The 89,751-nt window shown below is 61.2% G+C and carries 70 protein-coding genes; 26 read left to right on the forward strand and 44 right to left on the reverse strand.

The features are described 5' to 3' along the window. Positions 1-637: 637 nt before the first annotated feature. A complete protein-coding gene (locus GNK13_RS14535; RefSeq protein WP_164103282.1) occupies positions 638-1,675 on the forward strand; it encodes a DUF1559 domain-containing protein in 1,038 nt (345 codons plus the stop codon). Continuing rightward, positions 1,665-1,985 carry a hypothetical protein gene (locus GNK13_RS14540; protein WP_164103283.1) on the forward strand — a complete coding sequence of 107 codons (321 nt, stop codon included), beginning with the start codon at positions 1,665-1,667 and terminating at the stop codon, positions 1,983-1,985. Before GNK13_RS14535 ends, GNK13_RS14540 begins: the two co-directional genes overlap by 11 nt. A 570-nt stretch (positions 1,986-2,555) precedes the next feature. Here GNK13_RS14540 and GNK13_RS14545 read toward each other — a convergent pair. From GNK13_RS14545 to GNK13_RS14560, 4 genes are read right to left on the reverse strand one after another with little or no spacing between them, the layout of a single operon-like run. Continuing rightward, complete coding sequence (locus GNK13_RS14545) at positions 2,556-4,109, reverse strand: DUF1559 family PulG-like putative transporter (RefSeq protein ID WP_164103284.1); 1,554 nt, start codon at positions 4,107-4,109, stop codon at positions 2,556-2,558. A 14-nt stretch (positions 4,110-4,123) separates the two neighbouring features. Continuing rightward, a complete protein-coding gene (locus tag GNK13_RS14550; protein WP_164103285.1) occupies positions 4,124-5,530 on the reverse strand; it encodes a hypothetical protein in 1,407 nt (468 codons plus the stop codon). A 2-nt stretch (positions 5,531-5,532) separates the two neighbouring features. After that, positions 5,533-6,258 (reverse strand): hypothetical protein, encoded by a 726-nt coding sequence (locus GNK13_RS14555; RefSeq protein WP_164103286.1) that lies wholly within the window; start codon positions 6,256-6,258, stop codon positions 5,533-5,535. Beyond that, on the reverse strand, positions 6,234-6,734 hold the full coding sequence (locus tag GNK13_RS14560; RefSeq protein ID WP_164103287.1) for an RNA polymerase sigma factor: 501 nt from the start codon (positions 6,732-6,734) through the stop codon (positions 6,234-6,236). Before GNK13_RS14560 ends, GNK13_RS14555 begins: the two co-directional genes overlap by 25 nt. A gap of 236 nt (positions 6,735-6,970) precedes the next feature. Here GNK13_RS14560 and GNK13_RS14565 point away from each other — a divergent pair, with 236 nt between their 5' ends. From GNK13_RS14565 to GNK13_RS14575, 3 genes are read left to right on the forward strand one after another with little or no spacing between them, the layout of a single operon-like run. Beyond that, complete coding sequence (locus tag GNK13_RS14565; protein WP_203329072.1) at positions 6,971-8,281, forward strand: glucuronyl esterase domain-containing protein; 1,311 nt, start codon at positions 6,971-6,973, stop codon at positions 8,279-8,281. Next, a complete protein-coding gene (locus GNK13_RS14570; RefSeq protein WP_164103288.1) occupies positions 8,278-9,579 on the forward strand; it encodes a hypothetical protein in 1,302 nt (433 codons plus the stop codon). Before GNK13_RS14565 ends, GNK13_RS14570 begins: the two co-directional genes overlap by 4 nt. Positions 9,580-9,600: 21 nt before the next feature. Further along, on the forward strand, positions 9,601-11,661 hold the full coding sequence (locus GNK13_RS14575; protein WP_164103289.1) for an alpha/beta hydrolase family protein: 2,061 nt from the start codon (positions 9,601-9,603) through the stop codon (positions 11,659-11,661). Position 11,662: 1 nt separating this feature from the next. On the opposite strand, the gene GNK13_RS14580 is transcribed toward GNK13_RS14575, so the two are convergent. From GNK13_RS14580 to GNK13_RS14595, 4 genes are all read right to left on the reverse strand, one after another. Next, positions 11,663-15,034 carry a PVC-type heme-binding CxxCH protein gene (locus GNK13_RS14580; RefSeq protein ID WP_164103290.1) on the reverse strand — a complete coding sequence of 1,124 codons (3,372 nt, stop codon included), beginning with the start codon at positions 15,032-15,034 and terminating at the stop codon, positions 11,663-11,665. 109 nt (positions 15,035-15,143) lie between these two features. Next, the gene (locus GNK13_RS14585; RefSeq protein WP_164103291.1) at positions 15,144-15,740 is read right to left on the reverse strand and encodes a non-canonical purine NTP pyrophosphatase; all 597 of its coding nucleotides are present in this window, start codon (positions 15,738-15,740) and stop codon (positions 15,144-15,146) included. A 377-nt stretch (positions 15,741-16,117) separates the two neighbouring features. Beyond that, the gene (locus tag GNK13_RS14590; protein WP_164103292.1) at positions 16,118-16,297 is read right to left on the reverse strand and encodes a hypothetical protein; all 180 of its coding nucleotides are present in this window, start codon (positions 16,295-16,297) and stop codon (positions 16,118-16,120) included. Positions 16,298-16,489: 192 nt separating this feature from the next. Beyond that, positions 16,490-16,864, reverse strand: coding sequence for a rhodanese-like domain-containing protein (locus GNK13_RS14595; RefSeq protein ID WP_164103293.1), 375 nt, complete (start codon positions 16,862-16,864; stop codon positions 16,490-16,492). 289 nt (positions 16,865-17,153) lie between these two features. Between GNK13_RS14595 and GNK13_RS14600 the strand changes: the two genes are divergently transcribed. The 3 genes from GNK13_RS14600 to cls all read left to right on the forward strand — a co-directional run bounded on the left by GNK13_RS14600 (position 17,154) and on the right by cls (position 22,103). After that, the gene (locus GNK13_RS14600; protein WP_164103294.1) at positions 17,154-18,599 is read left to right on the forward strand and encodes a glutamate racemase; all 1,446 of its coding nucleotides are present in this window, start codon (positions 17,154-17,156) and stop codon (positions 18,597-18,599) included. Positions 18,600-18,680: 81 nt separating this feature from the next. After that, positions 18,681-20,465 carry an arylsulfatase gene (locus GNK13_RS14605; RefSeq protein WP_164103295.1) on the forward strand — a complete coding sequence of 595 codons (1,785 nt, stop codon included), beginning with the start codon at positions 18,681-18,683 and terminating at the stop codon, positions 20,463-20,465. A 228-nt stretch (positions 20,466-20,693) separates the two neighbouring features. Then, on the forward strand, positions 20,694-22,103 hold the full coding sequence (gene cls / locus GNK13_RS14610; RefSeq protein WP_203545368.1) for a cardiolipin synthase: 1,410 nt from the start codon (positions 20,694-20,696) through the stop codon (positions 22,101-22,103). A 45-nt stretch (positions 22,104-22,148) separates the two neighbouring features. Here cls and GNK13_RS14615 read toward each other — a convergent pair whose 3' ends face one another. Continuing rightward, entirely contained in the window at positions 22,149-22,889 is a 741-nt protein-coding gene (locus tag GNK13_RS14615) for a M15 family metallopeptidase (RefSeq protein ID WP_203329075.1), read from the reverse strand. Between the two features lie 222 nt (positions 22,890-23,111). Between GNK13_RS14615 and GNK13_RS14620 the strand changes: the two genes are divergently transcribed. Next, a complete protein-coding gene (locus GNK13_RS14620) occupies positions 23,112-23,378 on the forward strand; it encodes a hypothetical protein (protein WP_164103297.1) in 267 nt (88 codons plus the stop codon). Between the two features lie 144 nt (positions 23,379-23,522). On the opposite strand, the gene GNK13_RS14625 is transcribed toward GNK13_RS14620, so the two are convergent. Both GNK13_RS14625 and GNK13_RS14630 read right to left on the reverse strand, forming a co-directional pair. Then, a complete protein-coding gene (locus GNK13_RS14625; protein ID WP_164103298.1) occupies positions 23,523-23,732 on the reverse strand; it encodes a hypothetical protein in 210 nt (69 codons plus the stop codon). A 22-nt stretch (positions 23,733-23,754) separates the two neighbouring features. Further along, on the reverse strand, positions 23,755-25,038 hold the full coding sequence (locus GNK13_RS14630; RefSeq protein WP_164103299.1) for a sulfatase-like hydrolase/transferase: 1,284 nt from the start codon (positions 25,036-25,038) through the stop codon (positions 23,755-23,757). A 418-nt stretch (positions 25,039-25,456) separates the two neighbouring features. Between GNK13_RS14630 and GNK13_RS14635 the strand changes: the two genes are divergently transcribed. The 6 genes from GNK13_RS14635 (at position 25,457) to GNK13_RS14660 (ending at position 35,328) form a co-directional block, all read left to right on the forward strand. After that, positions 25,457-28,072 carry a PSD1 and planctomycete cytochrome C domain-containing protein gene (locus GNK13_RS14635; RefSeq protein WP_164103300.1) on the forward strand — a complete coding sequence of 872 codons (2,616 nt, stop codon included), beginning with the start codon at positions 25,457-25,459 and terminating at the stop codon, positions 28,070-28,072. A gap of 59 nt (positions 28,073-28,131) precedes the next feature. Continuing rightward, a complete protein-coding gene (locus GNK13_RS14640; RefSeq protein ID WP_164103301.1) occupies positions 28,132-29,505 on the forward strand; it encodes a DUF1501 domain-containing protein in 1,374 nt (457 codons plus the stop codon). Positions 29,506-29,690: 185 nt separating this feature from the next. After that, on the forward strand, positions 29,691-30,473 hold the full coding sequence (locus GNK13_RS14645; protein WP_164103302.1) for an amidohydrolase family protein: 783 nt from the start codon (positions 29,691-29,693) through the stop codon (positions 30,471-30,473). Further along, complete coding sequence (locus GNK13_RS14650; RefSeq protein ID WP_203329076.1) at positions 30,470-31,300, forward strand: amidohydrolase family protein; 831 nt, start codon at positions 30,470-30,472, stop codon at positions 31,298-31,300. The genes GNK13_RS14645 and GNK13_RS14650 overlap by 4 nt, the downstream gene beginning before the upstream one ends. 44 nt (positions 31,301-31,344) lie before the next feature. After that, positions 31,345-33,708, forward strand: coding sequence for a DUF4034 domain-containing protein (locus GNK13_RS14655; protein WP_164103303.1), 2,364 nt, complete (start codon positions 31,345-31,347; stop codon positions 33,706-33,708). 108 nt (positions 33,709-33,816) lie between these two features. Continuing rightward, positions 33,817-35,328 carry a sulfatase gene (locus tag GNK13_RS14660; RefSeq protein ID WP_164103304.1) on the forward strand — a complete coding sequence of 504 codons (1,512 nt, stop codon included), beginning with the start codon at positions 33,817-33,819 and terminating at the stop codon, positions 35,326-35,328. 63 nt (positions 35,329-35,391) lie between these two features. On the opposite strand, the gene GNK13_RS14665 is transcribed toward GNK13_RS14660, so the two are convergent. Continuing rightward, positions 35,392-36,873, reverse strand: a complete 1,482-nt coding sequence (locus GNK13_RS14665) for a sulfatase family protein (protein ID WP_235935180.1) — start codon at positions 36,871-36,873, stop codon at positions 35,392-35,394. 204 nt (positions 36,874-37,077) lie between these two features. Here GNK13_RS14665 and GNK13_RS14670 point away from each other — a divergent pair, with 204 nt between their 5' ends. The 11 genes from GNK13_RS14670 to GNK13_RS14720 all read left to right on the forward strand — a co-directional run bounded on the left by GNK13_RS14670 (position 37,078) and on the right by GNK13_RS14720 (position 52,403). After that, complete coding sequence (locus GNK13_RS14670) at positions 37,078-40,713, forward strand: tetratricopeptide repeat protein (RefSeq protein ID WP_164103305.1); 3,636 nt, start codon at positions 37,078-37,080, stop codon at positions 40,711-40,713. 26 nt (positions 40,714-40,739) lie between these two features. Further along, positions 40,740-42,533 (forward strand): arylsulfatase, encoded by a 1,794-nt coding sequence (locus GNK13_RS14675; protein ID WP_203329077.1) that lies wholly within the window; start codon positions 40,740-40,742, stop codon positions 42,531-42,533. Between the two features lie 197 nt (positions 42,534-42,730). Continuing rightward, positions 42,731-43,759: a FemAB family XrtA/PEP-CTERM system-associated protein gene (locus tag GNK13_RS14680; protein WP_164103306.1), complete on the forward strand. Its 1,029-nt coding sequence runs from the start codon at positions 42,731-42,733 to the stop codon at positions 43,757-43,759. Positions 43,760-43,892: 133 nt separating this feature from the next. Continuing rightward, complete coding sequence (locus tag GNK13_RS14685; protein WP_235935182.1) at positions 43,893-45,059, forward strand: ABC transporter permease; 1,167 nt, start codon at positions 43,893-43,895, stop codon at positions 45,057-45,059. A 5-nt stretch (positions 45,060-45,064) separates the two neighbouring features. Continuing rightward, positions 45,065-45,844, forward strand: coding sequence for an ABC transporter ATP-binding protein (locus GNK13_RS14690; protein ID WP_164103307.1), 780 nt, complete (start codon positions 45,065-45,067; stop codon positions 45,842-45,844). Next, entirely contained in the window at positions 45,841-47,022 is a 1,182-nt protein-coding gene (locus GNK13_RS14695) for an HlyD family secretion protein (protein ID WP_164103308.1), read from the forward strand. Before GNK13_RS14690 ends, GNK13_RS14695 begins: the two co-directional genes overlap by 4 nt. Before the next feature lie 234 nt (positions 47,023-47,256). After that, positions 47,257-48,054: an N-acyl amino acid synthase FeeM domain-containing protein gene (locus GNK13_RS14700; RefSeq protein ID WP_164103309.1), complete on the forward strand. Its 798-nt coding sequence runs from the start codon at positions 47,257-47,259 to the stop codon at positions 48,052-48,054. 240 nt (positions 48,055-48,294) lie between these two features. After that, positions 48,295-48,954, forward strand: coding sequence for a response regulator transcription factor (locus GNK13_RS14705; protein ID WP_164103310.1), 660 nt, complete (start codon positions 48,295-48,297; stop codon positions 48,952-48,954). Positions 48,955-49,507: 553 nt separating this feature from the next. Further along, a complete protein-coding gene (locus tag GNK13_RS14710) occupies positions 49,508-50,239 on the forward strand; it encodes an N-acyl amino acid synthase FeeM domain-containing protein (RefSeq protein WP_164103311.1) in 732 nt (243 codons plus the stop codon). Between the two features lie 152 nt (positions 50,240-50,391). Beyond that, positions 50,392-51,306, forward strand: coding sequence for a ThiF family adenylyltransferase (locus GNK13_RS14715; protein WP_164103312.1), 915 nt, complete (start codon positions 50,392-50,394; stop codon positions 51,304-51,306). 32 nt (positions 51,307-51,338) lie between these two features. Then, the gene (locus GNK13_RS14720) at positions 51,339-52,403 is read left to right on the forward strand and encodes a nitroreductase family protein (RefSeq protein WP_164103313.1); all 1,065 of its coding nucleotides are present in this window, start codon (positions 51,339-51,341) and stop codon (positions 52,401-52,403) included. Positions 52,404-52,573: 170 nt separating this feature from the next. Here the strand turns inward: GNK13_RS14720 and GNK13_RS14725 are convergent, their stop codons facing one another. The 32 genes from GNK13_RS14725 to GNK13_RS14880 all read right to left on the reverse strand — a co-directional run bounded on the left by GNK13_RS14725 (position 52,574) and on the right by GNK13_RS14880 (position 89,438). Further along, positions 52,574-53,617 carry a PEP-CTERM sorting domain-containing protein gene (locus GNK13_RS14725; RefSeq protein WP_164103314.1) on the reverse strand — a complete coding sequence of 348 codons (1,044 nt, stop codon included), beginning with the start codon at positions 53,615-53,617 and terminating at the stop codon, positions 52,574-52,576. 76 nt (positions 53,618-53,693) lie between these two features. Next, on the reverse strand, positions 53,694-54,089 hold the full coding sequence (locus GNK13_RS14730; RefSeq protein WP_164103315.1) for a hypothetical protein: 396 nt from the start codon (positions 54,087-54,089) through the stop codon (positions 53,694-53,696). A gap of 240 nt (positions 54,090-54,329) precedes the next feature. Further along, positions 54,330-54,698: a VanZ family protein gene (locus GNK13_RS22100; protein WP_390622517.1), complete on the reverse strand. Its 369-nt coding sequence runs from the start codon at positions 54,696-54,698 to the stop codon at positions 54,330-54,332. Between the two features lie 161 nt (positions 54,699-54,859). Then, positions 54,860-56,071 carry a glycosyltransferase family 4 protein gene (locus GNK13_RS14740; RefSeq protein WP_164103317.1) on the reverse strand — a complete coding sequence of 404 codons (1,212 nt, stop codon included), beginning with the start codon at positions 56,069-56,071 and terminating at the stop codon, positions 54,860-54,862. Positions 56,072-56,075: 4 nt separating this feature from the next. Further along, positions 56,076-57,041 carry a glycosyltransferase gene (locus GNK13_RS14745; RefSeq protein ID WP_164103318.1) on the reverse strand — a complete coding sequence of 322 codons (966 nt, stop codon included), beginning with the start codon at positions 57,039-57,041 and terminating at the stop codon, positions 56,076-56,078. 59 nt (positions 57,042-57,100) lie between these two features. After that, positions 57,101-57,787, reverse strand: coding sequence for an HAD-IB family hydrolase (locus tag GNK13_RS14750; protein ID WP_164103319.1), 687 nt, complete (start codon positions 57,785-57,787; stop codon positions 57,101-57,103). A 65-nt stretch (positions 57,788-57,852) separates the two neighbouring features. Continuing rightward, positions 57,853-59,010, reverse strand: a complete 1,158-nt coding sequence (locus tag GNK13_RS14755; protein ID WP_164103320.1) for a glycosyltransferase — start codon at positions 59,008-59,010, stop codon at positions 57,853-57,855. Between the two features lie 13 nt (positions 59,011-59,023). After that, positions 59,024-60,460: an ArnT family glycosyltransferase gene (locus tag GNK13_RS14760; RefSeq protein ID WP_164103321.1), complete on the reverse strand. Its 1,437-nt coding sequence runs from the start codon at positions 60,458-60,460 to the stop codon at positions 59,024-59,026. A gap of 125 nt (positions 60,461-60,585) precedes the next feature. Beyond that, positions 60,586-61,623 carry a UbiA prenyltransferase family protein gene (locus GNK13_RS14765; RefSeq protein ID WP_164103322.1) on the reverse strand — a complete coding sequence of 346 codons (1,038 nt, stop codon included), beginning with the start codon at positions 61,621-61,623 and terminating at the stop codon, positions 60,586-60,588. After that, a complete protein-coding gene (asnB, locus tag GNK13_RS14770; protein ID WP_164103323.1) occupies positions 61,620-63,569 on the reverse strand; it encodes an asparagine synthase (glutamine-hydrolyzing) in 1,950 nt (649 codons plus the stop codon). The genes GNK13_RS14765 and asnB overlap by 4 nt, the downstream gene beginning before the upstream one ends. 52 nt (positions 63,570-63,621) lie before the next feature. Next, the gene (locus GNK13_RS14775; RefSeq protein WP_164103324.1) at positions 63,622-64,248 is read right to left on the reverse strand and encodes an acyltransferase; all 627 of its coding nucleotides are present in this window, start codon (positions 64,246-64,248) and stop codon (positions 63,622-63,624) included. Positions 64,249-64,352: 104 nt separating this feature from the next. After that, positions 64,353-66,218, reverse strand: coding sequence for an asparagine synthase-related protein (locus tag GNK13_RS14780; RefSeq protein ID WP_164103325.1), 1,866 nt, complete (start codon positions 66,216-66,218; stop codon positions 64,353-64,355). 245 nt (positions 66,219-66,463) lie between these two features. Continuing rightward, positions 66,464-67,615, reverse strand: a complete 1,152-nt coding sequence (locus tag GNK13_RS14785; RefSeq protein ID WP_203329079.1) for a hypothetical protein — start codon at positions 67,613-67,615, stop codon at positions 66,464-66,466. Then, the gene (locus tag GNK13_RS14790; RefSeq protein ID WP_203329080.1) at positions 67,602-68,240 is read right to left on the reverse strand and encodes a polysaccharide deacetylase family protein; all 639 of its coding nucleotides are present in this window, start codon (positions 68,238-68,240) and stop codon (positions 67,602-67,604) included. Before GNK13_RS14790 ends, GNK13_RS14785 begins: the two co-directional genes overlap by 14 nt. 30 nt (positions 68,241-68,270) lie before the next feature. Continuing rightward, complete coding sequence (locus GNK13_RS14795) at positions 68,271-69,485, reverse strand: glycosyltransferase family 4 protein (RefSeq protein ID WP_164103328.1); 1,215 nt, start codon at positions 69,483-69,485, stop codon at positions 68,271-68,273. Further along, on the reverse strand, positions 69,482-70,639 hold the full coding sequence (locus GNK13_RS14800; RefSeq protein WP_164103329.1) for a glycosyltransferase family 4 protein: 1,158 nt from the start codon (positions 70,637-70,639) through the stop codon (positions 69,482-69,484). Before GNK13_RS14800 ends, GNK13_RS14795 begins: the two co-directional genes overlap by 4 nt. A 17-nt stretch (positions 70,640-70,656) precedes the next feature. Then, on the reverse strand, positions 70,657-72,012 hold the full coding sequence (locus GNK13_RS14805; RefSeq protein ID WP_164103330.1) for a sugar-transfer associated ATP-grasp domain-containing protein: 1,356 nt from the start codon (positions 72,010-72,012) through the stop codon (positions 70,657-70,659). Between the two features lie 45 nt (positions 72,013-72,057). Further along, positions 72,058-73,440: a sugar-transfer associated ATP-grasp domain-containing protein gene (locus GNK13_RS14810; RefSeq protein WP_164103331.1), complete on the reverse strand. Its 1,383-nt coding sequence runs from the start codon at positions 73,438-73,440 to the stop codon at positions 72,058-72,060. Between the two features lie 37 nt (positions 73,441-73,477). Then, a complete protein-coding gene (locus tag GNK13_RS14815; RefSeq protein WP_164103332.1) occupies positions 73,478-74,947 on the reverse strand; it encodes a sugar-transfer associated ATP-grasp domain-containing protein in 1,470 nt (489 codons plus the stop codon). Between the two features lie 29 nt (positions 74,948-74,976). Continuing rightward, positions 74,977-76,182, reverse strand: coding sequence for a glycosyltransferase family 4 protein (locus tag GNK13_RS14820; RefSeq protein ID WP_164103333.1), 1,206 nt, complete (start codon positions 76,180-76,182; stop codon positions 74,977-74,979). Between the two features lie 10 nt (positions 76,183-76,192). Next, positions 76,193-77,068, reverse strand: coding sequence for an FkbM family methyltransferase (locus tag GNK13_RS14825; RefSeq protein WP_164103334.1), 876 nt, complete (start codon positions 77,066-77,068; stop codon positions 76,193-76,195). 12 nt (positions 77,069-77,080) lie between these two features. Continuing rightward, positions 77,081-78,259, reverse strand: coding sequence for a glycosyltransferase (locus tag GNK13_RS14830; RefSeq protein ID WP_235935184.1), 1,179 nt, complete (start codon positions 78,257-78,259; stop codon positions 77,081-77,083). 29 nt (positions 78,260-78,288) lie between these two features. After that, on the reverse strand, positions 78,289-79,209 hold the full coding sequence (locus GNK13_RS14835) for a sulfotransferase (protein WP_164103336.1): 921 nt from the start codon (positions 79,207-79,209) through the stop codon (positions 78,289-78,291). Next, the gene (locus tag GNK13_RS14840; RefSeq protein ID WP_164103337.1) at positions 79,206-80,237 is read right to left on the reverse strand and encodes a glycosyltransferase; all 1,032 of its coding nucleotides are present in this window, start codon (positions 80,235-80,237) and stop codon (positions 79,206-79,208) included. Before GNK13_RS14840 ends, GNK13_RS14835 begins: the two co-directional genes overlap by 4 nt. 35 nt (positions 80,238-80,272) lie before the next feature. After that, the gene (locus tag GNK13_RS14845) at positions 80,273-81,283 is read right to left on the reverse strand and encodes a glycosyltransferase (protein ID WP_164103338.1); all 1,011 of its coding nucleotides are present in this window, start codon (positions 81,281-81,283) and stop codon (positions 80,273-80,275) included. Further along, the gene (locus GNK13_RS14850) at positions 81,280-82,500 is read right to left on the reverse strand and encodes a glycosyltransferase family 4 protein (RefSeq protein WP_164103339.1); all 1,221 of its coding nucleotides are present in this window, start codon (positions 82,498-82,500) and stop codon (positions 81,280-81,282) included. The genes GNK13_RS14845 and GNK13_RS14850 overlap by 4 nt, the downstream gene beginning before the upstream one ends. Beyond that, positions 82,493-83,758, reverse strand: a complete 1,266-nt coding sequence (locus GNK13_RS14855; RefSeq protein WP_164103340.1) for a glycosyltransferase family 4 protein — start codon at positions 83,756-83,758, stop codon at positions 82,493-82,495. The genes GNK13_RS14850 and GNK13_RS14855 overlap by 8 nt, the downstream gene beginning before the upstream one ends. A gap of 1 nt (position 83,759) precedes the next feature. After that, entirely contained in the window at positions 83,760-84,638 is an 879-nt protein-coding gene (locus GNK13_RS14860; RefSeq protein ID WP_315852995.1) for an FkbM family methyltransferase, read from the reverse strand. A gap of 108 nt (positions 84,639-84,746) precedes the next feature. Then, positions 84,747-85,613 carry a class I SAM-dependent methyltransferase gene (locus GNK13_RS14865; protein ID WP_164103342.1) on the reverse strand — a complete coding sequence of 289 codons (867 nt, stop codon included), beginning with the start codon at positions 85,611-85,613 and terminating at the stop codon, positions 84,747-84,749. Between the two features lie 161 nt (positions 85,614-85,774). Next, entirely contained in the window at positions 85,775-87,019 is a 1,245-nt protein-coding gene (locus GNK13_RS14870; protein WP_164103343.1) for an ABC transporter ATP-binding protein, read from the reverse strand. A gap of 2 nt (positions 87,020-87,021) precedes the next feature. Then, positions 87,022-87,930: an ABC transporter permease gene (locus tag GNK13_RS14875; RefSeq protein WP_164103344.1), complete on the reverse strand. Its 909-nt coding sequence runs from the start codon at positions 87,928-87,930 to the stop codon at positions 87,022-87,024. 128 nt (positions 87,931-88,058) lie between these two features. Then, entirely contained in the window at positions 88,059-89,438 is a 1,380-nt protein-coding gene (locus tag GNK13_RS14880) for an O-antigen ligase family protein (RefSeq protein ID WP_164103345.1), read from the reverse strand. Positions 89,439-89,751: the final 313 nt, after the last annotated feature.

The following is an 89,751-nucleotide window of genomic DNA, read 5'->3' on the forward strand; positions in this document are numbered from 1 at the left end:
CCTTCGGCTTGCCGTTAAACGACTTGATAGCCAACTGCTGGGCACTGCTGACTTTATGGCAATTCAGCGTGAGAAAGTGGCGCTGTCCAGCTAGGCTCGGTCAGAAAGCCCCTTTCGGCATTACCCTCCCCCCGGGAGGGTCGGGCTCTCAGGCCCGGGGAGGGCCCACTGAATTTCGCCAAGTGGAGGATCTACGTCGCGAGTCCCCCTCCCCGCTCGTTCCTCGCGACCCTCCCGAGGGGAGGGTGTCGTTGGGAGTTTTCTGGCAGAGCCTCGCCCGTGGCGGCGGATTGCCCTCCCCGGACGCTGGGCTCTGTCAGAAGACCCTGAGCCGACGGCGCTAGCCGCGGGTGCTGCAGCGAAAATTCCGGGCTGCGAGGCCCGAGGCTAGCGCCTACGGCTCACCCGAGGCTAGCGCCTACGGCTCACCCGAGGCTAGCGCCTACGGCTCAGAAAAAAATTGGACGCTCGCCCGTGGCGGCGGATGCCGGCGCGACGGCCTTGCCAGATTCGTAGCCATAGCTACAATCTCACCCGCAACCGTAGCAAACGCTACAACGTAGCAACCCCTACGTCGCAGCCGGCACTACGGATTCTGGCCCTTCCCGTTTTTCCTTGTCCGAGAGGAGAGTTGTCGATGCTCCCGCAGTCGAGACGTTCGCGGTGCGGATTCACGCTGGTCGAGCTCCTGGTGGTGATCGCCATCATCGGAATGCTGGTAGGGCTGCTCCTGCCCGCGGTCCAAAGCGCCCGTGAGGCGTCGCGGCGGATGCAGTGCCAGAACCACCTCCGCCAACTGGGCGTGGCCATTCACAATCACGAGCTGACCTGGAAGCAACTGCCGCCCGGGTATCTGGCCGACGTCGCCGCCGTTCGCCGGGGAGAGCTCTCGGGCGAAGCATTCGACGCGGTGACCTGGGACGCTGCTCCCGGCTGGGGCTGGGGTGCGCGACTGCTGCCGTTTCTTGAGCAGACACCGCTGGCCGACCAGATCGATTACGAGCAGCCGCTCTGGAGCCCGGCGTTTGCTGGAGCGGTGGCGACCCGCTTAGAGGTTTTTCTCTGCCCGAGCGTCTCGGGGAGCCACGACGCGTTCGAGCTAGTGGATGCCGCGGGGCAGCTGCTTCAGAAAGGCGGCGCGGCAGTTCGGGTGGGGCGCAGTCATTACGTCGCCAGCCACGGTCAGGAAGAATGCTGGGGGGACTGTTCGGGCCCAGCGGGCGGTGTCGACGGAGAGGTCGCTCGAGTCGCCGACGGACCGTTTTATCGGAACTCGAAGACGCGGTTCGCGGATGTCACTGATGGACTTTCCAACACGGTTTTTCTCGGCGAACACACCTCACGGCTGAGCGACAAAAGCTGGGTGGGGGTGGTGCCAGGTGCGTTCGTACACCCGCGGATTGAGTCTCCGGACAACGGTGCCGAATCGGCTGCGACGCTGCTCCTCGTCCATAGCGGTCCGGCCGCCGGAGAGCGGGATGCGCTCGGCAATCCGATCATCCATCCGCCGAACTTTCCGACTCGCCATGTCGGTCAGATGCAGGCAGAGCACCCCGGCGGTGCGAACGTCCTGATGGGTGACGGCGCGGTTCGCTACGTCTCCGAGACGATCCACCGACCGACGTTCGCAGCGATGAGCAGCATCCGAGAAGGCGAGGTGGTCGATGTCCCTTAGAGCTTTCCTCAATTTCGGATGGTCGATCGCGCTCCTCGGTTTGGTCCTCTGCAGCGGCTGTGGGTACCCGCGGGTCAGCCCGGCCGCGTTCGAGACGGCCAAAGTCGTCGAAAATCTCTGCAACCTGGAAACGGCGCCGCAGATTCCTCAGGCGCGGGCGCTGGTCGCCGAACAGTTGCGCTCTGGAGAGATCACGCCCGACGAAGCAGCGCTGCTCGAAGAGATCCTCGACGAAGCCGAAGCAGGCGATTGGGCCACAGCATCCGAACAAGCCCGCCAGCTGCTCGAAGCCCAAAACGAATACCCATAGTCGCCTTTCGCTCCACAAAAGCAGCGCATCCATAGTCGCCTTTCGCTCCGCGAAAGTAGCGCACTCATAGTCGCCTTTCGCTCCGCGAAAGTAGCGGAGACACACAACTTTCGCGGAGCGAAAGGCGACTATGGGCGGAGCGAAAGGCGACTATGCGCGGAGCGAAAGGCGACTATGGGCGGAACCAACGACGAGCCCCGAAGCAACTGTCGGCATTTCGGCGACCTGCTCGGCGATGGCGCGCTCTTCGTCGGTCGCCACGATGTAGACGGCCGCCGGGCTGCGGTCGGTCGAAATGCGGTAGACGGGGCAATCGCCGCGCTCCCTTCCGCCGCTTGCCTTTCTCCCGCTCGCAGCGTTGCCAGCGGCACCTCGCCGACACACTTGCCGGCGGCCAGCATCGCATCGGCGTCCCGGAGATTCTTGACGATCTGCTCGGGCGTGTGCCGTCTTCGTTTCTTGCTCAAGTGAAAATCCTCCAGCCGGAAGTGGCCTCAGACTTTCATAACCTCTGGATCAGGATTTGGGGAGCATTCCGCGTATCGCTCCGGTATAGATCCTATGCCAGCCTCACCACTGCACCGTCTCACCGCCGCTGCGTGTGAACAGTCCCCGCAAGGAGTCCTTGGGCAGATCTAGGGGGACAGCCCTCGCTGATCCATCGCCGTAGGCGGTCAGAAACACTCCTGGAAAGTGCCCGCCGAGCCCCCGCTCCGGATTCTCAGGGTCGATTCCATATGCCCCTGGCTTGGTCCAAATCTCGGCATGTTCGTCGTCCACTTCGGTGACCATGATGGTGTTGGACAGGCCGTCAGTCACCTGCTGGAAGCGAGCCACTTCACCGGGAGGAAACATCGAACCCTCGCCACCGGGAACGGCGAAATTGGCTCGACCGTCGCGCTGAAGATGGCGAGAGAGAGGAATGTAAAACACCTCAGGCATCTGTGGAATCAGTTCCCGGTTGTGGGCACTGTCCCAGGCTTCATCGAGCCGGAACTTTTCGTACAGTTCCCGCTCGCCCAGGTAGGGCAGTAGCTGCACACGCCAACTCAGCAGGGGCCGTCCCTGCTCATCGGTCGCTGCCGCCGTGGGTAAGTGCCCGAAGGTGTCGTGATAAGCATGTATCGCAAGGGAGAGATGCTTCAATTGCCGCATGGCGTGCTTCCGAGCTTCCGCACGCAGCCCACTTTGTATAGGTTCAGCGATGAACTGCAGCAGATGTTGCAGTGTCTCGCTCGACGCATCCAGATTCAGCCGCAGTTGATCTCCCTCGCGGGTGGGAAGAAGGCTGCTGAGGTGCCGGGCCAGTTCTGGCCACTCCTGTGCAAAGGGAGCATGCGTCTGCAGGCTTACCACGCTTCGCTCGGCGACCTCGCGTAGCTCAGTCGCCGCGGTCGCATCCGATGCTTGAAGCGTCAGCGTCGCGGTCGGATTCGGTCGTGAATCGATTCTGAGGGTGATCCACCGGATTCCCCGGGTCAGCGGGTGAATGCTTCCACCGCCGAGAGCGACCGGCAACCGCGGCTGAACGACTTCGACGGCGCGTCGCTGATCGTCGTTCGCCGCCACAACGGCCCAAACGGCGGAGTCTTCCATTTCTTCCAAAGCCTCTTCGATGGCAGAGGAAGGCTGTGTTTCAAGATTTGCAAGACGCTCCAATGTCGAGGCCGCACCGAACACCGTAGCGCTACCGATCGGGCGAGATTGAACGTCTCGATCTTGCCCCTGCTCAAGCAACACGGTCAGAGCATCTGCATTTAAGGATTCGGTCTGGGGCACGACGACGAACGGCATCTCGCCAAACGGATCGAATAGATCGAACACAAAATAAACTTCTTCAACGTCGCCGTCCTCGAGGATGCGCTGCATAGCTACAACGCGATCGGCCACGCGAGTTGCATAAGGGGTGCCAACTGGCATCACCCGCTCAACCAACGCCACCGCCGAATCGCGTTCCAAGGCCTGTGTCTCGACTCCCACGACCGCGACGGTCTGGGAACTGAGCAGCGGCTTTAGAAGATCAAGTGCATCGGTGTCTGCAGCAATTGACGCAGAGGAAAAACATGCGAAGAGAGCTACGTTGCTGACCAAACTCAGAGCCAGACGAGAACCGGATCGGTACATGCTAAGATCTCCATTTAGGGTGTGGCTGTTGCGAAGCGAACTTCCGCGTGAAGAGAGTCAGAGCCCGAAGGATGGCTCGGAGGACCTTCGATGATTGCTGTCTGCTGGTCGACGCGGTACTCGAATGGCTTTCCCGTCATGGGGTCCAGCGGGATCGGAACTTCGAAAGCGTCGAGCGAAGGGGGGATTCGCCCCTCATGACGTGAGCCGTATAACCGGATGGCTTCGACCATCCGCAGCACCGCAATCTCTCGCTGGGCGCGGGCCATGGCGTATCGGTAGCCTTGAAACGCAGGCAGAAAGGCACCTGAGAGTGGCAGGATTTCTTCAGAGTCAGCCTCCGCGAAGACGTTCTCCACCGACGGTTGCGGATGGCTGGCGGGATAGGGGACGAACAGCCATTTGAGCAATCCATCACGCCGAGCTTCGTACTGCAGCATGCTGTAGGCGAGGATGGCTTGAGAGACCGCCAGTTTTTCAACTCGATCGGATTCCCACCCGGCATCGATCAGTCCCTGCTTTGCGATCGGGTATCCCCGCACGACATCCCCGAGAAAAGCCAACTGGTCGTCACTCTGATCGGTGAAATTCCTGGCTAACTTCCAAACTTCCTCCAATTGGCCTCGCCAGTACTCCTCGCCGTATTCCGATCGTGTTAGATCTTGCAAGAATGGAAAGCTAAGCTCCAGGGCGGCTAATTCCGCCTCGATTCCAGGTCGGGCGTTGATGAGTGGATCGGGCAAGGCCGTCAGTGCCCAGTAAAGATTCGGGGATTCCGGATGCTGCACGAACTCTCGCACTTGGCGCGACATCGCATTGCTTTCATCAATCCCCACCAGCCCATTGACCATGGTGTGGCCCTCCGCAACGAAGCGCGCAAGTGCATATCCACTTTGCAGACTGCGGATGGCGCCTTCAAAATCGCGTTTCGCGACCTGCCGGCGCACACGAACAGCAAGCAACCTGCTGAATTGACGGGTTTGTTGAGTCTCCGGAAGCAGCATTGTGTAATACGGTTGATCGCGGAACGGCAACTGCCAGTCGACATGATCCGAGCGGGCGGCGTTCTCGAGATGAAAGAAAATCGGGCTGTCGCGTGTCGCCTTTTGGATCTGCTCGTTGGCGAGCACCTCCTCGAGAGGCCATTCGTCCGCCTGCTCGATGGCCTTCCACATCTCGCGATCTACGAAGAAAGCCTGCTGTTCCGCAGCCACCTTGCCATACCAGACGGCGGCATTGCCAGGACGCTGCTCTAAGAGCGGCGGCATCAAGCGGTGCTTGAGCGCGGGTGTTGGATCACCGGCGGGATGTACCGTGAAGCGAATGATGGTGCCGGCATCCTGTGCAGCAGCCGGCTTCGGGTTTGCCGCAACACAGGCTAACAGCAGGAAGACTGCATGCCGTAACTGAGGGAGTCTCATACCTAAGTTCCTAATAGGATTGGGGTGCGAAATTCGGAATTGTTTCGCCCGAGGTTCTCCAGGAGCAGTTCTCTCCGTTGTTGGTAGTGGGTCGGCGGGGCGGGGTTCTCAGATAACTCGGAGTCAGGCTCCTCGGCCGTGGCCGTATTCTCCGGTCGCGGAGGCGGCAACGATTCCCAGGGACTCACTCCGTGTCGCAGGAGCATCGAAATCAATGCAAGCCGTGCCGTGTCGTGCGGCTCGGCCGTGACTGAGCGGCCGCGGTTCCGCAACCCGCCTTGAACATGCGGCGACTCGGAGCCGGCTGGGGATGCTGCGTCTGGCTCTGGTACATCTGCCTGCGCAGCGGCATCCGTCAATAGGCGGTCCGCCCCGGGGCCTTCAGCGACGGAGTTTCCCAAGCGGGGCTCTGGCAATGCAGCCACGACTTGCACGCGTTCCACCGCCGGGACTGGCGGCCGCAGCCAGGCCATCAGCAGCACCGTGGCGGCGACGGCCAAGCTGGCCGAGAGGGTCGATGCCTTGGCCACACTCCAACGCGGGTTCACCGGCGGTGCAGAGGGCTGGACGGACTGCCGCCCGGCCTGATACCAGAGCTGGGCTTGGTCGAGGCGATCAGTGCGCGGCTCGAGTCCGCCGAGCACCGCTTCCAACGCACGCAGCTCAGGCGGCAAGGGGCGCTCGGCCGAACGTCGAAAATCGTCTAGGTCGTCGTCTTGGCGGGACATGGGATACGCATCTTTTCTCGAAGTGTTTCCAAGCCGCTGACGTAGCGGCGATACGCGGTGGCTGGCGACGTGCCCGTCAGCACGGCGACTTGTTCATACGACAGGCCGCCCCACAACCGCGCGACAATCGACTCGCGCTGCTCAATCGGTAATTGCTCGAGCGCCTCGACGGCTGCTTCCGCATCGAGGCGCTGATCGACGGCGGGCTCAAACCATGGCGGGCGGCTTTCCGAGGCGAGCGACTCGCGTCGACCTCGCCGGCTTTCCGTCCGCGCAGCGTTGATCGAGCCATTGCGGACGACTCGGTACAGCCAGGCGACTGGGTCCGCAGGCATGTCGGCTTGGCGGAGCAACTGCAAAAACGCGTCCTGGACGACGTCTTCCGGAGTCCGACACCACTGCTGGGCGTAAAGCACCAGGGCCGGACCGCGGTCGCGGATCAGCCGCACAACGGCGTCAGCCTCCGCATCACCCATCCACTCCACCATCTACTGTGCACCCGAGCATCCCACCGAGCGGCGGCTCCATCGCCGCCCGCTATTCATTCAACACCGCGGGGCCAACTTAATTTCAAAAAAATGCCCCTCATGCGGCTCCAACCCTCCGACACGAGCAACCACTGCCTCGAAGGAGCTGAAAACCTGTTTGTCACCGACCGGTTCGTTAAGATGACAGCCGTTCCCGTTCCTTTCCCCTGCCCCAACGATATCTCATGCGGACTTGCAAATCCTTTGTTCTGGCCGTGGCGGCTGCCGGGTGTGCGGTCGTGCCGGTTTGCGTCGCCCAGTCGCCAAAGACGATTTACGACGAAGGACTCGTTCCGAAGTACTCGCTTCCCGATCCGCTGATCACGGCCAGTGGCGATCAGGTGGTGAGCGCGGAAATGTGGCGAGAGCAGCGCCGCGGAGAAATTTTGGAATTGTTTGCAACGCAGGTGTATGGGAAGGCGCCGGCGGCTCCGCCAGAGATGCGTTTTGAAACGCTGTCGGTGGACAAGGAAGCACTCGCAGGGAAAGCCACGCGCAAGCAAGTTCGCGTCTTGTTTACTGGCAAGAGCGATGGCCCCTCGATGGATATCTTGATCTACCAGCCTCACACTGCCTCCACCGATTCCCCAGTGCCGGCTTTCTTGGGACTTAACTTCTACGGAAACCATACGATCCATCCCGATCCCGAGATCGTGCTCTCCGAGAGCTGGATGCGGAGCAATCCGGACAAAGGGGTTGTCGACCACCGCGCCACCGAAGCCTCGCGGGGCGTGAGTGCGAAGTCTTGGCCGGTCGAGAAGATTTTGGACCGCGGCTATGCCCTGGCCACGATCTACTGTGGCGACATCGATCCCGATTTCGATGATGGCTTTCAAAATGGCGTCCATCCGCTCGGCTATGAGCCAGGGCAGAGTCAACCGAAACCCGACCAGTGGGGAACGATCGCGGCTTGGGCTTGGGGACTTTCGCGGGCTCTCGACTACCTCGAGAGCGACGCCGACATCGATGCGAGCCGAGTGGCCGTGATGGGGCATTCGCGGCTCGGCAAGACGGCGCTGTGGGCTGGGGCGAGCGATCCGCGATTCGCGTTGGCGATTTCCAACAACTCGGGCTGCGGCGGCGCGGCGCTCAGCCGCCGACGGTTCGGCGAGACGGTCAAAGTGATCAACACGGCGTTCCCCCATTGGTTCTGCGGGAACTTCAAGCAGTACAACGACAACGAAGACTCGCTGCCGGTCGACCAACACATGCTGATCGCCCTGCTCGCTCCCCGGCCGGTCTACATCGCGAGCGCCGCGGAGGATCGGTGGGCTGACCCGCGAGGTGAGTTTCTCGCAGGGCTGCACGCCGATCCGGTCTACCGCCTGCTCGGCACGCCAGGGCTCGATGCTCCGCAGCTCTCGGCCGAGAGCATGCCCGAGGTGAATGCACCGATCGGTCACACGATTGGCTACCACATCCGCAGCGGCAAACACGCAGTGACCGAGTACGACTGGCAGCAGTACCTCGACTTTGCCGACCGCCATCTGAAGTGAATTCCCCGCTGATTCGCGGCGGCGAAGTGCTTCGCTGGCTGCTCGAGGAGCGATGTTTTGATGTCCGCCAGCTCGATGCAGCCGAGTTCCCGGATTGGTTGCGAAGGCACCAGGCCCGCTGGGAACGCGACGCGGCATTCGCCCAGCGGGCCAGGCTGCGCGATCTGCGTCGCTCGTGCCCAAGCCTCCTCCAGCTCGAACGGGAGCTTCGCCGCGCGACCGCAGCCGAGGCGGCGACCGCTTCGCATGCTCGACGGCAGACGCTCGAGCGAGCGGCCTCGGGCGCCGAGCAGGCGATCGCTGGGCTAACCAATGCACTCGCCCGAGCCGCTCCCGAGGACCGGACAAGACTCGCCGAGAAGCTCGAGTCGTTCCACGCGCGACAGCGAACGCTTCGCTCGCAGCAGGAGCAATTGACTGCGGCGAGTCCCGAGCTGCAGAACCTGCTCCGGCTCCGCGACCAGCTTCACGCTCTCCGCGCTGACTGCGGAGTGGAAGAAGTGGAAGCGGAGCTGGCTCGCCTCGAGCGAGTGCGAGGGCAGGGCACGGGGCGGTCCGGCTCCACCTTCGAACACCAAGCGGAGTCGCTGATCGAGCAAGCCATCCTCCCCGACCTGTCTCCCCCGTCGGGCGAGGTGGCGATTCTGCGGGGAGTGACGCTGGGTGCGGCTCGACTGGAGCTCGATGCGGTCGTGGTGCGGCAGCCGGCGGACCCGGCGGCTGCGGTGGAGGTACTCGCGGTCGTGGAGGTCAAAAGAAACCTCAACGATCTGGCCCACGGATTCCGGCATCGCCAGGAGAACTTGGCGTGGTTGACCGGCGACTCCGCAGCCTACGACCCCGCAGCCTACGACCCCGCAGTCTACGACGCTGGGGCCTATCGCACGCGGCGGTTCATCCGCGGGCACTTCGATCGCCCCGCGGTCCACTCGCAAGCCGGAGTCGATTACCTCTTCACGCGTGAGTCGTTCCGCGGCTTTCGACGAGACGCCGTGACTTCGCTGTTTCTCGACTCGCTCTACTTGCTGACGCGTCCGGGAGCGATCTGGGGAATGCCCAGCAAAGCGCTGAACCGGCTCAGTCACCGGCTCGCGAGCGACCCCGAACTGGACTTGGCCGAGGCGTCGGCGGTCGAGCGGTTGCTGCGTTGGTGCCACCGGCAAACGCATGACCTGGAGACGCCCGACGTGCTGCGGATGTACGGCTCGAGCGAGTCGCGGGCTCGCCAAATTCTCTTCGCCACCCGACCTTCGTCCGGTGCGCCGCTTATAGTTGAGGCTTCGAATTTCAATCCTTAAACTCCGATGAGGGATGGCTGGATGATCCACAACCGATTCCGGGGCATGGCGCTCGCCTGCATACTCGCCTGCACCGCGGTCCAAGCGTCTCTTGCTGGCGGGGCAGAGCCGGAAGCCGACCGCCGGCTGCAGCAGTTTTTCGCCGACCAGGTCGCGGAGATCGAATCGACCACCTTCGCTGGCATCGATTCGGCCGAAGCCTGGCAGGAACGACGCCAGGAGCTCCTGCTGCAGCTCCGCGAAATGCTGGGGCTCAACCCGTGGCCCGAACGCACGCCGCTCAACGCAAAGACTCGGGGGAAACTCGAAGGGGACGGCTACATCGTCGAGCGGGTTCTGTTTCAGTCCCGCCCCGGGCTTTACGTCACCGCGAATTTCTATCGGCCCAGCGAAGTCGAAGCCCCGCTGCCGAGCGTTCTGTATGTCTGCGGCCACAGCCGCCAGAAAGCCGATGGAGTGAGCTTTGGAAACAAGGCTGGCTATCATCACCACGGGATCTGGTTCGCCCGCAACGGCTATACCTGCTTGATCATCGACACGATCCAGCTCGGCGAGATCGAGGGCGTGCACCACGGGACCCACAACCTTGGCCAGTGGTGGTGGCCGGCTCGCGGTTACACCCCGGCTGGGACCGAAGCCTGGAATTCGATCCGGGCCCTCGACTATCTCGAGTCGCGTGAGGAAGTCGATCCCAAGCGAATCGGCGTCACGGGCCGAAGCGGCGGTGGTGCTTACAGCTGGTGGGTGGCCGCTCTCGACGAGCGTGTCCAGGCTGCCGTTCCCGTGGCGGGAATCACCGATCTTCGCAACCACGTCATCGACGGTTGTGTTGAGGGACACTGCGACTGCATGTTCATGGTCAATCGCTACCGCTGGGATTTCGGGACCCTCGCTGCCCTCGTCGCTCCCCGCCCGCTGCTGATCAGCAACTCGCACCGCGACCGCATCTTCCCACTCGATGGAGTCGTGCGAGTTTATCGCGACGCTGAAAAAATCTATCGCTTGCTCGATGCCGAAGATCACCTTGCGGTGCACCTCACCGCCGGTCCCCACCGCGATACCCAGACCCTCCGCGTCGGCGCCTTCGCGTGGTTCAATCGCTTCCTCAAAGATTCCGAAGAGCTGATCCGCGAGCCGGCCGAGAAACAATTCGAACCCCGCGAGCTCCGCGTGCTCGCTCCCCAAGAGACGCCTGCCGACGAGCGGGTGACGAACGTCCAAGAATGGTTCGTGCCGCAGGCCGAAGCGAACGTGCCCAACGATGCCGGCAGCTGGATAGCGATGCGAGATGCTTGGCTGGCGGGGCTCGAAAACGTTCCGGGAGCGACCGCGCTGCAAGTCGCCACGACCACACCCAAAGTCGAGGAAGCTGAGACCCTCCGCGTCGATGAAGTGACCGTCCGGCAGTTGACCGCCGAAATCGTTCCTCCGCTCGAGAGCCACATTTTTCTGGTCGGGCCCAGCGATTCCGCTGCGGTGAAACGCGTGCGACTGTGTCCCTGCGAAGAGAGCGATGCGGGGCTCTCGATCTGGCTCGGCGATCGAGCGGTCGCCGTCGACGCCTCCTGCAAAGCGGTGGCCAGCAACGCTGTCATCCGCCGACACGTGAAAGACAAAGGCGAACTGCTGGTGATCGTTCCCCCGCTCGGCCACGGACCGAGCCAGTGGAGCGGCGACGAGCGAACCCAAACCCACATCCGCCGCCGCTTTCACCTGCTGGGAATGACGGCCGATGCGATCCGCGTCGCCGAGCTTCGCGGAGTCCTCGAGTGGCTCGACGTGCACCCCGAATTGCAGGACCACCCGGTCACGCTCGCAGCCCAAGGAGTCGCCGCCGTCCGCGGCTTGTACGCGGCTCTCGGCCAGGCGTCGATCGAGAGGCTCGAGCTCGCCGAACTGCCGGCCGACGACCGCAACGGACCGATCCTGCTGTTCGCCGAACGCGTCTGGAACGTGCCGCAATTGCTGGCCGTCGCCAGCGAAGAGCGGACGACTCGCGTCACCGGCAGCGACGGCGCGGCCACCGATTACCTCGCGGCCGTCGCCGAAAAACTCGGCTGGAAAAACATCACCACCGAGTGAGTCATCGCACCGCGTGCCCTTCGCTTTTCGGAGCGGCTTCGGTCTCGAGGCCGCTGAGGTAGGCGACCAAATCGCGCAGCTCGCGCGGCGTCAGGTACTTGACCAAATCGGCGGGCATCGCCGACTGGCCTCGACGCCGCGCGACGATTTCCTCCGTTGGCACTCGCACCAGCGAACCGTCGGCTCGGATCAGTTCAACGACCTCTTCGGTCTCCCGGCGGACGATCCCCGTGTGGACCGTCCCCAGGTCATCGGCGATGACGGTGGTTTCAAAACCTTTGGCGATCTGTGAGTCGGGCGTCACGATCGACTCGAGCAGATACCGCCGGTTCTTGTCTTTGGCGATCGCCGTCAGATCCGGCCCGACCTCTCCTCCTTGGCCAGCCACCTTATGGCAGCGAACGCAGGAGACTTCGGTCTTGGTGAAAAAGAGGGTCTCGCCCCGCTCGGCATCGCCGCCGGCAAGCGAGGAAAGCCAGGGAGCCAGCGGGTCGGCCGTGGTCGCTTTGGCAAGCTGAGCATCGAGCTTCGCGACCAATTCCTCCTCCCCACTTTGGCGAGCCGCCTCGATCACGTTCAGCTCCACGTCTTTGGCAAGCGAGCCACTCAAATAGTCCGCCACACCGCGAGTGAGTTGCTGCTGGGCGGCGGGATGGGAAATGGTTGCCAGCGCATCCCAGGCAGCTTGCTGCTCTTTGCTGTCGTGGCCGCTCTGCGTCGATGCGATGATCAAGTCAAGCGACTCAGCCGGTGCTGTATCGGCCAACGTCTCGAGCGCCGCGACGCGGACGGCGGTGGCGGTCGATGCACTCGCAGCGGAAGGGCCGAGTAGCTCCGTGGCCTGCACGGCGGCCGCTTTGGGATCGAGGACGGCCAGTGCTCGGAGCGCCGCAGCACGCGAGGCTTCGTTCAGCTCCTCGTCGGCCAGTCGCTCGGCGAGCAACGGTGTGATCTCGCGAAGCCCGAGTTCCGCCGCCAGCGTCACCGCCGCGGTCCGTACCGATTCGGGTCCCGCCAAAACTGAGGCCAACGATTCCTGCAACGCCACCTGCGCCTCCTCAGCGGGCCGCAGGCCGAGCGGCCGCCAATCGTTGAGCACGCGATCCCGCTCATCCGGCGACGCCCACTCGCCAAGCATCGCCAGCGCTTCGAGACGCATCGACTCCGGAGCCGAAGCCCGACCGGCGTACCGAGCAATGGCCGCGGCCGCCTCGGGAGTGCCCAGACGGAAATTCGCGTTCAACACGCGACGGATCAATGCCTCGTCATTCAGCGGACGCTCAAGGAGCGACGCCAGAGCCTCGGTCGCCGGGGCAATCGGAAGATCATGGATCGCCCGCGCGGCCTCGACGACAACCCGGCTATCCCCATCGTTGAGAAAGCGAGCCACCTCGGCGGCTCCCTGCCGACGCAGTGCCACTACCGCTGCTCGCCGAACATTCGCGCTTCCATGCTCGGCCAGTCCCGCAAGGGCCGCGGCGTCCGCGATCGACGAGAGCGCCATCACCCCGCCGTGTCGCAGAACCGGGTCGCGGTTGTCGTTCTCGGCTAGCATGGCCACGATTGCCGGCATCGCCTCGCCGCTCTCCAACCACCCCAGTGCTCGAGCCGCAAAGTACCGGACTCGCGGGGACTCGTCGGCCAACATCGCAGTCAGTCGCTCCTCGCCCCCCACGCTCGCGTGCTGACCGGCAAACTGAGCCGCAGCGGCTCGCACGTATGGATCGGGGTCGACCAGCAGGCGACGCACGAGCTCACCCGTCGCCTCTTCGAGCCGTTCCATCCGCCGCGCGATCTGCTCCATTCCCCACAGCCCATGCAGCCGCGGCAGCGTCTCGAGCGCGGAGTCCCCGGCCACCCGTGCCAAGGCAGTGGCTTCACCGCGCCGAGCCAATTCCCACTGAGCCTCGAGCCGCACACGTCGATCGGTATGCGTGAGCAGGGCTGCCAGCCGGGAAACGCCAATCCCCGACCAGTCTCCTGCAAGCAACTCCGCGACTTCGCGGACCTCGGGCGATTCGGCGTGCTTCGGGTCGGTCAGCCGATACACCCGCGCCTTCCCTTCGCCATTCCAGCCATCGACCCAATCGCTCACGTACAGCCCGCCGTCGGGCCCAAAAGCAACGTCGGTCGCCAGCATGCTCCAGATCGGCTGCGCGTCCTCGGCCAGCGTGTAAAAGGCTCCCTCCGCCTCGACCCGAAACGTCCGCACGCCGCTATTTGCCGCACTCCCACGGAAATCGGCTAATAAGAACGTGTCGCGGAGCGAGTCGCCAAAGCCGGTTCCCGGATAATACGCTAGACCCGAAGGACCATCGGCGAAATTCGCGACCGGCGGCATCAGATAGGCAGGCTGCTCGTCGTGGAACGGATGCCATATCTTCTCCCGGTTGAACGGCCCCCGGTCGGGCAGATACTGGTAGTACATCCGCCAGCCACTGTCGCCGTCCTGGACGACGTAGACGATCCTGGCACGGTCACCACTGTCGCTATTGTTATCGCCGGTAAATAGATCGCCGTAATCGTTGAACGCTAGCTCTTGAGGATTTCGCAGACCAACCGCGAAAACTTCCAGATCGCTGCCGTCCAGCTCACAACGAAAGACCGCACCGACCGCCGGGTTGTGCAGCACATCGCCTTCCTTGCTCACGACATGGTAGCCACGATCACCGATACTGAAATATAAGCGGCCGTCAGGGCCGAGCACCAAGCCGTGTAAGTCGTGGCCGCGGAAAGCCACGCGGACACCATACCCGTCACTCATCACCACCCGCTCGTCAGCGACACCGTCGGCGTCCGAATCGATCAGGTTATAGAGCTTAGGAATATTGGTGTAATAAACATTCTTCCCACGTGCTAAGACTCCTGCACCGGTGCCATCCTCAAGCTGATTGAACCCCGAGGCGTAGACGCGTGAGGAGTCGGCAACGCCATCGTGATCGGTATCCTCCACCAGCCGAATGCGGTCGTCCTGCTTTGTATACTCGGCCGCAGCGTCGCCGAGCAGCTCGCGGTGGTAATCGATTCGATCTTGCACGGTTTGGGCCGCCAAGTCCGCCTTCAACCATTTCTCATCATGCCCGCGGTTATCGGTGACACCCTGGTTTTGGCGAAAGGTTTCGCAAACGAACATCCGCCCCAAGTTATCGATATCGAATGCGACGATGTTGGCGACATCCGGCTCCGCGGCGTAAAGCTGAATCTGCCAACCCTCCGGAATGCGAAACCCGGCGATTGCCTGGGCGCCTTCTTCAGAAGCCTCGGCGATCGTGGGAGGCACCGGCTCGGAAGCAGGCCCGTCGTCACCCGCCCATGCGTTGAATGGTAGGAGACCCACGGAGACGGCGAGCGACAGCCAATAATTGCGATTCATCTGAAGCACCTAAAACCTCTTTAATTCGGCAGAACGCCCCTCAATCCCCGCGAGAACGGCGAGTTCCACGCCGCTACAGAGATCAACATAGCGCTGCCCTGAAATCGGGTCAAGGAAACGCCGCAGCGAGGGCCGCGACGGCGCGACTGCGATGCGTCACATGATTTCGCTCCACTTCATCGAGCTCCGCCATCGTCTTCCCGAGCTCCGGGATGAAGAACAGCGAGTCGTAGCCAAACCCCTCGCCGCGCGGGAGACTCAGAATCTCCCCCCGACATTCCCCCTGACCTTCGTACCGCACCATTCCGCTCGGATCAGCCACGCAAAGCTGGCAGACGAAACGTGCAGCCCGCCCGCTGCACGACTGGGCCGCCAACTCGGCGAGCAGCTTAGTGCGGTTCGCTGCCATATCCGCGTTCGGCCCGGCATAGCGGGCCGTGAACACCCCCGGTCGCCCGGCCAGCGCATCGACCTCCAACACGGTGTCGTCGGCCAACGTCCAGCGGCCCATCTGCCGGGCGATCTGCGTCGACTTCAGGCGCGCGTTTTCCGCGGCGGAATCCGCTCCCTCCTGCACATTCGGCAATGCCAATCCCAGCGCGGCAGCGGTCACGATCCCGATGGGAAGCGAGGCGAACAGCGACTGGAACTCGCGGACCTTGTCGAGGTTCGTCGTCGCCAGTAGCAGCGATAGCCGGGGGTTCATACGCAAAGCACTCTGAAGATGGTGGAGGGAGGCAGGTCGGCCGGCAGAATCCGCCCCCTGCGTCGGCTGGGCCCGCTTCCTGTTCGGCTGGGCCCGCTTCCTGTTTGGCTGGGGCCGCTTCCTGTTCGGCTGGGGCTCTGGGGGGATCCCCCCTCAAGGCACCGCACCGCCCAGGCGGCAACCGTCGGCGGCGAAAAATTTTTCCGTCCGCTACCCCTTGGGCCACGGCGGCTGGCCTGCCCCCAGCGGCTCATTAGGACCCTTCATTCCCCCTTACAGGAACACCATTAGATCCGCTAATCATTACAGCACCCATCTGAAACAAAAGTCGCAGAAGAAACCTTTCAATTCAATTTCGCGTCGGTTACTACTAGGACTCAGTCATAGCGAAACCTTTGTGCCTGGCGCATCACAACTTCAGGAATGTCGATCACCGAACCGGGCTTGTGAGGTTTCGTCGCCATTAGTTCCGCGAAGGCATCGCAGATGTGTAATGTTCGCGGAACAAAAGCGACATTGCGGATGTGTGTTGCACGGGCAAATTCATCACCGTTCATTTTCCATATCATCAGCCACCGGGTGTTAGGTTCTGCGTTGCGAAGGAGCGGATCCCGTTCTATCGGAAAGCCGCGAAAGCCAGCGAGAGACATAGCACGTGGTTGTCCGCCTCAACCGCGTGCTGTGGAAGCGGCGATCGGTCGGACGTCTTGGCCATCCGTTGCCTTGGCGTCCGGCCGCGCCGCGAAGCCTCAGCGGTCGACCGGGTAGCCGGCTTCGGTCCAACCGCTCCAGCCTCCGTCCATCGAGAGGACGTCGGTGTAGCCCATCTTTTGCAGGTTGTCGGCAGCCAGTGCCGAGCGAAATCCGCCGCCGCAGTACAGCACGAGCTTGCTCGTCGGATCGGGAAAGTGTCGCTCGATGTCCCGCTCGATGATTCCCTTGCCGAGATGCACCGCCGCAGGTAAACGCCCCGCCGCGTACTCGCTCTCCTCACGCACATCCACCAAGGTGAAGGGAGTTTCTTCGTCGATCCATTGACGGACATCGTCCACCGAGCACTCGCGAATCCGCGACTTGGCTTCTTCAACGATCTTCAAGAAACGGGGCGAGTGCTGCTTGGCCATGCATCGGACTCCAGCGGCTAGGGGTCTTGGCGGGGAACTAGTTACGCCCTCTTCAGCGTAAGCGGTCGGCGATCGACGAGCGAGCGGGCTGGCTGGGCGAGAGGGCCCCTTGAGCGAGAGGGCCCCTTGAGCGAGAGGGCCCCTTGAGCGAGCGGGCCAGTCAAGCGAGCGGGTAGCCCCCCGCTCTGCGTGGCGTCGTTCGCGAGGTTCGCCTGGTCCAGCTAGAATGCGTCCGGCCGCCAAGGCCGTGAACCTCTTTTCTTCTGCGCGTACTGCGAGTGTTGAGCAAATGCGGACGTTCCTGCTGCGAACCCGACCCTTTGTGTGGAGCATCGCTGGGGCGATCTTCTGCGGGCTGGCTGCCGGCTCGGTGTTTTCCACTAGGACTGCGATCGCCCAGCCACCCACAGGGGCCAAGAGCTCGCAAGCGGCCGTGCTGGTGCAGGAAGCCGAAGCCGCTCGGGCGCCCGATGTCACGGCCGGGATGATCGAGCACGCTCGTGCTCATCCTTCCGGTCAAGCTGCGTACAGCTTTGACGCTTCCGCCTTCCGCGGCGACGTGAGCGATCTGCCCATCGGCGTCTTCGACTCGGGCATCGGCGGCCTGACCGTGCTCGAAGCGATCCTTGCTTTGGATGCGTATGACAATGAGACTCTCCGCCCGGGCCCCGATGGCCGCAAAGATTTCGAGAACGAGCGGTTCGTCTACTTGGGCGATCAAGCCAATATGCCGTACGGCAACTATGCGGCGTCCGGCAAGGAGGATTACCTCCGCGAATTGATTTTGAAAGATGTGAGCTTTCTGCTCGGTCGCCGCTACTATCCCTCCGCGACCGCTTCGCAGCCCGTTTATGACAAGCCGCCGGTTAAAGCAATCGTGATCGCCTGCAACACAGCCACCGCCTATGGTTTGGAAGATATCCGCCGGGCGATGGAAGCCTGGCAGCTGCCCGTGATCGTCGTCGGAGTGGTGGAAGCCGGGGCTGCGGAGGTTGCCAACCCGCCAGGAGACCGTCCCCGCCAAAGCGAGAAGCCGCAGAGCATGAAATCTCCGGGCACGGTGGCGGTGCTGGCCACGGTGGGGACGTGCAGCAGCATGGCTTACCCCCGAGCGATTGGCCGAGCCGTGGGGCTCGCCGGCCAGCGGGTGCCGACGATCATCCAACAGGGCTCAGTCGATCTGGCCAAAGCGATCGAAGAGAATCCTGCCGCCGCCGGCGAGCACATCCGTCACGATGTACTCGCGTTGCTCGAGGAATACCGCCGCACAGGAGGCAGCGAACCGATCTCGACGGTGGTTCTCGGCTGTACCCATTTTCCCTTGGTACAAGATCAGATCGCGGCAGCCTTTGAACAATTTCGCAGCTCCGACGCTTCTGGAGGCAACTCTTTTGCTGCTTTGATCGCCGAGGAGATTCGCTGGATTGACCCTGCGGAACTGACGGCCAAGGCGCTGTTTCGAGAGCTGGCCAAAGCGCGCCTCCGAAGAACGGCTGACGAAGCAACGGCGGCCGGCGAAGATTTGCTTTTCCTCTCGGTCCCCAACCGCGATTGGCCCGGAGTTCAGTTGAACGACAACGGAGGCCTCGACCACGACTACAAATATGGTCGTGAAGTCGGCCAGCTTTCAGCCGAGTCGACGCGTTACGTGCCGATGACCCAAGAGCGGCTTCCGGCGTCGAGCCTCAATCTCATCCGCAACCGGCTTCCCGAAGTTTGGAAGCGACTGCAATGAGCATGATCGAACTCGACCCACCGCCTGCCAACTGCAAAGCATCTCCTTCGTGTCGCCCAGCGGGTAAAGGTTTAGACTTCGATGAGATCTTTCATTGCTGCCTGTGCTCTGGGGATTGTCGCCGTCACTTCGGTGCTCGCGTCGGCTAGCGACCGCCCCAACGTCGTCCTAATAATTACGGACGACCAAGGCTACGGCGACCTTGGCTGCCATGGAAATCCGGTCTTACAAACCCCGCATCTCGACGAGCTTGCTCGCCAGTCGATGCGTTTGACCGATTACCACGTTTCTCCAACTTGCTCTCCGACGCGGGCGGCGCTGCAGACGGGCCGCTGTTCCAACCGCACGGGCGTGTGGCACACGATCATGGGACGCTCGATCCTCCGCCGCAACGAAGTCACCATGGGTCAGGTTTTTGCGGACGCAGGCTACGCGACGGGGCTGTTTGGAAAATGGCATCTCGGCGACAATTTTCCGTCCCGCCCCGAGGACCGAGGATACAACGAAGTGCTGCGGCACGGCGGAGGAGGCGTGGGTCAGACGCCTGACTATTGGAACAACGCCTACTTTGGTGGCAGCTATTTCCACAACGGGAATCCGCAACCGTTCGAAGGCTTTTGCACCGATGTATGGTTCGCCTACGCCCGCAATTTTATCCGAACTCAGCGGCGCATCGGAAAACCGTTCTTCGCTTGCATTGCCACCAACGCTCCCCACGGTCCGATGCACTCGCCACCGGCGGCAGCCGCACCTTACGCCGAGTTGCCATCCCACGTCGCCAATTTCTACGGAATGATTGCGAACATCGATGAGAACGTCGGGCGTCTGCGATCTTTCCTCGCCCAGGAAGGGTTGAGCGAGAACACGATCTTTATCTTCACCACCGATAATGGCACCGCGGCGGGTGGAAAGATCTTCAATGCAGGGATGCGTGGCACGAAAGGAAGTCCTTACGATGGCGGACACCGCGTCCCTTTTTTCATCTCGTGGCCGGCAGGCGGTCTGCAAGGTCCGGCTGAAATCGATACCCTCACCGCTCATGTCGACGTTCTCCCAACGCTGATTGATCTTTGCGAAATCGAGTCGCCTCAGGGGGTAGCATTCGATGGCCGCAGCATCCGTCCGCTCCTCGATGCCGCGCACGCACAAAAGCCCGCACCGTGGCCCGAGCGGATTCTCGTTACCGACTCCCAGCGCGTGAAGGATCCGATTAAGTGGCGGCAGAGCGCGGTAATGAGCGATCGCTGGAGACTGATCAACGGCGAGGAATTGTATGAGATAACAATCGATCCGGGGCAGCAGAACGACGTTGCCGCGGATAACCCCCAGGTTGTCGCGGAACTTCGCGCGTTCTATGAGAGCTGGTGGCAGGAACTGGAGCCGGGATTTGCCGACGATGCATTCATCGTGATCGGCCACCCCGCCGAGAATCCCGCCACGCTGACTTGCCACGACTGGATCACCACACGCCTCAGCCCGTGGAACCAGGCCCACATTCGCGAAGCCATGGGGGGTGAAGAGAACACAGGCTACTGGAACGTCGAAGTGGCGACGGCGGGCGAGTATGTCATCCGCTTGCGCCGTTGGCCGCGTGAAGCGGACGCAGCCCTCGATGCGGCATTGCCAGCGGGCGAAGAGGTCCCGGGAGAGCGGGCCTACCGGGCGCGGCCTGGGGAAGCGGTTGCGATCCGCAACGCGAAGCTCCAGATCGCCGATCGATCGGCCGAGCAGTCGGTGCCCGCCGGAGCGAAGGAGGCTCGCTTTCGCCTCCGCCTCCCTGCCGGACCCACAAGGCTCACCGCCAGCTTCGAGACCGAAGCGGGCGAGACTCTGGGAGCCTACTACGTTGTGGTCGAAAAGCTCTGATGCCTTCGGGAACGCCACCCACAGGGCACCGCCCCCCCCATTGCGCCGACCGGCCGCCGGTCTCTTAACCTCCGGCGCGGAGTTTGCTACAGCGGGAGCTTGTTCTAGTAGGGGTCTGCTATAACAGGGGGCTGCCCAAGCCGCAGCACGCCCGCACTCGACATCGATGATCGTTCCGCTAAAGCCGACGGGAATATGGGATTGCCGAATTTCTGGACAATTGTGGGAGTGATCCTGCTCGTTGTCTATTTCTCAACTTGGCTGCTGATCCCATGGATTCTTCTCAAACGCTCGGTCCATCCCTCGGCTTCGGTGGCGTGGATCATGGCGGTCATCTTCATCCCCTTCTTGGGCCCGCTGCTCTGCGCCCTCATCGGGGTGACACGGTGGGAGCGGCGGACTCCCCAAAAGCAGCTCGCTTCAGCCATCATCGATAGCCTCACTCCCGACGTCCAAGACGAGTTTCTAGCTCCCGAGCCGGAAATGGGAGCGTGGTCGTCGCTCGGCCGCATGACGACCGAGCTGGTCGGAGCCAAGGTGACGGCGGGCAATAAGATCCAGATCCTGCCCGACACGAAACGCTCGGCCAAGTTGATCGAGCAAATCGTCGATGAGGCACAGGAATGGGTTCACGTCGAATTCTATATTTGGAACCGGGACAAGTTCGGAACGCGATTGCGAGATTTACTGGTCTCCAAAGCGAAGCAAGGCGTCGAGGTACGTCTGCTGTACGATGGCATCGGTTCCATGTGGATCAACCGCGAGTTCCTCAAACCATTGCGCGCAGCCGGCGTATCCACCGCTCCATTCAATCCCGGACACCGCCTCACCAGCCTGCTCACTTTAAATCTCCGCAATCACCGCAAGCTAGTGATCAGCGATGGGCGGGTCGGCTTGACCGGAGGGATGAATATTGGTGACGAGTATATTCGCCCGACGGTCGGCTACGGTCACTGGCGGGACACGCAAATTCGACTGAGCGGACCTGCCGTGCTCCAGTTCCAAAAGGTGTTTGCCCGCGACTGGTACTACGCGACCGGTGAGGCGCTGACCGACGCGAAATATTATCCGCGTCCAACTACGCCAGGCGACGTGCCCGCAGCGGTCGTGGCCGATGGCCCCGATGATGAAGTCGATGCGTTCTACACCATGTTTGTCGCCGCAATCGGAATGGCCCGCGAGCGGGTAACCTTGGCGACGCCCTATTTCGTGCCTCCCGAAGGCTTGGCCGTGGCGCTCGAAGCGGCCGCCTGGCGAGGCGTACGGGTCAGGATGATCGTTGCCAACCGTGGCAACTTCCTCTGGACCCTCAAGGCGGGGCAGTCGTACTACCAATCGCTACTGCAAGCGGGCGTGGAAATCTACGAGTACCAGAGAGGAATCTATCACGCCAAAACACTGACGATCGATGGCAAGTGGTCGATGGTCGGAACCCCCAACTGCGACTTTCGCAGCTTCGTGCTGAACTTCGAGATTGCAGTTTCGATGTTCGACGAGGATGCCGCCAAACAACTCGAAGATGAATTCGAATCGGACCTCAAATACGCGCAGCGGATCGACTGGGAAGCGTGGCGTGCTCGCCGCAGGACGACCAAGCTGCACGAGCGGTTTTGGAGACTGTTTGCGCCACTGTTCTAGGCTCGGAGTGTCGCGAGGCGCGGCAACGCCCCCGTTACCGCGGCTTTACCTCTCCAGCGGCTTCTCGAAATGCTGGTAATCCTTGCGGTCGTCCCAGGTCCCTCCCCAGTTCCAGCCAAGTTCCACCAACGTCATTGTGATCGCGCTGTCAGCGGTAACCGCTCCAGGCGCGTCCGGATCATACGTCGCTCCGGGAGGGAGCACGAGAGTCCCGCGGATGTAAGGATTGGTCGCCGGATTGATGTCGATCGCGCGACCATAGGCGTGGTTGGAGAGCCGCTTCCCGCCGGTGATCTCTCGATAATTGAACGCAGACGTATTGTTGGCGGCCATCGAGAGGCCATCGTCCCAGCGGCCGTTCTTCCGAAACTTTGGATGGGAGATCGGAATCACCGAGGTGAAGGGAAATTTTTCTTCTCGTGCGGCCGCAAACGCTGCTTGGATGTCCCGGACGAGATCCCGGTCGATGACGAGTTGACCCTGATGGATTTTTCCGTCGCCGGAGTAATACAACACCTCGATCAACGCTTGGCGACTGCGGATCGCTTCGGGGCACCGCGGATCGAGCCCTTCGAACGCTTCCGCTTCGGTCATCTCGCTGTCGATGATCGGATCGTCAAGCGTTCCCCGCGCCTCCCCCGCCTGCTTGGCCTCCCCCGCCTGATTGACCTGAGCGGCCTGAGTGACCTGAGCGGCCTGAACGGCAGCAGGGGAACCGGCGAAGCCCGCGAGCACCATGATCGCCAGAGCCGGAAAGTAAACCGTACAGCCTCGATAATGCGGCACCGCAACGTCCTCGGAAATTCAGCAACTTGTAATTTCAGCGGCCTGTAACTTCGACAGCTCTCTGCGAGCTGTCGATCCATTCTACAACAGCGCAGTTCAGCAGCGCAGCGAGCAAGGAAAGGGAATTGCCCTTGCGGCGACCTATCGTATGCCCAGAATGAATTGCTTCACGTAAACGGCTCGCGGGCTGTTTTTTACGTCGAGCTTTCAGGAGAACTGACGATGCTGACCGTTACAGACACCGCCGCTGCTCATCTTGCTGAGCTGCTAGACAACGCCGATGCCTCCGACGGAGCGGTCGTCCGCTTCGTTCCGCAGGGGCAGTCGCTTGCCTTGCAGTTGGGCAACGAGCAGGCGGGCGACCAGACTTTCCAACATGGCGATAAAGTCGTGCTGGCAGTCGAACCCGAGATCGCCGCTGTGTTGGCCGACAAGAAATTGGAACTGCAACCGACTGAGCAGGGCGACCGCCTCGCAATTTCGGGCTGAGTTCAACGCGACGCGGGTCCCTTTGCACGGGACCCAATCGATAGTCCTAGCCCGGAGCCTATCTTCTCCGGGCGGCCGGCGGCGCTGGCAAGACTCCAGACGCTGTTGTTATTTGAGTGGTCGCTCTCACTCGCGACACCGCTCTCACTCGAGGGACCGCAGCACCTTGGCTCGCACGGTCCTCCGATCCAGTCCGAGCCGCCGAGCGGCTCCGTCGTACGTTCCCGTCTGCCGATAAACCGGCTGGCCGAAAACCGTCAGCAATTCTTCCGCCGTTAGTTCACCGGCGGCAATTCGCACCAGCAGAATTCGCAGCAGTTCGCCGCGCTCTTCGGGCCACGCTTCCAGCTGCACTACCGCCCGATTCCCGCGGCGGCTAGTCGGCGAAGCGGAGCAACGTTTGTCCCTCGGCGGGCATCGAGGCGAGTGCCGCGGCGAGCTTGTGATAAGCCTGATTGCGAATCTGCAGCGGTTCCTGCTCGAGGGGGTCGTTCTCCACGTCGTAGAAGCGTCCATCCCCATAGAGCTTCCACCGCTGGTCGCGGACGAACCGCTGCGGCTTCGATTTTTCCGGCCGCGGGTTGTAGTAGCAGTACATCCACGGGCGCGGCGTTCCCGCTTCTCCACGCAGCTGCGGCGCGAAGCTGACGCCGTCGAGTTCCGCAGGCGTCACCGCACCGATGGCTTCTTGAAAGGTGGGCACGAAATCTGAGAAGTCGATCAAATCGCGATTGACCACGCCGCCGGGCACCGTCCCGGGCTGGTAAGCGACCAGCGGGACGCGGGTCCCGGCGTCGGTGGTCTCTCCTTTGCCCCCGCGGACCGTGCGGCCGTGCAGCGTTGACCGGATGCCGCGATGCGTTCCGTTGTCGCCCACGAAGAGGATCAGCGTCTCTTGGGCAATCCCCAGAGCCTCGGTCTCGGCAATGATGCGGCCGACGATTTTATCGGCGTAGTGGACCATGTCGCGGAAATTTTGCGTCTTGTTCTTCTCCTCCCGCGAATCGCTGTCCGGCGTCGGCTCAAACGGATCATGGACCAGGATCATCGGGTAGTAGATGAAGAACGGCCGGTCGCGGTTCTCCTGCATGAACTTCAGGAGATGCTCGGTGACGATCTCCGGACCGTACTCTTCGGGGGCGAACTGGCGATTCTGCCCGTCGATGTACAGCAGTGGATTCCAGTACCGCTCGCCCAGCCGGTCGACCTGCCACAAACAGCAGCGGTCGAAACCGGCTTGCTCCGGCCAGCTCCCCTTCCCACGGAATCGCTCCGCGTAGTGCTCCGCTCCGAGCAACTGCCACTTTCCACCGACGAAGGTGGCGTATCCGGCTTCTTTGAATCGGTGGGCGAAGGTCCGTTGGTCGCGGTTCAGCACCGAGAACGCAGAATAATTGCGAACGTTCGACAACCCGGTCATGATTTTCACACGACTCGGGGTGCACAGCGGCTGCGAGTAACAATGCTCAAAGCGGATCCCTTCGGCCGCCATTCGATCGATGTGGGGCGTTTCGTACTGCTCGCTGCCATAGCACCCGAAACATTCGTACCCCACATCGTCCGCCATGATCAGAATAATGTTGGGCTTCGCTGAAGCCTCTGAGGCAAGCGCCGCAAGGGACAGGGCGATCCATAGGCAAGCCAACGCGCGTGCAACCATCAGCACCGTGCTCCTGGGTAAAATGAGTTCTCGCGGCTCGGCTCCCGCCCCCTCGGCCCACCGCTTTGCTGCGTTTCGATGCCTGAGGATAACCGCAACCCCAGAGCGGCGGAGAAGAAACACCAATCGTTCTCGCCCTGCTCCGCGGATTTCTGTTATGCTAAAGCACCTGCGACCCCTGATCAGCATCAGGTGACCAGCCGGAATGGATCTTGCACGGTCCATTCCCCGTCGCACGACGGCAGCCATTCGTGCCTCGGCAGTGAAACGAAGGACCACTGCGTCCCGCATCGTTTGCTCGAGGCCTTGGCTTTGTCGATCGAGGTTCCGCCTCTCGACCCCTGCCCGCCGACTACCCACCTCCCGGCTCGCCAGTCCCACCTGAGCCACTTCGCAGCCAGAACCAGCGAGGAGACCCATGCCCCGCCTCACGATTCAACCGTTCGTGATCGCGCCGCTCGTGGCGTTGGCATTCGGTAGTATCGCAGCCCACGCCGCCGATCCCCATCCGGACAAGACGGACCCGCTGACGGATTCTGAACGCGAATTCTTTGAAGAGCGAATCCGTCCGGTGTTGGTGAACCGATGCTACGACTGCCACACCCATGAAGGCGGAGCAGCGGACGCAGAGTATGCGCTCGATTCGCGAGCTGGCATGCGCCGCGGAGGAGTCAGCGGAGAAGCAGCGATCGTGCCGGGCGATCCCGATGCAAGCTTGCTGCTGCAGGCATTGCGGTATCAGGGGGATCTGCAGATGCCTCCGGATGAACCTCTCCCGGACTCGGTCGTCGCCGACTTCGAGCACTGGGTTTCGATCGGTGCCCCGGACCCACGGAACGAAGACCCCGAAGAATTGCGGCGGATCGCACAGGCCAAGTCGGCCGAGCAACTGTGGTCCTTCCACGAGCCGGTCAAGAGCGAGCTCCCCACGGTCGCCAATCCCGAATGGCCTCGCACCGATCTCGACCGATTCGTGCTCGCGCGGCTGGAATCCGAAGGCTTGCAACCGGTGCCCGATGCCGATCCTCGCAAGCTGATTCGCCGCGTCCACTTTGACCTCACCGGGCTGCCCCCCAGCCCCGAAACGGTCGAGCAATTTGCCGCCGCCCCGAGCACCGAAGCGTTCACGCGGATCGTCGACGAACTGCTCAACTCGCCGCAGTTCGGCGAACGTTGGGGACGCCACTGGCTGGATCTGGCGAGGTATGCCGAATCGAGCGGCATGGAGTTCAACTTTACCTATCCCCACGCCTGGCCCTATCGCAACTATGTGATCGATTCGTTTAATGACGACAAACCGTATGACCAATTCATCATCGAACAGATAGCCGGAGATTTGCTGCCGAGTTCGTCCCCCGAAGAGCGCGATGAACAGCGTTTGGCGACAGGTTTTCTCGCCGTCGGTCCCAAGCGACATAACGCTGGAACCCGCGATTTCCTCATGGACATGGTCGACGACCAGATCAAAACGACGACCGAAGCGTTCCTGGGCCTGACCGTCGGCTGCGCGCGATGCCACGACCATAAATTTGATCCTATCCCAGACGAAGATTACTACGCGCTGGCCGGCATCTTCATGAGCACCGACACGCTCTACGGCACCACGAAAATCCAATACAGCCGGCATCCGAGCGACACGATCCCCTTCGGTCCAAACGCCGAAGAGCAACACGCCAAGTTTCAAGCTCACCAACAGGAGCTCGCCAAGACTGAAAAGGCGCTGACGGCGAAACAGGAGAAGCTCAAGAAACTGAAAGCGGCTGAAAAGAAGGCAGCGCCCGAAAATAAGGGCGACGCGAACAAGGACAACGAGAACAAGAACGATGAAAAGAAGGATGCCGCGAAGCAGGAAGAGGCGGCCGAGGACGCCGCGGCCGAACTGAAGACGCTCGAGAAAGAGGTTGCGGCGCTAAATGCCAAGCTGAAAAAGCTTCGCGCCGAAGCTCCGAAGCCGCCGCAGTACGCGATGGGAGCCAGGGATGGCAAACCGATCGACACGCATGTCGCGATCGGTGGCGATCCCGGCGAGAAGGGGGAACAGGTTCCCCGAGGTTTCCTCAAAGCGTTCACGGTCGAGGGTGCCTCCGAAATCCCTAACGAGGCGAGCGGCCGACTGGAGCTGGCTCGCTGGATCGCAAGCCCCCACAATCCACTCACGGCCCGCGTGATGGTCAACCGCGTCTGGCATCACCTGTTCGGCCGGGGATTGGTGCCGACGGTCAACAACTTCGGCGTGCTGGGAGAAGCTCCGAGCCACCCCCAGTTGCTCGACCATCTGGCCGTCGAATTCATGGAACACGGGTGGTCGGTGAAGCGTTTGATTCGCTCGCTCGTACTCAGCCGCACTTACCAACTGAGCACCCAAAAAGCGGCGGACAATTTTCGCCACGACCCCCAGAACCGCCTGCTGTGGCGCATGACTCCTCGGCGTCTGGAAGTCGAGCCGCTCCGCGATGCGATGCTAGCGGTCAGCGGCCAATTGGATGCGGCGCGCCCCGAAGGATCTCCAGTGACGGCGCTCGGGCAGCAATTGGCCCGCGGCGTCTCCTACGAGAAGCTCAATCCCGCCAACACCCATCGAACGGTTTACCAACCAGTGGTGCGGCATTACACATCGTACATGCTGCAAGAATTCGACTTTGCCGCGAGCAGCTTAGTGGTCGGCGACCGTGCGGAAACCACCACCGCTCAGCAAGCCCTGTTTTTTCTCAACAATGAATTTGCCTTGGAACAATCCGAAGCGACAGCTCGCTTGCTAATGGAAGCCGAGCCGGAGCAGACGGATGCCAGGATTCGCTTGGCATACCAGCGGATCCTCTCGCGACCCCCGAGTCCCGACGAACTGGCGGCTGTTCGCGAGTATTTGCAAGGCACCTCCGCATTGCTGACCGAGCAATACCCGGAGGAGGATCGGCGGCAAACGGTCGCGCTGGCGAGCTTTGTCCAAACGCTGTTCGGCAGCGCGGAGTTTCGCTATTTGATCCATTCGCCCACCAATGCCCGCTCCGATGCCTTGGCGGCTGCCCCGCGTTAACCCGCTGCTCCGCCGCTGCACGCAGACAACTCTACTTATTGAATTCAGGGGAATCAGCCATGACCACTCCCATGCCACTGTCGCGTCGCCACTTGTTGCAAACGCTCAGCTGCGGGTTTGGATATACCGCCTTTGCCAGCTTGGCTGCCGAAGCGGCTCGAGCCGCCGATAAACCTCAAGTCGAACAAAGCCCTACCGCTCCTCGTCCCAGCCATTTCCCAGCCCGGGCGAAACGAGTCATTTTCCTGTTCATGCGCGGCGGGCCGTCGCAGATGGACACGTTCGACTACAAACCTGAGTTGAACAAGAATCATGGCAAAGAGTATGGCAAAAAAGATACGCTCTTCGGATCGCCGTGGAAATTCAAGCAGCGGGGTGAAAGCGGTCTGTGGGTCTCCGATCTCTTCCCCCACTTGGCCCAATGCGCCGACGATCTGTGCGTGATCCGCAGCATGCAGACCGACAGCTCGGCGCACCCGTTGGCGATGCCGCAGATGCATACCGGCAGCTTTCAGTTCACCCGACCCTCGATCGGCTCATGGGTGCTGTATGGATTGGGAACTGAAAACCAAGATCTCCCCGGGTTCATCACGATCAACCCCAGCCGCGTGTTCGGCGGCCCGGCGAACTTCGGCAGCGCCTTTTTGCCCGCGGCCTATCAGGGCGCCCGCATCGGCTGGGAAGGGCGTTCGCTCAAAGATGCGTCCTTCCAAAACATGCGCAACGAGAAACTTCCCCGCGGCGTCCAGCGGGCCCAGCTCGATATGCTTCAGAATCTCAACGCTTCCTACGACGAGTCGAGTGTCGAAGGGTTGATCGACTCGTTCGAACTTGGAGCGCGGATGCAAGATGTTGCGCCCAAGGTGATGGATCTGTCGGACGAGTCCCGTGAGACACTGAAGATGTATGGAGTGGATGAGAAACAGACCGACAATTTTGGGCGGCAATGCCTGCTGGCCCGGCGGTTCGTCGAAGCGGGTGTTCGCTTCATCGAACTCGGTCACGGCTCCTGGGACCATCACCGCAATCTCGAGTCGGGCTTGAAGCGAACCTGCGGAGCTACCGACCAGCCCATCGCGGCGCTGCTCAAAGACCTCAAGCAGCGCGGGTTGCTCGACGAGACGCTGGTCGTCTGGGCAGGCGAATTCGGTCGGCTGCCCCAGGTCCAGTACGAGACGGGACGCGGACATAACGCGGACGGATTCACCGTCTGGATGGCCGGCGGAGGCACTCGCGGCGGCTACGCGCATGGAGCCACCGACGAGTTCGGCCGCAAGGCGGTCGCGGATCCGGTCCACCTGCACGACCTGCACGCCACCATGCTCCACCTGCTCGGCCTGGACCATGAACAACTGACCTACCGCTACGGAGGCCGCGATTTCCGGCTGACCGATGTCCACGGCAAGGTTGTCTCGCCGATCATCGCCTCCTGAGTGTGAGGGTGGAGGGTCGCCTTTCGCTCCGCGAAAGTAGCGCAGACACACAACTTTCGCGGAGCGAAAGGCGACTATTTTCGACGGGCACGAAACCCCACCCGACTTCCGCGAGCGAGTAAGATCGGGAGGAATGCGGCACCGGAGTGCTCGCGTATATTCCTTCGGCAAGAGTTTCACCGAGCATGATTTGGGACCTGCACTGTCATCTTAGCGGCGTGGCTGGCCAAACGCCGGGGGAGCGGATCGCGAGGTTGCTCGATTACGCCGACCGCATGGGCGTCGAGCGGCTGTGTTTCTTCATGGGGATGCAGTGGTCCACCGACCCCACTCCGGATGACTTCCGCCGGGAGAACGACGAAGTCCTCGAAGCGATCAGCGGTCATCCGAATCGCTGCTATGGATTCGTCTACCTGAACCCCAAACACGAGCAGGAAAGCCTGGACGAGTTGGAGCGGTGCATCGCCAACGGCCCAATGGTTGGCGTCAAACTGTGGACCGCCGAGCGGTGCAGCGAGCAATCGCTCGACGCCCTCGTCCGGCGGGCCGGGGAACTGAAGGCGCTCATTTACCAGCACACCTGGCTGAAGGTCGGCGGCAATCTGGCTGGTGAATCGACTCCGACTGATATCGCCATTCTGGCTGCACGCCATCCGGAGGTGTCCCTCGTCTGCGGCCATACCGGTGGCGACTGGGAGCGAGGCATCCGCGCGGTCCGCAATTCCCCAAACGTCTCGGTTGGGATCGGCGGCAGCGATCCGACGGCCGGGATGGTCGAGATGGCGGTTCGGGAGCTCGGTGCCGAACGCGTAATCTATGGCAGCGACATTGGAGGGCGGAGCTTCGCCTCGCAGCTGGGCAAGGTCTACGGAGCGGAGATCCGCCCCACAGACCGCACCCAGATTCTCGGCGGAAACCTCAAGCGGCTGCTGACGCCAATCTTTCGCGACAAGGGGTACGCCCTGTGACCGAAGTGCCCGTGACCGATGTGCCCGTGATCGACGTCAATGTCTACTTGTCACAGTGGCCCTTTCGCCGTCTGCCGCTCGACGACACGCCGCGTCTGGTGGCCAAGCTGCGAGAGCGGGGAGTCACCCAGGCCTGGGCGGGAAGCTTCGAAGCCCTCCTGCACGAGGACCTCGGCTCGGTCAACACCCGCTTGGCCGAAGAGTGCCGCACGCACGGCGGCGAGCGGCTGCTCCCGATGGGAAGCGTCAATCCCGTGCTGCCCGACTGGGAGGAGCAACTTCGCCGCTGCCATGAAGACCTCGGGATGCAAGGCATCCGCCTGCATCCGAATTTCCATGGCTACGGTTTGCAAAGCCCAGCATGCATCGAATTGCTCGAGCAGGCGACCGCTCGCGGGATGCTCGTGCAGATTGCCGTCCAGCTCGAAGACCCCCGCACCCAACATCCTCTGATGCAGGTACCGGCGGTCGACGTCAGCCCGCTCACCAGCCTTCTCGCTGAGAACCCGCAGCTTCAGGAGCTGAGGCTGATCCTGCTCAACAGCCAACGTTCGGTCCGGCTTCCGCTGCTCGGCGAACTCGCACAGAAGGGGAAAGTGTTCGTCGACATCGCGACGCAGGAAGGGGTCGGCGGCGTAGAGAAGTTGATCCAAAGCGTACCGGTCGAGCGGATCCTTTTCGGATCGTTTTCGCCGTTCTTTTACTTCGAAGCGGCCGAACTCAAGCTCCGCGAGTCGCCTCTCGGCGGAGCCCTCCGCCGCGCGATCGCGAGCGACAACGCGGCCCCCCTCGTCGCGCGGATCCATTCGACACCGCCCCCCAATTAGGCTACCATCGTCCCCTCTTGCCCATAGCCTTCGAGGGTGCTGCGATGAGTGGACGTGCGCGGATTGGACTTGGTATCTGCGGGATCTTGCTGATCGGCGGTGCTTGGGTCGCCCGCAAGACAGTGCCCGGCTTGCTCGCTCCCGAATCGTTCGCTGCCGGAACCCCGCTCAGCGACGACGAGCGGCTGCCGGTGCTCGGCTATTTCGAGCAAGAAGCGGCTCCAAGCGGTCCGCCCGAGATCAAGGACCCCGCGTTTTTTGAAGAGCAGGCGACCCGGACCGAAGTGCTCGAGCGGCTCGCCAAGTATGCCGCGGTCGCTCAAGACGATGCGGATCTCGCCCCGGAATTGCTGGCCCAATTTCAGCTGCGCGAGCAGGCACGCGTGGCCGAGACTCCTAGCGCGTCTTTAAAAGTTGAGGGGATCGAAACGGCCGAAGCCATCGCCGTCTCCGCCTCGGGAACCGTGGTCGCCGTCGCCACCGGAGAACAGTGCCAGCTGTTCGACATCGACGCTTCGGGCGCCTCCGACGCCGAGCTAAAAATCGTCCCCCGCCCCGCCTCGGCCGTACTCCGATTGCCCGGCCGCACTGGGAATCAGCTGCTGCTCGATCACGACGGGCAACACCTCGTCTATCTAGCCGACGGCGGTGCTTTGTGGACGGCGGACATAGAAAGTGGCGAGGCGAAACGGATTGTCGCCCAGGGACTCAAGCCCGGCGAACTGAGCGACTGCACCCTCCTCGGCGGCGGACTCGCCAGCGGCTGGATGGTCGCTGGCACCAAGCAGGGCGAAGCGATTTTATTCAACCTCGAGGGAGCCGCCTTCAAGAGCGAAGGGACGACGTGGCCCAATCAAAACCATCAGAACCATCCGAAGCTGCTCAGCATCACCTGTGACCCCGCAGGCCAAATCGTGCTGGCTGGATACGAAAATGCTGCGATTCGCTGGTTCCGCCGCCAGGGGCACAGCCTTACCGTGGATGGTGGCTTGGCGGGTTTTCCTGGCTCGGTGCAATCGGTTACCGCCAATGGCCCCCAGTTCGCCGCAGCCGGAAAGCTCTTCTACTTCATCTGTGCCGCTCCGGAGCCCGGCGAGCCGATCGATGTGGAGCACTGTTCCACCCCACGAACGATGCACCTGGAGTCACAAATTGCGCTTTCCGGCGACGGCGCCTCCCCGCGGCTCACTCTTTGGGGCGAGTGTCCGCAAATCACCACCGATCGGCGCACGGTATGGCTGTATGAGGTTGACACCCGGACCTCGCACATGCATCGCCCGATGAAGTCGTCGCTTCAAAAATCGGCCCATCTCCGATCGCTTGCTGCCAGTGGTGCGCTGCTGGCGGCGATCAGCGACGGCTCGCTGCACGTCGCCCAGCCGGCCGGCCACAACACTTCCGCTCCTAAATCGTTCGGCAACATTATTGCGCAGTTGCTTGAGGAAAAGCGGTTTGATGAGATTGAGCGATGCACTCGCTATTGGGGTGCACCGCAACGCCGCTTTACCGATTACCAGTCGGATTGGATTTTTTGCGTCGGACAAGTTCTTCAGTCGAAGGACGGCGACCACCAAGTGCGGGAAAAGAAACTGCTCGAATGGCTCGACGCAGATCCCGATTCGCTCACCGCGTGGATCGCCTTGGCAAATCACTACGTGGCAACCGCTTGGGCCGCCCGCGGTTCGGAGGCGGGCCATAAGGTGACCGATTTCGGGTGGGAGATGGTCGAACAGCATGTTCCCAAAGCCGACCTGATCGCTCGCTCGATGCTTGCAAACTCCTGCGAGGAGCCAGCCTTGTTCCTATTGGCGGGAGGCCAAACAGGAATCGCCGGCTGGACACATTTGGAGAGGAAGCGATTTGGTGAGCGTGCGTTAGAGCTATTTCCTGATTACTTCGATCTCCATACCTCCATCGCCTTCTATCGGCTGCCGCGGTGGGGAGGGAGCCATTCGGAAGTGCTCCGCTTTATCGAACTCGTTGCCGATGCCGCGGAGGCAGAGCAGCAAGACGCTTACTACGCGATCCTCGCTGCAAGCCTCCAGAAGCGATTCCACCCAGAGAGTGGTCTAAAACCGACACCAGTCGATCTCGATCGCATGCACCGCGGAATGCTGCTGCCATCGCCGGTCGGTTACAACAGCAGTGAGGCTTTCTATCTCATGCTGCAAGCCGCGGCGTTCAAAGGGGAAATCGCTTACGCCGGTTTCTATTTCGATCAGTTGATCAGCGAGGCTCCGTATCTGCCTGCCTCTACGAATCGGCCCACCTTCCTCAGCCTCAGCGAATGGGTGGACGGGGCTCACACGATGCTGGTCCAGCACCTCGAGAAGGTCGAGGCGGAACAACAGGCAGCCGCGGAGCAAGCGGGCGACGATCCCAGCGAGGCCCTCCCCACCGCAGAGTGACCACGCTGCGTTGCAGCGGAGCGGCGGTTGGTGCATCCTGGAGGAGCCTCAAACGGCAGCGCCCCCTCGCCCCGCAGCGTTCCTCTCCTCCTACGCTCCTGCCTCGCTATGAATTTCCGCCGGCATTTCGCAGCGCCCCTCACGGCGCTACTCGCCCTGTGGGGCGTCAGTCTGTTTGTGACCGAACTCCGCGGGGCACCTCCCGAGCGACCGAACGTGTTGATGATCGCGGTTGACGACCTGAATGATTGGGTCGAACCGCTCGGCGGACATCCGCAGGCTCAGACTCCAGCGATGGATCGGCTCGCCGCCCGCGGCACCACCTTCACCAACGCCCATTGCCAATCGCCGCTGTGCAATCCTTCGCGGACCAGCCTGATGACTGGGCTGCGACCGAGCACGACGGGAGTCTATGGACTGGCTCCCTGGTTCCGTCAGATTGCCGAGTTCAAGGGTCTCACCACCCTTCCTCAACACTTCAAGCGTCACGGCTACCGGACCTATACGACCGGGAAAATCTATCACGGCGGTTATCCCCCGCGCCCGCAGCGGACCGCCGAGTATGACGTCTGGGGTCCCGACGCTTCGGTCGGCGCACGGCCGGAAGAGAAATTGGTCGTCACGCCGCAAGGCAATCACCCGCTGGTCGACTGGGGAACCTTTCCCCATCGCGACGAGGACAAGGGAGATTGGCGAGTCGCTTCGTGGGCGGTCGATCAGTTGGAAAAGATGCCCGAGGAGGAGCCGTTCTTCATGTCGGTCGGGTTCTTCCTGCCGCACGTCCCCTGCTACGCCACGCAGAAGTGGTTCGACCTGTACCCCGACGCGACGCTTCAAATGCCTCCGCTGCAGCCAAGCGACCGCGACGACACGCCGATGTTTTCGTGGTACCTGCACTGGGATCTCCCCGAGCCGAGGTTGCGTTGGCTGCGGGAGGCGAATCAGTGGCGGCCGCTCGTGCAGTCCTATCTGGCTTCGATCAGCTTTGTCGACAGCCAAATCGGTCGCGTGCTCGCGGCCCTCGAGGCCAGCGGTCATGCCGACGACACGATCGTCGTGCTCTGGAGCGACCATGGCTTCCATCTGGGCGAGAAAGAAATCAGCGGCAAGAACACGCTGTGGGACGACGGCACCCGCGTACCGCTGATTTTCGCTGGCCCCGGCATCCGCTCGGGCCAAGCCTCCCACCGCCCCGCCGAACTGCTCGACATCTACCCGACACTCAGCGAACTGTGCGGCTTACCGGTGGGCGAACAACTGGAGGGGCTGAGCCTGGTGCCTCAGTTGAACGATCCGATGGCTCCACGGGAGCGGCCTGCGATCACCACGCATAATCCAGACAACCACGGAGTTCGCTCGGAGCGGTGGCGGTACATCCGCTATGCCGACGGTTCGGAAGAACTGTACGACACGCAGACCGATCCGAACGAGTGGCGGAATCTCGCAGCCGCCGCGACCACCGATCCGGCGATCGCGCGCGTCATCGCCGAGCACCGCCGCTGGCTTCCCGAGTCGTCGCGCCCGCCGGTCCCCGGCAGCGCCCACCGGATCCTCGTCCGCGAGGGGGACGCTTGGGTGTGGGAAGGCAAGCCGATCGACGACGCCCAACTGAATCGCTGATTCGTGTGCGCCGCCGCCTCAGTCGGGCCGTTGCCTCAGTCGGGCCGCCTCAGTCGGGCCGCCTCAGTCAGCGGCCTGCCAGGGGAACTCGCCGCCGCGTTGGATGTGACGCTGCAGAGAGATCTGCAACCCGCGGGCGACCTGCCGCTTCTCGTCGATCAGGTTCCGCGACTCCTGAGGGTCTTCCTTCAAGTTGTACAACTCGAGCGGCGAGTAGGGATCGTTCTGCATCAGTTTCCAATCGCCGCGGATCAGCGCGTCGTAGCTTTTCCCTCCATACCTTGGTCCTCCTTCGCGACGCGTGAAGTACAGCTCGCGTGCTTCCGCTGGCGGCTTCCCCGAGAACGCCGGCACGAGGCTCACCGCGTCGAGCCCCGCCGGAGGCGCGGCTCCCGCTAGCTCCACGAAGGTCGGATACACGTCAAAGCTCAGCCCGACGTAATCGCTCCGCGAGCCCGCCTCGATCCGCTGTGGCCAGCGAACGGCGAATGGCACCCGCAGCCCGCCGTCATAATGGCTCTGCTTGCCATCCCGCCACGGATCATTGTTTTGGCCGTGCGGCAGTGAGCCTCCGTTGTCCGAAGTGAAGACGACGATCGTATTGGACTCGAGCCCCGACTCACGGAGCGCGTCGAGCACGCGTCCAATTCCCGCGTCGAGGTGTTCGACGAAAGCGACGTTCGCCGCCCGCTTCTCGTCCATCTGCGGAGCCCGCTCACGAACCCGCTCAAGCCATTCCGCCGGGGGCTGAATCGGGAAATGGGGAGCGTTGAAAGCCAGATACAGAAAGAAAGGCTTCTGCCGTTCGCCCCCTGCCGCATTGCCCCCTCCCCGCTGACGAAGATAATCGGCCGCCCATGCGGCAAACAAATCGGTGGCGTGCCCTTCGGGGTCGATCTCCTCACCATTGAGACGCATGTAGTTGTTTCCATGGCGGCGATGGTTCCAGTAGTCGTCCATCATGTCGCCGAGGAAACCATGAAAAAAATCAAACCCGCGTTCATTCGGCGTGTTGGGCGACTCGAGCCCCAAATGCCATTTGCCAACGATCGCCGTGTCGTAGCCCGCATCGCCCAGCACATTGGCGAGCGTGGGGACCGACGGAGCCAAAAAGCCCCAAGAATTTTCCGCATGGGTCCGGATCACCCCCGGAACCCCCACCCGGTTCGGATACCGCCCGCTGAGGATCGCCGCCCGCGAGGGCGAACAGACCGTGCAGTTGGCCCGCATGTTTGCGAACCGCATCCCCTCGGCACCGATCCGGTCGATGTTCGGCGTCCGCACCTCTCCTTCGTCGCGACTCGAATCCGAACGCTGGTAGGAAACGTCTCCGAAGCCGAGGTCGTCGGCCACGATCAGCAGGAAGTTCGGCCGCTCCTGAGCAACCGCAGTCCGGCTCAGCCCCAGCCGTCCCGCCGTCGAGTGCGATTCGGCTGGCATCAGCCCTGCCAGCACAACCGCAAAAAACGACGCCAGCGTCCAGCGGCAACCGCGGTGGACGGCAGCCAGAGTTTGGGCCTGTGTTCCGGTGCAAGCGTGGAGCATCCGCAGTCACTCGAGTTGAAAGTCTAGAAACCCCGCCGCCCCCGATTGAGGCCATCCCAAAGCGCCGCAGCGGTTCTGATACTATAGACGAGCGGTCGCCGAGCAGAGTCGGCACAGAGCGCGGGGGGGCAGGGGCTCTGAGGACGGAGTACCATTGGGGCGATGGAAGAATCCCCCGTGCTCAACTTCGGGACCCCAGGGCTCATGAGTCAGACACCGTACCCCGGCGGCGAACCGTCCCCTTGGTCAGCTGCTCCGGTCGACACCGCGCAAAGCGGCAGTGGATTGAAAACGCTGCTGATCGTGTTAGCGATCATCGCTGCCGCGATGCTGGCGATGATCATCGCCGCTTGTGGCTTGGCGTATTTTGGCATTCAGCAGGCCGTACAGCCTTCGGTCTCAGTCGTGCTGCCAGAACGTAGTGGGCGGGGCGACGAGGACGCCTCCGCCTTGGCCGCGGCACTCGAGCGCTATGCACAATCGGCTGAACCTCCGCTCCCGAATCATCCACGAGCCGACGAGCTCCGAAGTTGGTTTGAAAACCGCGTCACCCTCGCGACCCAGGGGACCGCGGAGCCACCCGAAAAGGACTTCTTCTTCGCGGCTGTCATGAACAGCCCGCACGGCAAAGAGATGAATCTGCTCCACCAGTTCCAGCTTCGCGAATCGCTCGACATCGCGGTCCCTGAGCCGACTCCCCAAGCGCTTTATACGATCCTCGATATCGAGGAGGACTCGGCACCAGACACCGCTCGAATCTCCGTCGTATTTTATGAGACCAACAGCTTAGCCAGCCTGCAAACCTGGTACGTGCTCTACAAGGATGGTCAGTGGGAATTGTATGACTGGTTTGATTCCGACGTGGGCCGCCGCATGAGCGACGAATACGGGCACTACTGCCGGCACCTCTTTGCCGATGATGTCGGCGGCTTCGACGAGGTTGAACAGCTCGTCTACGATGCGACCAACGCGAGCCTGAGTGGCGAGAACAGCCGCGCGCGTTCTCTGCTCGAACGGGCTGAGCGAATCCAGATGCTGCCCTACGATCGCGACCGGGGATTGCTAAGCATCGGTCGCGGCTACCAACATCTCGATGATTATGCTCGCGCCGCCGAGGTGTTTCGGAAAGCTAAACGACCGGAAGCGGTTCCGGGAATACTTGCGTCACTGGGGGTCAGCCAGAATAGTACTGGAGACCCGGAAGCGGCTCTCCAAACGGCGGACCGGTTGCGAAAGATTTATCCCTACCACCCTTCAGCGAATCTCGTTTCGGCTGTCGCCTACGAACAGTTGCAAGACAGCACGAAAACGGCCGAGCACTATCTGCGCTGCTTAACGATCTGCCCCAACGACACCCTAATTTTTTATTGGATGCTTCCCGAAGCGCAGGCTGAGCATGCCGGAGAAATCCTCCGCATGCTCCGCCGCAGCGACCATCCCCAATCTTATCTGTTTCAATTGCTCGGGCAGGGGAAAGAGAAAGCCGCATTGCTCGTCGCGATCGAAGCAGCCATCGCCGAAACTGAAGGGCTGCCCGAGCTCTGGAAAACCCTTGCGCACGCAGCTCGGGGCCGCGCCGAAGGAGACGTCCGGAATGCACTCAAACAATTAGCTGCGGCGATTCCGGCGAGCGAACCGGACGAAGGCGTCGCAGGATCCACTAGCGCTGAATCCCGCGACGACGAATTGAACCGCGAGGAAACTCCTGCCGGACTTCGCGACCAGATGCAGCAGTGGCTGATCACGTGGAGTTTGGAGAGCGGTGAACTCGATGAACTACGAAAGCGAGAGGACTTTGCGGAATTGATGGAGAAAATTGCCGCCGACCTGTACCTCGAAGATTATTACACGGACCCGGCCGTGCTGGAGGAGCTCCTCGCCACGCTTTCCGAAGAGCAGCAGAAGTTGCCGAGCATCGCCGTGGCGCGAGGCTGGGCGGCTTGGCAAGAGGATCGGTATGAGGAAGCTGTGACCCACCTCTCCGCGTGGCTCGACGCGCAGCCGACGCTGTCGGCCGAGGCATCGCCAGCGACGAAGGAAACCACCGCGGCAGACGCCTCCATGCCGAAATCGCCGGACGCCTATCTGCAGGATGAAATTCCTTGGTATCTCAATAATTCCCTCGCTTCGCTCGGACGATACGAAGAGGCACTGAGGCGATTCGCCGGCGATCCGGCTCTCTGCTGGCAGACCGTGGAGATACTGATTCAACGTCGGGACCAGGAGGCCGCGGAGACTCTTCGCAGTTCACTCGCCGAGCTCCCCCAGCCCTCGGCCGAGATCGCCACTGCGGCGATCGATGCTGCTTTGGCGACCTGGGCCGGCGACGCGGAAACAGCCGATCGTCACTGGGTCGCTTGCCTCCAGGCTTTCGGTGACGTCGAACCCGATTCGTACTCGGAGCTCTCCTACGCCCGCGACGCCGTGGCTCGGCAGCGAGGCCGGACTGCGGTGCGGCTCGGCCACGTTCTTCCCTTGCTGACCGATTCGAGCTCCCCGGCCTGGCAAGCCACCCTCGACGAAATCTGCGACCGGGTGGCCCAGCGGCTCGATGCGGAGTTGGCTGGTCTGATCTCCGTTTCACTGCTCGGCACGCAGCCCACTCGCGATGCGACGCCCGAGCAAGCCGAGATCGTTACTGCGGTGACGGAGATGAACGGAGCGATCGCCGAGCGGCAGCGCGACTGGGAAACCGTGGCCACGCATCGCCGCACCTTGCTGTACGCCGCCGATCCCGAAGGCTGGGAATTCGCGCATCTCCAACGGACGCTCGCCGAAGCTCTGATCCGCTCCACGGAAGCGGAGGAAAGCGAGCTCACGACGCTCCTCAAAAAGCTGGACGATCCTGCGCTGTGGGCTTCTTATCATGCCGCGCGCGGCAAGGATGCGGAGGTGCGTGAAGCGCTGAGCCCGTTGGATAGCCAAGAGCGAGGATCGTGGTACGCGTCCGAACTGAATCGCGCGTACGTGCTGCACAACGGGGAGCTGGCCAAATGGTTCTCCGATTCCGATGCGCCGCTGAGCCTTACTCATCTTTCGCCAAGTGAATCGTACTTGCTCGTCGAAACCAAACCGCGGAGCCTGAGCGAAACGGAGATCGCCGACGCGGTGACGGCCGTGCTTGGTCCCGAAGCCTCGGTGTCCCGCATCACCACCGCGTCGTCCGAGACCCTCGACTCGCAGTGGACGATCCGTGCCCCGAACGCGGTCGATATCATCCTGAGCGTCGGCCGGGGAAAGGTCGCCAGCAACGGATCTTTGTTGCCGCTCGCTTGGGAGGAAACGCTCCGCGAGAGCCAAGGCTACATTGCCATCGACGTGCTCCGTAGCGATCGCCCCTACGCCCAGCTCTCGCTTCCCCTGGCGATGCAGCTTGCTTCGGAAACCACGCAGTTCGTCGGCGACGACACCAGCGGCTATCTCTGGAAGAACAACGGCACGCCGTGGGCGGACCGATTGGCCACCAAAGAAACGCTACCGGTCGATGCCGAGACGCTGTACGCCCGCTATCTCTCGCTCTCGTCGCAGGCCGGTTCGCCCGCGAGTGAACCTGCGGACGATTCGGTCGAGGACGATTCGGTCGAGGACGAGCAGCTCGCGGGCGAGGTGGTCGAGATGGAGTGGCTACGAGAAAGACTGAGCCAGCAAGCGGGTGGTTACTCGGTGCTGGTCCGCATCACGATGGGCAACGCCACGGAGCGGGTCCCCGCGACCGCCACCGCCGTCGACTCCAATACGTGGCTCGTCGATCTTGAGCTCGAGCAAAGCTCCTCTTTTCTCCCGGCTCTCGAAGCGGGGCAACGCGTGCGGGCCAGCTCTTACAATCTAATTCATCCCTAGCTGGACACTTCCACCGCGAGGATTCGATGACGAGATTACTTGCAGCCACGACCGGCTCCACGCTGCTGGGTATGGCAGTATTCGGCTTATCGCTTTTGGTACCGGGCTCCGCGGCAGCAGCCGCAGACGGACCACCGAACATCGTCGTGATTTTGACCGACGACCAAGGGTGGGGCGACCTGAGTCTGCATGGAAACGCAAATCTCTCCACCCCCCACATCGACTCGATCGCCAAGCAAGGGGCCGAGTTCGATCGCTTTTTTGTCAGCCCCGTTTGCTCACCGACGCGAGCGGAGTTTCTAACCGGCCGCTACCATCCTCGCGGGGGTGTGTATGACACGTCGACCGGCGGCGAGCGGCTGGACCTCGACGAGCAAACAATCGCCGAGGTCTTTCGTGACGCTGGCTATGCAACCGGCGCGTTCGGCAAGTGGCACAGCGGCATGCAGTATCCATACAACCCGCGGGGCCGCGGATTCCAGGAGTACTATGGTTTTTGCTCTGGCCACTGGGGGAATTACTTTTCGCCAGAGCTCGAACACAACGGCAAACTAGTTCGCGGCGATGGGTACATCACCGACGACTTTACCAACCACGCCATCGAGTTCATCGAAGCGAACAAGCAACAGCCGTTCTTTTGCTATATGCCCCTTTGTACCCCGCATTCTCCGATGCAGGTGCCCGATTCGTTTTATGAGAAGTTTAAAGACGCGGACCTGGCGATGCGAAACCGGGATCCCGAGCGTGAGGACCTCCTGCACACACGGGCAGCCCTAGCGATGTGTGAGAACATCGACTGGAACGTCGGCCGAATCCTCGAGAAGCTCGACGAGCTGCAGATCGCCGACGACACGATCGTGATCTACTTCAGCGACAACGGGCCCAACGGCTTTCGCTGGAATGGTGGCATGAAAGGCCGCAAGGGCTCGACCGACGAAGGTGGGATGCGGGTGCCCTGCCTGGTTCGTTGGCCCGGACGGATACCCGCTGGCAGCCGAATCGAATCGATCGGGGGGGCGATCGATCTCTTGCCAACGCTGGCCGACTTGGCGGGAATTGCGCTCAAGCCCAAGCATCCGCTCGATGGGGTGAGTCTCCGGCCGCTATTGGAGCAAACCGCCCAAAGCTGGCCCGATCGCATGCTCTTCTCCCACTGGAACAACCGAGTCAGCGTGCGCACCGACCGGTTCCGGCTGGACAACGCCGGCAAGCTGTTCGACATGCACAATGATCCCGAGCAGCGTCACAATGTGGCTTCGGAACATCCGGAGACGGCGGCCGAGCTCGTCGCGGCGGCCGAGCGTTGGCGAGCCGAACTACTCCCGGGACTGCGTGACGACGACCGTCCCTTCCCGGTCGGCTACCGCGAGTTTCCGATCACCCATCTCCCCGCTCGCGACGGCGTCGGACATGGCAACATCGTCCGCAGTGCCCGAGCCCCCAACTGCTCGTTCTTCACGGGCTGGACCAGTGTGGAGGACCGGATCACCTGGGACGTCGACGTCCACACCGCCGGAACGTATACGGTCGAGGTCCACTACACCTGCGAAGCGGATGATGTTGGCGCGAAGCTTGAGCTCAGCTTTGCCGATGCCGCCCTCGAGGCCCAGGTCAAGGAACCGCACGACCCGCCACTCCGCGGTGCCGAGCACGACCGAGCCTCTCGCGGTGCCGAGTCGTTCGTGAAGGACTTTCGCCCACTGAGCCTGGGTCAGGTCGAGCTGCCGGCGGGCCGAGGAGCCCTGACGCTCCGCGCGACCGAGATCCCCGGCGACGAAGTCATCGACGTCCGCCGGCTCGTGCTCACCCTCCAGCCATAAGCCCCCATCGTCCTCCATAGTCGCCTTTCGCTCCGCAAAAGTTCGCGTCCACAGTCCTCCATAGTCGCCTTTCGCTCCGCGAAAGTTCGCGACCCTTTACAGCACCTTCGATAATCACCGGTCCGCCGCAGTGGCCCCCGCGCTAGAGTTGAGGAGACCATTTCCGGTCCCCAACTTTCGCGCTCAGGGAATCTGTCGTGGATCAGCTCGAAGTTCTCGACTGGCCAGTCGAAATACCCACGGTGACGCAAGCGAGTTACCCGCGACTCAATGGGCATCACGATGCCTGGATCGAAGCGCTCGCCAAAGGATTTGCTCATCCCACCTACCTACTGCAAACCTCGCGAGAGCGGCAGGTGACAGGGACGCTGCCGCTGATGCTGGTCAAAAGCAGGCTCTTTGGGCGGTTTCTCGTCAGCCTCCCCTACCTCAACACCGGTGGCGTTTGGGCTGATAACGACGCCAGTGCGAAGGCCCTCGTCGACGGGGCCTGTGAACTCGCCGACCGCCTCGACGTCCGCTACCTGGAGTTGCGACATGAGAGGCCGGTCGAGCACCCCCGATTGAACTTCCGACGAAATGACAAACTTCACATGCGGTTGCCCCTTCCGGCGACCGCAGACGAGCTCCACCAATCGCTGAAATCGAAGCTGCGGAGCCAAGTCAAGAAAGCGGGAGAGTACGGTTCGACCGTCCACTGGGGTGGCAAAGAGCTGCTGGCTCCGTTCTACAGCGTGTTCGCCCGCAACATGCGGGATCTAGGTACCCCTGTATTTTCGCAGCGTCTGTTCGCCTCCATTCTCGACGCGTTTGCCGGAGAGGCGGAGCTGTGCGTTGTGCGGCAGGGCTCCACGCCCATCGCGGCGGCGCTGCTGGTTCACCTGGAGGAAGTGAGCGAAGTGCCAAGCGCCAGCAGCCTTCGCGAATACAACCGCACAAACGCCAACATGCTGATGTATTGGCATCTCCTCCAACGATCCATTGAACGCGGGAGCGCGACATTCGACTTCGGCCGCAGCAGCCTCGGAAGCGGGACTTTCAAGTTCAAGGCGCAGTGGGGAGCCGAGCCCCACCCTGCGGAATGGCAGTACTACGTGCGGAGCGGCTCGGTCGAGGCGATGCGTCCCGACTCGGCCGCAAATCAGCGTCTCATCCGGATTTGGCAGCGGCTTCCGGTTTGGTTGACCCGTCTTGCCGGTCCTCCAATCGTCCGCGGTATCCCTTAAGCCGCGCCCCACGACCTGCCGATACTCCCTGTGCCGTTACCTTCCTGATAATCGACATCCCTGACTTAACCGGCAACATCCGCCTTGTCCTTTCCCCGTGGTGGGGAAGGAAAGGCCTCCGGTATCCGGCCCCATGCCGCGATACCGACGCAGCGCCGTTCGGGGAGTCGAAATGCTGTGGCAGGTAGCCATCCGTACCCTCTTAGCCGACCGCGGGAAACTGCTGGCCGGTCTGCTCGGCGTAGCCTTCTCGGTGCTCCTGGTGAACCTCCAGGGTGGCCTGTTTCTAGGGCTGATTGGCAAAGCCAGCCTGCTGGTCCACCAAGGAAACGCAGACATCTGGGTCGGCCATCGCGAGATGCACAACGTGGACTTTCCCCACGACATCCCGCGGCGGTGGCTGCCGCGAATTCGAGCCGCCCAGGGAGTTCTCGCCGCCGAACCGATCACGATCGGCTTCTCCGAAATCGCGCTGCCCACCGGGGGCTTTGAAGGGGTGACGGTCTTTGGGGTCGAGCCGCACAGCGAGATCGCTCCTCCCTGGGAAATCATCGAAGGGCACGCCGATGCTCTCGATCACCCGCACGCGGTCGTGGTGGATCAGTACGACCAAGAAAAACTAATCCACCCGGCGATCGGCGAACTGCGAGAAATCGGGGGAGTCCGCGCGAGGATTATGGGTAAGACGCGAGGCATGCATGGCTTCCTGGTCACCCCGTACGTCTTTACCACCACCGACCGCGCGGCGCAGTACACGGGCAAGCCTTCGGCCCATTGCTCCTACTTTCTCGTCCGTGTCGCTCCCGGCGCCGACGTCGAGGAGACTTGCGCTGCGATTCGGCAGCGGCTGCCCGAAGCGGAGGTGATGCCATCGGAGGAATACGCCTCCGTCTCGATCAACTACTGGATGACGCGGACCGGGCTCGGCATCAGCTTCGGAGCCGCGGCACTACTCGGCCTGCTCGTCGGTCTCGTCATGGTGGGACAGACACTCTATGCGATGGTGTTAGATCGCCTCACCGAGTTTGCAACGCTCAAAGCCATCGGTGCAACGGAACGTGAAATCTTGATCGTGCTCCTCGGTCAAGCAGCCGGCATCGCCTCAATAGGAATTGCCGTCGGACTGACGGCCGTGATGCTCCTCATCGCGTTTTACGATTCGCCCCAAGCGCCACTGGAAATTCCACTCTCCATGATGGTGGTCAGCTCGAGTGGCATTTTTCTGATGTGCACATTCGCTTCGATGCTGCCCTACATGCGGGTTCGAAGAGTCGACGCGCATTCGGTCCTCCAGAGCTAACGCCGATGCTTTCCTCAACCAACACGTCAGCCCGTCTCCCTCCTTCCTTGGGCGACTTCACTCTCAATGCCAGCTTCAATGCCAGCCTCAGCGCTGGTCACGATGCGGCCGCGCACCGGCCGGTCGCCGCGGTGAAGGGCATTCGAAAATATTATGAGCTGGGAGGCGAAAAACGCTGGATCCTGCGGGGCGTCGACTTTCATGTTCAACCGGGAGAATGCGTCATCCTTTCGGGGCCCTCGGGGAGCGGGAAAAGCACGCTTCTGTCCATCCTTGGCTGTCTGCTCACGCCCGACGGTGGTGAGCTCATAATCGATGGCCGCGCGGTGGAAAAGCTACCGCCGGCCCAGCAGGCACTGATCCGCCGCGACCTCATCGGATTTATCTTTCAGCGCTTTCAATTGATCCGAGGACTGTCGGCCGAGGAGAACGTGGCACTCCCGCTAGCGCTGCAAGGGCTGCCAGCGGCTGAGGCCAAGCGGCGTGCCGGTGAGTTGCTCGCCCGCGTGGGGCTGGGCGATCATCGCCGAGCGATTCCGACTCGCATGAGCCCAGGCCAATGCCAGCGCGTCGCTCTGGCTAGGGCCGTCATCACCAATCCCAAATTGATTCTCGCCGACGAGCCGACCGCCGCGCTCGATAGCCACGCCGGAGCCGAAGCGATGAATCTCCTGCGGGCCCTGGTGAAAGATTCCGGCGCTGCAGCCGTGGTCGTGACGCATGACCCGCGGATCCTGGAGTATGCCGACCGCCAATGCCACATCGAGAACGGATTGCTCCAATGAGGCTTGCTGCGTGGTTATTCGCCTCGGACGGGATTCGACGCAAGCCGGTCGCCGCATTCACGCTGGCCGCCGCTGCGGTTGCCCTCGGGCTCACCGCCTTTGGAGTCAGCAAATATTCTCGGCTCGGCCCCAGCCGTGCGAACCGCTCCGGAGCCGCGCCGCACCGCGTCGCCCTTTCTCCAGGTTCAGCGACATCCACGACGAGCCTCGGTTCCGCTGAACGGATCTACGCTCCCGGTCGCGTCGAGGGACAGACGCCGGAGGTGGAACTGCATGCCACCGTCACTGAACGCGTTCTGCGAATCGAGATCGAGGAAGGGGACTTCGTTCAGCCCGGACAGATCCTGATCCGGCTCGACGACGAACGTTACCGGGCCGAAGAGCAGCTCGCCGAAGCTGGCTTGCGGCTCGCCGAGGCGCGATTGGAACGGCTGCTCAATGGTGCTCGGGCGAGCGAGATCGAAGCCGCGCGGTCGGTTCATCAAGCCCGCGCGGCCGAGCACGATGGTGCGAGCCGCACGATGGCCCGCATGAACCAACTGCGGTTAGCCGGAGCGGCGAGCGGACAATCGATCGAGGATGCGGAGGTTCAAGCCCGCACGGCTCGCGCCCTGATGCTCGCTGCGGAAGCCCAGCTCGAGACCCTTGCCGCGCCTCCCCGAGCCGACGAAGTCGCCTCGCTGCGAGCCGAAGTCGCTGCGGCCGAAGCGCGGCTGCAACTTGCTCAAACGATGCGTTCTAAAACCACCCTCGTCGCCACCACCGCCGGTGAGATCCTGGAGATCCGAGTGGAGCCAGGCGAATTAGCCGCCCCAGGCATGCCGCTGGTTGTGATGTGCGACACGCGGCGACTCAAAGTCCGAGCGGATGTGGAGGAATGGGATGCCCTGCGAGTGGCTGTAGGACAAGCAGCCACGATCACCGCCGACGGCCTCCCTCATGCGGAGCTCGAGGGGCGAGTTTCCCACGTCCGGCCGCGACTGAATCAAAAGCGGCTGACCAGCGATCGTCCCGGCGAAAAGCTCGACTCGCGGACCCGAGAAATCTGGATCGAGCTAATCAGCCCGCCACCGCTGGTGGTCGGCCTTCCGGTGGATGTCTGGATTCACCCTGCACCAACTTCCCCTCCCACTCCCACTCCGCATCATGCCGCGTTCACCGTGCCGCGGCACCGGTAACCAAAGATCTCAACACTCCAATCGCAAGCGTTACGAGCCTTGCAATCCTCAATCTCGAACGCTGCCCCTTGGCACCGCTCGCAAAATCTGAGTGCCCCGTGCCAGCCGGATCGCTAGACCGACCTAGGCTTCTTTCGATAAGGAAGTCCTGAGCAGGATTCCTTAGCTGTCGGTAGATGTCGCAATTGGTCTCAAAGGTTAGAAGCGAACGGCCCTTTACCAGGTGTGAATCCGATGTCCCTAGCGCTCGTTTCGGAAAAGCTGCAGTCGACACCCCCCGGACAAATCGAACTTCGCATCGCTCGCTCCCAGGAAGAGCTTGAGCATGCATTTCGTCTCGTCCACCACTCGTACGTACGCGCTGGGCTCGCTAGCCCCAACGCGCATGGCATGCGGCTCACCAAGTTCCATCTTCTGCCAACCACGCAGGTGATGCTGGCGAAGAAAGCAGGATCGCCCATTGCCACCGCTTCGCTCGTCCTCGACCGAGAGGGCGGTTTGCCCGCCGACGAAATCTATCGCCAGGAAATTGATCAGCTGCGCTGCCGTGGCTTGCGACTCGGTGAAGTGGGGTCGCTAGCCGATTGCCGCGAATCGGTCACACGGTTCATCCACATGTTTCGCCGGCTTACGACATTGATTGCTCAAGTAGGCGAAGCTCAAGGCTGCAATGCGCTGATCGCCACGACCCACCCGAAACATGCCCGCTTCTACATTCGCCAACTCGGGTTCGAGCAATTCGGTGATCCCCGCGAATGCCCGCACGTCCAAGGAAAACCGGCTGTCGCCCTGTTGCTCGATTTCGAGAAACAACAGGGCACCCCGGTGCACGAACATTTATTTGGACAGAAGTACGCCGCTGCGGATTTGGCTCCCTATCACTGGGAAGCCGAGACGCGAAAGTACTTCAGCGCGGTACTGGAGCAAATCCAGCAACCCGCGGAGCCGCTGCGGACGCTCCCCAGTGTGAACGCTCTGCCGACCGCCACCTCCTGGGCCGCCACTCTCACCAGCACTCCGGTGAGGGGTTGAAGCTCGACTTCACCCAACCCGCTCGACCCAGCCGAATCGCCCCACCCCAACCTTCGCGGCCTGCTACCCCCCTCGTCGGCTCGCGAGCCGCATTGTCGGGGTCGCTTCTCAGCCTTCTACAATCCGTGCGAACCGTCCATGCGTCGGAAATGCGCTCAGGCGATCAGTGCGGCGAGCTGTTAGCGCATCACGACTGCATTCTCCGCTCGGCACCTGAAAATCTCTTCAATAGGTTCCGCCATGAGCGACAAGAAGCGTCTGCTGGTCTTTCACCAGAACTGCCTCTTTCGCGACTGCTTAGCAACCTATCTGAAAACCAGTGGTGGATATGACGCGGAGTCCGCCGAACACTTGCAGTCTTCTCCACTGATCGAGCTGATCCGAGATCCGATCGACGTCCTCCTGCTCGATTTGAATCTACCGGACAATCTGACCCTCAAAATCGCGAGGGCGATTCAGCAAGCGGAACTGCCGACGAAGATCATCGTATTGGCTTCCGAGGATCATGAAAAAATCATCGATTGCATCGCCGCGGGCGTTCAAGGTTGTGTGCTCGAACGCTCGCCGCTCGCTGAACTCGACATGGCCATCGCCCGCGTCCGGGAGGGAGAAACCTTCTGCTCTCCGGACATCGTCTCCAAGATGTTCACTGAACTCGCCCGGTTCGCCCACCGTCCGCACCGCGAGCCTCCCAAGCCGAAGGGGCGGTTGACCGGGCGGGAGCGGGAGGTGCTTGAGCTGCTTGGCAAGCGAAAAAGCAACAAGCAGATTGCTGCGGAGCTGAACGTATCGCTCTACACGGTCAAGAACCACGTCCACAACATCCTCGAGAAACTCAAGGTCGACAGCCGCGTCGAGGCGGTCAAGCGGGCCCGCCAGCAGGATGAGCCAGGCGTCTAGCAACGCCGGGCGGGTGCGCGAACGAAAGAATCGCGTTCACGCAGTTTCGCGGAACAGTTTCTTTCCTTCAGGGAACCCTGCCGCGGCCCGCCGCATCCAAACCAAGACGGCTGCGCCTTATCACTTCGCTGCCAATGAGCGAAAGCATCCGGGGGGGTAGCCAATCGTGCTTGTGATCACGCAGTTAACCAAGAGCGACTAGCGAATTTGGGACAGGCACTGTGGAGAGGATTGATCAAAAAGGATCTAGTTCCCCTCCAATCTAGCGGGATCTCTTCTAGTTCTAAAACAGTCTCAAAGATGCATAGAATCGCTTCCCCACTCGCCGCACAATTGGCTCGGCCATATCTTCTCTTTGCCTCCGCGATTTATCCCGCACGAGCCCACGCCGCTGCGAGCCGACCCCGTGGTTTGGCCACGTCCGCCTAAGCTGCGATTCGGCCATCTTGATCGTCAGCCGCGGAGCGGACCTCTTCTCCCCGAGCCTCGCAAAACCTCGCCTCCACCGTTTGCCCTTTCTCGTCCATCGCTCAAGCCCCAGGAGCCCCTCGTAATGCAAGCCGGAATCCCATCGACTTCCGCTTCCTTGGCCACGCCGCTGCGGATGAAAGTTTCCGAGACGAGGGAGGAGCGATCGGCAGCGTTCCAGCTGGTCCACCGGGTCTACCGGCGGGCCGGCCTGACCGCCGACAACCAGATGCAGATGCGGGTGATCCCCCACCACCTGCTCGATACGACCGAGGTGTTGATCGCTCAGCAAGCCGAGCAAGTCACCTTCACGATCACCCTGGTTCGGGACGGACTCGAGGGGCTCCCGTCCGAATCGCTGTTTGCCGAGCAGGTCGCTGCGATGCGAAGCGACGGCCTGTCTCTGGCCGAGGTATCGTGCGTGGCGAGCAACTGCGGTGACGAGAACAAGAAGGAGCGTTTCGAGACGCTGGTGCGGATGATCAGCTTGACGATCCATACGGCTCGTCAGCGGGGTGTGGATCGCTTGCTGCTAGCCGTGCATCCGCGTCATGCAAAGGTCTACCAACGCCTGTTTGGCTGCGTTCCCTGCTCCGGCGTTGAACAGTACGAAGCTGTTCAGGGAAAACCCGCCGTCCTGTGCATGCATGACTTCGACGAACTCGATCGCCGGCGCTATCCACTCTATGACCATGTCTACGGTCATCAGTATGCCCCCTGGCAGCTCGCCGGCGCTCCGATGTCGCTGGACGAGAAGGAATTCTTTCATCAAGCCATTAGCGTCCACAGCGACCAACTGGTCCCCATGGCCGCATAGCAGGCGGGCAGCGGCTCACGCGGGATCGTGAGGCGGATGCCTGTACGCCCAACGACTCCCCATTGGCGATGGCCATCCATAGAGTGGGGGGTAATCCGGAGGGGGCTTTGAAAGCCTCGATTTGAGCGCCGAGCATTTGGGAGCTTAAGATTGTGTCGCATAGCCCATCGCCACCAAGCTCGCAGGAGACCCGTGCTGGTCTCTGGAACTATGAAGAAGCTTTCTCAAGAAACCTTGGCCTGATTTCACCCTCCGAGCAAGCGAGACTCCGCAACTGCCGCGTCGCGATCCCGGGTATGGGAGGCGTCGGGGGCCTCCATTTGATGACGCTCGTCAGGATGGGAATCGGAAAATTTCGCATCGCCGACGCCGACCAATTCAGTCTCGGCAACTTCAATCGGCAGTTCGGCTCGTCCGTCGAAACAATCGACGAATTTAAGGCCGAAGTCTTGGCTGCCGCCGCTCGTGGGGTGAACCCCCAATTGGAGCTCGACGTTCGCACCTCCTTTGTCGATGTCTCCAATGTAGACGCATTTCTCGAGGGAGTGGACCTGTTGGTGGATGCGGTTGATTTCTTCGCCTTTGACGCACGGCGGATGCTTTTTCGCGAAGCCCGCAAGCGTGGTATCTGGGCAGTGACTGCCGGGCCGATCGGTTTCAGCACCGCCTGGATGACCTTCAGCCCCCAAGGCATGTCTTTCGACGACTACTTTGACCTGCATGATGAAATGGATTCTCTGGAACGATTCATCGCGTTTGCTTTGGGGCTCGCCCCTCTGGCCACCCATATCCCTTACTTTGATTTCTCTTATGTGGACCGAGCCAGCGGCCGGGGACCTTCCGTCGCCGCTGCATGCTGCCTGGCGGCCGGCGTCGTAGGTGCCGAAGCCGTCAAAATCCTTCTCGGCCGGGGCACGGTCCGCTCGGCTCCACACTTTCACCAGTTCGACGCGTACCGCTATCTGCTGAAACACGGTCGTCTGCGGTGGGGCAACCGAGGCCCCATTCAGAAACTTAAGCGACGAATCATGCGCCGCCGCCTCATTCAGCTCGGCTTCAGCGTCTAGAACGGATCGCCCCATTGCCAACCCTTCCGACGATGCCTCCACCCGCTTCGGCCCTCAATACCCTTCTCCAAGCCGCCGTCCTGGCCCCTTCGGGCGACAATACTCAGCCTTGGCGATTTGTCGTCGACCACGCCCAGCGATCGATTCTGCTTGAGGTGGACCCCACGCGGGATCCCTCGCCCATGAATGCAGGGCAACGGATGGCGAGAATCTCACTCGGAGCGGCCCTCGAGAACATGGCTCGTACGGCCAACCACAACGCGTGGCGTTATGAGATTCGCGACGATAGCTCCAGCGGGATGGTTCGGTTTCAGCTGAATACCGATGCTGGTCCAGGTACGATCGATCCGCTGCTCGCCCTGCGGGTCACCAATCGACGCGTTTACGTCCGCAACGAGTTGACCGCGGAAGCTCTCGAACGTATACGTCCCACCGTCTCGGACGCCGACACGACACGGACCACTTTCCTCACCGATCCTGAAGTACTTAAGGCCCTGGTTCCCCTGATTGGTCGCGCGGACGCTCTAATTCTCGGAACCAAGCCGATCCGCAATGCATTCTTATCGAAGGTGCGATTCGACGTCGCCCCCAACGACGCCGTTGACGAGGGCTTATCGCTGGGGTCGCTCGAAGTTTCCAGAATGGACCGCATCTCTCTGCGTTTGATGCGTTTCCTGCAGCCATCGGACAAGCTGATGCAGGTGCTGGGGGCTCGGCGCATCTTTGCCCAAGTCGCAACGCGGCTCGCTGCCAGCGCCTCCGGATTTTGCGTCATCACTTCGACCGGAGACGACGAACGGGCCGATATTCAGGTCGGTCGGGCCTGGCAAAGAGGCTGGCTGCGGCTGACAGAGGAAGGGTTTGCTACCCAACCGATGATGTCACTCCTCGTGCTGCAAAACCTTCTGGACCACCACTTGGCTGAGATTCTCAGAAAACCCGACCGCGCCGCAGCCCGACGACTGCTCGAAGAATTTTGCACGTTCATCAGCACTCTCGCCGACGGACGCCCTGCCGCGCTATTGCGGTTTGGCCAAGCAGAAGCCCCCACCGCTAAGGTCCGTCGTCTGGCTCCCGAGCGATTCATGCGCGCTTAGTTTCCCCGGAAGCAGGGCATTCACAACCCACTCCATCGGTTGGGAATAACGCTCAACCGTCAAATAAAAAAAGCCGCACCGCTTTGGGAAAAGCGATGCAGCTCGTCATGTTATACACTCGGACCGCTGAGCTCGTGCAACCCGAACTCAGCCGGTCACGATGCAAAGACTTAGGCCTTGCGGTTGCGTTTCGACAGCCGGCGTCCCGCGGCAGCGCCGCAGACACCGAGGGCGAAGATCGTCATCGACCCTGGCTCCGGAACGATGGCCAAAATTCCCGCATCGGCGCTCAGGCCGGCGCTAAAGTCTCCCGTCCCTGCTCCCAGGCCGGTCGGCGTAAATCCCCCCTCGGAGAAGAGGCCCATGTTGTACGCGGCCAGCGAAATTGCATCCAGGATCGCGATCTGAGCTGCAGTGAGAGTCACCGGAGTGGGGTTGGCGGTTTGATCCGTGACCGTGGCCAAACCATTGAAATTTGTCGTTCCCCCACCCGGGAGTTCCACGTCCCGCAGCCAATCATCGCCCACGAACGCCCCAAGGCCGGGGTTGTCGAACAGCGCGCCAGGCGCGAAGAGGGTGTCTTCGAAGAAGGCAAAAAGCCCAGCTCCGCTCGCGGCGATACGCCCTACCGCACTCGCATTGACTGCTTCCGCTTCTGCTTCCAGAGACATCGCGGGAGTGATCCCAACGGAGTTCCCGTCGATAATGTCCCCGGGCGGAGCCAAGTCGAACTTCGTGAATACGTCGTCGAAGTTCCAGGTGGAGGGATCCGATGCTAGGAACGTCGACGGGTTATCGGTTTGCGAGGAGGCAAACCACAAAGAGCCGCCGTCGAACTTCGCGGTACCGAGTCCGGTGATCGTTCCCTCGACCGCGAAGATCGCGTGGAAAGTGCTACCGTCCGGCAACACGGTGGGCAACGTGGAACCATTGGTGGTATCCGCGAGACGAATCGCCCCCACGGTTCGCACTGTACTTCCGACTTCGAACGCACCTCCGTTGACCTGATTCGTCCAGAGCTGTCCGTTGCTAAAGCCCATCTGCTGAATGTGGATCAGCGGAGGTCCTGGAGCGCCGGGATTACCGCCGGGAAAACCAGCGGACTCCCGAACTTGCAACGTGCCATTGCTAGTGACATACGGGGCCGCCGAGGCCGAGGTTGCCGGCAGTAGACTGCCGCAGAGGAGCAAAGCTCCCAAAATGCGCATCTTCATCTCAATACACCTAACCTATAAGGTTTGAATACAAGCCTACAACAGAACGGATGAGCTGGATCCCTGACGGGATCACTCATGCGTTCCGCGGCGGCTTGATCAACCCATCGAGGTCAGGGAGCGGCGGCAGAACCCCGTCTTCGGGCAACAGCGAATCGGTCGCCTGGGGATCGATCACCGAGGTCGACCGCGGCATGATCGCCGATGCGGATCCACCCGTTAACGATCCCTGGTCAGTGGGGCTCTGCATCCCGCCGCTGCGTTCCTGAAATCCGTCTCGATCGCGACGGCTGTCCGATTCCTCCTTGGCTTGCCAGCCCGACAACAGCGACATGCCTCCTGCCTGCTCCGCCCCGTCGGAAGCGTCTCCCAGCCGGGAAAACATCTCACCCGGATAGCCGACCATCAGCCCGCCGTGGGCGGTCCCACAGAAGAGGAGGATCAGAATAAACGGGGAAATCTTGGGACTCATAGTATGCGACTGTAGGCTCGCGTCCCGGTGGAACAAGTGGCAAAAAGACAAATTTCTTTCATGAGCTCTCGGCTGCTCCAAACGGGAGTGCCTCTGTGCCAGGATGAACCAGCTCGCCCTTCCAGCCGCCGCCCGCCTGGTGCTTCAAGAGCGGACTCCGAGGTGGCGGAACGAAGGGCCGCGTCGGTCCAATCGCGATGGCGCTCCACGACGTACCAACGGCAACAAAGAGGCATGGCTCTATCGAACTGATTGCCGAGTCGCAGACGAGTCCCGCCAGCGGCTGAGATGCCCTCCCGCCACCCCCCATAGCGCGACCCCGCCGGCAGCCCCGGCGGATTGGGCCACAACATCGCGCACGGAGCAGTACCGCCCCTCACACCAAAGCTGTGCAAATTCGACCCCGCAGCTCATCGCGAGGACTGCTGCCAGGACGCCCACGGCGGCCAAGGCGAACCTTAGCCCTCCGGACCGAGGCGCCACGTATGCCCCCACGCCCCAGAAAGCGAGCGGAACGGTGAGGAGATAATTGACCGCCCAGTCGCCCCGATTGGAGGAGAGCCCCAAGGTGCTTCGATGATCCCATTGAGTCGCTCCACCGCCACACACCAGGGTACCATGACAAAGTCAAACGGCACGAGCGAGCCGTAGACTACCAGGAGCGCATTGGCTGCGGCGAGCAGCGCGAAGCCCCGATCGAATCTGCCCGACGCCTGGCCCATCAAACCTGCTTCCCGCTGGAGAATGCTTGGTGATCATGCACACCGGGTTTACTCATCGCTGGCTAACACGTCTCGATACACCGCGCCGATTCTCTCCATCCGCCGGCGAAAGCTCCAGTTTTCGGCGACGGTTTTGACTCCGGCAGTGGCGTACCGCTCGCGGCACTCCGGCGTCTGCGCGAGGCTCCGCATCGCCGCGGCCAGTTGCTCCACATCGCGTGGCTCGACCAAACATCCGTCGACCCCGTCGGCAATGATCCGCGGCACTCCCCCCACCCGCGTGGCGATCACCGGAACTCCCACCGCCATCGCCTCGAGCACCACGTTCGGCAACCCCTCGCGGAGACTGCTGAGGACGAATAGATCGAGGCATTCGAGAAACCCTCGGGGGTCCGCGCAGAAGCCAACCAATTCAACTCGCGATTCCAATCCCGCGGCGGCGATCTGAGCTTCGAGCTTCGCCCGCTCGGGTCCTTCTCCGGCGATCAGCAAACGGGCATCGAGACCGCGGCCGACCACTTTGGCAAACGCTTCGATGAGCAGATCGAAGCCCTTCTCGGTGGCGAGTCGGCCGATCGTTCCAATGGTCAGCTGCCCTGCAGAGGCGCCCCGCCGCTCGGCGCGCTGCGCCGCGTGAGTCGATCGGCGACGGCAGAATTGCTCGTGATCAATTCCGTTTTCAATCACTACGCACCGCGCCGGAGCGACGCCGCCGCGAACGACTTCCTCCGCCACGGCCTGCGAGACGCAAATCACTTTCTTGTAGCGGGGCAGCCACCATCGCTTGTCCAGCCGATAATAAATTGGCATGTGACGCGAAAAGTCGTCCCATCCATGGACGGTGGTCACCAGTTGCAGCGGATAAAAGCGCCGCACGATCAGCCCCAGGAGATTGGTCTTGTAGTCATGCGCATGCCAGATCGCGGCTCCCAGCTTTCGGCACACGGCGATCGCCTGCCCGACGGAGCGGAAGTCGAACTTGCTGCGATCCTCGATCTCGACCAGCGGAGCCTCCCATTGGGCCGCGCGGGTTCGCAATACCGCGAATCCTGGATCGTTCGGCGGACGCAAGAAAAGACAGTGCGAAGAATAGCCGAGCTGCTTTAGATAGCGAGGCGAATTAAGAATGGTCTTATCGGGCCCGCCCCCGGTCGAGGTGACGACGCGGGCATGCAGCACCAAGGGTTGGTCGCGGTGGCCATCGCTCCGTTTCGGCCGCTCCCTGCTCCCGGTGGCTCTCGCCACGGTTCGAGTATCCATGATCCTAACGGGCCTCCACCCGTCTGGCCGGCAGGAATGGCCCCAAGCCGCGGGCCAGGAGATAGGTCGCAAACAGCACTCCAGACAGAGCCGAGCGCTGCGCATGGCTTCGCTTGATCCAAGCGATGCCGCTCGGCACCACCAGGCAGCAGACGACCAGGACGCCGGTCAGCAGCCACCATTGCCGGCCGACTGCCACGGCAAACGCCAACGCCGCCAGCGTGCAGGCCAGTAGCGCCACATATCCCAACGGCACCACCAAACTCGGAAATTCCGCTAGGCGTGCTCCCCGCTTCCAGGCGCTGCGAAAATTACCTCGGCTACGCCACATCTCGCGGCGAAAAAATTCCGTGAGCGATTGAGATTCGCCGAGGTGCAAAACCGGGCACTGATGATCGCGACGAAGTTCGCCTCTCTGGGCCAACCGGAAGGTAAGATCCGAGTCCTCACAAGTCGTCAGCGACTCATCGAAACCTCCGACCTCGTCAAATACGGCTTTGCGGACGAGCAGATTGAATGCGGGGAGCCAAGGCACCGTCTCCCAATTGCCCCTCAATTGCGGAACAAGGCTCTCCACCCAGACCCGCTCCACCCAGGGTGCACTGCAGGGGGCCTGCGCCTGAACGGAACCCACAGCCACGACCCGCGGCTCCGCAAGGTGCTCCAGCCCCCGCTGAAGCCACCCCGGGGGCAGCACGCAGTCGGCGTCGACGAATGCAATCGCATCCGCATCACTGATTCTGGCCCCCGCATTCCGCGCTCGGCCCGCGTTGCCGGGAAGCACCTGCACGACCCGAGCCCCGTACCGCCGCGCAATCTTTACGGTGGCATCCTCCGAGGCGTTGTCGACGACCACCAGCGACACCGCCACCGGATCCGGCAGCCCGACCGACTGCTCACGAATCGCCGCCAGGCACCGCGCCAAATGCCGCTCCTCGTTGCACGCTGGAACGACGAATGCCACCTTCACCACAGACGTTTCCACTGCGAGCGGATCGGAGTCCGCGCCCCCGACGGCGGCCATGCGGATCAAACCTCGGACCAGGGAAAGACCGATCGGCTGACACCGCTAAGAGGCCGAAAGTCCCTGCGGCGAACCCACGCCCCGTGTTCCACCCAAGACAACACTGGCAAATCGCTGCGTGAGTCTCCATAGGAGTACGACCCTGAGGGCCGCTCACTCAGCGCCAGACGCTGCTGAAGCGCCGCCAGTTTCTCGCGACCTTTGCAATTCTGCCCCTCCAACTGCCCCTGCCAAATCCCCTCCAGCTGCCTGACGCGCGTGCACACGACCTCCTCAATTCCGAGCGAAGCCGCGATGCATGGGACAAAAATATTGGGGCTCGCCGAGAGCAAGATCACCCGATGGGACTGGCGGTGGTGCCCTTGAAGCAGTCGATGCCCAACCGGATGCAGATGCCTCGGCAACCACTGCTCGCAAAACCACTGGTTGTGCTCATGGATCCATTCGGGCTCCACCCCCGCGATGAAGTTCTGAATCAACCGTTGCTTGAGCTCGTAGTCCTTCAGGAGCTTGCCGAGATAGCCACTGAGAAGGAAAGGCATGCCGGCTATCGCGCGATAGCGAGAGAAGCGTCTCCCGAAGCTGATCAGATAGGCGAGGAAGGAGTCCCGCGTCGTCAGCGTTCCATCCAGATCAAAGATCGCCAACGGGCGTGAATCCGAGGGCCCCTCGCCGAGGCCGGGAGTCGGCATGGCGGTGGCAACGGCCGTGGAACCTGCTTCGGAGCGGCAACGCGGCAGCGGAGAAAATGACTCCATCATGCGGCCCCCCGGGCTTCCCGCTGCACCGCTGCTCGGCGGTCGACGACCGATGCGATCGCCTGCTCGTAGGAACGATGCATGGATTCCTCAGAGAAATGCGCAGCAGCCCACTGCCGTCCCGCTCTTCCCATCTGATGCCGTAATGCAGCTTGCTGCCCGAGCTGAACAAGACGCTCCGCTAAGGCGGTGGGGTCTCTCGCCGGACAGAGAAAACCGTGCACCCGATCCGCAACGATCTCTTTCAAGCCTCCCACATCAGTCGCGACGATCGGCAACTCCGCCGCCATGCCTTCGAGCACCGTCAGTGGAATTCCTTCACTGATGCTCGATAGGAGCAGGATATCGGAGGCGGCGAGCAATTGCGGAATATCTCGGCGGAGCCCCAGCAGGTGCACCCGCTCGGAGACGCCACATGCGGCAATCTCCGTCTCGATTCTCCCTCGCTCCGCCCCTTCACCAACGACCAGCAGGTGAACGTTCGACGACGTGGATGCCAAAGCGATCGAACGCACAGCCGTAAGGTGGTCCTTCAAAGCGTCGAGTCTTGCGACTTGCACGGCAACCACCGCATCGGAAGAGAGTCCGAGCTCGGCTCGCAAACGGTCCTTGGCACCTGAGAAGTGCTCCGGATTGAACGCCTCCACCGGAATTCCATTATGAATCACTTCAACCCGTTCGGTAGGCAGCCCGTCGTTATCAACCAGAGCCCGTTTCACATCATGTCCCACCGCAATTAAACGGTCCTGCCTTCGCAGCAAGGCGCGGTTGAACCAAACCCGTCTGCGGCGTCGATAATCGGGAAAGAACCTGCCGTGTTCCGTGAACACAATCGGAACGCCTGGCATCCCGATCCGTGCCGCCATGGCGTAAAAAAACGGTGTGTACTGATGCGCGTGAATGAGGTCGATCTGTTCGCGGCGGACGAACTGCGACAACCGTCGGACGCAGTTCCAGTCGATGCCCGGGCGTCGGTGAAGCTGCTCCACCTGGTAGCCACGGGCGATCAACCGCTCACCGATCTCCCCCACCTGGTCCAAGCAAGCAAAAAGCACCCGATAGCTATTCGATAGCCGCTGCCCGAGTCGGTCCGCGAGCACCTCGGCACCGCCGGTGTCCAGACTATGCAGCAACTGGAGAATGGTTTTCTGAGCCATCGTCAAAACGACCTCACAGGCGGCTGGACATCTGAGCTAAATCCACCATCCAAAGCTCACGTCCCCAAGCCAAACAGAGCACCGCGCAGAGCCCACACGCCAGCCACAGCCGCCACCTTGGACGTTCCGCCTGAATCCGGACCAACGAAACGAATGCGACCGCCAAATAAAGACATGCCAAGGGCATCACCGGCAGGTGGTACCGCGAATGCGCAAAGATCGCCGAATGCACGAGCCAGGGAAAGCCGATGTTGGCTAGCAGCAAGATATGAAACCGCCAATCCCTGGGTTGCGCAAAAACGATTCCAAACAGCGCCGCGAATGCCAAAGCGGCGTAATAACCGACGATCATGATGGCGATGAGCAAGAAGACCGGCTTCGAAACTTGACCCCAGAATCCCGACTGCATGCCGGCAATCAACGTGCGGTCGAGTTGCCAGAAATTAAAACCGCGAACCAGCGACCGCTGGAGCGTCACCCCCGGATGCTCCACCATGTACCGCACGCCGTGCCGCATTGCCAACTTGTCAATCTGTCCTTGCGTCAGTCCCTGCAACGACCCATGCTCAGCTCTCAATACGCTGATCCAAGATCGGTCGCCCTGCACCAGTTCGATCGTCGCCCAGGATCGTTCCAGTGGCGTGTGCTCATAGTTGCCCATCATCACGTTTCGGCCGCCCATGACGTCGATCAACGTCAGCGTCTTCTGCACCTGCGTATTGCGATAAGCCCAGGGAGATATCGTGATCGCGAAGGCGACGAGCATCCCGGCGCTCATCGCCAGGCGTTTTGCAACGGTGCCTGTGCAGAGAAAAAGCAGAAGCACGGCCAGTGCAGGGGCGAATAGCCATAGAATACTGCGAACAAGTGCCCCCAAACCCAGAACCAAACCGGCCGTCAGCAACCATCCCAATGACTCACGGGCGATCGCTTCGGCAACCAGCCACACCGAAAGCGTGACGAGAAACGTAAAAAGAGTTTCGGAAAGAATTAGATTATTGAAACCCAATGCGGACGGATAGAAACAGTACGCTGCAGCGCCGAGCAACCCCACGCGTTCGGAAAAAGCCAACGCACCAATGCGGAAAACAATCACTACCGTCAACAGGCTGAGAGCCGCTTGACCAAGACGAATCGCCTCAAAATTCTGGATGCCGAACAGACGATATCCGATCGACACACACCACGGATAAAGCGGTGGCCGAAGGGAGCTCAGGTTCCCCGCGGGCGTCACGTAACTTCCGGTCTCGACCAGGCCGACAGCCAGGCGATCATAGTCTTGCGCGTCGACAATTTGCTCATCGGCTCCGGCAAACAGCCCCCAGACGGCGAGCCGGACGATCGCTCCGAACACAAGAATCCACAGCAGCGGGCCCCATGATGATGGCGTGCGTGCTGCTTCCGTAGGGCGGGAGTCCGCTGCACCCGCGACCCCTTCACCGCAAGCCATTCGTCTGCTGGGCAATCCGCCGCTGGGCAATCCGCCGCGGAGCCTCGCTCCCTCGCGTTCCGCGGGTTCCGTGGCCGAGGCCAGGAACTGCGGCAAGTGGAACTGGCCTTCCAGGGGGAGGTGCATCAGTCCCAGCTCCACAGCGATGGCACCCGAGAGGGTGCCACGTTGAATATCTCGTACAACCCTGGAACACTAACAAACATCAATCCCAAAAAGGCGAACACGGTGATGACCAAGTAAACCATCAACCCAGTCTCTCGATAGAGATGCTCCGGGTTCTGCACGGCGCTGTTCTCTTTCAGTGCCACATGCATATAGGCGCTAAAGAACCCGGCAATCAGAGGCACGCTTAAAATCAGCTCCAGATGGTACCGAATGATAAACACACCCAAAAGCAAGGCTGCCCCACTAGCATAAAAGAACATGCTCACAAGCAAGCGGTTGTCGTCGTAGTAGGCGAACGATCTCCGGTATGCGGACGCGATTGCCTTGTCATTAATCTGCCGATACTCGGCAAACCGCTTGCTGGCCATGAAAAACGCACCGATCATCCAGTAGGAGAGGATCAGGGACATCGGTGGCAACAACGTCGCAGTGATGGTGAACCAGCCCAACATTAAGCGGATCGGATTGTTCACCGATTCCGAGAGCACATCCAGGTAGGGAACCTCCTTCGTTCGCACTGGAGGAATATTGTAAGCCATCCCCATCACGAGCAGCGCCACAGCTGCAAGCAGGAATGAAAAGTTCACCTGCGCCGCCAGAAGCAGCCCCACGGCCCCCAGCCCTGCCCACTCCAAGTAAGCCAGCGGCAACTTGACCCGGCCCGATGGAATCGGGCGATTGCGTTTCGTGGGGTGCCCTCTATCGCTGCGAGCATCGAGAACTTCGTTAATGACGTAATTGCTCGAGGCAATTAGGCACGTCGCTGCCAAAGCAAGTGGAATTAACCAAACTTGCTGTGGGGTCAGCGGTGCCATCTCGTAGAAGTAAGCGACCACGACGCCCGCCAGCATAAAAACGTTCTTGAACCAGTGGTCAGGGCGGGCGATTTGGATGTATGGAATCGTCGCTGTTAGCCAGCCCACCGACGCGGGTTTTTCTAACGGAGCGGGGTACACGACGCCGTCGCCGGGATCGGAGCTTAAACGCTGTTTCATCGCATTAACACCTGACTGGACGGCGCTTCGGTTTCGCAGAGACGATTTTCCGATGCCGCCGGGAGGTACCGTTCCATCCAAGCCGCCAAGACGAGAATCGCCCATAACAGATTTCCATATCGGGCGACCTGCTGGCAGTGCATCGCGTATAATTTTCGCACCACGGCAAGGTCCAGGTAGTTTCCAATTGGGGCCGACGGCGAAAGTACGACCGAATGGAAAACCCCTCGCAGCGGTTTCCGTACCCACGCGTCGATGGGCGTTTCAAAGCCCTGCTTGCCGCGGTAGATAATGTCGTGGGGCAACCACGGCTCGCAGGTTTTCTTGAGTATCCACTTCGTGGTCCCGTTGCGGATTTTCAGCTCCGACGGGACGCTCCAAGCGAGTTCCATCCACTCGTGGTCGACCAGAGGCGTTCGAACCTCAAGTCCGAAGGCCATGCTGGCGCGATCCACTTTGGTGAGGTAGTCGCCCGGGAGCATCAGCGATAGATCCGCGGCAATCATTCCCCGCAAAGGATCGTCGGCACGACTGCCGAACCCTTCCATGACCTGATCCTCTGAGCGGTATCCACCGAGCTGGCGACGAACCTCCGCGGCGAGGAGCTGACGCCGAACTGGGTTGCGGCAGATCTGGAGCGTATTGGCATACGCCTCAGCGGGCTCCAGGGAAAGATTGGTCAGGAGGGTCTTCATCCTTAGGAAGCGAGGCAGCCAATCTGCCTTGGGCCAGATTCCGGCGCTCGGTTTAACGACGGACGAACGGAGCCAAGCAGGCAGATTGCGGCGGACGGCTGCCTCGCGCAGGTCGTGGGCGTACCGCGAGTACCCCCCAAACCCTTCGTCGCCACCGTCACCGGAGAGCACCACCTTGACTTGCTTGGACGCCAGAGAAGCGACGTGCATCGTGGGGACGGCCGAAGCATCGGCGAATGGCTCGTCATAGTAGGTCGTCAGCGAATCCAGAGAGGCGAGGGCACTCGAAGAAACTGTCGCCTCGGTGTGCACCGTCTGATACTTCTCTGCAACGAGTCTGGCATACTCAAGTTCACTAAACCGCTTCTCGGTGAATCCGATGGAGAAGGTCCGGACAGGTTCGTCCCCGTTCCGCGCAAGCACGGCGGTCACCGCGCTGGAATCGAGACCGCCACTCAGAAAACAACCCACAGGAACGTCCGCGATCCGATGAGCCGCGATGGTCTCCGACAACTTCGACCGCAGCTCCTCCTGCCACTCATCGAGTTTCCGCTCGCGATGTACCTCTCCGGCGAGCTTCCAGTAACATCGCTCGCGCAGCTGCCAACGGTCCGCGTCGAGGCAGACCATCGATGCAGGGAGCAGTTTCCGAATGCCGCGTAGGATCGTACGAGTCCCTGGCACGAAACCGAAAGCCAGATAATCCTCCAGCGCACAGGGGTCGATTCCCCGCGGTATTCCGCCATAGGCGAGGATTGCCTTCAACTCGGAACCGAACAACAGTTTCTCATCATCGAAGGCAAAATAGAGTGGTTTTTGCCCAAGCCGATCGCGTGCTAAGAGAAGCGCTCGCTGTCTGCTGTCCCACAAAGCGAAAGCGAACATGCCGCGCAAGTCGTGCACTAGGTCCTTTCCTCGTTCCTCATATAGATGGACGATCGTCTCCGTGTCGGAATGGGTTCGGAAGACGTGGCCACGGCCGATCAGCTGGCGGCGAAGCTCGGGAAAATTATAGATCTCGCCGTTAAACACGATTTGGATGGAGCCCGTCTCGTTCCCCATGGGCTGAGAACCACCGGCCAAATCGATGATCGAGAGGCGGCGGTGGGCGAGCCCGACACCCCCATCGCCGAGATAGAAGCCCTCGTCATCCGGCCCGCGATGCGCGATCGCATTTGCCATCCGTTTCAGACGGTCCGCCGACACCCTGCGGTTCCGATCGGGATAGACGATTCCAGCGATCCCACACATCAAGATTTCTTCGCGAGAGGGAAAGGGGATGCCGCAACACCCTGCCTGCCTTTCATTCCACCACGCCTGCCACCATCGGCAGCGAGTGGGGCCGGCTGGCCTGGCGATACTTCACAATCCGAGCGGGATTGCCGACGACGATCGCATAATCGGGGACAGGTCGCGTCACGACCGCCCCCGCGCCGACGACACAGTGCTTTCCTACATCCGCCATCACGATGGCACGATCGCCGAGCCAGCTATCCGTTCCGATGGTCACTCGAGGCCAGGTTCCGGGCTGTTCGCGGATGGGACAGTCTAAGCGTTCAATTCCATGCTGCTTCGAACCGTTCATGATCGAAACCTGAGAACCAATTAGCACGTCGTCCTGAATATCGACTTCTCCGATTACGCTATACGGACCAATGTAAGCCGACCTGCCGATAGCCGTTTTTGGATGGGAGAACAGAACTCCAAAGGAAATCACACAGTCCTCGTCTACCTTTTCCAACACGCCACTGTAGAACGCGCGGCGGAGGTAAACCCCACACTGGCCTGGAAGAAGTCCGATAGTTTGCGACCAACTGCTCAGGGCTCGACCCCTTCCCCAAATCGCGGCGTGGCAGAAAACAGCAAGCCACAAAGGAGCCACCAGCACACAGGCAGCCGAGTAAACCAATCGCTTGGCGATTTTCTTCATGCGTAGTCAGTGCGGTAGCGCGGCTCGGGGTTCATGTGCCTCATGCTAGGATTATCGCCGGAAGGCAACCACAGGATGACGCGGGCGCGATCAAGCGGGCGCGATCAGGCAGGCTCGCAAGCGACCTCACCGACGCGGACGCCGCAGGGCTGCGCACCTCCCAGTCTCCGCTGACCGATCTCGAAAATCATCATGGCTAGAATGAGATAGGTATGATTGGCCGTTTTGGTCCCGTGCCCGTCGATCACCTGCCGAACCGCATCGGGGCGGAAGACGCCCCGATCGAGGCACTGCTCATCGAGCAGAATTCGGCGGACGAGCCCGTCAAGCTCACGGCGGAGCCACAATCCCGTCCGCTCATAGGGCTGATAGCCGGGAACGCCCAGCTTGGCAAAAACCCGCATTTTCAATTTCGCTGCTTGCTGCTTCAACAGCCCCGCCTTCATCGGCGCTCCGACGTTGGCATTGACCACGGAGAGGAGTTGCGGCCGGCAGCGTTTCAAAATATGGCGCTGAATCGTCTCGTCTTGCTTCAGCTCTACCGGCGCGGCCAATAACAGGCCGATCAAGTCGGCATCCAACATCGGCACACGGACGTCGCACACCGAAGCGAACTTGCCCAGGCTCAGCGTCGTCTCACGGCGCAACCGTTCGTTCACGAAATAGTGCCAAATCGCTTGCCGGGGGTCCTCCAGATCGGGAAGTTCCGCAAACGACTGCTCGAAGGCCTCTCGAGGTGCGGTGGCCATGGCGTTGGTGTAGTCTCCTTGGAAGAGGCCTCCCGGGACGCCCTTGAGCATGTAGGATTGCAGGTGGCTAAAGAGCCAGTCCTGGGCCTCCTCACGTGACGAGATCGAGAGCGCGGCGTCATCGATCGAGTAGGCATAGGCCTTGCGCATGTGCATCAATTCGCCAGCGTGACCTCGGAGCAGCACCCGGATTCCCTGCTCGCGGTACACGGGTAATGTGGGGATGACGATGCACTGTGACAGGTACTGGCCGCCGGTCAAATCGACCATTCGATTCAGATGCGCTTCGAAGTTGCCGAGAAAGGCTTCGTCCAAGAGATGACTATGGTGGCGACAGCCCACCAGAGCGGCCATCTGCTGGGCGCACTGAAGATCTAAACTGCCTTGCATCCCCAGACAGACCGTCTTCAGATCGACCTGTTCGTGATTGATCAACCCCAAAATCGTCCGCGCATCCAGGCCTCCCGATAGCGCCAGCCCCAGTCCTGCGGTGCCTGAGGAGGAACGCCGGACCGCCGGAACCATGGCATCACAGATAGCATCGAGCCACTGGCTGGGGGTCCGGTTCCGATGCGCACCAGCCCACGGACCAACGTAACGCCTGACACGCCTCGCGCCGGTCTCGGTGGAAAACTCAAGCAGTGATCCGGCCGGCAGGACTTGGATATCTTGATACAGCGTGTCGCAGCCCAAATACTGGCCAAACGTAAAGAACTGCGCCATCCCCGCGGCCGACACCTTCGCGGGAACTCCGGCAGCAAACAGCGCAGCCAGAGAGGTCGAAAAGTACAGGACATCGTCTAGAACCGAGTAGTACAGCGGCCGCTGGCCAAACCGATCGTTCGCGATCCGGACCATCCCCGCAGACTCATCGAACATCACCGCGACGAATGCGCCCTGGACCTCTTCGAGGAACCGGTCACCGCGACTCGCGTACTGCTCGAGGAACTGCCGTTCCGGCCGCTTATTCGGCCCCCCCGGCATCTGGTAGATGTCGCCGAACAGTGTGAGAGAGTTAGAAGTCCCCGGGGTCGTCGCTCCGGCGGCCCCCAAGTCGGCATATCCATGCGCCAATCGGGCGACCGCAAACCGGCCACCCTCATCGACCCTTCGGGAGGCTTGGTACCAAGGCTCGCGGTAGACCGCGGCCAGCATGGCCTCGAGTTCCGTCGCGAGCGACAACCGCGTCTCGGCGGACGCCATCCCTAGTAAACTAGTCATAAGTCTAGACCGCAGAAACAGTTAGCAGATTCGTGTAGCGCTGTGTGGTGCGGCGCGACGTCACCAGGCGAGCGGCGGTGCGCACTCGGTGTGCTCCCGGCTCGGGGAGGCCGCGAGCATTATGGATGGCTAGGAAGTGGACGCCCGTTCGCTCGTCGCAGAACTTGATCCGGCCACCACCGAAGGCTCGCCGACATCGATCCGCTTCGGCAACGCAGTTGGGCGTGGGGAAGCGGACGAGGCGATCAGAACGCAAAAGCGTCCCCACAGAAATGCGTGAGCGGCCAGTGCTCGCACGACGGAATCGAATTGCTGCAGGCCCAATCTCCGGGCAACGCGTAAGAAAAAGACATACCCTTTCCCGCAGCAAGCAGGCCGCAACGACGTGCGAGATGGTTCAGTTCTGAGTTTCCGGAAATCACTTCCAGAACATCCGCGTCGGAACTGAAGAACTCCCGAACCAAATACGCCAACACCGCGCCGGCAGCCCGCGAATCCGACGCCTCAAACCCGAAGTCCATTAAGGTCATCAGGTTGAATCCTTTGTACTTTTCCGCCAATGGCTTCTCCTGCCAACGTCGCCGCACCACCATATAGGCGAACGGATCCGATGACGCCGCGTCGCGGAGCACCCACCAGTCCACTCTCCCCATCCGCCTCGCCGCTGCAAGTTTCTTTCTCAAAAGCGACAAGTCGGTCGAGAAATAAGCGGAATAGGAGCCCTTCGTGCGATCGAGTAACCGCTGCAACTCAGAATCGGTACAAGTATCTGCCGGGACGCAGTCGACGTCTGCACGCTGCCCGCGAGCTCGTGCTCTGGTCCAACGCCCCATGAGCCAGGCAGCGAACTGGGCAGGGCGACTGAGTGCCATCCGGAAAATTCGATTGCTCGCGTGGGCATCCAGAAAGGGCTGGGCGGAACGCACGGCGACAAAACGCGGAACGTACCCCGCAACGTCAATTCCAAGCTTGCTGAAGATGTGAAGCGTCACCTCGGTCGAGAACACCGATCCCCGGGCGATGCCCAATTCATGGAGATGTCTTGTTCCTTCCCCTTGAAGCTTCGTCGACAACCCCCTGCCGCGATACTCGGGTAAAGTGTAGTTATCTCCAGTCCAGGCCCATCGATAGGTCCTGCTCTCCAGCGTCACCTGATCGGGTATCACGCGAAAGTAAGCACAGAGTCGATCTTGTGGATCCAGCAGGTAGAACAACAGCGGGAAATCGTCCGCCGCGCCGGGGAATGTCGAAAAATGGGACAAACTCGCAGCATTCAGGATCGCCTCCGCGTGGGGATGCCTCGCTGCTAAAGCGCTGCAGTCCCCACAGCGAACGACGTGCATCCCAGAGCAGACGGTTGTATCTGAAACGCTTTGCATTTTCTTAGATTCTACCATCGCTCGACCAATCGAAGCGCAAGCCGCGATCGACCAGGGCCGGCAGCAAATGCTTTAACAGAATCAACGTGTAAGGACTCTCGTCATGCATGAGAACAATATCACGGGGTTGAGTTGAAGCCGCCAACTGCTCGGCACTGGAAACCGCGTCCGCCTCCGATCGAAACCGCCAGTCTTCAGAGGAACGCGACCACAGCACCGATCGCAGGCCGAGCTTTCTCGGCGCGATAGCGGTCGCGACAGAGATACTGCCGAGCGGGGGACGATGATATGGAGATGGAGTCGCCCCCTGTTTCAAAATTTCCTGTTGGCATTTCTGGAGGTCTCGGAGGTACGCTTGATATCGAAACGGCTCTCGGAGGGGATGTGAGAAGGAATGGTTTCCGAGCAGATGCCCCGCCTGCTCGATCATCCTCAACACCGAGGGCGCTCGATGGATCCGATTTCCCACGACGAAGAATATTGCCCGAGCGTTGTATGGTTCCAACAACTGCAGCACGGCCGGGGTTGTCTCCGGATGGGGACCGTCGTCGAATGTCAGAAGGACGCAATTGCCCATCCCGATCGGCAGACGCCGCAGAAACACCGAATTCGGAATGCAGGCGATCGCCAATCGCTTGATCATGGTTTCACGCCCCAATGCCGAACGAGCAGGCTATTCAATGCCGCGTAAGCGTCTCAGAGGAGCGGGCTCGTCCGCCAGAAGTGAAGGGCGGGCGTTGATACCGCAAATGAAATGCGCTGCTTGGATGGTCAACGCTTCCCAGCCAAAATTGAGGGTCGTCCACTCGCGCCCACGCTGGCCCATCGATGCACGCGTTTCGGGATCGGCTAGCAGAGCCATTAAGCTCTCGGTCAGCCGTTCCAGCCTTTGACAGTCCACCCTTCGGCCCGTCCGATCCTCGCAAATCGCTTCACCGGTTCCTCCCGACGCCCCTGTGATCACCGGTTTGCCACAAGCCTGGGCCTCGAGCAGCACCATTCCGAAGCCCTCGAAGTCGCCATCAACCGTTCGATTCGGCAGGGCGAAAATGTCACATTGCTGGTAACAACGCACCATTTCGTCGTCGGTGACTTCCTCGCGAAACTCTACCGAATCGGCAACTCCTAAATCGGCTACCAAACGTCCAAGCGTCTTTCTCTCCGGGCCATCACCGATGATCGAGTAGAGAAGGTTCGGCTGCGATTGGATGAGTTTGGGCATTGCGCGAATCAGCTGGTCTTGTCCCTTGCGTTTCTGAAGGCGGCCGACGGTCAGGATCACCGGCCGTTCGCCCCAGCCGAGCCGTTGACGGACGGCGGCGTCTCGCTCCGCCGGGCAGAAGCGATCGATGTCGACCCCGGGATGCAGAATGCGCAGCTGATTCTCCGAAACGCTCCAGGTTTTGCAAAGCAGCCCAGCCGTGTTCTCGCTGTTGGCGATCACCCGGTCGGCCGAGGTGAGCACCCGCCGCGTCATCCAGCGAAGCTCACGCGATCCGGATGCGATATTGAGCTCCTCTCCGTGGACATATACCAGATAGGGCATTCCCAACCTGCGTTTCAGCCACCAAGCGACGAATCCCTCTGGAAGGATTTTGCCGCAGTGGAGCTGGGTGGGGCGATGGAAGTCGATCAGCCGCTCGGCTCGCTGCGCGAGCTGCCGGTAGCAAGCCAGTCCCGATGGGCTAACCACGCCCCAGCTCGGGAAACTCATCGCGGCCCGTTCGACGCAGAGCGAATGGGTGCGGTCGAAGTCTTGATCCCGAGCCTGAGCCCCTGCCAGGATGATGGGCTCGGGTTTCTCAAGCCGTCGGTAGATCTCCCACAGCCAACGACCGCTACCGCCGTTGCGAGGGGGAAAGACTTCGGTCATCAACAAGACCTTCATGCCGATTCCGCCAATGTTTTCGAATTGAGCAGCACTTGGTACTGCGCGAGGACGTTTTCGACATGGGCTTGAAGTTGGAATCGACGTTCACATTGCCGCCGCGCTTCCCTGCCGAGCCGCTCTCGCGTCTCACGACCAGCAACGAGTCGCTCCATCGCGGCCGCGAGTTCGCCAGGTAACTTGGGGGGGACGATCAAGCCGGTTCGCTCGTGCTCGATCATCTCGGGGATCCCGCCGACGTCGCTGCCGATCACCGGTCGGCCGAGAGCCATGGCTTCCAACGTGGCATTGCCCAGCGGCTCGGCGTGGGACGGGACGAGTACGACATCGGCCGCGGTCAGCCAGCGTGGGACGTTCCGTTGAAATCCCGTGAACCGAACCGGCTGGCCGAGTTCTCTCGCCAGACGCTCCATCTCACGTCGATACGCCCCCTCATTCTCCAGATCGTCCCCCACGACGATCAGATCCGCTCGGGCGCGCGAGCCGTCCGGCAAAGCGGCCCAACCGCGCAAGAGATCGGCGACTCCCTTGCGCTCGATGATCTGTCCGGCAAACAGGACCACGACCTTATCGACGGGTAGTCCCAGTTCCTGTTTTGCTTGCTGGCGGTCCGCCTCGGTCGGCACATCCGGGATCGGCAGCCCGTCGTATACGACCGTCCGCGGGCTCATTCTTAACTTGGCTGACCGGTCGCACAGCAATTCCATCAGCGAGTTGGAGACAAACAGGTGCTGTTCGGCGCCGAACTTATTGAGCCAGTCAATCGCCTCGCGGTTGAAAATCCAGCGGTGATGGCAAATCCGCGGGATGTCCAATCGCCGCCCCGCATCGGACGCCAACTGATGGGTTGGCAGATCGTTGCTATGGAGGAGATCGGATCGCTCCTGCCGCAGTAGGTTGACCAGCGCGCTGCGCGATTTGCGGTACCGCAACCACTTCCGTTTGTCGGTGAACTGCTGGGGAATGAACTCACAGCGAATGCCGGCGTCGCGGAACCGAGTCAAGGCCTCGCCTTCGGTGCCAACGACCAGGAGCACATCGTGCCCGGCTTCGCGGAGCCCGACAGCGAGTCGTTCCACCGCGATCTCCGCCCCACCGACAAACGGAGCCCAGGAGGTGAGCGCGATCTTCAGCCGTTTTCCAATCTTACTCATGAGTCGCACGTGGGAGCTCAGACGGACAGCGGAAGGGGGGAAGCGGACGGGCTCGCCTGCTCTTGCGCTGCAAGGTGCTCGAAGTAGATTTCGGGATAGAGAGTCTCGCCGAGAGGCACTCCAGAAACGATCTGCGCCAGTTCAACACACCAGTCTGGGTTCGCCTCCAGCAGGCACGGGCCAGCGGGCGTAATGACAACGTCCCACCCCACGAACGGCATCCATCGGTCACGGGCGTGCGCTCGAAGCGTTAACGCGACGGCCTCGGGGAACAGTGGCACCTTCATTCCGGCGATCGGCGCACCTGTATCCGGATGGTGCTCAAAACTCCCTCGGGTTGGATCTTTCGCGACCGCCGCTCCCAGAGCACCGGTTTCCAGATCGATCAGCGCCGCGATCCCCCCGGCTTCGAAATTATCGACATGGGAGGAACCGGTCGGCATCCGCAAACAAGCCATCAGCAACTCGGGCTCGCCGCCCGGTCGACAAAACGAAATCGTGCGGATCGTACAAAGCCCCTCCACGGCGACCGGTGCCAGCAGGCTGTGGTTGCGGAGGCGGACTTGAAGAATGTGTCTCCGCTCGCCCGCCGTCTCGAAGCAATACTCCAGGAATGCACCCTCATCGAGAACTCTGTCGCCCCGTCGCCAGTTGCCAGCACCTTCATCAAAGGTCCACAACTGAAAGCCTCGCCCGCAGAGGAGATCCACCGGCTTAAGCACCAAATCACACTTTGGCAGCTCTCCGGCCGCGTCCGTGTACCATTTTTGAGACCCGTTCGGACCGAATACCGCAATCGCGTGAACCACTGGCAGCCCATGCTCAAGCCCACCTTCGAAGAACGCCTGCTTGTCACTCAAGGGCCGATCCGAAGGGAGTCTCGACATCAGCGTCGTAAAGAGGACGCTCAGTTCATCTTTGTGGATGAAAGAATTGGCACGATCCCCGTTCGCCTTCGAGAACAAGCGGAACTTGTAGTACACCGATGCGGGCACGTTCGACATCAGGCCAAAGCGAACGATCTCGCGAAGCTGTCTTCCGAAACCCAGTCCGCAGATCTTGCGAGTCCCTGGACCGTATTTGCGGAATGCTTGAAAAGTTTCCGAGATAAATCGGAACGGCCATAAGAGCAACGCAGTCCAGATGCAGCACGTTCTGAATGCAGACGGAGGTTTCTGCCAATCAAAGCCGAGCGCTAAGCGGTGCAGACACGACGCCGGATCATTTCGCTTCGCGCTGGTAAACCAGGGAAGCATCATGGGACAATGCTCTACGGTGAGGGGAAGTATGTCGTCCCACCATCGTCCATAAAGCCGGTTCCATACGGCGCGCGGCACCAATCTCTTGGCGACATGCTTCAATATGAGATACACGAGCTTACTCCCCCAGCGCAATAATGAACGCGACAGGACCTGGCATCAGACCACACCCTTGATTTGCTGACGCTCAGCAAACTCGGATGTTTCGCTGGCGGCCAAGCGGGCATGTCGCTGGGCAGCCAGATGCTCAAAGTAGATTTCGGGGTAGAGAGTCTCGCCGAGAGGCTCACCCGAAACGATTTGTGCTAGTTCGACGCACCAATCCGGATTGGCCTCCAGCAGCCACGGTCCGCTGGGCGTAATGACGACATCCCACCCCACGAACGGCATCCACGGATAAACCGCATGCGCTCGGAGAGAGAGCCTCTTCGCTTCGTCAAAACAGGGAACCTGGAATCCGGTGATCGGGGCGGTAGTGTCGGGATGGAACTGGAAGGGCCCTCGCGTCGGATCCTTCGCGACGGCATCTCCCAAAATACCCGTCTTCAGGTCGATCGGCGCGGCAATCCCGCCGGCTTCGAAATTGTCCACATGAGCCGAACCGGTTGGCATCCGAAGGCAGGCTAACAGCAAGCCTGCCGCTCCGGACGGCCTCCGATAGGTGACGGTGCGAATCGTACACAGCCCCTCCGCCGCGACTGGCGTCAGGAGGGGATGGTTGCGGATACGAACCTGAAGTATGTGAGGCCGCACTGCCGACGCCTTGCAACAGTGTCGGATAAACTGTTTATCGTGAAGCAGTGCTCCATTCCTGCGCCAGCCTTTCTGATCCGGATCATAACGCCACAACTGAAACCCCCTTCCGCAGGCAAGATCCACCGGCTTGAGCACAACATCGCAGAGGGGGAGTTCGTCACGATTACCAGCGTGCCACTTCTCGACTGCCCCATCGGAAAAGGCGGCTATCACGTCCACCACTTCGACCCCATAGCGACGTCCACTCTCAAAAAAAGCACGCTTATCGCGCAGCGGGAAGTTCGATGGCAGATCCAATTGAAGCATCGGAAAGAGGACGCTCATCTCATCCGCATGAATATAGGACGGCGCCCGACGTGCGTTTCGCGGATCAAATAAACGGTACCGGTAATAGTACAAGGGCGGGATGTTTTCCCGAAGTGCGTAGCGGAGCATTCCGGCATACTGCGTTCGGCGGTTGATTCCATGGACCCTGCTGATCGGCGCCGCGTATCTTCGCAGGAGCCGTCCCGCATCCCACAGCAGGCGAAACGGCCATAATACGGCCGCGGTATACACAGAAACGGAAGTCAGTGTCGACGGCTGGTCTTTCCAGTGAAAGGAAAAGGCCAAGCGGTGCAGGCGACTCGCGTTGCCACCATCGACCGCACAGGTGAACCAGGGCAGCATTACCGGGCAATAGTCGACGGTCAGCGGCCTCAGGTAACGCCACCACCGTGCCCGCAAACGCTCCCACGTCGGGGCCGGGAGAATGGACTTGACCGTCGCTTTGAGTAAAGAAATCATGAGTCGGTTTCTTCCAATACGGTGCTGAACTGGAAACTCAAGCGGACGACGGGAGCGGGGAAGTGGCCAGGCTGGCCTGCTCTTGGGCTGCAAGATGCTCTAAGTAAATTTCGGGACAGACAGTTTCGCCAAGCGGCACTCCAGAAACGACTTGAGCCAGTTCAACACACCACCCCGGATTCGCCTCCAGCAGACACGGGCCGCTGGGTGTAATGACAACATCCCACCCCACGAACGGCATCCACGGATAAAGGGCGTGTGCTCGAAGCGATAACGCGACCGCTTCGGGAAACAGGGGTACTTTCGTTCCGGTGATGGGTGCACCTGTATCCGGATGATGCTCAAATGTCCCGCGGGTTGGATCTTTCGCGACCGCCGATCCCAAAGAACCGGTTTCCAGATCGATCAGCGCCGCGATTCCCCCGGCTTGGAAATTATCGACGTGGGATGCACCGGTCGGCATCCGCAAACAAGCCATCAGCAGTTCGGGATCACCGCCCGGTCGACAGAACGAAATCGTGCGGATTGTGCATAGACCTTCCGAGGCGAGTGGTGCCAGCAGACCATGGTTGCGGAGGCGGACTTGCAGAACCTGCCTCCGCTGGCCTGCCGTCTCGAAGCAATACTTCAGGAAGGCATCCTTATCGAGGACCTTGCCGTCCTTTCTCCAGTTGCCAGTGTCTTCATCAAAGGTCCACAACTGAAAGCCTCGCCCGCAGAGAAGATCGACCGGCTTAAGCACCAAATCACACCTTGGCAGATCTCCGGCCGCGCCGGTGTACCATTTCTGAAACCTGTTCGGTCCGAATACGGCAAGCGCGTGAACCACTGGCAGCCCATGCTCGAGCCCACCCTCGAGGAATGCCTGCTTGTCGCTCAAAGGCCGATCCGAGGGAAGTCCCGACATCAGGATATCATAGAGGGTGAGCAACTCCTCCTTGTGAATCCATAAGTTGGCACGATGCCGATTGGCGGGCAAGAATAAGCGATATAGGTAGTACGCCGATGCGGGCACGTTCGATGTCATGCCGTGACGCACAATTTCGAAAAATTGCATTCTGCAACTGAGGCCGTGCATTCTGCGAGTCCCCGGGCCATATCTTCGCAATGCTTGCAAAGTCTCCGAGAAGAATCGAAATGGCCAAAACAGCGACGCGATCCATACGCAGAACGTTCTACAAAAGGACGGCTTTTTCTGCCAATCAAAGCAGAGTGCCAGGCGATGCAGGCGTGAGGCCGGGTCATTTCGCTTCGCGCTGGCGAACCAGGGAAGCATCATGGGACAGTGTTCTACGGTGAAGGGAAGAATGTCATCCCACCAGCGACCATACAGCCGGGTCCACATGGTGGCCGGCACCACTCTCTTAGCAACGTGCTTGATTGTGAGATACACGAGTTCACTCCCGCGGCGTTTTGGCGACCGCTTTTTTCCATTGAAAGGAAAGGCCAAGCGGTGCAGGGGGCCCAGATCGCCACCATTGACCGCACAGGGGAACCAGGGCAGCATGACCGGACAATCATCGATGGCCAGCAGCCTCAGATAACGCCACTACCCCGCCCGCGGTCGATCGTATGTCGAGCCAGGGAGAATGGACTCAACCGCTGCCTCGCGGAGAGAGATCCTGAGTCGTTCAGAATCGAGCGATAGACCGCTTCGAGTTGGCGTTGGCTGCTTGCCGGGTTGAACTCGGTGGCGACACGGTCTCGAGCGGCGCTGCCGAGCGACTGCCGCAGGGGGGCGTCAGCGGAGAGCCGTCGGACGGCGTCGGCGAGGCCTGTGAGATCCCCGGTCCGGACGACGACCCCCGCACTGCCGACAACCTCTTCCACCGAACAGGCTGCATAGGCGGTGACCGGCTTTTTACAAGCCATCGCTTCGCACACGCTCATTCCGAACGATTCGTGCTCACTGGTGCTCACGAACAGATCGATCGCCTCCAAGAAAGGGATCACCGGCTCGACGTGCCCCAACCATCGCACGCTTCCGTTTCGCTGAGCCGATTCGATTCGCGGGTGGATGCTGCGGAAATACGATGCGTCGCCGGGGACTTCACCTCCGGCGAGTACGAAATGGAGCCTCGGTACCGTCGCGAGACGCTCCGCAAGCGAGAGAAAATCGTCGATCCGTTTCCCCGGCCGCAGCGCACAGGCCATTCCGACGACGACATCGTCTTCCTGGACTCCCCACTCACGCCGCAGCCGCTGGCGAGATGCTTCGTCGGACTGGAATCGGCCGAGATCAATCCCGAGCGGAATCACATGCTGGCGTGCACCCCGAACCGTGCGCTCAGCGATGGGCCCGCACTCCGCCCTCATTTGCGGCGTGCACCAAATGAGTGCTTCGGGCTCCCGTTTGGCAAACGTCCAGTCCGCAAATCCCGCGTCGAGTTTGCAACGCACATGGCAGACCACCGGAAGCCGGGCAAGCTTTGCCACCGCCGAACCGAATGGATACACGTTGTACTCATTGCAATGAATGAGGTCGACCTTTTGTCGACGTGCCCAGCGGGCAATCCGTAAAACATGGTAAAATGCGCGCACCAAATTCCGGCGATCTGGCCACGGCATCGGATCGATTCGCACCGCGAAGCGTTCCTCCCGAAGCCAAGCGGCAAGGTCTCCCTCCTGCTGGACGACAACGCACCCGAGGACGCCATTCTCGCGCCCATGCAGCAGCCAACCCTGCAAGCTTCGGGTCGTGCTGACGAGGTTGGGATTGCAGGTGAGGTAAAGGACTCGCATCGCTTTGCATTCAATTTGCTTGAAGCTCGGCGGGGATCTCTTCTCGACAAGTAAATAAGACGTTTACTTGTGCGAGCCCCGTGCGGGCTAGGTCCTCGATCTCTTTGATCCCTTCGTTGTGAATCACGTAAGCGCGGTACCCGAGTTCGGCCAGCCGCGTCTGGAGCTCGGTTTCCGAAGCGTCCATTCCTGCCAGATACCGAGGGGTGATCTCGACGACCAAATCGGGCCGGTGCTCCTCCAATATCCTCTGCATGCCGAGCAGCGCCTGCGCTTCAGCCCCTTCCACATCCACTTTGACCATCGAGACCCGCACGTCGCTGGGGATGAGCACATCGCCTCGCTCGGCTTGGACGACGATCTCCTGCGAAGGATTGGCCAGTGGGCGGAGCGACGAGGTTCCCAGATGGTTCGCCGGGCCCGCGTAGAACTTGAGCCGTGCCGAGCGGTCGAACGCTGCCTCGGAATACGTGGTGCAGTTGGTCAGCCCGTTCAGGCGAATATTCGCCTCGAGCCGTTGCCGAGTTGCAGGAAAGGGCTCGAAACTGATCACCCTGCCGAGCGGCCCGACGCGGCTTGCGGCGAGCAGGGTGAAGTAGCCGGCATTCGCCCCGATATCGACGAACACATCGCCCGGCTTGAGAAGCGCCATCACGACCCGGGTCGTCGGAGGCTCGTACTCTCCGGTCACGTAGACATGCCGCCCCAACCAGTCGCTCACATCGACCCGCATTCGCAGGCCATGACGCATCCGAATGGTGCGGTCGTCCGGCTGCTCAAAGCTTCGTTGGCATTGCCCGAGCGCGTACGGGATCAATCGCCAGCGGATCGCTTCGAAGGGAACACGGCGAGTAAATTCGGCAAGCGCAGAGACGGCGAGCTTCATTTCGGTTTACCTTCAAGCTTCGGACAAACAGCTGGCGGGGGAGCCAAAGACCCGCGATGAGCCGATCCGTGCTTGCAGATCCTGCAAGACCACCGCTCGCTCGCATTGAGCCACGACGCTCTGGGAAGCCTGCACGAGCGCGTTTCGCAGCGACTCGTCCCGCCCAAGGCGAACGAACGCATTGGCGAGCATCTCCACATCCCCCGCGGCGACCACTAACCCACAGCGGCCGCCGTCGGCCAAGCGGCGCGGACCGGGCAAATCGGTGACCACGACCGGAACCCCAGCCGCCATCGCTTCCAAGATGACGATTCCGAGCGATTCATTCGGCTGCGTCGCCGGTAGGCAGAAAGCATCAAAGGCACTCATCCATTCATGCACATTCGGCTGCTCCCCGACCAGAACGACGCGTCCCGCGAGCCCCAACTGCCGCACCAAATGCCGGATTCCCGCTTCGTCCTCTCCCTGTCCGACCAAGACCAGTTTTGCGGACGCGAGACGCGACGAGGCCACAGCCAGCGCGCGCACCGCGACGTCGAATGATTTTTGCCGGCACAGCCGACCCACGCCACCGATCACGAAGCTGCCTTCGAGCCCCCACTCCTTTCGGATCCGGTTCCTCGCTCGCCCCAACCGCTGGAATCGAGCAAGATCCATCGGCGGATACCACAGAGCGCACCGCGCCGGCGGATAATGCATTCCGTTTCGCCAATGGCCCATCTGCACGTCATTATTGAAGAGCGCAAGGGTCACGTTGCGATAAGCCAGACGTGAGGCAACGGCCAGTTCGAGGTGCCAAATTTCCGGCTTGGGAAGAAGCCCTAGCCAGCGGCGCCGACCTTCGCTGCGGCTCACAAACCCCAGATCCGTGCCGTGGTGCACGACCACCTCCCGGACCCCGGCCCAAGGGGCGGCCGCAAGAAATGGAAAAAAGTTGGGCATCGGTGTGTTGCACAAGAAGATCACGTCAGGCCGAATGGTGCGCAGCGTCTGATAGGCTTTGATGAGGTGCCGTGGCCGCACAGAGCGCGTATCAATATCAACCCCTGGGTGGAGCACCACCTGATCCGGATACTGCTCCGCCAAATCCGAAAAGACGTTCTTCCCGAAACTTATGAAATGGAACTGATCCCCTTGTTCAAGAGCGGCGATCGCGAGCTGACGCGTTCGGCTCTGCAAGCCCCCACGCATCCACGGATGCTCGTTCAAGATGAGCCACTTCACGGCCTTACCTGCGGTTTGATCGGCTTCGACAGGTGAGCATCCGAGACAGGCTCCCACTCGGTGAACCGCTCCCCGATTCGCTCGAAAAGCCGTTCATTTTGCTCCTGGAATATCGGGTAAAGATGCTCTACGACCTGCTGAGGGATCCCCGGTTCGCGGCGAGCTTCGGTGTACTCGTGGCGCTTCGCGCAGTCCTTGAGTCGTTGCGGGACCCAGGGTGCGATCCGCGTCCAGATCGGCGAATAACGTACGGCATGCAGCACACCGCGAGCTCTCCGCACGGTCGGCTGGCCGGAGTTGTAAGCCTCGCCGAGATTCTGCGGCACCACCTCGGGATCGATCCGCAGAAACCGATAACAAGCCCGCATTACCGTCTGAGGATCGGACTTCAACTTCTCGAAAGTGGTCAGAAAGAACTGCTCCCGTGGAAAGTGTTGAAAATACGGTTCCAGCTGCATCGCATAGCAACTGACGTCCACGTAGTGCGAGTGGCGACGAAGCGCCCGCGCCATGCTGCGAGTTTCGTCGTTGTAATGCACCGAATGCCAGTAGTGCGAAACGGCGCGCGACAATGGCTCTCGCATCACATAGATGAACCGCACGTTCGGAAGATGCTCTGCAATCCGAGCGGCAACGCCTTCATGCAGCGGCGTCTTCGTGTAATGCGTCGACGCCTCGCCGATCGCGACCGCACCGCCGGCTCCCGCAAACAACCCCTGATACCAACCCCACCCCCGTTCCCAGGTATGTTCCTTTGCAAAAAACCCTGGCTCCTTGAAATCGGTCATGAACACCGAGGGGTGCGCAGCTAAGTACTTCCACAACGAAGTCGTTCCCGACTTCATGGCGCCGATGACCAGGAAGTTGGGCATCACCATCGTATTTTTCGAGGACGAGAGAGTATTCGTAGCGATCATCTCTGACACCGACCGGTTTGCCACTGCCCAATTACCTCCGCGACCGGCTGGACGCAACGCTCCCAGCGAAAGTGCTCCGAGATGCGTCGGGAGGACATTCGGCCTACCGTCGGATCCTCCGCCAGAAAAGCGGATATCGCACCTGCGAATTCGTCTCGGTCACCGACCGCAAAGAAGCGTGCGGCGGCGGGTTCCGGCGCGGCGACCTCGCGGAAATAGTCCAGGTCGGAACCGATGACGGGCCGCCCCAAACTCCATGCCGCCAGCAGAGCACCGCTGCCCGTAATCTTGCGGTACGGGAGCAGCACCGCCTCGCTGGCTGAGACGAAATCCGAAAATTCCTGATCCGTCAGCTGGCGATCGACGAGCACCAGATTCTCGAGCGCAGCGGCGGCAGAACGCAACGGTCCGATGTCAAACGCGGCATGCGGCTGGCCGGCAATCAGAAACTGCACGTGGGGTCGCAACCGACGGGCTGCGTCCGCCACCAAATCGAATCCCTTGTAATCGCGGAGGTTTCCGATCGCCACGAGCAACGGCCGATCCTCCCGAAGCCCGCAAGCCCTGAGGACCTCCTGCCGCGGGCGCGGTGAGGGATAGACCCCATCGTAATTTCCGTGCGCCATCACCACCACCGATCCACCCACCCGGTACTTCCGCCGGAACATCGCGGCGGCCGACTGGCTATGGCAGAGGATCAAGTCGCTCTCGCTCGCGAGGACGCGATACCCGATCCGATCGATCCAGCTCGCCCCCTCGTGGCTTTCCACGTTGTGCAGGGTCCAAATTCGCTTGATGCCGAGCCTCTTGGCTCGCCGGACGTACCGGGTCAACCCGGCGACGCCTCGCAAAGGAGCGCTCCAACCGCCCTGGCGCTCCCGCCACAGCGGTTCGGGCCAATGCAGGTGGATCGCGTCGATCGCGGCCGCATGGGAGTTCAACCAAGCATCGTTCACGTGACAGTCGCACTCGCAGTGCACGCCGAATGGAGCCAAGGCGGCATGAAAGAGGCTGCGATAGGGATTCACATCGCATGCGCTCGGCCAAGAAGCGACCCGAAAGCTCATCGCGAGACGTTGTCTCCAGCCAAAGGCCCTGAAAGGGTTCCGGGGGAGACGGCAAGCGCGCCCTCCTCGGAGCGGTCAGCTGCGGCGTGCCCGGAGGCCTTCAACTGCCCCCAACACTGGTTCGCCTCAATCATCCGCTCGACCCAGATCTGGGGCGAAGCGGAGACTTGGCTCCACCGGTACCGGCATTCGCAAAGCAAGGCTTTCCGCCAAAGCCAACGCGGCCGACCGAAGAATCGGCTCCCTCCGCCCAGGGGAGTCTGCCGCGCGGCGAACTCCCCTTGCCCTCGATAGAAGCCGGCGAGGTACCTCCGAGACAACCGCTCCCGGGGGATGTAGTGCCGGACCTGGGCCGTCGGAACCCAGCAGCCTCGGTGTCCTGCCGCGAGTAGTCGACGGAGCACGCTCACCTCGTCCCCACGCATGGTCGAACCAGGCCGCAGACCGACCTCGGGATCGTAGGGGTAGCAACGCTGGACCTTCGTTCGCACCGCATAGTTGGCGCCGAACGGGGTCTTCGATTCGCTCAGCTCAAAAACCTGGCCCCCGAAATCGCGAGTTGCGAAAGCCGCCTCCACCCGCGGAAAGACCTCGACCAGCCAACCCGGCGGCTCGACCTCGAACCAGGGATGGATCGGCCCTCCGAAAAAGGAAGCGTCCGAGTATCGCGTGGCGGCTTCCGCGTAGGCGACCAACCACTCGCGATCGACCAACACATCGTCGTCGGTCCACACGATCAACTCTCCAGCGGCGGACGCGAATGCCGAGTTGCGGGCGTTGGTCTGACCAGGCACGGGCTCGAACAGCCGCCGAAGAGGCAGTTCGGAAGCGTACTTGGCGATGACCTCGTCCGTGTCGTCGGTGCAGTTGTTGTTGACCACGATCAGTTCCCAGCCCCCGGCAGGCTCCTGCAAGGCCCGCATCTGCTCAAGAGTCTGATCGAGCAATCGCGCCCGATTCCAGGTGCAAACCGCGACGGTCAATTTCGGCCCTGCCCTGCGGATCATGTCGCTGCCTCCCCATCCATTGCTCCCGCGGCGAGCACGGGCGTCTCCTCTACCTCCGGCCCCACACGACGCGGCTCGGAGCGGGCAGAGCCTGTGGCCAAGGCCTCGAGACGGCTTGCGAAATCAGCCACGGGATCCGCCGGCAGTCGCCGCCGTATGTGATAAAACGCTGCCTTACCCAGTTCGGCCAGACGATCTCGATTCCGCCAAGCACGCTCCAGCGCGGAGTCGACCGCTTGCCACGAGCGCGCCGACGCGATGAAACCAGTCCGCTCGTCCTCGACCACCTCGGCGGCCCCGGTGTCATCGGTCACCACAAATGGCCGCCCGCATAGCATTCCTTCCAACACCGCCAGCGGGAGTCCTTCGCCGCGAGACGCCAAGATCCCGAGCTGATGAGTCCTCCATACCCCCGCAATGTCGTCCGTCACCCCACAGAACTGAACCGAGTCGACATTCCAATGCTGTTGGAGCGCCCGCAGGTAGTGTTCATCGGGACCGGAGCCATAAAGGGAAACACGGATTTTCCGCCTTCGCCATTTGTCCTGCGCAAGCACCCGAAAAAGAAGGTCATGCCCCTTGATTCCCGACTCAAGCCTCGCAACGCACGCCACCCTCAGCGGCTCACCTCCCGGAGGTGCCTCAAACCGCTGATGATAATACACGCTGAACGGGTTACAGATCACCTCCGCGTTCGAGAGTCGCGTCGCGAGCTGAGTCTCGAGTAGCTCCCGATTGTGTTGCGAAACGAAGAATACTCGGCTGGCATTCACGTACGCGGACCGGATTTCCTCAAACGCACGTCCCTTTGGCCAAGCGAAATCAAATGCCGCCTGAAGTACGATTGCGTACTTCGCCGAAGCTGGCATCTCCGCCAATACCCGCGCAAGATTTGTAGTGTTGATAGGACAGGAAAATACCAACACCGCATTCTCACAACGTTCAAACCATGCGTGGCGGGTACGATTCCGGATGCCGCATCGCGCCAGTCGGCTGCGTATCCCAACGCTCGGCGAGATCGGTGGCCGCCGATGCACGTCCACTCCCGCGACACGCAAGGCTTCGAGGTGCGGACTGGCGGACTTACCCCAGTCCTTAACGCTTGCGGCCACGCGATGCCCCTTTTTCGAAAGCCGGATAGCCGTCTCGGACCAAAGGATTTCGCTCCCACCCCAAGCGTATCCCTCCATCGCCGAATAAAAGCTAAAATTACTCATCAGATAAACACGCTGGAGCAAGTCCTACCTTCGAAGCCAAACGATCCTTCAGCGACCGAACATGAGATCCCCACCGCGGCCGCCGGATATCTTCGTTGGAAAACGCAGCCCGTACGGGGGGCAAATTTAGCTGCAACGGTAGCCTGATCGTCCGCCGCTTGGCCGCCCCACCGGACGTGAGCTCATCTGCAAACGCCTCCCAACGCTTCACGGTCTGCTCGATCGTGAAACTCGAAGCGATCAGCTCCCGTCCCGCCGACGCCAGCCGACCCCGCAATGCAGGGCTATTCCGCAACTGGAGCAGACATCGGTCGAAATCCTGCTGCCGGTCACAACACTGCAAGCCAGTGACCCCATCGCGCACCACCTCCGAGGTTCCGTCGGACAAACGCGTGGTCAGTGGAACGAGGCCGCACGCCATCCCATCCATTACAGCGGCGGGGGTGCCTTCGTAATCTGAGAGCAGCGTGATTACCTGAAAAAAGCTCAGAACCTCCGAGATCTTTTGTTCGGGGATCGGCCCGAATATCGTGACCCGGTCGGACAACCCCCGCGAAACGACAGTCTCTTCAAGCCACTTCCGCTGCGAACCATGCCCCACGAAGCCTACATGATCGCAGACTCCGTTCTCGAGGTTCCGCATAAGCGCAGCAGCCGTTTCGCGAATCCGCTTCTGTCGCTCCTCGAGCCGTCCCACATAGACCACCCGTAATCCCGCGGCCGACTGGTTAGAAATCGCGGAAGGCTGCGAAACACCCGAAGGTATGTACGCAAACTTGGTGCGCGAGCCAGCGTTCGTTCGGATCCGTTCCTGCAGACGACTCGAGACACAGATCACGCCACTTAAAGCCCAAGCAGGATCGCCGGTGACAAAATCCCCCACCATCTGCCAGTAGAAGGGATCATCCGAGCGGAAGTAACCGAGCGTCGGGATACCAGCAGCTCGAGCCCAACGACTGGCAAAATAACCGCTGACGAAATGGTCTGGAACAAAAAGATCGGGTGGCCACCGCCGCAGGCGAGCCAGAATCCACCGGACTCGCTCCTCGGTGAAGGGTGGCGAGCGCCAAGGAAAACGTTCGACCAAGACGCCCGCCTCTCTGGCGAGCCACTCCGCAGAGGGGCTGCCGCCGTCATAAAGCACGAGGACTTGAACCTGATGCCCCCGAGCGACGAGGCGAGGAATGAGACGACGGAGATTGACAACCGGCCCCCCCATATATCTCGGCGAATCGAACATCATGAATGTGATGCGCATTTCAGTCGCTTTGTCGCTGTCGCGCCTCGACCACGGGCTGCTCTGGCTCCCAGGCAATCTCTGGAAGGTGGCTTTTGCTGGCGAAAATGTTCAATCGGTGATGCTTTCCATTGACGACGTCCCGCCTTAGAAAAGGCCGCTTCGAGGCCATCTCCGAATGAACGTGCAGGAGGTACCCCGCCTGTTCCAAAATGCCGACCAGTTCCGCCAACCGTTGCGGCCGGTCAACAAACGCATGGTACTCCACAAACAAGCGATCGACATTGACAAGTCGTTCTGCGCAATCATGCAAAACGTCGATCTCAGCACCCTCGATGTCAATCTTCAGTAGGTCCACAGGTTCACCGAGAAGATCACGGAGCCTTACGGCTCTGACTCCCAATTCACCTCCCTGCGTGGTGCTCTCTGTCAGCCCGCGCAGGTGCCCCCCAACGCCTCCTTGCGATTTAAACAGAAGTTGCCCGTCCTCGTTCCACACGGCGGCTTCGATGACCTCGACCGAATTAAGACCACTGCAGTTCTCACGAAGCATCCGGCAGATGGCCGGATCGGGCTCGAAGGCGGTCACCCGAGCCTGCGGAAAAAGACACTTCCAGAAATGCACTGTCACCCCAAGATTTGCGCCACAGTCTATGATCCTTGGGTCCTGCCGATCGCATCGGAACTCGTAGCTCCGATTCACAAATACACAGCGGAACATGTGCGCGAACTCACGTGCATCCGTGACTTCAAAGGTTCTTCCTAACGCAGCGACTTGGCCCTCAGCCGTTAATGCAACTCCAATGGACTCATATCCGTCAAGAACTGCTGAACTACGATCGGAGCCGCCTCTTGGCGATTCCGGACTCCGAATCATCTCCAGCATGTTTCGCAAGTTCATCTTCGCTTCGTCCCTCCCAGCCCTGAGTCCTAATCGCTCTAGGTGTAGCACAAACCCCAGCCGCCCGGTCGCGACAAATGCGTCACGCCAAGCCTTGCGGAGATCCAATCACGCACGGATCAAATGCATCTTCTTCGCAATCGATCCTGTCCGAAGCATCCAACTGGGCGTGGCGCGCAAAAGCCTCATCGCCAACCTGTACTCACCTGCCCGTCCCCTAAAATCTTGAATCGCGTCCCACTCCTGCCCTCCTACCGAATGGAATACCAGCTCTCGATAGGCCTCCAGCGTCCGCTCGGCCATCTCCTCTGGATCGTACTTCCGCGGCCCCTTGCGACAGAAAGCCGTGTCTTTGACAGTGCGATCTAGAAGCAAAAACTGGCCGTCACAAAATGTCCGGATTAACTTTGCCGTGATGCTGTGCTTCAGATCAAGATACAAAGTCCCCTCTGGCGTCTCGCCAAAAAATACATTCTCGTCGCAGTCGTCTATAATTATCGGTGCATCGGCGGCAATTTTTGGATACAAGATAAGCAGATCGCGGTCGATGCGGCCGTCAGCGTCGAGCATCAACAAATCGATCGATTCTGGGACCCCCCGAGCAAGCTCAAGATCCTCAAGGCCACCGACGAACAACTCGACGCGGCTCTCCAGCTTCGCGGCTTGGAAATTTCGAAGCGCGATCTCTGAATTTTGCTCCGGAGTACCGTACCTTCGCCTCGTGCTGAATTCTCCTCCCATCTTGTCGACCGTCAAAATGTCCGCAGCGGTTCCGGCTGCAGCGGCTCCCAACCCTAGAGCAATGGTTGCAGCACCGTGAGCGGTTCCGACTTCGACGATCTGCCCTCCTCCAAAAACTTTGGCGGTGTCAAAGAGTGCGTCATAAACTTCGCGAGAGAGCATACCGTTGGCTGTGCGAACGAGGATTCGCATCTTCTCTCGGAGCCCGACCGAGGTATCGTTCAACTCATTCACGGTCTCGATCCTCATGTGTAGAAAATTCCAGCTTACGCGCCCACTGCGGCCTCACTGCCCCAACAATGCAGTAGAAAGCGCAGGCAAGCGAATGGAACTGGTTGCGACAAGCGCCGCCAAAAAGCTTTTGCAAACGTGCTTGATTGGGCCGGCGAGCGATATCACGAACCGACAGCGACTACTCGGACAGGCGATGAACGGGGAGTGGAGGTTGCAAGTGCCAGGCAGAGCCCGTCCCTCCCAATACAGTCGCTCTCCACAGACACCTCAACAGGGATCTCCTTAAGATAGGAGAGCATGACGCCCGCTCTACAGCTCACGAGAACGAGGCTGAGTCGAAGGCTCCGGTCGATGGCTGGAACCGGTTCGATACGAACACTTAAATTCGATGTTCCTCGCGGAACCGTTACTTGATTCTGGCCGCTCATTCCGGCAAGCCGCGTTCGCTGGCCGTCCCGATCCCAAACCGTGTACTCAACATAAATCTCTTGCTCATGCGACGACTGAAGCTCCAGATCGGTCGTTATGACAGAGGGAACTTTCAATGCATTCGCCCGTCTCTCCCGGACGAGAGTGGGAGCCGTATAGCGGACGACCCGAAACTCCTCTGGCTGCACCATTATAGGCGCCGGCAAGGCCTCACTGATCCCGGGCTCACACTCTTGGTAACGAGCAAAACAATCGGAGACATCTCCTTCGCATTCGATCTGGCCACGGTTGAGCAACAGGGCGCGGGTGGCGAACCTTCGAATGTGCATCTCCTGGTGGCTTACCAGTATCGCTGCGGATCCGGCCGAAATGATCTCGCGGATCCGATTAAAGCACTTGAGCTGGAACGCTGCATCGCCGACGGCGAGCACCTCGTCTAACAACAGAATGTCCGGGTTCTGCTCAATCGCAATGGCGAACCCCAGTCGCACTTGCATACCGGAAGAATACGTGCGGACGGGTGTGTCAAGAAATTCTTCGATTCCTGCGAAGTCGACGATCCTGTCCATCCGCTTCGCGATGCTTCGCCGAGTATGCCCCAAAATAAGTCCGTTGATATAGATGTTTTCGCGTCCGGTAAGGATCGGGTTGAATCCGGCTCCCAGCGCGATAAGGGCGCCAAGCCTGCCGCGGATGGCGATCGTTCCTACATCCGGCTTGATCAACCCGTTCAGGAGCTTCAGCAACGTCGTCTTTCCCGCCCCATTGTGACCGATAAGCCCCAGGCACTCCCCCCGCTTAAGGGAAAAGGAGATTCCCTGATTCGCCCAAAATTCGCCGTCACGTAGGCTCTGCACGCCGCGGTTCCATGCAACAAGTTCTGCAGCCGAATCTTTGACCGCATACCACAGACTCTTTCGAAGATTGCGGCAGAACCTTTTGCCCAGCCCGTCACAAACAATGAGTTGATCATTCATGGCTACATTCCCATCCTGGCTACGAGATGGGGCATCACGATGCGGACCACAACGAGAGACACGAAACCGACCGACAAGGAAATGGGGATCACGATCAGGATCGCTGGCAGATGCTCCAGAGAACCGGTCGTCAGCAGGTCGCGACTGCCCATCAGTATCGGTGTCATAGGGTTATATCGGATGAGCAAGCCGGCGATCCCATGTTCAGGTGGCGGGTAAACGACTGGCGCCATGTACATCAGGAAAGCCATCAACACGGGAATCGCCTGCTGGACGTCCGTGTACAGGCTGCCGAAGGGGACCAGTAGTACCCCCAGAGCAGTGCCGATCGCGAAGATGGCCAGAATGACCACGGGAGTCAGCGCAATTGTCCAAGGCGGGACGACCTGATAGATCACAAAGACCGGGACCAACACGATCGCGTAGATGAAAAACTCGAATATGGCTCGCGCCGTTCCCGCGGCGATGAATGCCTCGACCGGCACCTTGAGCTTCATGAACACGGGCTTTCCAGCGTTGAATGCAGCTACGGGGCTCTGCAGGAGCTTTACAAAGGTCTGCCAAACGATGCTGCCGATGATCACGAAAACCGGGTAGGGGATCCCCGGGTCGCTGATGGACACCACTCGCTGGCTGTGAAGGAACAGCCATACCAGCGTCGTTACGATCGGAGGCATGAATAGCCAGACGTACCCAAGAAGACTCTGGCGGAACTGAGCCTTCAGATCCCGTAGAAAGAGGACCCAGATCAGTTCCCGGCAGCGGAGCAAATCGGCAACGACCTGCCGGATCAATCTCCAGGGATGGGTTAGTGGCGAATCCGGCGAGTACACGATTTCCGGCATCGCGGACGAGGCCACTGCTAACCGCGGCCCACCGACCTGATCCGACGTATCACTGAAAGGATGCATAGACTGCTCAGGAGCAATTGGTGGAATGGCAGGAGAGAACATCCTCTGCCGAGGTTCCAGGTTTTTCGGCCCGTTCCGACGTGCAGTCTGCGAACCCGTCTTTTCCCGGTTCCCGCAGCAGTCTCGGATTAACGGCTGTCTGCCGGCGATGCCCCATGCCATGCCGCAGGTTCGCGCCCCCAGGGGGTTGCGTATCTGAGAACTTCGCCGTCGCAGACATCACCATGGATCTCTTGCAGGTCTTCCGCGGCCTGCAGCTTTAAAAAACTTAGTCCGACCAGGCACACGTAGTACGGCAGCTCGAGCCCTTCGAGCGAGACGAACTGCGCTGAGACGATGAAACCGACCAGCGCCGTCCAGACCATGCGAGCCGTGGCACCTGGAGTGAGGCCCTGCGAATCCGACTTGTCGAGCCGCACGTATCGCCACAACTCCGACAGCGTCAAGCCGTAGAAAGCGGCGAGAAGAAACAGTCCCGGCAGACCGAGTTCCGCCATGATCTGCAACCATAGGGTGTGGGCTTCTTTTCCGGATCCATAGGCGTCACTGACGCCCCCGGTGATACGGTAGCGATCCACCAAGCGGGGGAAATGGTCGGGACCCTTGCCGAAAACCGGGCTTTCGAGGGTCATCTGGCCGCAGATTCGCCACAAGTCGATGCGGCTTTCCGCCGACCAGTCGGCTTCCCCCTCATCGGCGCCTGTGAGCGTCGTGTTCGTCATCGAACTGAACCGCTCCACGACTTCGGGGCCGGCCATCGCCAGGGCGATCACGACGCCGAGAGTCATCAGCCCTAGATTGCGGGAAGTCTTCGGAATGACGACAGCAGTCGCTAATCCCACCACGCACAGCCCCAGCATCCCGCCACGCGAGAAGGAGAAAAAGACAGCGTGGGTCAGAAATGCCGCGAAGGCAAACGACAAGTATCGCCGCCAGGCGACGGTTTCACTGAGTCCAAGGAAGAACGCAAAGCCAACACCGGTCACCAATCCAATCGTCATTGAGTTGTTGTCCATGCCTCCGAAGCCGTCGAACGCGAGGCGATTGAAGCCATCGAAATAAGACCGGTTCAGATCGTAGGCGACGTAGCCCACACTCCCGACGATCGTCCACGCCAGTTGCCAAATGTCTTTCCGGGTGTTGATCAGCGTCAGGCCGGCGAGGGTTGGCAGGACAATCTTTGCCATGTTCTCCAGAAACGAGAGCGCGACCTGCGGGTACTCACATAAAGCTGCGCTGACAGCTGCCCAGATGAGAAACCAAAGCAGTGCGAAGGCCGGCCGGCGCGCCCGGCCAAACGACCAGTTCCCGAATCCGCTCAGGGCCCATCCCAGTAGGAATGCGACCGCAATAATTCGGCTGTAGTTCCCGGGCGGTACCGACCAGTGCCACAGCGATTCGGGTCGGATGATGGAAAAGCAAACGTAGATCAAAAAGCCGTAGTACGGCCGGACCAGGCTTACGGCGGCCCCGCCATAAGTCATCAGGAGGGTGAAGATCAATCCCATGGCTGCCTCACCTGCTCTTTTCCGACAGGATAACGCCCCCGGAGGGGCGGGAAACCCGGATCCTCATCGCCGATCCGGCTCTGCTGTCAACGACGTTTGCTTGGGAACGGCCGTGCCTGCCCCAGGAAATGAACCGGGGGCAGACACGGCCGAAGCGTTCGTCAGTGGTGGGCAGCCCCGGTGTCTAGGCCAGCTCTCGGGGATGTAATTCAAACATCCCCCAGGGGCTCCAGAGCGGTTCGTCGCTGCCGTCCACCTCAGCCCGCACTCGCACGCGGTAGCTTCCCTCGCCCAGCTCGCTCGGGGGCGTCAA

The organism is Candidatus Laterigemmans baculatus (assembly GCF_010367455.1).
Taxonomy (GTDB): Bacteria; Planctomycetota; Planctomycetia; order Pirellulales; family Pirellulaceae; genus Laterigemmans; species Laterigemmans baculatus.

Excerpts from the sequence above, each read along its gene's own strand:
- GNK13_RS14555 (WP_164103286.1), bottom strand. The coding sequence starts at position 6,258 with ATGTCCCGCCAAGACGACGACCTAGACGATTTTCGACGTTCGGCCGAG.
- GNK13_RS14640 (WP_164103301.1), top strand. The coding sequence starts at position 28,132 with ATGACCACTCCCATGCCACTGTCGCGTCGCCACTTGTTGCAAACGCTC.
- GNK13_RS14700 (WP_164103309.1), top strand. The coding sequence starts at position 47,257 with ATGTCCCTAGCGCTCGTTTCGGAAAAGCTGCAGTCGACACCCCCCGGA.
- GNK13_RS14820 (WP_164103333.1), bottom strand. The coding sequence starts at position 76,182 with ATGCGAGTCCTTTACCTCACCTGCAATCCCAACCTCGTCAGCACGACC.
- GNK13_RS14875 (WP_164103344.1), bottom strand. The coding sequence starts at position 87,930 with ATGCATCCTTTCAGTGATACGTCGGATCAGGTCGGTGGGCCGCGGTTA.
- GNK13_RS14605 (WP_164103295.1), top strand. The coding sequence starts at position 18,681 with ATGAGATCTTTCATTGCTGCCTGTGCTCTGGGGATTGTCGCCGTCACT.
- GNK13_RS14710 (WP_164103311.1), top strand. The coding sequence starts at position 49,508 with ATGCAAGCCGGAATCCCATCGACTTCCGCTTCCTTGGCCACGCCGCTG.
- GNK13_RS14620 (WP_164103297.1), top strand. The coding sequence starts at position 23,112 with ATGCTGACCGTTACAGACACCGCCGCTGCTCATCTTGCTGAGCTGCTA.
- GNK13_RS14540 (WP_164103283.1), top strand. The coding sequence starts at position 1,665 with ATGTCCCTTAGAGCTTTCCTCAATTTCGGATGGTCGATCGCGCTCCTC.
- GNK13_RS14695 (WP_164103308.1), top strand. The coding sequence starts at position 45,841 with ATGAGGCTTGCTGCGTGGTTATTCGCCTCGGACGGGATTCGACGCAAG.
- GNK13_RS14675 (WP_203329077.1), top strand. The coding sequence starts at position 40,740 with ATGACGAGATTACTTGCAGCCACGACCGGCTCCACGCTGCTGGGTATG.
- GNK13_RS14815 (WP_164103332.1), bottom strand. The coding sequence starts at position 74,947 with ATGCTGCCCTGGTTCCCCTGTGCGGTCAATGGTGGCGATCTGGGCCCC.
- GNK13_RS14760 (WP_164103321.1), bottom strand. The coding sequence starts at position 60,460 with ATGGCTTGCGGTGAAGGGGTCGCGGGTGCAGCGGACTCCCGCCCTACG.
- GNK13_RS14775 (WP_164103324.1), bottom strand. The coding sequence starts at position 64,248 with ATGAAGAAAATCGCCAAGCGATTGGTTTACTCGGCTGCCTGTGTGCTG.
- GNK13_RS14595 (WP_164103293.1), bottom strand. The coding sequence starts at position 16,864 with ATGGCCAAGCAGCACTCGCCCCGTTTCTTGAAGATCGTTGAAGAAGCC.
- GNK13_RS14785 (WP_203329079.1), bottom strand. The coding sequence starts at position 67,615 with ATGGTAGAATCTAAGAAAATGCAAAGCGTTTCAGATACAACCGTCTGC.
- GNK13_RS14810 (WP_164103331.1), bottom strand. The coding sequence starts at position 73,440 with ATGATTTCTTTACTCAAAGCGACGGTCAAGTCCATTCTCCCGGCCCCG.
- GNK13_RS14845 (WP_164103338.1), bottom strand. The coding sequence starts at position 81,283 with ATGATCCGCAGGGCAGGGCCGAAATTGACCGTCGCGGTTTGCACCTGG.
- GNK13_RS14565 (WP_203329072.1), top strand. The coding sequence starts at position 6,971 with ATGCGGACTTGCAAATCCTTTGTTCTGGCCGTGGCGGCTGCCGGGTGT.
- GNK13_RS14860 (WP_315852995.1), bottom strand. The coding sequence starts at position 84,638 with ATGAACTTGCGAAACATGCTGGAGATGATTCGGAGTCCGGAATCGCCA.
- GNK13_RS14690 (WP_164103307.1), top strand. The coding sequence starts at position 45,065 with ATGCTTTCCTCAACCAACACGTCAGCCCGTCTCCCTCCTTCCTTGGGC.
- GNK13_RS14880 (WP_164103345.1), bottom strand. The coding sequence starts at position 89,438 with ATGGGATTGATCTTCACCCTCCTGATGACTTATGGCGGGGCCGCCGTA.
- GNK13_RS14630 (WP_164103299.1), bottom strand. The coding sequence starts at position 25,038 with ATGGTTGCACGCGCGTTGGCTTGCCTATGGATCGCCCTGTCCCTTGCG.
- GNK13_RS14635 (WP_164103300.1), top strand. The coding sequence starts at position 25,457 with ATGCCCCGCCTCACGATTCAACCGTTCGTGATCGCGCCGCTCGTGGCG.
- GNK13_RS14645 (WP_164103302.1), top strand. The coding sequence starts at position 29,691 with ATGATTTGGGACCTGCACTGTCATCTTAGCGGCGTGGCTGGCCAAACG.
- GNK13_RS14585 (WP_164103291.1), bottom strand. The coding sequence starts at position 15,740 with ATGAACCCCCGGCTATCGCTGCTACTGGCGACGACGAACCTCGACAAG.
- GNK13_RS14780 (WP_164103325.1), bottom strand. The coding sequence starts at position 66,218 with ATGACTAGTTTACTAGGGATGGCGTCCGCCGAGACGCGGTTGTCGCTC.
- GNK13_RS14835 (WP_164103336.1), bottom strand. The coding sequence starts at position 79,209 with ATGATCGCTACGAATACTCTCTCGTCCTCGAAAAATACGATGGTGATG.
- GNK13_RS14670 (WP_164103305.1), top strand. The coding sequence starts at position 37,078 with ATGAGTCAGACACCGTACCCCGGCGGCGAACCGTCCCCTTGGTCAGCT.
- GNK13_RS14560 (WP_164103287.1), bottom strand. The coding sequence starts at position 6,734 with ATGGGTGATGCGGAGGCTGACGCCGTTGTGCGGCTGATCCGCGACCGC.
- GNK13_RS14590 (WP_164103292.1), bottom strand. The coding sequence starts at position 16,297 with ATGAACGGTGATGAATTTGCCCGTGCAACACACATCCGCAATGTCGCT.
- GNK13_RS14545 (WP_164103284.1), bottom strand. The coding sequence starts at position 4,109 with ATGTACCGATCCGGTTCTCGTCTGGCTCTGAGTTTGGTCAGCAACGTA.
- GNK13_RS14535 (WP_164103282.1), top strand. The coding sequence starts at position 638 with ATGCTCCCGCAGTCGAGACGTTCGCGGTGCGGATTCACGCTGGTCGAG.
- GNK13_RS14755 (WP_164103320.1), bottom strand. The coding sequence starts at position 59,010 with ATGGCTCAGAAAACCATTCTCCAGTTGCTGCATAGTCTGGACACCGGC.
- GNK13_RS14750 (WP_164103319.1), bottom strand. The coding sequence starts at position 57,787 with ATGCCGACTCCCGGCCTCGGCGAGGGGCCCTCGGATTCACGCCCGTTG.
- GNK13_RS14725 (WP_164103314.1), bottom strand. The coding sequence starts at position 53,617 with ATGAAGATGCGCATTTTGGGAGCTTTGCTCCTCTGCGGCAGTCTACTG.
- GNK13_RS14665 (WP_235935180.1), bottom strand. The coding sequence starts at position 36,873 with ATGCTCCACGCTTGCACCGGAACACAGGCCCAAACTCTGGCTGCCGTC.
- GNK13_RS14800 (WP_164103329.1), bottom strand. The coding sequence starts at position 70,639 with ATGAGTAAGATTGGAAAACGGCTGAAGATCGCGCTCACCTCCTGGGCT.
- GNK13_RS14685 (WP_235935182.1), top strand. The coding sequence starts at position 43,893 with ATGCCGCGATACCGACGCAGCGCCGTTCGGGGAGTCGAAATGCTGTGG.
- GNK13_RS14765 (WP_164103322.1), bottom strand. The coding sequence starts at position 61,623 with ATGAAACAGCGTTTAAGCTCCGATCCCGGCGACGGCGTCGTGTACCCC.
- GNK13_RS14830 (WP_235935184.1), bottom strand. The coding sequence starts at position 78,259 with ATGCGTGGGGGCTTGCAGAGCCGAACGCGTCAGCTCGCGATCGCCGCT.
- GNK13_RS14580 (WP_164103290.1), bottom strand. The coding sequence starts at position 15,034 with ATGAATCGCAATTATTGGCTGTCGCTCGCCGTCTCCGTGGGTCTCCTA.
- GNK13_RS14550 (WP_164103285.1), bottom strand. The coding sequence starts at position 5,530 with ATGAGACTCCCTCAGTTACGGCATGCAGTCTTCCTGCTGTTAGCCTGT.
- GNK13_RS14850 (WP_164103339.1), bottom strand. The coding sequence starts at position 82,500 with ATGAGTAATTTTAGCTTTTATTCGGCGATGGAGGGATACGCTTGGGGT.
- GNK13_RS14655 (WP_164103303.1), top strand. The coding sequence starts at position 31,345 with ATGAGTGGACGTGCGCGGATTGGACTTGGTATCTGCGGGATCTTGCTG.
- GNK13_RS14825 (WP_164103334.1), bottom strand. The coding sequence starts at position 77,068 with ATGAAGCTCGCCGTCTCTGCGCTTGCCGAATTTACTCGCCGTGTTCCC.
- GNK13_RS14575 (WP_164103289.1), top strand. The coding sequence starts at position 9,601 with ATGATCCACAACCGATTCCGGGGCATGGCGCTCGCCTGCATACTCGCC.
- GNK13_RS14730 (WP_164103315.1), bottom strand. The coding sequence starts at position 54,089 with ATGAGTCCCAAGATTTCCCCGTTTATTCTGATCCTCCTCTTCTGTGGG.
- GNK13_RS14705 (WP_164103310.1), top strand. The coding sequence starts at position 48,295 with ATGAGCGACAAGAAGCGTCTGCTGGTCTTTCACCAGAACTGCCTCTTT.
- GNK13_RS14795 (WP_164103328.1), bottom strand. The coding sequence starts at position 69,485 with ATGAAGGTCTTGTTGATGACCGAAGTCTTTCCCCCTCGCAACGGCGGT.
- GNK13_RS14740 (WP_164103317.1), bottom strand. The coding sequence starts at position 56,071 with ATGGATACTCGAACCGTGGCGAGAGCCACCGGGAGCAGGGAGCGGCCG.
- GNK13_RS14870 (WP_164103343.1), bottom strand. The coding sequence starts at position 87,019 with ATGAATGATCAACTCATTGTTTGTGACGGGCTGGGCAAAAGGTTCTGC.
- GNK13_RS14790 (WP_203329080.1), bottom strand. The coding sequence starts at position 68,240 with ATGATCAAGCGATTGGCGATCGCCTGCATTCCGAATTCGGTGTTTCTG.
- GNK13_RS14855 (WP_164103340.1), bottom strand. The coding sequence starts at position 83,758 with ATGCGCATCACATTCATGATGTTCGATTCGCCGAGATATATGGGGGGG.
- GNK13_RS14600 (WP_164103294.1), top strand. The coding sequence starts at position 17,154 with ATGCGGACGTTCCTGCTGCGAACCCGACCCTTTGTGTGGAGCATCGCT.
- asnB (WP_164103323.1), bottom strand. The coding sequence starts at position 63,569 with ATGTGTGGGATCGCTGGAATCGTCTATCCCGATCGGAACCGCAGGGTG.
- GNK13_RS14660 (WP_164103304.1), top strand. The coding sequence starts at position 33,817 with ATGAATTTCCGCCGGCATTTCGCAGCGCCCCTCACGGCGCTACTCGCC.
- GNK13_RS14720 (WP_164103313.1), top strand. The coding sequence starts at position 51,339 with ATGCCTCCACCCGCTTCGGCCCTCAATACCCTTCTCCAAGCCGCCGTC.